This is a genomic window from Halochromatium sp. NSM3 (assembly GCF_059621085.1).
Window position 1 is genome coordinate 1 of record NZ_JCAQIA010000004.1, and the last position, 115,343, is coordinate 115,343.

Annotated in this window: 93 protein-coding genes, 1 tRNA gene and 1 riboswitch (1 of these 95 running past the window's edge); of the genes, 50 read left to right on the top strand and 44 right to left on the bottom strand. The window is 64.8% G+C overall.

Annotation, left to right across the window (positions count from 1 at the left end):
* From AC54T3_RS02670 to glgB, 7 genes are all read right to left on the bottom strand, one after another.
* On the bottom strand, nucleotides 1-880 hold an 880-nt coding region (locus AC54T3_RS02670; protein WP_496622097.1), incomplete at its 3' end, for a heme lyase CcmF/NrfE family subunit.
* Nucleotides 877-1,341: a cytochrome c maturation protein CcmE gene (gene ccmE / locus AC54T3_RS02675; RefSeq protein WP_496622099.1), complete on the bottom strand. Its 465-nt coding sequence runs from the start codon at nucleotides 1,339-1,341 to the stop codon at nucleotides 877-879. The genes AC54T3_RS02670 and ccmE, both read right to left, overlap by 4 nt.
* A gap of 108 nt (nucleotides 1,342-1,449) precedes the next feature.
* Complete coding sequence (gene ccmD / locus AC54T3_RS02680; RefSeq protein ID WP_496622101.1) at nucleotides 1,450-1,662, bottom strand: heme exporter protein CcmD; 213 nt, start codon at nucleotides 1,660-1,662, stop codon at nucleotides 1,450-1,452.
* The gene (ccsA, locus tag AC54T3_RS02685; RefSeq protein WP_496622279.1) at nucleotides 1,659-2,417 is read right to left on the bottom strand and encodes a cytochrome c biogenesis protein CcsA; all 759 of its coding nucleotides are present in this window, start codon (nucleotides 2,415-2,417) and stop codon (nucleotides 1,659-1,661) included. Before ccsA ends, ccmD begins: the two co-directional genes overlap by 4 nt.
* Nucleotides 2,418-2,423: 6 nt before the next feature.
* The gene (gene ccmB / locus AC54T3_RS02690; RefSeq protein WP_496622103.1) at nucleotides 2,424-3,095 is read right to left on the bottom strand and encodes a heme exporter protein CcmB; all 672 of its coding nucleotides are present in this window, start codon (nucleotides 3,093-3,095) and stop codon (nucleotides 2,424-2,426) included.
* A 7-nt stretch (nucleotides 3,096-3,102) separates the two neighbouring features.
* Nucleotides 3,103-3,798, bottom strand: a complete 696-nt coding sequence (gene ccmA, locus AC54T3_RS02695) for a cytochrome c biogenesis heme-transporting ATPase CcmA (RefSeq protein WP_496622105.1) — start codon at nucleotides 3,796-3,798, stop codon at nucleotides 3,103-3,105.
* A 16-nt stretch (nucleotides 3,799-3,814) separates the two neighbouring features.
* Nucleotides 3,815-6,139, bottom strand: a complete 2,325-nt coding sequence (gene glgB / locus AC54T3_RS02700; protein WP_496622107.1) for a 1,4-alpha-glucan branching protein GlgB — start codon at nucleotides 6,137-6,139, stop codon at nucleotides 3,815-3,817.
* Nucleotides 6,140-6,228: 89 nt separating this feature from the next.
* Between glgB and glgC the strand changes: the two genes are divergently transcribed.
* From glgC to AC54T3_RS02725, 5 genes are all read left to right on the top strand, one after another.
* Nucleotides 6,229-7,500, top strand: a complete 1,272-nt coding sequence (glgC, locus tag AC54T3_RS02705) for a glucose-1-phosphate adenylyltransferase (protein WP_496622109.1) — start codon at nucleotides 6,229-6,231, stop codon at nucleotides 7,498-7,500.
* Between the two features lie 8 nt (nucleotides 7,501-7,508).
* Entirely contained in the window at nucleotides 7,509-7,949 is a 441-nt protein-coding gene (locus AC54T3_RS02710; protein ID WP_496622111.1) for a DUF29 domain-containing protein, read from the top strand.
* 246 nt (nucleotides 7,950-8,195) lie between these two features.
* Entirely contained in the window at nucleotides 8,196-9,689 is a 1,494-nt protein-coding gene (gene malQ / locus AC54T3_RS02715) for a 4-alpha-glucanotransferase (protein ID WP_496622113.1), read from the top strand.
* A gap of 121 nt (nucleotides 9,690-9,810) precedes the next feature.
* Nucleotides 9,811-11,019 carry a BtaA family protein gene (locus tag AC54T3_RS02720; RefSeq protein ID WP_496622115.1) on the top strand — a complete coding sequence of 403 codons (1,209 nt, stop codon included), beginning with the start codon at nucleotides 9,811-9,813 and terminating at the stop codon, nucleotides 11,017-11,019.
* A gap of 16 nt (nucleotides 11,020-11,035) precedes the next feature.
* On the top strand, nucleotides 11,036-11,779 hold the full coding sequence (locus AC54T3_RS02725) for a class I SAM-dependent methyltransferase (protein WP_496622117.1): 744 nt from the start codon (nucleotides 11,036-11,038) through the stop codon (nucleotides 11,777-11,779).
* 52 nt (nucleotides 11,780-11,831) lie between these two features.
* Here AC54T3_RS02725 and AC54T3_RS02730 read toward each other — a convergent pair whose 3' ends face one another.
* The 7 genes from AC54T3_RS02730 to AC54T3_RS02760 all read right to left on the bottom strand — a co-directional run bounded on the left by AC54T3_RS02730 (nucleotide 11,832) and on the right by AC54T3_RS02760 (nucleotide 23,695).
* Entirely contained in the window at nucleotides 11,832-12,287 is a 456-nt protein-coding gene (locus AC54T3_RS02730; RefSeq protein ID WP_496622119.1) for a hypothetical protein, read from the bottom strand.
* Nucleotides 12,288-12,456: 169 nt separating this feature from the next.
* Complete coding sequence (gene yhbY, locus AC54T3_RS02735; RefSeq protein WP_496622121.1) at nucleotides 12,457-12,783, bottom strand: ribosome assembly RNA-binding protein YhbY; 327 nt, start codon at nucleotides 12,781-12,783, stop codon at nucleotides 12,457-12,459.
* A 96-nt stretch (nucleotides 12,784-12,879) separates the two neighbouring features.
* Entirely contained in the window at nucleotides 12,880-13,869 is a 990-nt protein-coding gene (locus tag AC54T3_RS02740; protein ID WP_496622123.1) for an acrylyl-CoA reductase family protein, read from the bottom strand.
* A 91-nt stretch (nucleotides 13,870-13,960) separates the two neighbouring features.
* Nucleotides 13,961-15,484, bottom strand: coding sequence for a fumarate hydratase (locus AC54T3_RS02745; RefSeq protein WP_496622125.1), 1,524 nt, complete (start codon nucleotides 15,482-15,484; stop codon nucleotides 13,961-13,963).
* A gap of 176 nt (nucleotides 15,485-15,660) precedes the next feature.
* On the bottom strand, nucleotides 15,661-17,064 hold the full coding sequence (locus tag AC54T3_RS02750) for a sensor domain-containing diguanylate cyclase (RefSeq protein ID WP_496622127.1): 1,404 nt from the start codon (nucleotides 17,062-17,064) through the stop codon (nucleotides 15,661-15,663).
* Nucleotides 17,065-17,159: 95 nt separating this feature from the next.
* The gene (locus AC54T3_RS02755; protein ID WP_496622129.1) at nucleotides 17,160-20,615 is read right to left on the bottom strand and encodes a sensor domain-containing protein; all 3,456 of its coding nucleotides are present in this window, start codon (nucleotides 20,613-20,615) and stop codon (nucleotides 17,160-17,162) included.
* A gap of 128 nt (nucleotides 20,616-20,743) precedes the next feature.
* Nucleotides 20,744-23,695, bottom strand: coding sequence for a chemotaxis protein CheB (locus tag AC54T3_RS02760; RefSeq protein ID WP_496622131.1), 2,952 nt, complete (start codon nucleotides 23,693-23,695; stop codon nucleotides 20,744-20,746).
* Nucleotides 23,696-23,845: 150 nt separating this feature from the next.
* Nucleotides 23,846-24,093: riboswitch (cobalamin riboswitch) on the top strand.
* A gap of 191 nt (nucleotides 24,094-24,284) precedes the next feature.
* On the opposite strand from AC54T3_RS02760, the gene btuB reads away from it, so the two are divergent.
* The 10 genes from btuB to AC54T3_RS02810 all read left to right on the top strand — a co-directional run bounded on the left by btuB (nucleotide 24,285) and on the right by AC54T3_RS02810 (nucleotide 39,401).
* Complete coding sequence (gene btuB / locus AC54T3_RS02765; RefSeq protein ID WP_496622133.1) at nucleotides 24,285-26,081, top strand: TonB-dependent vitamin B12 receptor; 1,797 nt, start codon at nucleotides 24,285-24,287, stop codon at nucleotides 26,079-26,081.
* An 11-nt stretch (nucleotides 26,082-26,092) separates the two neighbouring features.
* Nucleotides 26,093-26,674, top strand: coding sequence for a bifunctional adenosylcobinamide kinase/adenosylcobinamide-phosphate guanylyltransferase (gene cobU / locus AC54T3_RS02770; RefSeq protein WP_496622135.1), 582 nt, complete (start codon nucleotides 26,093-26,095; stop codon nucleotides 26,672-26,674).
* Nucleotides 26,675-26,746: 72 nt separating this feature from the next.
* Nucleotides 26,747-28,990 (top strand): thioredoxin domain-containing protein, encoded by a 2,244-nt coding sequence (locus AC54T3_RS02775; RefSeq protein WP_496622137.1) that lies wholly within the window; start codon nucleotides 26,747-26,749, stop codon nucleotides 28,988-28,990.
* Nucleotides 28,991-29,138: 148 nt separating this feature from the next.
* The gene (locus AC54T3_RS02780; RefSeq protein WP_496622281.1) at nucleotides 29,139-30,065 is read left to right on the top strand and encodes a DUF808 domain-containing protein; all 927 of its coding nucleotides are present in this window, start codon (nucleotides 29,139-29,141) and stop codon (nucleotides 30,063-30,065) included.
* Nucleotides 30,066-30,166: 101 nt separating this feature from the next.
* On the top strand, nucleotides 30,167-30,973 hold the full coding sequence (cobS, locus tag AC54T3_RS02785) for an adenosylcobinamide-GDP ribazoletransferase (protein ID WP_496622139.1): 807 nt from the start codon (nucleotides 30,167-30,169) through the stop codon (nucleotides 30,971-30,973).
* A 25-nt stretch (nucleotides 30,974-30,998) separates the two neighbouring features.
* Complete coding sequence (locus AC54T3_RS02790) at nucleotides 30,999-32,387, top strand: paraquat-inducible protein A (protein ID WP_496622141.1); 1,389 nt, start codon at nucleotides 30,999-31,001, stop codon at nucleotides 32,385-32,387.
* Nucleotides 32,377-34,095 carry a PqiB family protein gene (locus AC54T3_RS02795; protein ID WP_496622143.1) on the top strand — a complete coding sequence of 573 codons (1,719 nt, stop codon included), beginning with the start codon at nucleotides 32,377-32,379 and terminating at the stop codon, nucleotides 34,093-34,095. Before AC54T3_RS02790 ends, AC54T3_RS02795 begins: the two co-directional genes overlap by 11 nt.
* Nucleotides 34,092-34,784 (top strand): PqiC family protein, encoded by a 693-nt coding sequence (locus AC54T3_RS02800; protein WP_496622145.1) that lies wholly within the window; start codon nucleotides 34,092-34,094, stop codon nucleotides 34,782-34,784. The genes AC54T3_RS02795 and AC54T3_RS02800 overlap by 4 nt, the downstream gene beginning before the upstream one ends.
* A 49-nt stretch (nucleotides 34,785-34,833) precedes the next feature.
* Nucleotides 34,834-36,237, top strand: coding sequence for an efflux RND transporter periplasmic adaptor subunit (locus AC54T3_RS02805; RefSeq protein ID WP_496622147.1), 1,404 nt, complete (start codon nucleotides 34,834-34,836; stop codon nucleotides 36,235-36,237).
* Nucleotides 36,234-39,401 carry an efflux RND transporter permease subunit gene (locus AC54T3_RS02810; RefSeq protein WP_496622149.1) on the top strand — a complete coding sequence of 1,056 codons (3,168 nt, stop codon included), beginning with the start codon at nucleotides 36,234-36,236 and terminating at the stop codon, nucleotides 39,399-39,401. The genes AC54T3_RS02805 and AC54T3_RS02810 overlap by 4 nt, the downstream gene beginning before the upstream one ends.
* 47 nt (nucleotides 39,402-39,448) lie before the next feature.
* Here the strand turns inward: AC54T3_RS02810 and AC54T3_RS02815 are convergent, their stop codons facing one another.
* From AC54T3_RS02815 to ygfZ, 8 genes are all read right to left on the bottom strand, one after another.
* Nucleotides 39,449-41,155 carry an RNA-binding domain-containing protein gene (locus tag AC54T3_RS02815; protein ID WP_496622151.1) on the bottom strand — a complete coding sequence of 569 codons (1,707 nt, stop codon included), beginning with the start codon at nucleotides 41,153-41,155 and terminating at the stop codon, nucleotides 39,449-39,451.
* Between the two features lie 13 nt (nucleotides 41,156-41,168).
* Nucleotides 41,169-42,257 carry a glycine oxidase ThiO gene (thiO, locus tag AC54T3_RS02820; RefSeq protein ID WP_496622153.1) on the bottom strand — a complete coding sequence of 363 codons (1,089 nt, stop codon included), beginning with the start codon at nucleotides 42,255-42,257 and terminating at the stop codon, nucleotides 41,169-41,171.
* A gap of 2 nt (nucleotides 42,258-42,259) precedes the next feature.
* Complete coding sequence (ispH, locus tag AC54T3_RS02825; protein ID WP_496622155.1) at nucleotides 42,260-43,240, bottom strand: 4-hydroxy-3-methylbut-2-enyl diphosphate reductase; 981 nt, start codon at nucleotides 43,238-43,240, stop codon at nucleotides 42,260-42,262.
* A 105-nt stretch (nucleotides 43,241-43,345) separates the two neighbouring features.
* Nucleotides 43,346-43,627 carry a nucleotidyltransferase family protein gene (locus AC54T3_RS02830; protein ID WP_496622157.1) on the bottom strand — a complete coding sequence of 94 codons (282 nt, stop codon included), beginning with the start codon at nucleotides 43,625-43,627 and terminating at the stop codon, nucleotides 43,346-43,348.
* Between the two features lie 78 nt (nucleotides 43,628-43,705).
* Nucleotides 43,706-44,683 carry a squalene/phytoene synthase family protein gene (locus AC54T3_RS02835; RefSeq protein WP_496622159.1) on the bottom strand — a complete coding sequence of 326 codons (978 nt, stop codon included), beginning with the start codon at nucleotides 44,681-44,683 and terminating at the stop codon, nucleotides 43,706-43,708.
* Complete coding sequence (locus AC54T3_RS02840; RefSeq protein WP_496622161.1) at nucleotides 44,673-45,392, bottom strand: HAD family hydrolase; 720 nt, start codon at nucleotides 45,390-45,392, stop codon at nucleotides 44,673-44,675. Before AC54T3_RS02840 ends, AC54T3_RS02835 begins: the two co-directional genes overlap by 11 nt.
* A complete protein-coding gene (ubiG, locus tag AC54T3_RS02845) occupies nucleotides 45,385-46,116 on the bottom strand; it encodes a bifunctional 2-polyprenyl-6-hydroxyphenol methylase/3-demethylubiquinol 3-O-methyltransferase UbiG (RefSeq protein WP_496622162.1) in 732 nt (243 codons plus the stop codon). The genes AC54T3_RS02840 and ubiG overlap by 8 nt, the downstream gene beginning before the upstream one ends.
* A 52-nt stretch (nucleotides 46,117-46,168) precedes the next feature.
* Nucleotides 46,169-47,212 carry a CAF17-like 4Fe-4S cluster assembly/insertion protein YgfZ gene (gene ygfZ / locus AC54T3_RS02850; RefSeq protein WP_496622163.1) on the bottom strand — a complete coding sequence of 348 codons (1,044 nt, stop codon included), beginning with the start codon at nucleotides 47,210-47,212 and terminating at the stop codon, nucleotides 46,169-46,171.
* A 245-nt stretch (nucleotides 47,213-47,457) separates the two neighbouring features.
* Between ygfZ and AC54T3_RS02855 the strand changes: the two genes are divergently transcribed.
* The 3 genes from AC54T3_RS02855 to AC54T3_RS02865 all read left to right on the top strand — a co-directional run bounded on the left by AC54T3_RS02855 (nucleotide 47,458) and on the right by AC54T3_RS02865 (nucleotide 50,242).
* Nucleotides 47,458-49,308: an RNB domain-containing ribonuclease gene (locus tag AC54T3_RS02855; RefSeq protein WP_496622165.1), complete on the top strand. Its 1,851-nt coding sequence runs from the start codon at nucleotides 47,458-47,460 to the stop codon at nucleotides 49,306-49,308.
* 86 nt (nucleotides 49,309-49,394) lie between these two features.
* A complete protein-coding gene (locus tag AC54T3_RS02860) occupies nucleotides 49,395-49,943 on the top strand; it encodes a thioredoxin family protein (protein ID WP_496622282.1) in 549 nt (182 codons plus the stop codon).
* Nucleotides 49,940-50,242 (top strand): acylphosphatase, encoded by a 303-nt coding sequence (locus tag AC54T3_RS02865; RefSeq protein ID WP_496622167.1) that lies wholly within the window; start codon nucleotides 49,940-49,942, stop codon nucleotides 50,240-50,242. Before AC54T3_RS02860 ends, AC54T3_RS02865 begins: the two co-directional genes overlap by 4 nt.
* A 10-nt stretch (nucleotides 50,243-50,252) precedes the next feature.
* Here the strand turns inward: AC54T3_RS02865 and cpdA are convergent, their stop codons facing one another.
* The 3 genes from cpdA to AC54T3_RS02880 form a co-directional block, all read right to left on the bottom strand.
* Nucleotides 50,253-51,068, bottom strand: a complete 816-nt coding sequence (gene cpdA / locus AC54T3_RS02870) for a 3',5'-cyclic-AMP phosphodiesterase (protein ID WP_496622169.1) — start codon at nucleotides 51,066-51,068, stop codon at nucleotides 50,253-50,255.
* A 19-nt stretch (nucleotides 51,069-51,087) separates the two neighbouring features.
* Nucleotides 51,088-52,764 carry an alpha/beta hydrolase gene (locus AC54T3_RS02875; RefSeq protein WP_496622171.1) on the bottom strand — a complete coding sequence of 559 codons (1,677 nt, stop codon included), beginning with the start codon at nucleotides 52,762-52,764 and terminating at the stop codon, nucleotides 51,088-51,090.
* 62 nt (nucleotides 52,765-52,826) lie between these two features.
* Nucleotides 52,827-55,112: an alpha-amylase family glycosyl hydrolase gene (locus tag AC54T3_RS02880; protein ID WP_496622173.1), complete on the bottom strand. Its 2,286-nt coding sequence runs from the start codon at nucleotides 55,110-55,112 to the stop codon at nucleotides 52,827-52,829.
* A 201-nt stretch (nucleotides 55,113-55,313) separates the two neighbouring features.
* On the opposite strand from AC54T3_RS02880, the gene AC54T3_RS02885 reads away from it, so the two are divergent.
* Both AC54T3_RS02885 and AC54T3_RS02890 read left to right on the top strand, forming a co-directional pair.
* Nucleotides 55,314-55,808 (top strand): Crp/Fnr family transcriptional regulator, encoded by a 495-nt coding sequence (locus AC54T3_RS02885; RefSeq protein ID WP_496622175.1) that lies wholly within the window; start codon nucleotides 55,314-55,316, stop codon nucleotides 55,806-55,808.
* 88 nt (nucleotides 55,809-55,896) lie between these two features.
* Nucleotides 55,897-56,937, top strand: a complete 1,041-nt coding sequence (locus AC54T3_RS02890; RefSeq protein ID WP_496622177.1) for a metallophosphoesterase — start codon at nucleotides 55,897-55,899, stop codon at nucleotides 56,935-56,937.
* Here AC54T3_RS02890 and folE2 read toward each other — a convergent pair.
* Entirely contained in the window at nucleotides 56,934-57,719 is a 786-nt protein-coding gene (gene folE2, locus AC54T3_RS02895) for a GTP cyclohydrolase FolE2 (RefSeq protein WP_496622283.1), read from the bottom strand. The genes AC54T3_RS02890 and folE2 overlap by 4 nt on opposite strands.
* A 426-nt stretch (nucleotides 57,720-58,145) precedes the next feature.
* Here folE2 and AC54T3_RS02900 point away from each other — a divergent pair, with 426 nt between their 5' ends.
* Together AC54T3_RS02900 and AC54T3_RS02905 are read left to right on the top strand one after the other, a co-directional pair.
* On the top strand, nucleotides 58,146-58,577 hold the full coding sequence (locus AC54T3_RS02900) for a universal stress protein (RefSeq protein ID WP_496622179.1): 432 nt from the start codon (nucleotides 58,146-58,148) through the stop codon (nucleotides 58,575-58,577).
* A 61-nt stretch (nucleotides 58,578-58,638) separates the two neighbouring features.
* On the top strand, nucleotides 58,639-60,324 hold the full coding sequence (locus AC54T3_RS02905; protein ID WP_496622181.1) for a BCCT family transporter: 1,686 nt from the start codon (nucleotides 58,639-58,641) through the stop codon (nucleotides 60,322-60,324).
* Nucleotides 60,325-60,430: 106 nt separating this feature from the next.
* On the opposite strand, the gene AC54T3_RS02910 is transcribed toward AC54T3_RS02905, so the two are convergent.
* Both AC54T3_RS02910 and AC54T3_RS02915 read right to left on the bottom strand, forming a co-directional pair.
* Nucleotides 60,431-61,153, bottom strand: coding sequence for a 3'-5' exonuclease (locus AC54T3_RS02910; RefSeq protein ID WP_496622183.1), 723 nt, complete (start codon nucleotides 61,151-61,153; stop codon nucleotides 60,431-60,433).
* 5 nt (nucleotides 61,154-61,158) lie between these two features.
* Nucleotides 61,159-63,060, bottom strand: a complete 1,902-nt coding sequence (locus AC54T3_RS02915) for a DUF294 nucleotidyltransferase-like domain-containing protein (protein ID WP_496622185.1) — start codon at nucleotides 63,058-63,060, stop codon at nucleotides 61,159-61,161.
* Nucleotides 63,061-63,442: 382 nt separating this feature from the next.
* Between AC54T3_RS02915 and AC54T3_RS02920 the strand changes: the two genes are divergently transcribed.
* On the top strand, nucleotides 63,443-64,888 hold the full coding sequence (locus tag AC54T3_RS02920) for a coiled-coil domain-containing protein (protein ID WP_496622187.1): 1,446 nt from the start codon (nucleotides 63,443-63,445) through the stop codon (nucleotides 64,886-64,888).
* Nucleotides 64,889-65,031: 143 nt separating this feature from the next.
* Here the strand turns inward: AC54T3_RS02920 and AC54T3_RS02925 are convergent, their stop codons facing one another.
* From AC54T3_RS02925 to AC54T3_RS02945, 5 genes are all read right to left on the bottom strand, one after another.
* Nucleotides 65,032-65,901, bottom strand: a complete 870-nt coding sequence (locus AC54T3_RS02925) for a glycine betaine ABC transporter substrate-binding protein (protein ID WP_496622189.1) — start codon at nucleotides 65,899-65,901, stop codon at nucleotides 65,032-65,034.
* 123 nt (nucleotides 65,902-66,024) lie between these two features.
* The gene (locus AC54T3_RS02930) at nucleotides 66,025-66,942 is read right to left on the bottom strand and encodes an ABC transporter permease (protein ID WP_496622190.1); all 918 of its coding nucleotides are present in this window, start codon (nucleotides 66,940-66,942) and stop codon (nucleotides 66,025-66,027) included.
* 3 nt (nucleotides 66,943-66,945) lie between these two features.
* On the bottom strand, nucleotides 66,946-68,139 hold the full coding sequence (gene proV, locus AC54T3_RS02935) for a glycine betaine/L-proline ABC transporter ATP-binding protein ProV (protein ID WP_496622192.1): 1,194 nt from the start codon (nucleotides 68,137-68,139) through the stop codon (nucleotides 66,946-66,948).
* Between the two features lie 96 nt (nucleotides 68,140-68,235).
* Complete coding sequence (locus tag AC54T3_RS02940; protein WP_496622194.1) at nucleotides 68,236-69,138, bottom strand: farnesyl diphosphate synthase; 903 nt, start codon at nucleotides 69,136-69,138, stop codon at nucleotides 68,236-68,238.
* 65 nt (nucleotides 69,139-69,203) lie between these two features.
* Nucleotides 69,204-69,464 (bottom strand): exodeoxyribonuclease VII small subunit, encoded by a 261-nt coding sequence (locus tag AC54T3_RS02945; RefSeq protein ID WP_496622196.1) that lies wholly within the window; start codon nucleotides 69,462-69,464, stop codon nucleotides 69,204-69,206.
* A gap of 126 nt (nucleotides 69,465-69,590) precedes the next feature.
* On the opposite strand from AC54T3_RS02945, the gene parE reads away from it, so the two are divergent.
* The 8 genes from parE (at nucleotide 69,591) to AC54T3_RS02985 (ending at nucleotide 82,513) form a co-directional block, all read left to right on the top strand.
* Complete coding sequence (gene parE, locus AC54T3_RS02950) at nucleotides 69,591-71,480, top strand: DNA topoisomerase IV subunit B (protein WP_496622197.1); 1,890 nt, start codon at nucleotides 69,591-69,593, stop codon at nucleotides 71,478-71,480.
* 80 nt (nucleotides 71,481-71,560) lie between these two features.
* Nucleotides 71,561-72,700 (top strand): FIST signal transduction protein, encoded by a 1,140-nt coding sequence (locus AC54T3_RS02955; protein ID WP_496622199.1) that lies wholly within the window; start codon nucleotides 71,561-71,563, stop codon nucleotides 72,698-72,700.
* Between the two features lie 21 nt (nucleotides 72,701-72,721).
* Entirely contained in the window at nucleotides 72,722-73,312 is a 591-nt protein-coding gene (locus AC54T3_RS02960) for a hypothetical protein (RefSeq protein WP_496622201.1), read from the top strand.
* Between the two features lie 289 nt (nucleotides 73,313-73,601).
* Nucleotides 73,602-74,585, top strand: coding sequence for a glucokinase (gene glk, locus AC54T3_RS02965; protein ID WP_496622202.1), 984 nt, complete (start codon nucleotides 73,602-73,604; stop codon nucleotides 74,583-74,585).
* A 9-nt stretch (nucleotides 74,586-74,594) separates the two neighbouring features.
* A complete protein-coding gene (locus tag AC54T3_RS02970; RefSeq protein ID WP_496622203.1) occupies nucleotides 74,595-76,364 on the top strand; it encodes an autotransporter assembly complex protein TamA in 1,770 nt (589 codons plus the stop codon).
* A gap of 116 nt (nucleotides 76,365-76,480) precedes the next feature.
* Complete coding sequence (locus AC54T3_RS02975; RefSeq protein ID WP_496622205.1) at nucleotides 76,481-80,497, top strand: translocation/assembly module TamB domain-containing protein; 4,017 nt, start codon at nucleotides 76,481-76,483, stop codon at nucleotides 80,495-80,497.
* Nucleotides 80,498-80,511: 14 nt separating this feature from the next.
* Entirely contained in the window at nucleotides 80,512-81,435 is a 924-nt protein-coding gene (locus AC54T3_RS02980) for a lysophospholipid acyltransferase family protein (protein WP_496622207.1), read from the top strand.
* Between the two features lie 121 nt (nucleotides 81,436-81,556).
* The gene (locus tag AC54T3_RS02985; RefSeq protein WP_496622208.1) at nucleotides 81,557-82,513 is read left to right on the top strand and encodes a lysylphosphatidylglycerol synthase transmembrane domain-containing protein; all 957 of its coding nucleotides are present in this window, start codon (nucleotides 81,557-81,559) and stop codon (nucleotides 82,511-82,513) included.
* A gap of 72 nt (nucleotides 82,514-82,585) precedes the next feature.
* Here AC54T3_RS02985 and AC54T3_RS02990 read toward each other — a convergent pair whose 3' ends face one another.
* The 5 genes from AC54T3_RS02990 to AC54T3_RS03010 all read right to left on the bottom strand — a co-directional run bounded on the left by AC54T3_RS02990 (nucleotide 82,586) and on the right by AC54T3_RS03010 (nucleotide 89,406).
* On the bottom strand, nucleotides 82,586-84,178 hold the full coding sequence (locus tag AC54T3_RS02990) for a cobyric acid synthase (RefSeq protein WP_496622210.1): 1,593 nt from the start codon (nucleotides 84,176-84,178) through the stop codon (nucleotides 82,586-82,588).
* A 269-nt stretch (nucleotides 84,179-84,447) separates the two neighbouring features.
* Nucleotides 84,448-86,187 carry a magnesium-protoporphyrin IX monomethyl ester anaerobic oxidative cyclase gene (gene bchE / locus AC54T3_RS02995; protein ID WP_496622211.1) on the bottom strand — a complete coding sequence of 580 codons (1,740 nt, stop codon included), beginning with the start codon at nucleotides 86,185-86,187 and terminating at the stop codon, nucleotides 84,448-84,450.
* Nucleotides 86,188-86,462: 275 nt separating this feature from the next.
* Nucleotides 86,463-87,356, bottom strand: a complete 894-nt coding sequence (locus AC54T3_RS03000) for an ABC transporter ATP-binding protein (RefSeq protein WP_496622213.1) — start codon at nucleotides 87,354-87,356, stop codon at nucleotides 86,463-86,465.
* Nucleotides 87,353-88,327 carry a FecCD family ABC transporter permease gene (locus AC54T3_RS03005; RefSeq protein WP_496622214.1) on the bottom strand — a complete coding sequence of 325 codons (975 nt, stop codon included), beginning with the start codon at nucleotides 88,325-88,327 and terminating at the stop codon, nucleotides 87,353-87,355. The genes AC54T3_RS03000 and AC54T3_RS03005 overlap by 4 nt, the downstream gene beginning before the upstream one ends.
* A gap of 104 nt (nucleotides 88,328-88,431) precedes the next feature.
* Nucleotides 88,432-89,406, bottom strand: a complete 975-nt coding sequence (locus tag AC54T3_RS03010; RefSeq protein WP_496622216.1) for an ABC transporter substrate-binding protein — start codon at nucleotides 89,404-89,406, stop codon at nucleotides 88,432-88,434.
* 340 nt (nucleotides 89,407-89,746) lie between these two features.
* Between AC54T3_RS03010 and AC54T3_RS03015 the strand changes: the two genes are divergently transcribed.
* A complete protein-coding gene (locus tag AC54T3_RS03015) occupies nucleotides 89,747-91,531 on the top strand; it encodes a flagellar assembly protein A (protein WP_496622218.1) in 1,785 nt (594 codons plus the stop codon).
* Between the two features lie 104 nt (nucleotides 91,532-91,635).
* Here AC54T3_RS03015 and AC54T3_RS03020 read toward each other — a convergent pair whose 3' ends face one another.
* Nucleotides 91,636-92,280: a cell wall hydrolase gene (locus AC54T3_RS03020; RefSeq protein WP_496622219.1), complete on the bottom strand. Its 645-nt coding sequence runs from the start codon at nucleotides 92,278-92,280 to the stop codon at nucleotides 91,636-91,638.
* 242 nt (nucleotides 92,281-92,522) lie between these two features.
* On the opposite strand from AC54T3_RS03020, the gene AC54T3_RS03025 reads away from it, so the two are divergent.
* The gene (locus tag AC54T3_RS03025; RefSeq protein WP_496622221.1) at nucleotides 92,523-93,899 is read left to right on the top strand and encodes a glycosyltransferase family 39 protein; all 1,377 of its coding nucleotides are present in this window, start codon (nucleotides 92,523-92,525) and stop codon (nucleotides 93,897-93,899) included.
* A 64-nt stretch (nucleotides 93,900-93,963) separates the two neighbouring features.
* Here AC54T3_RS03025 and cls read toward each other — a convergent pair whose 3' ends face one another.
* A complete protein-coding gene (cls, locus tag AC54T3_RS03030) occupies nucleotides 93,964-95,427 on the bottom strand; it encodes a cardiolipin synthase (RefSeq protein ID WP_496622222.1) in 1,464 nt (487 codons plus the stop codon).
* Nucleotides 95,428-95,488: 61 nt separating this feature from the next.
* Nucleotides 95,489-96,733 (bottom strand): hypothetical protein, encoded by a 1,245-nt coding sequence (locus AC54T3_RS03035; RefSeq protein WP_496622223.1) that lies wholly within the window; start codon nucleotides 96,731-96,733, stop codon nucleotides 95,489-95,491.
* Between the two features lie 132 nt (nucleotides 96,734-96,865).
* Between AC54T3_RS03035 and AC54T3_RS03040 the strand changes: the two genes are divergently transcribed.
* From AC54T3_RS03040 to AC54T3_RS03080, 9 genes are all read left to right on the top strand, one after another.
* On the top strand, nucleotides 96,866-97,375 hold the full coding sequence (locus tag AC54T3_RS03040) for a Na+/H+ antiporter subunit E (protein WP_496622224.1): 510 nt from the start codon (nucleotides 96,866-96,868) through the stop codon (nucleotides 97,373-97,375).
* A gap of 27 nt (nucleotides 97,376-97,402) precedes the next feature.
* On the top strand, nucleotides 97,403-97,843 hold the full coding sequence (locus AC54T3_RS03045) for an MrpF/PhaF family protein (RefSeq protein ID WP_496622225.1): 441 nt from the start codon (nucleotides 97,403-97,405) through the stop codon (nucleotides 97,841-97,843).
* The gene (gene mnhG, locus AC54T3_RS03050) at nucleotides 97,833-98,126 is read left to right on the top strand and encodes a monovalent cation/H(+) antiporter subunit G (RefSeq protein ID WP_496622227.1); all 294 of its coding nucleotides are present in this window, start codon (nucleotides 97,833-97,835) and stop codon (nucleotides 98,124-98,126) included. The genes AC54T3_RS03045 and mnhG overlap by 11 nt, the downstream gene beginning before the upstream one ends.
* Nucleotides 98,114-99,208, top strand: coding sequence for a hydrogenase subunit MbhD domain-containing protein (locus AC54T3_RS03055; RefSeq protein ID WP_496622229.1), 1,095 nt, complete (start codon nucleotides 98,114-98,116; stop codon nucleotides 99,206-99,208). Before mnhG ends, AC54T3_RS03055 begins: the two co-directional genes overlap by 13 nt.
* The gene (locus tag AC54T3_RS03060; protein WP_496622230.1) at nucleotides 99,205-99,522 is read left to right on the top strand and encodes an NADH-quinone oxidoreductase subunit K; all 318 of its coding nucleotides are present in this window, start codon (nucleotides 99,205-99,207) and stop codon (nucleotides 99,520-99,522) included. The genes AC54T3_RS03055 and AC54T3_RS03060 overlap by 4 nt, the downstream gene beginning before the upstream one ends.
* Before the next feature lie 92 nt (nucleotides 99,523-99,614).
* On the top strand, nucleotides 99,615-101,210 hold the full coding sequence (locus AC54T3_RS03065; protein ID WP_496622231.1) for a complex I subunit 5 family protein: 1,596 nt from the start codon (nucleotides 99,615-99,617) through the stop codon (nucleotides 101,208-101,210).
* On the top strand, nucleotides 101,207-102,730 hold the full coding sequence (locus AC54T3_RS03070) for a complex I subunit 5 family protein (protein ID WP_496622233.1): 1,524 nt from the start codon (nucleotides 101,207-101,209) through the stop codon (nucleotides 102,728-102,730). Before AC54T3_RS03065 ends, AC54T3_RS03070 begins: the two co-directional genes overlap by 4 nt.
* A complete protein-coding gene (locus AC54T3_RS03075) occupies nucleotides 102,727-104,946 on the top strand; it encodes a hypothetical protein (RefSeq protein WP_496622234.1) in 2,220 nt (739 codons plus the stop codon). The genes AC54T3_RS03070 and AC54T3_RS03075 overlap by 4 nt, the downstream gene beginning before the upstream one ends.
* Before the next feature lie 24 nt (nucleotides 104,947-104,970).
* The gene (locus AC54T3_RS03080) at nucleotides 104,971-105,786 is read left to right on the top strand and encodes a J domain-containing protein (protein ID WP_496622235.1); all 816 of its coding nucleotides are present in this window, start codon (nucleotides 104,971-104,973) and stop codon (nucleotides 105,784-105,786) included.
* A gap of 88 nt (nucleotides 105,787-105,874) precedes the next feature.
* On the opposite strand, the gene AC54T3_RS03085 is transcribed toward AC54T3_RS03080, so the two are convergent.
* From AC54T3_RS03085 to AC54T3_RS03095, 3 genes are read right to left on the bottom strand one after another with little or no spacing between them, the layout of a single operon-like run.
* Nucleotides 105,875-106,903, bottom strand: coding sequence for a peptidoglycan -binding protein (locus AC54T3_RS03085; protein ID WP_496622237.1), 1,029 nt, complete (start codon nucleotides 106,901-106,903; stop codon nucleotides 105,875-105,877).
* 6 nt (nucleotides 106,904-106,909) lie between these two features.
* A complete protein-coding gene (locus AC54T3_RS03090; protein WP_496622239.1) occupies nucleotides 106,910-107,818 on the bottom strand; it encodes a flagellar motor protein MotA in 909 nt (302 codons plus the stop codon).
* 10 nt (nucleotides 107,819-107,828) lie between these two features.
* Entirely contained in the window at nucleotides 107,829-109,193 is a 1,365-nt protein-coding gene (locus tag AC54T3_RS03095) for a TRZ/ATZ family hydrolase (protein WP_496622240.1), read from the bottom strand.
* Between the two features lie 84 nt (nucleotides 109,194-109,277).
* Here AC54T3_RS03095 and mtnA point away from each other — a divergent pair, with 84 nt between their 5' ends.
* The 8 genes from mtnA to AC54T3_RS03135 form a co-directional block, all read left to right on the top strand.
* The gene (mtnA, locus tag AC54T3_RS03100) at nucleotides 109,278-110,348 is read left to right on the top strand and encodes an S-methyl-5-thioribose-1-phosphate isomerase (RefSeq protein WP_496622242.1); all 1,071 of its coding nucleotides are present in this window, start codon (nucleotides 109,278-109,280) and stop codon (nucleotides 110,346-110,348) included.
* Nucleotides 110,349-110,357: 9 nt separating this feature from the next.
* On the top strand, nucleotides 110,358-110,915 hold the full coding sequence (gene pgsA / locus AC54T3_RS03105) for a CDP-diacylglycerol--glycerol-3-phosphate 3-phosphatidyltransferase (protein ID WP_496622243.1): 558 nt from the start codon (nucleotides 110,358-110,360) through the stop codon (nucleotides 110,913-110,915).
* Nucleotides 110,916-110,917: 2 nt separating this feature from the next.
* Nucleotides 110,918-111,178, top strand: a complete 261-nt coding sequence (locus AC54T3_RS03110) for a hypothetical protein (RefSeq protein ID WP_496622245.1) — start codon at nucleotides 110,918-110,920, stop codon at nucleotides 111,176-111,178.
* On the top strand, nucleotides 111,175-112,896 hold the full coding sequence (locus AC54T3_RS03115; protein WP_496622246.1) for an aminotransferase class I/II-fold pyridoxal phosphate-dependent enzyme: 1,722 nt from the start codon (nucleotides 111,175-111,177) through the stop codon (nucleotides 112,894-112,896). Before AC54T3_RS03110 ends, AC54T3_RS03115 begins: the two co-directional genes overlap by 4 nt.
* Nucleotides 112,897-113,039: 143 nt before the next feature.
* Nucleotides 113,040-113,258 (top strand): DUF6447 family protein, encoded by a 219-nt coding sequence (locus tag AC54T3_RS03120; RefSeq protein ID WP_496622248.1) that lies wholly within the window; start codon nucleotides 113,040-113,042, stop codon nucleotides 113,256-113,258.
* A gap of 148 nt (nucleotides 113,259-113,406) precedes the next feature.
* A complete protein-coding gene (locus AC54T3_RS03125) occupies nucleotides 113,407-114,705 on the top strand; it encodes a nucleotide sugar dehydrogenase (RefSeq protein ID WP_496622249.1) in 1,299 nt (432 codons plus the stop codon).
* A 36-nt stretch (nucleotides 114,706-114,741) separates the two neighbouring features.
* Nucleotides 114,742-114,817: transfer RNA gene (locus AC54T3_RS03130), tRNA-Gly, on the top strand.
* A gap of 90 nt (nucleotides 114,818-114,907) precedes the next feature.
* Nucleotides 114,908-115,343 carry the 5' portion of a tyrosine-type recombinase/integrase gene (locus tag AC54T3_RS03135; protein ID WP_496622250.1) on the top strand. 254 nt of this gene lie beyond the right edge of the window, so only the first 436 of its 690 coding nucleotides appear in the window; the start codon lies at nucleotides 114,908-114,910; its stop codon lies beyond the right edge, outside the window.

Sequence of the window (115,343 nt, forward strand, 5' to 3'; positions counted from 1 at the left end):
GAACCAGGAAGGTACCCAGCAGACTGAGCGAGAAGGCGAAGATCGCGAGCAGCACGGTCCAACTCTTGAACGCGGCACGCTTCTCGGTAACCGCCAGCGAATGGATCAGCGCGGTGCCGACCAGCCAGGGCATCAACGAAGCATTTTCGACCGGGTCCCAGAACCACCAACCGCCCCAGCCGAGTTCGTAGTAGGCCCACCAGGAGCCGAGCGCGATGCCGATGGTCAGGAACACCCAGGCAACCGTGGTCCAAGGCCGCGACCAGCGCGCCCAGGCGGCATCGAGCTTGCCGCCGATGAGCGCGGCGAGGGCGAAGGCAAAGGCGACCGAGAAGCCGACGTAGCCCATGTAGAGCATCGGCGGATGGATGGCGAGGCCAAAGTCCTGCAGCAGCGGGTTCAGATCACGCCCCTCCGGCGGCACCGGGAACAGGCGTTCGAAGGGATTGGAGGTCAGCAGCATGAACAACAGGAAGCCGATCGCGACCATGCCCATGACCGCGATCACGCGCGCCACCACCGGCAATGGCAGATTGCGGCTGAAGGCGGCGACGGCCGCGCCCCAGCCCGCCATCATCAGCGCCCAGAGCAGCAGCGAGCCCTCGTGGCCACCCCAGACGGCGGAGAGCTTGTAAATGTCGGGCAGCAGGCTGTTGGAGTTCTGGGCCACATAGAGCACCGAGAAATCGCTGCTCAGGAACGCCTGCACCAAGGCCGCGAAGGCGATGGCGACGAAGGCCAACTGCCCATAGGCCAGGGGGCGCGCCATGGTCATCCAGGGGCGGTTGCCGGTGAGCGAGCCGGCGAGCGGAAAGCCGGCCTGGGCGAAGGCGAGCAGCAGCGCGAGGATCAGCGCAAGATGTCCGAGTTCTGGAATCACTGCTTCAGGCTCCCGGTCGTCTGTTCGATGATGCCGTCGATATGGGCCGTCTGCAGCGTATCGGCAACCTCGGGCGGCATGTAGGATTCATCGTGCTTGGCCAAGACATCTTCGGCGTAGAAGACGCCGTCGGTGCCGATGCGGCCCTTGGCGACCACGCCTTGGCCCTCGCTGAAGAGGTCCGGCAGGATGCCGGTATAGCTGACCGGGACCACGGCGGCGTTGTCGGTGACGTCGAAACGGACGGTGAGCCCATCGGCTTGGCGGGCAACGGTCTCTGGCACGACGACGCCACCGACCCGAAACACGGCGTCGCTCGGGTGTTCGCTCGCCATCACCTGGGTAGGACTGAAGAAGTACGAGATATTGCTCTGCAGCGCGCTGAGCGCCAGGGTGGTCGCGCCGGCGACGCCGATCAGCGCGAGGCCAACCAAAACCAAGCGTTTTTGTCTTGCTTTCATCTGCGGATTCCTCGTGGCAATCGGTGGGCCGCTGATCCTGGGTCAGTCGGCCTCAGTGTGGTCATCAGTCTGCGAACCCATGCGTCCGGGTATTGGCCAAACCTGCGACTAGGGTTGGGCGCCGGAGGTTCCCTGAGGTCGGCTCGAGGCGGCGGCTGTTTGCCTTGGCGCGCGCAAGCGCAGCAGCCGGCCGATACGGATCAGCGTCGCGCGCCGACTGCCGCGCAGTTGCAGAATCTCGATCAGGAGCAACCCAAAGGTCATCCCGAACGCGCCCCATACGTAGCCGCCATAGCCACCTTGGCTGAAGAACTCCATCATACGGTGGCCTCCTTGGCGATGACGTCGCGCACCCAAGCGCTATCCGACTCGCGCGTCAGGATAATCGTGCGCAACCGCGCGAAGACAGCGGCGAATGAGTAGGCCCAGAGTCCAAAGGTCATGGTCAACATCGGTATCAGGATACTCAGGTGGATGCTGCCCGGATCGGAGCGCTGATGCAGCGCCGCGCATTGATTCGGATCGGGGCAGTTGATCGAGAGGAAGATCACCGGGACCATCACCAGGCCAACGATGGCCAGCAGCGCAGCGGCACGATCCGCGCGGCGGGTGTCATCGATCGCCGAGTGCAGCGCCATATAGCCGATATACAGAAAGAACAGCAGCAGCTCGGAGGTCAAGCGCGGGTCCCAGTCCCAGTAGGTGCCCCAGCTCGGGCGTCCCCAGAGCGCGCCGGTCCAGAGCGCGAGGAAGGTGAAGATTGCGCCTGTCGGGGCCGCAGCCTTGGCCATCATGAAGCTCAGCCGTGTGTTGAAGACCAGCCCGATCGCGGACCAACCGGCCAGCACCAGATAGAGCCACATCGACATCCAGGCCGAGGGCACATGCACAAAGATGATCCGATAGTACTCTTTCTGGGGATTGCTGCCGCCGAGCTGATCGGCGGTCAGGAAGAATCCCCAGAAAAGGCCGATCAGCACCAAGGCGGCGGCGATGCGGCCGAACCAGGGGATCAGGCGGCCCGCGATCGGGTAGAAGGCGGCTGGTGAGGCGAATTTGAACCAGTTGGTCGTCATCATTGGTTACTCCAGCGAGATGCGCAGTGCCGCAGCGGCCGCGAGTGGCGCTAACAAGGACGCACCGAGCAAGAACGCGCTCAACAGATAGAGATAAGGCTCGGTATCGGCGATGTCGATGGCGCTGACCGCGACCGCCCCAGCGCCATAGACCAACACCGGCACATAGAGCGGCAGGATCAGCAGCGATAACAGGATACCGCCGCCCCGCAGCCCTAGGGTGAGGGCCGCGCCGATCGCGCCGATCAGGCTGAGCACCGGGGTGCCGATGGCCAAGGCCGCCATCATCACCCAGACCGCGTTCGCGCTCAGATGGTACTGCATGGCGACCAAGGGCGCGATCAACACCAACGGCAACCCCGTCAGCAGCCAGTGCGCGACCACCTTGGCGAGCACCAGCACAGCCAGGGGCTGACCGGTGAGCAGCAACTGTTCAAGCGTGCCATCCTCGTAGTCGGCGGCGAACAGTCGCTCCAGTGCCAACATCGAGGCCAAGAGCGCGGCGACCCAGACGACGCCCGGGCCGAGCATGCGCAACTGCTCACGCTCGCTGCCCACCCCAAGCGGGAACAGGCTGACGACGATGATGAAGAAGAACAGGGTCGTCAGCACATCGGTGCGCCGGCGCATGGCCAGCGTGATGTCGCGCGAAAGGACGCAGTAGAACACCTTGAACATCGGCGAATCAGTGCTCGGCGAGGTCTGGCGCGGAGGCGGCTGCCGCTGGCGCGGCTACCGCTGTCGCCGAATCCAGGTCGTCCACGGCCTCACCGAGGGTTAGGCGTTGAATCGCGCCGCGTGTCAAGGGAACCTCTTGGTGCGTGGTCAAGACCACCGAGCCGCCGTTAGCGACCTGGCTGGAAATGAGTTGCTGAAGGAACTCGACGGCATCGACATCGAGCGCGGTGAAAGGCTCGTCCAAAATCCACAGCGGCGCCTTGCTCAAGATCAAGCGCGTGAGCGCGACACGCTTTTTTTGCCCCTGGGAAAGCATCCGCGTGGGCAGATCCTCGAAGCCTTCGAGTCCGATGCGCGCGAGTGCCTCAAGGATCGCATCCTCGTCGACCGGGTCTTGATCCAGGGTGCTGGCAATGCGTAGGTTTTCCAGTCCGGACAGGTCGGCCTTGATACCGTTGAGATGGCCGAAATAGAGCAGGTCGCGGTTATAGTCCTCGGCCAGGTCGCGAATGCTGTCGCCGCGCCAGCGAATGCTGCCGACATCGGGCCGCAAGAGACCGCAAAGGACGCGCAGCAAGGTGGTCTTGCCGCTGCCGTTGCGTCCCCGCACATGCAGCAGGGTCTGCGGCGGCAACTGAAAACCGAGGCCGCTGAAGAGGTCGCGCTCGCCGCGTCGGCACGCGAGATCGGTTACCTCGAGCATCGGAGGAGGGCGTCGTTCATGCCTTGGGGGTCGCGTCGTTGGTGTCGGGCGCGATGCTCCCGGGCGCGGTGCTCGTGGACTCATCGGATTCGGAGTCGCCGGCGTTGGCTTCAGTGGCGGCAACGGGCGCAAACGCGGTCTCCGCGCTCGCCTCGAGCACCATCACCACGCCAGCCAGCGGCGGCAACGCGAGCGGGATCGAGTGCGGCCGCCCCATCCAGCTGCTTGGCTCCGAATGCACGCCACCGCGATTACCGACGTTGCTGCCGCCATAGAGTTCGGCATCGGAATTGATTGCCTCGCGATAGAAGCCGGCGACCGGCACACCGATGCGGTAATTGTCGCGCGGCACCGGGGTAAAATTGAAGGCGCAGGCGACCAGTTGTTTGCCATCCTTGGTTTTGCGCAGGTAGCTCAGCACCGACTGGCTGGAGTCGTGACAGTCGATCCACTCGAAGCCGGCGCTCTCGAAGTCAACCTCATGCAATGCGGGCTCGGCGCGGTAGAGCTGATTGAGATCGGCGACGATCTGCTTCACACCCTGATGCTGCGGGCGCTCGAGGAGATCCCACTCGGCGGCGGCATCGAAGTTCCATTCTCGCCCCTGGGCGAACTCGCAGCCCTGGAACAGCAGCTTCTTGCCCGGATAGCTGAACATGAAGGTGTAGAGCAGGCGCAATGAGGCGAACTTCCGCCAGGCATCGCCAGGCATCTTGTCGAGCATCGACTTCTTGCCGTGCACCACCTCGTCATGACTGAAGGGCAGTACGAAGTTCTCGGTGAAGGCGTAGAGCAGGCCGAAGGTCAGCAGGTCGTGATGGTAATGGCGATAGATCGGATCCTTCTCCATATAGGAGAGGGTATCGTGCATCCAGCCCATATTCCATTTCATGCTGAAGCCTAAGCCCCCGAGATAGGTCGGGCGCGAGACCTGCGGCCAGGAGGTCGACTCCTCGGCGATCATCAGCGAGCCCGGATGCTGCTCATGGGTTACGGTATTGAGCTGGCGCAGGAACTCGACCGCGTCCAGGTTTTCGTTGCCGCCGTACTTATTGGGTATCCACTCGCCATCCTCGCGCGAGTAGTCGAGGTAGAGCATCGAGGCGACGGCATCCACGCGCAGGCCATCGATGTGGTACTCATCGAGCCAGAACAGTGCGCTCGAGAGCAGGAAGTTCTTCACCTCGTGGCGGCCATAGTTGAAGATCAACGTGCCCCAGTCCCGGTGCTCGCCCTGGCGCGGGTCGGCGTGCTCGAACAGCGCAGTGCCGTCGTACTGAGCCAGCGCCGTGGTGTCGCGCGGAAAGTGCGCCGGCACCCAGTCGAGCAGCACGCCGATGTCGTGCGCGTGCAGGTAATCGACGAAGTAACGGAAATCATCCGGGCTGCCGAAGCGCGCGGTCGGGGCGAAATAGCCGGTGGCCTGATAGCCCCAGGAGGCGTCCAGAGGGTGTTCGGTGATCGGCAGCAGCTCCAAATGGGTGAAGCCCATCTCCTGACAATGCGCGGCGAGCTGCTTGGCCAGCTCGCGATAGTTGAGGAAGCTGCCATCCTCGGCACGGCGCCAGGAGCCGAGATGGACTTCGTAGACCGACATCGGCTGCTGCTGCCAGTTGATCTGCGCGCGCTGCTCAAGCCAGTCGCCATCGCTCCAATCGAAGCCGCTCGGGCCATGCAGGATGCAGGCATTTTCCGGGCGCTCTTGATAAGCGGCGGCGTAGGGGTCGATCTTGACCATCGGCACGCCCTCAGCGGAGCGCAGCTCGAATTTGTACAGGGTCTCGGGTTCCAAGCCGGGGATGAACAGCTCCCAGACCCCAGAGCCGGCGCGCACCCGCATCTGATGCTCGCGCCCATCCCAGTTGTTGAAGGCACCGACCACGCTGACCCGGCTCGCGCCCGGCGCCCAAACGCCGAACTGAAAGCCGGTGATGCCGTCGATGTCGCACTGGTGCGCGCCTAGGAAGCGATAGGCGTGCCAGTGGCGGCCCTCGCCGAACAGATGCAGGTCGAAATCAGCGATCTGTGGCTCGAAGCTATAGGGATCGTATTGGCTGTGGACCTGGCCCTGCGTGTCGTACCAGTTGATCAGGTAGCGGTTGTCGAGTGCGCTCGCCGGGCCTTGCCAGACGAACAGGTCGGTGCCCTCGATGCGGCTCAGTTCGATGTCGCCCTTGTCGATGCACACACGCGCGGCGCGTGGCAACAGCACACGCACGACAACGGTACCGTCGTCTTGCTCATGGCGACCCAGGACCTCAAAGGGGTCGTGGTGACGGGCCTCGATGATCCGCAATAAGGATTCGGGGAGGTCGGGGTAGCGGCGCTGAGTCTCGGGCATGGCGTCTCGGTATCCTGCGGCTCTTTTCGATCACGATGTTACCATAGCGCATCCGCCTCCAAATCGGCGCTTGCGCCTGAAGGTCTCGTATGTCGGAAGCGAACCCGCGCTTCGTCAGTCGTCTGACGCGCAACACCCTTGCACTCATCCTGGCCGGCGGGCGCGGCGCGCGCCTGCGCCATCTGACGCAGTGGCGCTCGAAGCCTGCGGTGCCCTTCGGCGGGAAATTTCGCATTGTCGACTTCCCGCTGTCGAATTGCATCAATTCCGGGATTCGCCGCATCGGCGTGCTGACCCAGTACAAGGCGCATTCGCTGATCCTGCACATCCAGAAGGGCTGGGGCTTTTTGCGCGGCGAGTTCGGCGAGTTCGTCGAGCTGTGGCCGGCGCAGCAGCGGGTCACCGAGACTGCCTGGTACGCCGGCACCGCCGATGCGGTGTTCCAGAACCTCGACATCATCCGCAATCACGACCCCGAGTACGTGCTGATCCTCGCCGGCGATCACATCTATCAGATGGATTACGGGCCGATGATCGCCCAGCATGTCGAATCCGGGGCCGATATGACCATCGGCTGTATCGAGGTCGAGCGCGAGCGCGCCTCGGGCTTTGGCGTGCTCACCATCGATGATGAGCAGCGCGTGCGCGCCTTCGTCGAGAAGCCCGCCGATCCACCGGCCATCCCAGGCCGCGAGGAGATGGCGCTGGCGTCGATGGGCATCTACGTCTTCAATCGCGACTTCCTGTTCGAGCAGCTGATTGCCGATGCCGATGTGCCTGGCTCCAGCCATGATTTCGGCAAGGATGTGATCCCGCGCGCGATCGACGAGCGTTATCGGGTGATGACCTATCCGTTCCGCGATCCCGGCGGCGCCCAGGCCTACTGGCGCGACGTCGGCACCATCGACGCCTTTTGGGAGGCGAATCTGGAGCTGATCGGCGTCACCCCGCCGCTCAGCCTCTATGACGACGACTGGCCGATCTGGACCTATCAGGAGCAACTGCCGCCAGCGAAGTTCGTCTTCGATGACGAGATCCGCCGCGGCATGGCGGTCGATTCGATGGTCTCCGGCGGCTGCATCATCTCCGGGGCATTGGTGCGTCACTCGCTGCTGTTCTCCAATGTGCGCATACACTCGTTCGCGCATGTTGAAGACAGTGTGCTCCTACCGAATGTCGAGATCGGCCGTGGCTGTGTGATCCGCCGCGCCATCATCGACCACTGGTGCCGCATCCCGGCCGGGATGCGCATCGGCTGCGACCGCGCCGAGGACGAGGCCGCTGGCCTCTATGTCTCCGAGGGGGGCGTCACCTTGGTCACGCCTGAACTGCTCGGACAGACGGTTAACCGGGTGAGCTGACGTTCCTTATGAATGCGCATTCGAGCTACGACCAAGATTACTATCTCTGGTTTGCTGACCAGGCGCGGCTGTTGCGCGCCGGGACATGGCAACAGCTCGACGTCGAACACCTGGCCGAGGAACTGGAAGACATGGGCAAGCGCGAGAAGCGAGCCCTGAGAAGCCGAACCGTCGTGCTGCTGGCGCATCTTCTGAAGTACAGATTTCAGCCGCAACACCGCAGCTCGAGCTGGAACGGCACCATTCGCGAGCAGCGTAAGCAGCTGGCCGAACTCCTCAACGACAGCCCTAGCCTCAAACCCCGACTCCAGGACGATCTTCAAGACAGCTACATCAGTGCAAGCCTGCTGGCGGCAGGTGAAACCGGTCTCCCCGAGACGGCCTTTCCCGAGCACTGCCCGTTTTCGATCGACCAGATGTTAGACGAAGGCTTCTGGCCGGATTCCTAGCCAGCTGAGGGCGAACAGCAAGCAGATGGAGTAGACGAGCTTGTAAAGAATTAGAATAAAAACAATAATTTTCCGAAGGTGCTCGGGAATAATGGCCTTAGCGTCCAAAATGTGCTAAGTTGCTATTGAAAAAGAAGTAAGCGTTGGCTTTGCAGCAGTTTTCCGCTGCGTAGGCGGTTCAGAAGAGTCGAGTGTGATCGGCCAGGCTTGTTTTACCGTTTCCGGCCGCGTAGGCGGTTTAGAAGTATGGATGATACCTTCGCGACCGACTGCCTCAACCAACGCCGCGCTGGCGTCTTGCTGCATCTGACCTCGCTGCCTGGCACCGGGCCGTCCGGCGATCTCGGCTATGAAGCATTCAACTTCGTCAATTTTCTTGCTGATGCCGGTGTCAGCGTCTGGCAGATGCTGCCGGTCGGGCCGCCGCAAGCGGGTGATTCGCCTTATCAAACGAGTTCAGCGCATGCCGGCAGCGCACGGCTGATCGGGCTTGAACCGCTGATCGACTGCGGCTGGCTGCCGGAAGAGGCCGGGGCGACTGCCGATGATGAGGCGAAGCGCGAGCGGTTGCAGCAGGCGCATCAACACGTCTTGCGCGCATCATCTGACGATGAACGCGCTGAGTTCGAGCGGTTCTGCAACGAGCAACGCTTCTGGCTCGATGACTACGCGCTCTATCGCGCGATTCACGAGCAGCGCGAGGCGCCCTGGTGGGACTGGCCGAAAGGCCTGCGCAACCGCGACGGGCGCAGCCTCGGTCAAGCCCGGCGGCGACTCGCCGAAGCAATCGACTTTATACGCTTCGAGCAGTTCGTCTTCTTTCGCCAGTGGGATGCCCTGCGCGCGCATGCGAACGCGCGCGGAGTGCGGCTGTTCGGCGACATGCCGATCTTCGTCGCCCACGACAGCGCCGAGGTCTGGGCGCGGCCCGGTGATTTCGATCTCAATGCCGACGGCACATGCCGGGTCGTCGCCGGAGTGCCGCCGGATTATTTCTCGGCCACCGGCCAGCGTTGGGGTAATCCGCTCTATCGCTGGGATCAGCTCGAGAAGAACGGCTTTCGCTTCTGGCTCGATCGCATGCGCACCCAACTGCGCCTGTTCGACATGATCCGCATCGATCATTTCCGCGGCTTCGAGGCCTATTGGGAGGTGCCGGCCGACGAAGAAACGGCGATGAATGGCACCTGGGTCGAGGCCAAGGGCGATGCGCTGTTCCTGCGCTTGCGGGACGAATTCGGCGCATTGCCGCTGATCGCCGAGGATCTGGGCGTGATCACCGAGGAGGTCGATGCGCTACGCCAACGCTACCGGATGCCGGGGATGAAGGTGTTGCAATTCGCCTTCGACGGCGGGCCGGACAACCCTTATCTGCCGTTTCATCATGGGCGCGATTCGGTCTGCTACACCGGCACCCACGACAACGACACCACGCTCGGCTGGTATCTAGCGCTCGAAGAAGGGCAGCGCCAGCATATCGACGACTACCTGGGCCATTCGCAAGAACCAATGCCCTGGCCGATGATCCGCGCAGCGCTCGCCTCGCGTGCCGACCTGGCTGTGGTGCCGATGCAGGATCTGATGGGCCTCGACGGCGCGCACCGGATGAATCGCCCCGGCGTGCCGAGCGGCAACTGGCAATGGCGCTTTCAGTGGGATCAGCTCGATGCCCAACTCGCGCGGCGGGTTGCGCATCTGATCGCGCTCTATGGGCGCGCGCCGGAGGCGCTTGGAGCCTGACGACCAGTGTGTCCGTGCGCGCAATGGACTGTCACAGCGCCGTCTTCAAGCCGCAACCAAATGGTCACTGTGGCTTGGTAGACTCCCACGGTTTATTTGCCACCGGGGCGACCCTACTACCATGCCGGTCACGACCAAACCCAGCCTCGCCGATCGTTTCGACCAGAAGGTCTTCGATGCCATCTACTCGCGGGCGCTGGTCTACAACACCTGCTGGGAAGATCCGGCCGTTGATCGCCTGGTACTCAACATCGCGCCGGATGACCGCATTCTGGTCATCACCAGCGCCGGCTGTAACGTGCTCGACTACGCCTTGGTCGGGCCGACCGCGATCCATGCGGTCGATGCCAACCCGCGCCAGAATGCGCTGCTTGAGCTGAAGCTGGCGGGCATCCGCCGGCTCGAGTTCGAGGACTTCTTCGCCGCCTTCGGCCATGGCCATCATCCCGGTTTCGAGCGACTCTATCGGCGCACCTTGCGCCCGGATCTCTCGCCCTTCGCGCAGGCCTTTTGGGACAAGCGCGTGCGCTGGTTCGGCCATCCGCGCGGCAGCTTCTACTTCCATGGCCTGTCCGGCGTTGTCGCCAAGAGTTTTCATGCCTATCTGCGGGTGCGACCGCGGCTCGCGGCCAGCATTGCCGAGCTGTTCGAGACCCGCTCGCTAGACGATCAACGCCACGTCTACGAAACGCGGGTGCAGCCGCTGATCTGGTCACCGACCATCAACTGGACGCTCTCGCGGCAACTGACGATGAGTATGCTCGGCGTCCCGCATCCGCAGCGCAAGGAGGTGCAGGAGCAGCACGAGCGCGGCGTGGCCGGCTTCGTGCGCGAGTCGATCGACTATGTCTTCCGCCAACTGCCGGTGTGGACCAATTATTTCTGGGCGGTCTATGTGAACGGCCGCTACACGCCGGAGTGCTGCCCGGAATATCTGAAGCCGGAGAACTTCATCGCACTCAAACAGGGCCGGGCCGAGTGCATCCAACTGCACACCGCTACGGTCGCGGAGCTGCTGGCCGGCACCGAACAGTGCTTCTCGAAGTACGTGCTGCTCGATCACATGGACTGGATGAGCAGCTATGCGCCACAGGCCCTGTCCGAGGAATGGACTCTGATCCTGGAGCGCGCGCGCGCCGATGCGCGCATCATCTTCCGCAGCGCGCATGCGGCCCCGGCCTATCTGCAGAATCTCGAGGTGAGTCCGGAGCGGGGCTATTTGCGCGACTGCCTGCGCTTCCATCCGGAGCTGGCGGCGCGGATGCAGCCGCTGGATCGGGTGCATACCTACGCGGGCTTCCACATCGCCGACGTCGCGGCGGCCACATGAACGTCGTCACCCGAGCATGAGCGTCGCGACCCTCACGGCGGAGTTCAAAGTACTGCTGGCGATGCTGCGCGGGCAGCCGAGCCGGGGCTCGCATGCCGAACGGCTGGAGGCCTTCTACGCTCCCCAGGCCGTGCGCTACGATGCCTTTCGCGAGCGCCTATTGCATGGACGCGGCGAGCTGATCGCCGATCTGATCGCCGCGCGGGCGGTCCCGCCGGGCGGGCATCTGGTCGAACTGGGCGCGGGCACCGGGCGCAATCTGCTGTTCTTCGGCGAGCGACTCGCGACACTCGCACGGGTCGATGCGGTGGATCTCTGCCCGGCGTTGATCAGCGAGGCACGGCGGCGGACCGAGGCCATGGCCCATGTGCGAGTGCACGAAGCCGATGCCTGCCGTTGGCAGCCAGAAGCGCCCGTCGATACGGTCTATCTCGCCTACGCGCTGACCATGATTCCTGACTGGGAGGCGGCGATCGACAACGCGATCGCGATGCTCAAGCCCGGGGGCCATCTGGGCGTGGTGGACTTCTACGTCTCGGCACCCGAGCCGGCGCCGGGGTTGGTTCGCCACTCGGCGCTGGCGCGGACGTTCTGGCCGCGCTGGTTCCGCCACGATGGCGTGCATCTGGATGCGCTGCGGTTGGCTTATCTGCGCCACGCGCTGCCCGATCATCGGCTGGTCGAAGCCATGGCGCCGGTGCCCTATCTACCCGGTTTGCGCGTTCCCTACTATCGCTTGATCGGTCGCAAGGGCTCGTAACGGCGATTGATTGGCGGTGACACCGGTAGGGCGCGCGACGGCACCGCGACGCTCATTGCCCAATTGCCTGACTGGCGGCATCGATCAGCTCGCGGCCTTGTCGCTGCATCGCCTGCGCGACCGCGTCGGCAAGGGCCTGACCGCGCAGCGTTTCACCATTGATGAGCACCTCGCTTGGCGAGGTCGCATAGGCGCTGAGCGGGTCGGAGAGCTGCTGCGCGGTGTCCTCGACGGCGTTGTAGGGATAGGCACAGGTCGCACTGCCCACGCGGTCATCGCCGCCGGCGTTGGACCAACGCAGGCTGACGATCGCATCCTGATAGCCGGGTGTCTTGGTGCTGACCTGGGTCCAGTCGAGCTGATGGATGCCAAGTTGCCCGGCGACCAGATCCTTGCAAAGTCGGACGCGGACATCTTCACCAGGGTTGGAGCAGCCAGCGAGCAGACCACTACCGATGAGGATGCTCCCGAGGGCAGCTACCGCACGCCGAATCGTTGCCTGTTTCATTCGTTCCTCCGCAAGTAACCCCGTCCTTCGCAGGGCGGGAACAGATAGCCAGGGACAAAGTATCGAGCAGAAGGCTGCGGAACAGCTCGACCTTGAGAAAGGGCGGATCTTTAGCAGCGGCCGGACCTCTATTACAGATGCTGAGGATCATGCGGTGGACGAGCAAGGTTCAGAGCGGCAGCAGGATGCGATCACGGCGTTCCGGGTTGGCGCGAAAGTAGCTTGCGGTGTTGCCGATGCGCTGCACGAGATCGGCCTGGGCACGCTCGGCGATGGTGTCGACGATGGCATCGCGTTCATCGTGATCACCGCCGGGCACCTTGACCTTGATCAGCTCGTGATGCTCGAGCGCAAGCTCGACCTCGGCGAGCACGGCCTCGCTGAGGCCTGCGGCGCCGAGCTGGACCACGGGCTTGAGATGATGCGCCTGCTTCTTCAGCCAGCGGCGTTGGTGGTCGGTGATGGGGATGGTTTGGGGCACGTTTTGAGACTTCATCTGTTCAAGTGGATGTCTGGATGCTGAGAAGATCTACAAACAGACGCAGGCATTGGGCGGATCTTGGATGGATCTTAGACGGGCCTTGGCTGGACGCTAGTTTGGCATGACCAGAATGCGGCCATGGGTCTTGCCGGCCAGCATGTTCTCGAACACCGCCGGTAATCCATGTAGGTCAACCTGGTCGCTGGCCAAAGTGTCGAGGTCGGCGGGGCGCCAATCACTCGCAAGGCGGCGCCAGAGGTCGGCGCGCAGCGGGAAGGGCACATCAACCGAATTGCAGCCGAGTAGGCCGATCCCGCGCAGGATGAAGGGCATCACCGTGGTCTCGAGCGCGGTACCGCCGGCGAGGCCAATGCTGGCGATGTTGCCGTTGGGCGCCAGGGTACGCGTGATCTGTGCGAGCATGGCGCCGCCGACGTTGTCGATCGCGCCACCCCAGACCGCCTTTTCAAGCGGACGATCACCGCCGGGGAGTTCATCGCGGCCGATGATGCGGCTCGCGCCGAGGCTGGTCAGCCAGTCGTGCAGCGCCTGTTTGCTGGAGACGGCGACGACCTCGAAGCCGAGTTGAGCAAGGATGCTGATGGCGATACAGCCAACGCCACCGCTGGCGCCGGTGACCAAGATCGGGCCGAGGCCGGGGTGCTGGCCGTTGACCAAGAGCCGGTGCACGGCGAGCGCGGCGGTGAAACCGGCGGTGCCGAGGATCATCGCCTGGCGCGGGTCGAACGCCTTGGGCATGGGCGCGAGCCAGTCGCCGGGCGCGCAGAGCGTCTCGGCATAGCCGCCGTCGTGGTCGAAGGCCATGCCGAAGCCGGTGGCGATGGCCGCGTCGCCCGGTTTCCAGCAGGGATGTTCCGATTGCTCGACGATGCCAGCGGCATCGATCCCGCCGGTGAGCGGGAAGCGCTTGATCACCTTGCCTCGGCCGGTGCCGGCGAGGGCATCCTTGTAGTTGACGCCAGATGCACTCACGCGGAGCAAGACCTCGCCTTGCTGCGGCGCTGTGATCGCAATCGATTCAACGCCGGCGCGATGGCCGTCGTCGTCCTGATGGATGCGAAATGCCTGTTGCTGAGTCACTGTTCGCTCCTGCCGTTCGGGCGCTGCGGATTTAGGCCGGATTCAGGCCGCTTCGACGACGAAACGATGCCGCCGCACGGGCGCGGGAAGATCACTCAACCTTAACGGCAATCTCGGCGATACGCGAGCGCCATTGCTGCGGGCCGGTCTCGTGTACCGAGACCCCCTGGCTGTCGACGGCGACGGTGACCGGCATGTCGACGACCTCGAATTCGCGGATCGCCTCCATGCCCAGATCCTCGAAGGCGATGACGCGCGCCGATTTGATCGCCTTGGAGACCAAGTAGGCGGCGCCGCCGATCGCGATCAGATAGACCGCGCGATGGCGGCGGATGGCGTCGATCGCCTCGGGGCCGCGCTCGGCCTTGCCGATCATGCCGATCAGACCGGTCTGTTCCAACAGCGGATCGGTGAAGCGATCCATGCGGGTGGAAGTGGTCGGCCCGGCGGGGCCGACGACCTCGTCGCGCACCGGGTCGACCGGGCCGACGTAGTAGAGGAAACGGTTGGTCAGGTCGACGCCCTCGGGCAACGGTTCGCCACGGTTGAGGAGGTCGACGAGGCGCTTGTGGGCGGCATCGCGGCCGGTCAGCAGCTTGCCGGAGAGCAGTAGGCGCTCGCCGGGCTGCCAGGTCTCGATCTGCGCGCGGGTGATCTGGTCGAGGTCGACGCGCCGGGCGCCAGCGGCGGCGTCCCAGGCGATCTCGGGCCAGTTATCCAATGATGGCGGTGCGAGCCGTGCCGGGCCGGAGCCGTCGAGGGTGAAATGGCAATGACGGGTCGCGGCGCAGTTCGGGATCAGCGCGACGGGCAAGGAGGCGGCATGGGTCGGGAAGGTCTGGATCTTCACATCGAGCACGGTGGTCAGGCCACCCAGACCTTGGGCGCCGATGCCGAGGGCATTGACCTTCTCGTGGATCTCTAGACGCATCTCCTCGAGCGCGTTGGCTGGGCTGCGGGCCTTGAGTTCATGCAGATCGATCGGCTCGTTGATGGCGGCCTTGGCCATCAGCATCGCCTTCTCGGCGGAGCCACCGATGCCGAGCCCGAGGATGCCGGGCGGGCACCAGCCGGCGCCCATGCTCGGGAGCTGTTCGAGCACCCAATCGACGATACTCGCGCTAGGCGTCAGGATGGCGAAACGGGACTTGTTCTCGGAGCCACCGCCTTTCGCGGCGAGCTGCACCTCGAGCGTCTTTCCGGGCACCAGCTCGGTATGCACGATGGCCGGGGTGTTGTCGCCGGTGTTGCGCCGTTCGCCGAACGGCGGCGCGACGATGGACGCGCGCAGGATGTTGTCGGGATCGGTGTAGGCACGCCGCACGCCCTCATCGACCATCTGCTGCAGGCTCAGCTCGCTGTCCCAGCGCAGGTCCATGCCCACCTTCAGGAAGGCGATGACGATGCCGGTGTCCTGGCAGATCGGCCGTTGCCCCTCGGCGCAGAGCCGCGAGTTGATCAGGATCTGGGCCATCGCATCCTTGGCTGCGGGCGACTCCTCGGCCGCGTAGGCGGCGCTCAGGGCACGGATATAGTCCGGCGGATGGAAGTAGGAGATGTATTGCAGCGCATCGGCGATGCTGCTGATCAAATCATCGGAACGGATGACAGACATGGACAAGCGGTGATCTCAAACAGGGGGGTGAGTGCTCAGTATAGCCGGCTCATGCAACTTGCAGGGCGGCTCGGAAAGCACCTAACGGCTTCCCGACTCGAGCGCCGCCGTTCGGCAACCACTGGCCGGCAACGACTGGCCAGCAATGATCGGGCAGTCGACAATGGACAGCGACTTTAATCCGCGTTGGAATCCACGCCGGCATCCAGGTCGGCCTCGGTATAGACCCGATTACGACCGGCCGTCTTGGCCGCGTAGAGCGCGTTATCGGCGCGACTGACCAAGGCGTCCTGGCTGTCGTCTTCGTCGAGACGTGCGGCGGTCAGGCCGACGCTGACGGTGATCTGCAGCGCGCGATCGTCGATCAGGAAACGCGTGGTTTCGATCTGCTGGCGCAGGCGCTCGATGAAGCCCCGCGCCTGCATCAGGTTGGTATCGGGCATCAGGATCAGGAACTCCTCGCCACCCCAGCGCGCGATCCAGTCGGCCTCGCGGGTGTTGTCGCGCAGCAGTGTGGCGATCCGCTGGAGCATCTGATCGCCGACGAGATGACCATGTTCATCGTTGATGCGTTTGAAAAAATCAAGATCGAGGATGGCGATGGCGTGCGGGCGTTGCCCGCGCTGGCTTTGCGCCTGGATGCTACGGATCGCGCGCCACATGCCGCGCCGGTTGAGCAGATCGGTCAGCGGATCGTGCTCGGCATGGTAAGCGAGCTGTAGCTCGGCCTCCTTGCGGCGGGTGATGTCGATGCGCAGGCCGCTGGCCGCGAGCGCGACACCGTCCGGGTCGCGATCGTAGACGCGCGCGTGGTCCTGGATCCAGACCCAGTGCCCATCACAATGGCGAAAGCGATATTCAGCGGTAAAGTCATCCAGGCCGCCGAACATGACCTGCTCGGTTTGATCGGCGAAGCGAGCCATGTCCTCGGGATGGACGTTCGCGCGCCACCAGTCATAGGTGACCTGAGTCTGGCCGGGTTCATAGCCGATCTGGGCCAGGTAGCGGTCGTCGATGAACACCTCGCCGGTGGTGAAATCGGCGGTATAGGTGCCGATGCCGCCGGACTCGAGAGCCAGCTCGAGCATGCGTTGAGTCTGCAGGAGCTGTAGCTGCGCGAGCTTCTGCTCATGAATGTCGCGGCCGATGCCGATGATCGCGGTGACCTGGCCGTGCTCATCGAGCACCGCAGCGTCGGACCAGCCGAACCAACGCCAGCCGTCGCGGGTCATGGCCCGTTGTTCGAGGTAGCAGCGGTGCGGGGGTTGGTCGAGCGTCGCCATCGCCGCTTCGGTCTCGGCGCGATCATCTGGATGCACCAGCGGCATGAACCGCTGACCGATCAGCTCGTCCTCGCGCTTATCGAAGGTCTTGCAATAACCGGCGTTGACGAACAGGAAGCGACCCTCGAGGTCGACCTGGACGATCAAATCCGTCTGCTGCTCGACCAAGAGCCGATAAGGGGCCTCGCTGGTGCGCGGGGATGCCTCCAACGACGTCGGCTGGAGCGGCGGCTGCCGGGTCGGCGGCTGCTGGCGCGATTGCTTGGGTTTGCGATGATCCAGTTTGCGATGATCCATTGTCGCGTGCGTCTACCCTCGACGCTGGCAGGACTGTGGCGAACACAGGAAACGAGCCCCTATAGTGACGCAAAAGGCCCGATGAGGCGAGCGGGTTAGCGCCTGTCGGCGTCCAACTGGCGTAGCGCATCTGCGGGCATCGGGCGACCGAACAGATAGCCTTGCACCTCATCACAGCCTTCGTGTTCGAGAAAGTCGGCTTGCGCTGGGGTTTCAACCCCTTCGGCGATGACCTCCAGCCCCAAGGTCCGGGCAAGGGCGATGATGGCGCGGGCGATGGCGTCGTCATTGTCATCCACCGTCACCCCATCGATGAAGCTCTTGTCGATCTTGAGCCGGCTGATCGGCAGTGTCTTCAGATAGCCGAGCGAGGAGAAGCCGGAGCCGAAGTCATCGATGGCGAGGGTCACGCCCAGCTTGCGCAAGGCGTTCAGATTGGCGACCACGCGCTCGACGTTGCGCATGAGCAAGGATTCGGTCACCTCGAGTTCGATCCGCCCCGGGGCGACGCCGGTTCGCTTGAGGATGGCGTTGATCTCATCAACGAGATCGAGACGCTCGACCTGTTGCACCGAGACATTCACCGCCAGGCGCTTGAGCTTGAATCCGCTTGCATCCCAGGCGCTCAGTTGCAGGCAGGCCTGTTCCAGCACCCAACCGCCGAGTTCGCTGATGAGTCCGATCTCCTCGGCGATCGGGATGAAGTCCGCCGGCGACACCTTGCCCAACTCCGGATGCGTCCAGCGCAGCAGCGCCTCGGCGCCGAGGATGCGGCCGTGCTTGAGTTCGAACTGCGGCTGGTAGAGCAGTTCCAGCTCGTTGCGGGCCAGGGCCCCGCGCAGCGCGGTCTCGAGATGCAGTCGCTGCATCGCGCGCGCGGTCATCTCGGCCTCGAAGAAGCGGTAGGTGTTGCGCCCCTGGTCCTTGGCGCGATACATCGCCAGATCGGCGTTGCTCAACAGGCTGTCCATGCTCTTGCCATCGTTTGGGAACAGGCTGACGCCGACGCTGGCGGTCAGGCGCAGCTCGCGATCGGCGACCAGGAAGGGTTGCGAGACGAGCTGACAGAGACGCTCGGCAAGATGCGCGGCGGTGGACGGATCATCGATGCCATCCATCAGGATGACGAACTCATCACCACCAAGACGAGCGACGGTGTCGGCCTTGCGCACCTCGTGCTCGATGGCGTTCGCGACATTTTTGAGCAGCTCATCGCCAATCGAGTGGCCGAGGCTGTCGTTGACGTTCTTGAACAGGTCGAGGTCGACGAACAGCAGTGCCAGCATCCGGTTGTCGCGTTTGGCCCGCTGCAGCGACTGCTCCATGCGCGCGCGCAGCAGGGTGCGGTTCGGCAGCCCGGTCAAGGCATCATTGTGGGCCAGGCGGTAGAGTTCCTCCTCGGAACGTTTGGCCTCGCTGATATCGTTGAAGATGCCGATGTAGTTGAGCAACTGGCCATGCTCATCGCGCACGCTGGTGATGGTCATGCGCGCCGGATAGGTCTCGCCATCCTTGCGTCGGTTCCAGATCTCACCGCGCCAGGCGCCGGTGTGATCGATCATCTGCCACATGCTCTCGAAAAAGGCCGCGTCCTGATAGCCGGAGCCGAGCAGTTTCGGCTGACGACCGAGGATCTCGGCTTCCGCGTAGCCGGTGATCTCGGTGAAGGCGCGATTGACGGCGAGTATCCGCTGCTCGGCGTCGGTGACCATGATCGCCTCGGCGCTATTCTCGAACACGGTCGTGGCCTGGCGCTCGCGCTGGCGGGCCTTGGCCTCCTCGGTGCGGTCATGCCAGTGCAGGAAGTAGGCGGGCTCGCCTTCGAGTTCGACCGGTACCTGGGTGACCTCGACCAGCAACGGCGCGCCATCGCCCTGTTGATGCAGCCATTCAAAGCGCAAGGTCTTGCCGGGGGCTTGCTCCAAGAGCTGCTCGTCTTTGATCTTGGAGGATTCGCCATCGGGTTGCACGGGCGGCGAGAGTTCATACGCGCGCTTGCCGATGACGGCCTCGGCGTCCTCGTAGCCGAGCATGCGCAGCGCGGCTTGATTGACCTCGGTGAATCTGTTGCGCTGCATCACCAGCATGCCTTCGGCGGCGGACTCGAACAGCGCGCGAAAGCGTTTCTCGCTCTCCTGGAGCTGGGCCTTGGCCTCGATCTCGGCGGTGATATCGACACCGGTGCCACGCAGGATCGTGACCTTGCCGCTCGCGTCCTTGACCACCTCGGCGCGGGTTCGCAGCCAGCGTGTGCTGTCATCGCTGGCGCGTCTGATGCGGTGCTCAAGCTCGCAGCCCTTGCCCTTGGCGAGCGTCTTGCGCGCGGCGGCCTCGACCCGCTTGCGATCCTCGGGATGCGCGAACGCTTGGCTGAGTTCGGCGCAGGAGTAGGCCGTGCGCTCGGCGCCACAAATGCGTTGCCAGCCCGGCGAGACCTGGATCAGATCCTTGTCGATCTCCCAAGACCAGGCGCCGGTCTTGGCGATGCGCTCGGCATCGACGAGCATGTTGCGCAGTTCGTGGACTGACGCTTCCATCGCCTGGCGCGCGGTCACATCCCGGTTGACCCCGCGGCGCCCGAGGTAGCGGCCATCGTCGGCCATCACCGCGCGGCATTCGTGCTCGATCCAGCGCCACTCGCCATCGCGATGGCGAAGCCGGAGCAGTATGCTGCGCTGGGCATCGGCCTGGGGGCTCAGCGCGTGCGTCAGATGTTCATTCCAGGTCGCACGGTCGTCGGGGTGCAACAGACGCTCGATCAGTTGCGGATCATCGAGAAAGGCCTGGGCGCTATAACCGGTGACCCGGCGGCAGCCCGGCGAGACATGGATGAAGTTCCCCACGGGGCTGATCCAGTAATCCCAATCCGGGCTGTAGTCGGTGAGGACGTGGTAGGCCTCCTGGGTGCTGGCGAGCCGATCATAGGCTTGGCTCAACTCGCGCTGCTGTTGCACGATCGCGGTGCGATCGACGATCGCGCAGAGCAGCCGCAGCTCGCCGTCGGGCGCGTCGGGCAGACGGGCGCCGTGCAGATCGCCGAAGAATTCGTGACCTTCGGTGGTCATGAACTTCAGTTCCGGGCGCGCGGTCTGCGGCTGTTGGCTTTGGTGGGTGAGTTGGCGCAGCAGATCGAGAAAACCGCCGCGATCGTGTTCGTTGATCAGACGCAGCAGGAAATGATGATGGACGCGCAGATCACGCAACGCGAAGAGTTCGCTCGCCGCCGGATTGGCCGAGATGATGAGTCCGTGCCGGTCGATCACCAGTTCGGCGATCGGTGCGCTTTGGAAGAGCGCGGTGAAGCGCTCCAAGGCGCTGTTCGCGGCCGCTTGGCTGCGGGTGAGTTCCTCGTTCTGGATCTCGAGTTCGGCTTGATAGATGCGCACATTCTCGATCAGCGCCTGGAGATCGACATTGCCGCTGGCGATCAGATCCTCGGCGAGATCGAAGCGCCCTTCACGCAGCGCCGAGAGTGCGCCCTCGCGCAGTTGCTCGAGTTCGAGCGCGCTATCGGTGTCGGTGGACTGGGAGTCGTTGGAGTCTGTCATCATCGCTCATATCGACGGCCGCGCTGTGGCGGTCCCGCTCGGGCCGCCGCAGGCGCCGATCATGGGTGCCGATCGCCGACAGCCCGTCACCGGAAAACCGATCGCAGGTGCTGGCAGGGTGCTGGGGGGAATCAGCCGGTTTGATCTTCTTCTCGTTTCCAGGCGCTGATGTCGATATGACTGACGACGACCCCACCCCCTGGGTGCTGAATGGGCGCCGCGTGCATCAGGAACCAACGCTCGATCTCTGGCGAATGGCAAGGGTACTCCATCGCAAAGCTGTCGTGCTCCCCCGCGAGCAGTGCCCGCAGGCCCTCCGCAGCCTTCTCAGCATAGTCGCCATCGGTGGCGTTTGCACCAGACTGGCAGGCCTCCAGATAGCTGCTGCCCGGTCCGCTTCTGGCCAGATCGGGGTCGCCATTGCCGCAGGCGAACTGGCGCCAGGCCTGGTTGATCATGGTGATGCGCCCGCTGGCGTCGAGCACCGCAACATGCTCGGGGAGTGAGTCCAACACCGATTGCATGCGCTCGATGTCGCGCAGGGTGGTGACATCGACGAAGGTCGCCACCGCGCCCCGGGGCACACCGGGACGCACCGCATAGGGCAGGACCCGGGCGAGATAGACACGGTCGTTGACGGCGGGCACCTCGCGCTGGAGCATGTCGCCGTCGTGGATCGTGCGCCTCAGTTCGGCGAAGAAGTCGGGATAGTCGAGGAGGTTGGTGAAATCATCGATGGCGCGTCCGAGGTCGGCCTCGCGGATCTTGAACAGCTTGGTCGCCTCGGGCGTGAAGCGCGTCAGTTTCAGGTCGTGATCGACGAAGATGGTGGCGATGGCCGCCGCCTGGGCCATGCTATCGAGGTCGGCGTTGAGGCGGTTGAGGATCTCGATCTTCTCCTGGTTCTCGGAGTTGACTGTGTAGAGCTCCTCGTTGACCGATTGCAATTCCTCGTTGGAGCTTTGCAGCTCCTCGTTCGAGGCCATCAGCTCCTCATTGGTGGCTTGCAGCTCCTCGTTGGCGGTCTCCAGCTCCTCGATGGTGGCCTGCAGGCTCTCGCGGGTGACCGCCAGTTCGCGCTCGAGCGTCTCCAGGCGGTCGGCCGATTCGGCGCTGAGGTCCATGGTCTGCACCGACTCGGCATCGGCCTCGAGCTGCAAGGTTGGTTCCGGCTCGAATGAGAGCATCAGGTAGCCGTCGGTGCCCTCTTGCGGGACATGGCGCACCACCAGGCGCACGCGCTCGCTCTGAGCGTGCGCGAGCTTGACGTGCAGGATATCCGAGCGCACCGACTCCTTGCTCACAGCCACCTTGTGCAGCAGGGCTTGGGCGACCGGTGCGATCGAGGCCGGCAGCAGCTTGCCGATATCCAGGGTCGCGCTGCCCTCGCCGATGGACAGATAGCGCGAGACGTCCCCGAAGACGTGCAGCAACTCCTGCCGCGTGTTGAGCAGCAGACTGACCGGGGCATAGCCGCGCAGCAGCACCGCTTGGCCGGCATCGATGGCGGCCGCATCGCTGTTGGTGCGTGCGCGCTGCGCGCCGGGGCGTTTGCCGCTGGTGACGTGGCGCCCGATCGGGGCGTGCGACTCGAGCGGCGGCGCGCCGTGGCGCAGGATGCGATAGAGCTTGTGCTTGGAGCTGACGGCGCTGAAATCCTGTTGCACGCTGGAGATGCTCTCGCTCGAGCCGAGGAACAGGTAGCCGCCGGGCGCCAGCGCGTATTGGAGCCGGCGCATCACCCGGTCCTGGGCGTCGTTGCGGAAATAGATCAGCAGATTGCGGCAGGAGACCAGGTCCATGCGCGTGAACGGCGGGTCTTCGAGCAGATTGTGCTTGGCGAAGACGATGTTATGGCGCAGGTCGTTCTTGACGATGTAGTGATTGCCGCGTTTGTAGAAGAAGCGCTCGAGGCGTTCCGGCGAGACCTCGGCGGCGATCGATTCGGAGAACATGCCGGCGCTGCCGGTATCGACATTGTGCTGCTCGACATCGGTGGCGAAGAGCTTGAAGTCGGGCCAGCGACGCAGCGTGTCGAAGGCCTCGGCGAAGAGGATCGCGATCGAATAGGCCTCCTCGCCGGTGGACACGCCGGGCACCCAGACGCGGATCGGCTGGTTCTCGGTGTGGTCCTTGACGATGGGCAGCACGACCTTCTCGGCCAGCGCCTCGAAGGATTCGGTGTCGCGGAAGAAGTTGGTGACCGGGATCAGCATCTCTCGGCGCAGCGCATGCAGTTCGCTGACATCGCCATCGAGCAGCTTGACGTAGTGCTCGAGATCGGACACATGACGCACCTGCATGCGCCGCTCGATGCGGCGCATCACGGTGGCCGGCTTGTAGTCGCGGAAGTTGATGCCGCCCTGATGATGCAGCAGGTGCAGCACCTCCTCGAGCGCGCTCTCGCGGTCGTAGCTGATACTGGGGCCGCTGCTACCGTAGTGTATGGCGCGCGCGCGCGGCGCATGGCTGATGTGATCGAGGATGCGCGGGCCGAGTTCTTCCGGCGGCAGGATGGCGTCGACCAGGCTGGTGGCGATGACGCTGCGCGGCATGCCGTCGAATTTGGCCGATTCCGGGTCTTGCGATAACAGCAGGCCGCCGGCGTCGTTGATGGCGACGGCCCCCCGGGTGCCATCGGAGCCGGTGCCGGAGAGGACGACGGCGATGGCGCGATTGCCATAGGCGCTGGCCAGGGAGCTGAAGAACAGGTCGATCGGCAAGGCGAGGCCGCGCGGACTCTTCGGGCGCAGCTGCAGCTCGGTGCCAGAGACGCTCATCATGCTCGCCGGCGGGATCAGGTAGATGCGATCGGGCTCGATCGTCATGCCGTCCTCGACCGTGGTTACCGGCATCGAGGTATAGCGCCCGAGCAGGTTGGCCATCATGCTCTTGTGATCCGGCGACAGGTGCTGGATCACGACGAAGGCCGCGCCGGTCTGCACCGGGAGCGATTGGAAGAAGCGCTCGAGCGCGTCGAGTCCACCCGCCGAGGCGCCCACAGCGACCACATAGGGCAGGGAATTGGCCGGCTGGCTTTTCGATCCCTTGCGCGGGTCGCTCGGTTGTTCGTGCTCTGACATGGCTGGCTCGACGTGGCGATGAGGAAGAAGGCGACCGAGGCGGATGATAGCCGACTGACTGATCCCCGCCATAGGCTTGTCGGTACCCATCTGACATATATCATGGGCGTGTTGGCCTCGCATTGACCGAGCCGAGGAATAACCCTAGAGTCCTCGTGTCATGCAGGAGGTGCCTTGCGGTTGATGCAAGGTGAAACGGGAAGCCGGTCCGGCGGATGCTCCATCGCATCCGCGAAGCCGGCGCTGCCCCCGCAACGGTAGGTGAGTTAAGGCGCGATCGGATGCCACTGTGGCCCATTCACGGGCCATGGGAAGGTGACGCGCCTCGGTCTCGACGCAGATTTTTGCGTCGAGACCGGCTCACGAGCCCGGAGACCGGCCTTCTGCGACACGCTGGTGCCGCAGAGAGGGCGGCTTTTTTTGTCCTCGAGCGGGCCATTCGCCCCAACGCGTCTCACGGGTGGTGAGACCTCAGAGGACACCCTAGATGATTCACTCAAGATACGCTTCGACGTGGTGGCCGTTGCCGTCATGCGCCCTCCTGGCGCTGCCATCGGCTCCGCTATGGACCCTGCTGTGGGCCGGGCCCTTGCATGCTCAGGTTGAAGCGATCACCAACCTGCCCCCGATTGTGGTCACCGCCACTCGCACCGCGCAAACCGCCGACGAGACGTTGGCCTCGGTGAGCGTGATCGATCGCGCCGAGATCGATCGGCGCCAGCCCAAGACCATGACTGATATCCTGCGTGGTCTGCCCGGCGTGGCGCTGTCCAGCAATGGCGGGCTCGGCGCCAGTTCCTCATTATTCCTGCGCGGCACCAATTCCGGTCACACGCTGGTGCTGATCGACGGCGTCAAGGTCGGCTCGGCGACAACCGGAACGGCGCCTTGGGAGAACATCCCGGTCGATCAGATCGAGCGCGTCGAGGTGGTGCGCGGCCCACGCTCGAGTCTGTATGGCTCCGAGGCTATCGGTGGTGTGATCCAGATCTTCACCCGCCGCGAGCGCGTCGAGCCGCTGACGCCCAGGTTGAGTCTGGGTGCCGGCTCCGAGAATACGGTGCGCGCTAGCGGCGGCTTGTCGGTCGGCAACGCGGATGGCTGGCTCGATGCCAGTCTCGGCTTCGAGCAGAGCGCCGGCTTCGATGCCTGCAGCGGTGAGCCGTTCATCGGCGGCTGCTTCGTCGATGAGCCGGATGACGACGGCTATACCAACAAGAATGGCGCGCTCAGCGCTGGCTGGCGGTTCTCCGATCGCCTCTCGTTGGAAGGCGACTTCATGCGCTCGGAGGGCGATGTCGACTTTGATGGCAGCGCCTTTGCCGGCAACCGCAATAAGACCGTCTTGCAGGTTGCGCGGCTGCGGGCGCGGGCGCAACCGCTGGAGCCCTGGACCAGCACCCTAGAGGTCGGGCGCAGTTGGGACCAGTCGCGGGTGTTCTTCGATGATGCGTTCAAGGATCGCTTCGATACCCGCCGCGACCACCTCGGCTGGCAGAATGACATCCTGTTCGGGGCCGCCCAGCAGCTGACGCTCGGGATCGATCATCGTCACGATGCGATCACCACCAAGACCCCCTATGAGGATGATTCGCGCGACAATACCGGTTATTACGGCCAGTATCTGGGGCGTTTCTGGAACACCGATCTCCAGCTCAGTCTGCGCCAGGACGAGAACTCGCAGTTCGGCGGCCATGGCACCGGCAACGCCGCGCTTGGCTATGGCTTCGCCAATGGGCTGCGGCTGACGGCGAGTGTCGGTACTGCGTTCAAGGCGCCGACCTTCAACGAGCTGTACTACCCTGGCTTCGGCAATCCCGATCTCGACCCGGAACAATCCCGCAGCGCCGAAGTCGGCATCTCCGGCGCGCATCCTTGGGGACGTTGGTCCGCGAATCTCTACCAGACCGACATCGATGACCTGATCGCGACCACGCAGGTCACACCGACGCTGTACCTGCCCGAGAACGTCGATCGCTCCCGCATCCGGGGCCTCGAACTCTGGACCACCGCCGAGCTGGGCGGTTGGATCATGGATGCGAACCTGACTCTACTCGATCCGCGTAACGAGTCGAGCGGCCCGGAGAACGGCAACCTGTTGCCGCGCCGCCCGGAGCAGACTTTCCAGATTGATGCCGATCGGCAGTTCGGGCGCATCGGCGTCGGCGGAACCCTGTTCGTCTCAGGACGCCGCTTCGATGACGCGGCGAACCAGACCCGCCTCGATGGCTTCAGCCTGGTCGACTTGCGCGCCGACTATGCGTTCAGCGATGCGCTGCGGCTGCAGGCGCGGGTCGAAAACCTGTTCGACGAGCAGTATGAGACTGCGGCTTATTTCAATCAGCCCGGTCGCACGCTGATGTTCACGCTGTTGTATCAGCCTTGATACCTAGCCTGATGATCGAGGACGAACATCTAGCTCAGCTCGAGCGCCTGACTCAAGAGCGTCGTTGCACTCTGATCCTCGGCGGGGTGCGCTCGGGCAAGAGCCGTCTGGCCGAGCAGTTGGCGCGGGACTCGGGGCGGCCCGTGACCTACGTGGCCACGGCCACCGCAAGCGATGGCGAGATGCGCGAGCGCATCGTCGCGCACCAAGCGCGGCGACCGAACCACTGGGGGCTGATCGAAGAGCCGCTGGCGTTGCCGGCGGTGTTGGAATCGGCCTGCGTGGCGGGTCACTGCGTGCTGGTCGAATGCCTCACGCTCTGGCTCGCGAACCTGCTCTGGGCCGAGGAGCCAGGGCGGCTGGACGCTGAACTCGCAGCCCTGGACGCGCTGCTGCCACGGCTGCCGGGGCAGGTCATCTTTGTCGGCAACGAGGTCAACATGGGCGTGATCCCGGTCAACGACCTGGCCCGGCGCTACGGCGACCTCGCCGGCAGCCTGCATCAGCGCATCGCGGCCCAGGCCGAGCAGGTGGTGCTGACGGTTGCTGGACTGCCGTTGGTGCTCAAGGGGCCGCCGCTACCCTCGGCATGACGGCTGGATATCGTCGCTCGCGGGAGCCACTGTCAGAGGTCATCCGAACTGCTGACCGCGCGAGGCCATCCCATGCCCGAGACCGACCCGAGCACTGCTCAACCGAGCAGCGGCGAGCGTAATCGACTCGCCGAGACCACCAGCCCCTATCTGCAACAGCATGCCGAGAACCCGGTGCACTGGTGGCCTTGGTGCGAAGAAGCGCTGGCGCTGGCGCGCGCCGAGGATAAGCCGATCCTGCTCTCGATTGGCTACTCGGCCTGCCATTGGTGCCATGTGATGGCACACGAGTCGTTCGAGGACGAAACCACGGCGAAGCTGATGAACCGGCTCTTCGTCAATATTAAGGTCGATCGGGAGGAGCGGCCGGATCTCGATAAGATCTATCAGACCGCGCACCAGCTGCTCGCCCAGCGCACTGGCGGTTGGCCGCTGACGGTGTTCCTGACCCCGGATGACCTGGCGCCGTTCTTCGCCGGCACCTATTTCCCGAAAACGCAGCGGCATGGCCTGCCGTCGTTTCAAGAGTTGCTGCTGGGCGTTGAGCGCGCCTATCGCGAGCAACCGGACGCGATCCGCGAGCAGAATGCGTCGCTGCGCAAGGCGCTGTCGCAGCTTGATGGACCGGATGGGTCGGTCGGCGAGCCGCTGTCGGACCTGACGCCGCTCGATCAGGCGCGTCGACAGCTGGCCGGCAGCTACGACAAGGTTAGTGGTGGCTTTGGGCGCGCGCCCAAGTTCCCGCATCCGACCAATCTGGAGCTGTTGCTGCGCCATTATGCGGCGACCGCAGCGGCCGGCAGCCCCGACCAGCAAGCGCGCGAGATGGCCCTGTTCACGCTGGAGCGGATGGTGCGCGGTGGCCTCAACGATCAGCTCGGCGGCGGCTTCTGTCGCTACTCGGTCGATGATCAGTGGATGATCCCGCACTTCGAGAAGATGCTCTACGACAACGGGCCGCTGCTGGCGCTCTGCTGCGATGCCTGGCAGCTCAGCGGTGAGGCGCTCTTTCGCGACGCGGCGATCGGCACCGCCGATTGGGTCATCGCCGAGATGCAGTCGGAGGAGGGTGGCTACTTCTCGGCGCTGGATGCCGACAGCGAGGGCGAGGAGGGCCGTTTCTACGTCTGGGATCGCGACCAGATCGCCGCGCTGCTGAGCGCCGATGAGTTGGCCTTGATCACCCGGCTGTTCGGGCTGGACCAGGCGCCGAACTTCGAGGGTCGCTGGCATCTGCACGGCTATCGCACGCTCGCCGAGGTCGCCACCGAGCAGGGGCTTGATCCCGACGCCGCCGCTGCGTTGCTGGCCAGCGCTAAGGCCAAACTGCTCGCGGCGCGCGCCGAGCGCGTGCGGCCGGGGCGCGACGAGAAGGTGCTGACCGCTTGGAACGCGCTGATGATCAAGGGCATGCTGCGCGCGGGCCGACTCTTAGGCCGGGAGGACTATCTGGACTCGGCCGATCGCGCGCTGGCGTTCATGCGCGCTCGGCTCTGGCGCGACGGCCGCTTGCTCGCGACCTACAAGGATGGCAAGGCGCATTTGAACGCCTATCTGGACGATTATGCCTTCCTGCTCGATGCGTTGCTCGAGCGCTTACAGACGCAGTTCCAGCCCGCCGATCTGGACTGGGCGCAGGCACTGGCCGAGGTGTTGCTGACCCAGTTCCAAGATGACGCCAATGGCGGCTTCTACTTCACCAGCGCCGATCACGAGGCGCTGTTGCAGCGCCCGAAGCCGCTAGCCGATGAGTCGACGCCTTCCGGCAATGGCATCGCCGCGTTCAGTCTGCAGCGGCTCGGGCATCTGCTCGGCGAGCCCAAATACCTTGATGCCGCAGCGCGCACGCTCGGCGCGGCGGCGGAGGCGATCCGACGCCTGCCCTATGCGCATGGGACCTTGCTGATGGCGCTCGATGAGCAGCTGAGTCCGCCGGAGATGATCGTGATTCGTGGGCCTATTGAGGGCGATGCGACTGCTGTTTTCGGGGCATCTTCGGCTCGCCCGTCTGGCAACGCTCGAGATGGCAAGAGCAACAGCGCGGAAGCGGGTGCCGCTCCTGCGTCCCTCGAGGCGCCTGGAAACGGCGCATCACGCCCTAGCGACGCGCTCAGTTCGTGGCAGACCATAGCGCAATGCGACTACGCACCGCGTCGGCTGACGCTCGCGATCCCGGTCGAGATCACCGAGCTACCGCCGGCCTTGACGACGATGCAGCCGGGCGAGCATGTCCGTGCTTACCGTTGTTGCGGCACTCAGTGCGAGGCACCGATCGAGACCCTCGAGCAGTTTGCGGAGACTATGGTCCTCACATGAAGTGATCGGGGTGTTTCATCGGCATCGGCGCGACTTCAAAGACGCTGCCTCGTGCAGTGCTTGTTCGCTCGGGATGGTGCTGGTAACTTCCATAGCCGAATCGGCGATCATTGATCGTCCAGTCTCTCCGGCTTGAAGGGGTTTCGAGATCGCTACCAGCCTACTTGCCCTGATCGATGACGTTGCCACCGTCCTCGACGATGTCTCGCTTCTTGCGAAGATTGCCGCGCGCAAGACCGGCGCTGTACTGGGCGATGATCTGGCGCTGAACGCACAGCAGGTGACCGGCGTGCGCGCCCAGCGCGAGCTGCCGGTGGTCTGGGCGGTGTTCAAAGGCTCGCTGGTCAATAAGCTGATCCTGGTGCCGGCAGCACTGGTGATCAGCGCCATTGCGCCCTGGGCGATCACGCCGCTGCTGATGATGGGCGGGCTGTACCTCTGTTACGAAGGCTTCGAGAAGCTCGCGCACAAGTACCTGCAGGATGCCGATGCGGAGCAGGCGCACCGCAAGGAGATCAGGCAGGCCCTGGCCGACCCTGACACCGATCTCAAGACGCTGGAAAAAGACAAGATCAAGGGCGCGATCCGCACCGACTTGATCCTGTCGGCCGAGATCGTCGCAATCACACTCGGGGTCGTCGCCGCTGCACCCCTGCTGACCCGCGTGCTGGTGCTCTCGGGCATCGCGCTGGCGGTGACGGTCGGCGTCTATGGGCTCGTCGCTGGGATCGTCAGACTCGACGACGCCGGTGTTGCGCTGACCGAGACCGAGGGCGAGGCCTCGGCGGATCGCGCCAAGCGCGCGCTGGGCCGCGCGATCCTCGTTGCCGCGCCCTATCTGATGAAGACGCTGTCGGTGCTTGGGATGATCGCGATGTTCTTGGTCGGCGGTGGCATCCTGGTCCACGGCATCCCAGCGCTGCATCACGGGCTCGAGCATCTTGTGCATGGGCTCGGCGGCATGCTCGGGGCGCTGACGCCGATGCTCGTCAATGGCCTGGTCGGGGTTCTGGCTGGCGCGGCGGCCGTTGCCGTGGTGACCGGCATCCAGCGTTGGCGCTCGAACCGAGCCTAGCGCCCGAGCCAAGGTCCGAGGCTGTCCTGGGCTCGATTCGGCTGGCATTGCTGACCTCGCAGTTTGAGCTTGCGGTTTGAGGTGGACCTGGAGGTTACGGGATGACGCGTTTTCGGGATCTTCGCATCCCTTGCCTGGTCGCCTTCCGCTTTCTGACTCGAGTGCCGCTGCCCGCGTTCACCGATGCGAGCCCCATCGAGGCGAGTCCGGTCGTGCTGGGGCGCTCCGCGCTCTGCTATCCGCTGGTTGGGCTCTTCCTTGGCACGACACTCCTGCTGCTCTGGCTTGGGGTTGCCAGCCTGCCCGGCAACGCGCCGCCGCTCGCGACCGCCGCGCTGCTGCTCGCGTTTTGGGTCTGGAGTACCGGCGGCTTGCACCTGGACGGGCTCGGTGACTGTGCCGATGCCTGGGTTGGCGGGCTCGGCAGCCGCGAGCGGACCTTGACGATCCTCAAGGACCCGCTGACTGGCTCGATGGGCGTGGTTGCGCTGGTGCTGATCCTGCTGGTCAAATTCGCCGCGCTCGCGTCCTTGCCTGCGGGGCCGGCTGGCGCGCTGATCTTGTTGCTGACGCCAGCACTGGCGCGCGCGCAACTGCTCGCATTGCCGTTGACCACCGCCTCGGCGCGCCCCGATGGGCTGGGCGCCGCGCTGAGTGAAACCCTTCCGCGCCGCGCTGCCAGCTTGGGGCTCGCCCTGAGTGGGTCGCTCACGCTGCTGCTCTGTGTCATCGCTGGGCTTTGGTCGCTTGGCATCGCGCTGGTTGGCGCGGCCGGCATGCTGCTGTTCTTCTGGCGGCGCAGCATGCTCGAGCGTCTCGGCGGCTTCACCGGCGACACCGCCGGTGCCCTGGTCGAGCTGACCGAGGCGGCGCTGCTGTTGATCGCGGTGCTCCTGTACGCAGTCTGACCTGCCGTGTTCTGATTCAATGCCTATGTCCGAGACCCATCTCAGCCTGTGCGAGGAGTGCGATCTTTTACAGCGCAGTCCACCGTTGCCGCCGCGTGGTTCCTCGCGTTGCGTGCGCTGTGGACATCAGCTGCATCGGCATCGGCCGGCGAGCCTGGATCGTACCCTGGCCTTCGCGCTCACCGGGCTGATCCTGTTCGTCGTTGCCAATAGCTTCCCGTTCCTCTCGTTCGAGATGCAGGGGCAGCGCACCGAGACGACGCTCTTTAGCGGTGTCGCCGACCTCACCGAGCAGGGCAAGGGCGAGGTGGCGGCGGTGGTCTTCTTCACCGCGATCCTGGCGCCCGGTCTGCAGTTGGTGCTGCTGCTGATGGTGTTGGGCCCGTTGAAACTCGGTCGCCGGCTGCCGCCCGGCTATCCGACGCTGTTTCGCTGGTTCAAGACCATGCTGCCCTGGGGCATGATGGATGTCTTCTTGATCGGCATCCTGGTCTCGGTGGTCAAGCTCGCGGACATGGCGACCATCGTCCCCGGCACCTCGCTGTTCGCGTTCGTGTTGCTGATCTTCGTGCTGGCTGCAGCGCAGGCGGCGCTCGATCCGGGTATCGTCTGGGAGCGGGTGCCGCTGCCGGAGCGCGTCCGGCGCGGGCCGCGTATCGGCGAGCGGGTGCTCGGTTGCACGGTCTGCGAGCTGGTGGTGCCGGAGCAGGAGGCGCTGCGCGAGCTGGGACCGGGCGCTCAGCTCGAGGCTCATCTGGGAACCGCCGTCGGCGGGACGCCGTTGAGCGGCGTGCGCCTGCGCTGCCCGCGCTGCGGGGCGATCCTGCACCGGCGCAAGCCGATGAGCCTCCAGCGCACCTGGGCGCTGGTGCTGGCCGCGCTGGCGTTCTATGTGCCCGCGAATGTCTATCCGGTGATGACCGTCACCAGCCTCGGGCAGACACAATCGGATACCATCTTCAGCGGCGTCGTCTTCCTCTTGGAACATGGCATGCTGCCCTTGGCCGCCATCCTCTTCATTGCCAGTATCTTCGTGCCGCTGTTGAAACTCTTGATCCTGATCTTGCTGCTGCTCTCGGTGCAGATGCGATCACTTTGGCGTCCGCGTGACCGAACACGCCTCTACCGCCTGACCGAGGCGATTGGCCGGTGGTCGATGGTCGATGTCTATGTGGTGACCATCCTGGTGGCGCTGGTGCATCTGGGCAATCTCGCCAGCATCCAGGCCGAGGCGGGTGCGGTATTCTTCTGCGCGGTGGTGATCCTGACCATGTTCGCGGCGATGAGCTTCGATCCGCGCCTGATCTGGGATGCTGCGGCCCAGGCTGGGCAGGAGCCGGATCGGGCGCCGGATCGATCCGCCCCGTCCAAGGGCTCACCCGCAGGCCGGGAGGGCGTTGCCGATGCCGTCTGAGCAGGACCGACCCGACGCGCGCAACGTCCCCGACCCGCCGGAAACCGGTGTGCCGATGCCGGCCGCCCCGTTACCCGAGGCCAGGGTGGTCAAGGCGGACCGCATCTCGCTGGTCTGGCTGCTGCCGATCCTGGCGCTGGCGGTTGGCGGCTGGCTGGCATACAAGACCTGGTCCGAGCAGGGCCCCACCATCACCATCAGCTTCAAGAGCGCCTCCGGGTTGCAGGCCGGCAAGACCAAGGTCAAGTTCAAGGATGTCGAGATCGGCCAGGTGAGCGCGATCAGCGTCACCGATGATTTGGATGGGGTCGAGGTCAAGGCGCAACTGACTAGCGGCTCGGAGCACTATCTCACCGATAAGACCCGCTTCTGGGTGGCCCGCCCGCGCGTGACCGCAAGTCAGGTCTCGGGCTTGGAGACGCTGCTCTCCGGGGCCTATATCGCCATCGATCCGGTTACCGATGGCAAGTCGACGCGCGACTTCAAGGGTCTGGCCGATCCGCCGGTGATCACCACCAATGAACCTGGCACACGTTTCCGGCTGCGCTCGTCGACGCTCGGCTCGCTAAACCTGGGCTCGCCGGTCTATTTCCGCCACATCCAAGTCGGTCAGGTGGTGAATTACGAACTCGACAACGACGGCGGCGCCGTCACCATCGATGTCTTCGTCACCAAGCCGCATGATCGGCTGGTCTATGTCAACACGCGCTTCTGGAATGCCAGTGGCATCGATGTCAGTCTCTCCGCCGATGGCGTCACCGTCGATACCGAATCCTTGCTGTCGCTGGTGCTGGGCGGGGTTGCCTTCGATACCCCGAGGATGATCGACACCAAGGGCGCGCCGGCGACCGCCGATCAGTTCTTCCCGCTGTACCCGAACCGGCGCGCGGCCCATGAGCGCATCTACCTCAACAAGCAACGCTATCTGATGGTGTTCTCGGGCTCGGTGCGTGGGCTCAGTGTCGGCGCGCCGGTGTTGCTTCAGGGGATACAGGTGGGCGAGGTGCTCGATATCCAATTGCGCTTCGACCCCGATCAGTTGGACTTCTCGATCCCGGTACTGATCGAAATCGAGCCAGAGCGCATTACCGTGGACGAGGGTGTCGAGCGCACGCTGGTCAACAATCCCAACCTCCTGAGCCAGCTCGTCGCCAGTGGGATGCGCGGGCAGTTGCAGACCGGCAATCTGCTCACCGGGCAGCTGTATGTGGATCTGGACTTCCATCCCGACGCGCCAAGCGCGACCTTGGGTAAGCAAGGTGGCTATACGGTCTTGCCCACAGTGCCGGCACCGATCGAGGCGGTGGCGACCAAGGTCAAGAACATCCTGGCCAAGATCGAGGCCTTTCCGCTCGAGCACATCGGCGATGATCTCACCGGTATCCTGGCCAGTACGCGTGGCTTGGTCGACTCCGAGGAGACCAAGCAGGCGCTCACCGACCTCGAACAAACGATCGCGGACTTGCGCTCGGTGGCCGGCCAGCTCGACGCCACCATGGCGCCCGAGCTGACACGGCTGCTGCGCCAAGCCGACCAGACGGTGGCCAACATCAACAGCCTGATCGGCCCCGAGGGCCCCCTCAGTGGCGAAACCCTGCGTACAATGCGAGACCTAGGCGCCGCAGCGCGGTCGATTCGCACCTTTGCGGATTACCTGGATCGACATCCAGAGGCCCTGATTCGGGGCAAGGGGGGAATGCAGCGATGATCCATGCACTGAGACGACCGATCCTTGGGTTCCTGATGCTCGCGTTGCTGAGCGCTTGCGCCACCTCGCCCTCGTCGCGCTTCTACACCTTGACGCCACTGCCCGAGGCGCAAGGGCTACCCGGTGATATCAGCGGTGGCAAGCTGGCAGTCGGCATCGGTCCGGTGGTGTTTCCGCAGTTCCTGGATCGGCCGCAGCTCGTGGTGCGCGATGGCTCCAACCGTCTCGAGCTGGCCGAATTCAATCGCTGGGGCGGCACCCTGCAGGACGACTTCCTGCGGGTCTGGGGTGAGAACCTGGGCTACCTGCTCGATACCAGCCGCATCCTGATCTACCCCTCCGAATCGCGCATGCCACTCGATTTTCGCATCACCGCCGAGGTGGTCAGCTTCGAAGGACGCCAAGAAGGCGGCGATGCCACCCTCAAGGTGCGTTGGGCCGTGATGGACCCGCGCCTCGAGCAGTCCCTGGCCTCGCGTGAAGACCTTTATCATTGCCCGATCGCGCCGCTGCCGAGGGGCGTGGGTCAGGATCAATCCGAGCCTGCGGCTCATCGGATGCTCGCCGCTGATCAGTCGGAAGCCATAGTGGCGGCCATGAGCCGCTGTCTCGGCCGGTTCAGCGAGGATGTGGCTAAGGTGCTGAGCCAACTGCCAAAGCCAGAACCACCGGCTCAACGTTTCTATTAGCTGGACGCTGTTGATCGCGCTTCAGCACCTTTTTGAGGAGTCAGCATTGATGAGTCGGACGCCATCGGAATCCAGATCGCGCGCCGCAAGCGCGAGTGCCGCGAGCGCTGTGGCGGAGGCCATCGAGGCGGCCTCCATGCCTGCCTGGCCGAGGCTGCCAGGACTGCACCGGCGGCTGCACCAGCGCCATCGGCCGCAGCTCGGGCGTGCCTCGGTGCTCTTCGGCGGCGCGCTGCTGTGCGCGGCGACGGTCATCGCTTTTGCTGACGACAACAGCGATCAGGTAGACAAGGCCGGTGGGTCGAAGACGCCGCCGCCCTCGGTCGTCGTCGCTGCGGTGCAGAAGCAGGATGTCGCCGCCGAGCGGCGCTACATCGGCACCATCAAGGCCATCCAGTCGGTCGATGTGCGCGCGCGGGTTGAGGGCTTCCTGGAGCAGGTCGCGTTCAAGCAGGGCCATCCGATCGAGAAGGATCAGCTGCTCTATCAGATCGAGCAGGATCAATATCAGGCGACATTGGCCAATGCCGAAGGCCAGCTCGCGGCAGCCGAGGCGGGACTGGCCAGCGCCACGGCGACCCTGGAAGACAAGCAGGCCGATTTCGAGCGCTTTGAAGTGCTGGTGAAGAAGGGCGACACCTCGCAGACCAATTTCGACCGCGCCAAAGCGCAGCGCGACGAGGCTGCGGCCAATGTCGAGAACGCCAAGGCCAGCATCAAGCAGGCGCAGGCCGCGATCGAGTCGGCCAAGATCAATCTTGGCTATACCACCATCGCGAGCCCGATTGCCGGGCGCATTGGTGCGACCAATTACACAGAGGGCAACCTCGTCAACCCCGGCAGTGGCACCTTGGCAACGGTCGTGCAGCTCGATCCGATCCGCGCCGTTTTTTCGATTCCAAGCGCGGATTTCGTGCGTATCCAAGAGCAGGTGGCGGACGATGGCGCGGACCATGCTCGGGATCTGTTCGTGCCGCATCTCATCCTGCCGACCGGCAAGACCTATGCCCACCAGGGCAAGGTCTCCTTCGCCGATAATCAGGTCAACCCAGCGACCGGCACGATCCCGATCTACGCCGATTTCCCGAACCCGGATCGCCTGTTGCTGCCGGGCCAGTTCGTCACCGCGCTGGTGCGCACCGCCGAGACCAAGCAGGAGCCGGTGGTGCCGGCCTCGGCGATCTTGCGCACCCGCGATGGCGAGCAAGTTTACCTCGTCGGCCAGGACCATCGTGTCGAGCAGCGCACCATCAAGACAGGTATCCAGGTCGGCACCGGTTACGCAGTGACCTCGGGCCTGCAGAGTGGTGAGATCGTCATCGTCTCCGGGGTGCAAAAGGTCAAGCCGGGGATGGAGGTCAAGCCGGTCAAGCAGAGCGAGGCGGCGCCCTCGGCGGCTTCCGATGCCGGCAGTGCCCCTGCGCAAGTCAACGGAGCGGATAACAGCCAATGATCTCCAAGACCTTCGTCGAGCGGCCGCGGCTGGCGGCCGTGGTCTCGATCGTGCTGGTGGTCGCCGGTCTGCTGGCGATCTTCGCCATGCCGGTGGCGCAGTATCCGAATATCACGCCGCCCGTGGTCAAGGTCACGGCGACCTACCCCGGCGCCGATGCCCAGACCATCGCCGATACCGTCGGCAGCCCGATCGAGCAACAGGTCAACGGCGTCGAGGACATGCTCTACATGTCCTCGGTCGCCTCTAGCGCCGGCAGCTATACGCTGACGGTCAGCTTCGAGGTCGGCACCGATTCGGATATCGCGCAAGTCAATACCCAGAACCGGGTCTCGCAGGCTCTGGCCTTGCTCCCGCAGGAGGTGCAGGCGCTGGGCGTCACGGTGCAGGCGGAGTCCACCAATCTGCTGCTGGTGGTCTCCGTCTACTCGCCGGATGAGAGTAAGGACGCGCTGTTCCTGTCGAACTTCGCGACCATCAATATTCAGGATGAACTGGCGCGCGTCACTGGTGTCGGCGAGGCCAATCAGTTCGGCCCGCTCAATTATTCGATGCGGATCTGGCTGCAGCCAGCGCGCATGGCGGCGCTCGGCATCTCGCCACAGGATGTCAAGCAGGCGATCCAACAGCAGAACATCCAGGCGGCGCTGGGCTCGGTCGGCGCGCCGCCGATCGGCGATGATCAGGTTTCGCAGTTCACCATTGTCACCGAAGGACAGCTGATCACGCCGGAAGAGTTCGGTCAGATCGTCGTGCGCACCGCCGATGATGGAGCCATCGTGCGCGTCTCCGATATCGCCGAGGTCGAACTCGGCTCGCAGTCCTATAGCGCGGTGACCAAATTCAATGGCAAGCCGTCCGCCGGTATCGCCATCTATCAGGCACCCGGCGCTAATGCGCTCGGCGTGGCCGAAGGGGTTCGCGCCCAGCTCGAGACGCTGAAAGCGCGCTTCCCCGATGGGGTTGCCGCCGAAATCATGTACGACTCGACCCTCTTCGTCACCGCCTCGATCCACGAGATCATCGTGACCCTGGCGATCACCGCCTTTATCGTGCTCGTCGTGGTGTACATCTTTCTGCAGGATCTGCGTGCGACCATCGTTCCGGCGGTCACCATCCCGGTGTCGCTGATCGGGGTCTTCGTCGTGCTGCTCGCGTCCGGCTTCTCGGCCAACACCATTAGCCTATTCGCGGTGGTGTTGGCGATCGGGTTGGTAGTTGACGACGCCATCGTTGTGGTCGAGAACGTGCAGCGCATCATGCTCGAGGAGGGGCTCGAGCGCCGCGCCGCGACCCTGAAGGCGATGCAGCAGGTCACCGGACCGATCATCTCGACCACCCTGGTCTTGTTCGCGATCTTCGCGCCGGTCGCCTTCATTCCCGGCATCTCCGGCGAGCTGTTCCGACAATTCGCGGTGACCATCTCGGCGGCGGTCGCCATCTCGGCGATCAACGCGCTGACACTCTCGCCAGTGCTGACCTCGCTCTTCCTCGGTACCCCGAAGGAGGCCACTGGCGGCCCGTTCAAGTGGTTCAACACCGGGCTCGACAAGACCCGCAACGGCTATGTGAACGTCGTCTCGCTGATCGCGCGGCGCTCGGCGGTTGCCGGCATCCTCATCCTGGTCGCCGCCGGGTCATCGGCCTTCATCATCGATCGGCTGCCCACCGGGTTCCTACCGAACGAGGATCAGGGCGTGCTCTTCCTCGATGCCAGTCTGCCCAGCGGCGCCGCGCTGCCGCGCACCAGCGAGGTGCTCGCCGAGGTGCGCGAGATCGCGGCGAAAACGCCGGGTGTCGCCAATGTGTTGACGGTTGCGGGCTTCAGCCTGCTGACCAGCTCACCCTCGTCGGATGCTGGCCTTGCGGTCATCGTGCTCGAGCCCTGGGACGAGCGCACCACGCCCGAGACCCAGATCCGCAGTCTGATGCAGACCTTGGGTGCGCAATTCAATGCGATATCGGCGGCCAATATCCTGCTCTTCCCACCACCACCGATCCCGGGTCTTGGCAATGCCGGTGGCTTTGCGATGCAGCTGCAGGCGCTCGGCGGACAGTCGCCACAGGATCTGACCCAGGTCTTGAAGGGCTATCTGGCCACGGCCAATCAAAGCCCGGACGTGTCCAACGCCTACTCGACCTTTAGTGCCGATACGCCGCGGATCTTTCTGGATCTGGATCGCACCCAGGCCCAATACCTGGATGTGCCGGTCTCGGCGGTGTTCAACACCATGCAATCGGTGTTCGGCAGCACCTATGTGAACAACTTCACCTATCTGGGGCGCACCTTCCAGGTCAACCTGCAGGCCGAGCAGGATGCGCGCTCGGCAGCGGCTGACATCGGCTCGACCTATGTGCGCTCGAACACAGGCGAGATGGTGCCGATCGAGGTGATTGCCGATATTCGCAACGAGCTGGGGGCCAATCTGGTCTTCCGCTACAACCAGTTCCTGACTGCGGCGATCAACGGCAGCGCGCCGCCCGGCAAATCGACCGGCGAGGCGATGGCGGCGATGGAGGAGACCGCCAAGCAGTCGTTGCCCGACGGCTATGCCTATGAGTGGACCGGGATGTCCTATCAGGAGGCGGAGCAGAGCGCCGGCGGCGAGGCTGCGATCTTCGGACTTGCCCTCTTGTTCGGCTATCTGTTCCTGGTCGCACTCTACGAGAGCTGGGCAATACCCTTCGCGGTGCTGACCTCGGTGGTCATCGCCGTGCTCGGCGCGCTGCTGACACTCTGGATGGTTGGACTGGATAACGACCTCTATACCCAGATCGGTCTGATCCTGCTGATCGGCCTGGCGGCGAAGAACGCGATCCTGATCGTCGAGTTCGCCAAGGAACAGCGCGAGGATGGCAAGAGCCGCTTCGAGGCGGCGCTGGACGGCGCGCGCATGCGCTTCCGGGCGGTGCTGATGACCGCGCTCGCCTTCATCATCGGCCTCTTACCGCTGGTGCTGGCCACCGGCGCCGGTGCCAACTCGCGGATTCACCTCGGCTTTACGGTGCTCGGCGGCATGTTGGCCGCGACCATCTTCGGCATCCTGGTGATCCCAGGGCTCTACGTCATGTTCCAGTGGACTGGCGACAAGATTGGATCGCTGATCGGGCAGCGGCGCGAGGATGACCCCGCCGAGGCTGCCTCCGAGACTGAGGTACGCTGAGGCAACGTCGGGAACGGCGGAGCGCGGTCGGTTCAGAGGCAGCCTCCTCAAAAGCGGCTGTCGATGTAGCTCAAGGCGCGGCTGATCGGGAGTTCGCTGTTCGAGGGGCCGGTGCGAATCAGGAACGCCTCGCCGCTGTTGCCCTGGCGCAGATAGACCGGGGCATTGGCGGGCTCGCACTCGATGGCGCCGATCTGCTTGTCATCCAGCCAGAACAGCGTGAACTGAAGGCAGCGCATGGCCTCGGCACCGAGATGTTGATTGACCAGGTTCTTGAAGTGCAACAGGCACTTGTCGTCGTTGGCGAAGGCATCCGCAGCAAGACCGAGCACCTCGCCATCGTCGGCAACGCCAAGCAGCAGGATGCCGCCTTCGCTGTTGAGAAAGGCCGCAACGCCCTTGAGCCAGGCCAGTTCGATCGCCTTGTCGTTCTTGCCGCTGCGCAGGTTCAGGCGCATGGTCGATTTGAATTCCAGATGGGTGCTCTCACCGCGCCCGATCAGGTCGTAGAGATCGTTCTCTGGCTGGCTGCGGTCGATGCCGAGCCTTGGCAACTCACGCAGCCGGTGGCTGTAGTGGCGCACGATCAAGAGCGCGAGTCCGATACCGAGCGCCAGGATGGCAAGCGCGAGCCCCGCAAACAGCGGCCAGCGTTGCTGCAGCAGCCCAAGCGGACTCCTGCTCGGAAAGACGACGCCGACCCAGGCGCTGCGCTTGATCGGTTCGAGCGGCACGAAACCTCCCCACCAATGACGCCCGCCGCTCTCGAAGCGGATCGGTGTGTCCTCGGGCTCACCGGCCTCGCGCCAGGCCGCGATCGCCTCAAAGACCATGGTGCCGCCGTGGCGCTGCTCGAGATTGTAGAACCCCGTGGCCGCATCGAGGCTGTCGGTGGGCGGGCCATAGACGCCGCCCTCACGGTCGAACAGGAAGCCTTTTCCGGTCTCGCCGACCTGGAAGCGGGCCAAGGTCGACAGGATGCGGGCCAGGGTCACATCCAGGGCCAGCACGCGCAGCGCCCCGTCCTCGCGCCAGGCGGTGGCGACGGTGATGCCAGGTTCGCGCAGCCAGTCGAACTGGTAGGGGAGGCTCCAGCTCACCCGCTCCGGCGTGGCCATCAGCGCGGCGTCGTTTGCGTCAGGAGCTGGTGCCGCGTCGGCCTCAAGCTGCTGCACGGCGGCCTGGAACCAGGGGCGGGTGCGCGGATCATGCGTGCCCGGCTGCGTCTGTGAGCTGATACGCTCACCATCGCTGCTCCATTCGGAGATGAAGAGATCGACGCTGCTCGTCTCGCCAGCCTCGTCAGCGCTAGCGTCCACGACTGACGCCTCGCGTTCGCGCGTGATCCAGCGTGGCCCCGCCTCGCCCGCCTCGCGCCGGAGGAAATACTCGCGCCCGCTGTCGTCGGCGAAGACCACGCCGGCCATCTGATCGATATGGGCCAGTGACGGCATCAGTTGTGCGGTCAGCGCCTCGCTGCCGCTCGGGGTCAGATCCCGATGGCGTAAACCATCGCGCAAGATCAGCAATTGCTGGCGAACCGGCAGCAGGAGCCCATTGACCTCGTCGCGCACCAGGGCCGAGGCATCCTGTAGCCGTACCTTGGCAAAGTCGCGCTTCACCTCGTTGATCAGCAGGGCGCTGATGCCGGCCAGGATGCCGACCATCATCGCGATCAGCAGCACCAGGTCGCGGAACAGGCGCATGCGCAACGGGTCGCTGGCAACGCGCTTCGAGCGGGACGCGGTGGCCATGCTGGCGCCTGGGCTAGGGGCGCGGGCTATCCAGCGCGTAAGCCGAGGGCGGCAGGATCGGTGGACGCGCGAGCACCAGGTCAGCGATCAGTCGCGCCGAGGCCGGGCCGGTGACCAACCCATTGCGGAAATGGCCCGCGTTGACATAGAGCCCCTCGACCTCGGGATAGGGGCCGATGTAGGGGATGCCGCTCGGCGAGCCTGGGCGCAGTCCAGCCCAGTGGTCTTCGATCGGCGTGCGCTTGAGCAACGGGAACATCTCGGTCGCGACGCGATAGAGTTCTTCCTTGGCCTCGGCGGTGGTGTGTTTCTCGAAGCCGGCCTCCTCGAGCGTGCTGCCGATCAGCACCCGACCGTCCTTGCGCGGGATCACATAGCGCTCGCGGTAGAGCGAGAGGTGGCGGATCTGACCGGGCTTGGCAAAGAACAGGATCATCTGCCCGCGGACCGGATGGATATTGGGCTTGCGGCCGAGCTTCTCGAGCAGTTGCGCGGTCCAAGCGCCGGTGCAGACGATCACATGGTCGGCCTCGATGCGCCCGGCGGTGGTCTTGGCGCCGCGTACTCGGCCATCCTCGACGAGCAGGTCCAGCACCTCCTCGCGCTCGTGCAACTCGATGCGCTTGCCGATGCTCGCATGCAGGGCCTTGGTCAGCCGCGGGTTGCGGATCTGCGCAACCTCGGGCATCCACAGCGCACCGTCCGTGTCGACTTCTAGCCCCGGCTCCTTCTCGGCGATCGCGGTTCGGTCCAGCGGCTCCATCGCCGCCTGCTCGGTGTCCGCCCAGCGCAAGGCGAGATCAGGCGCATCCGGGTCTAGGATCATTAACCCAGAGCGGTTGTATTCGGGGTCGACGCCGGTCTCTTCGAACAGCGTTTGGCAGAACGCTGGATAGGCGCGTTGGCTCCAGCTCGCCAAGGCCGTGACTGCGCCGCGATAGCGCCAGGGATAGAGCGGAGAGAGGATACCGCCGCCGGCCCAGGAGGACTCCTTGCCGGTGCTGCCCATCTCGACCAGGGTTACCTCGGCGCCGGCCTCGGCCAGCTCACGCGCGGTCATCAGGCCGATGACCCCGCCACCAATGATCAGGATCTTTGCCATGCTCAAACGTGACTCTGCTCGGCGCCGGCCTCGACACAAGGCTCGGCAGTTGTCGGTTGAAGTTCTTTGGGAAGGGCAAACACGACCTGCTCGCGAATCCCGGATTGTTCCTTGACCTCGCTAGCGCCCCATTCTTGAAGCTTGGCGATGACCTCCTTTACCAATAGCTCCGGGGCCGAGGCGCCTGCGGTGAGTGCGACTCGAACGCCCTCGCGCAGCCAGTCGCGCTGGATATCCTCGGCGCCGTCGATCAGATAGGCCGGGATGCCTTGTTTCTCGGCCAGCTCGCGTAGCCGGTTCGAGTTCGAGCTGTTGCTCGATCCGACCACCAACATCAGATCGGCCTCGGCGGCGAGCGCGCGCACCGCGTCCTGGCGGTTCTGGGTGGCGTAGCAGATATCGCTCTTCTTCGGCCCGGTCAGGTTCGGGAAGCGCGCGCGCAGGGCGTCGATGACGCCAGCGGTCTCATCGACCGAAAGCGTGGTCTGGGTCACATAGGCGACCCGATCCGGGTCCTGGACCACCAGATCGGCGACCTCGGCGGCGTGCTCAATCAGGTGCATACGACCGCCCTCGGCCTGGCACTGGCCGAGCGTGCCGTCGACCTCGGGATGGCCACGGTGGCCGATCAGCACCACATCGAAGCCGGTCTTGCAGTGCCGCGCGACCTCCAGATGGACCTTGGTGACCAGTGGGCAGGTGGCGTCGAAGATCCGCAGACCGCGCTCGGCGGCCTGTTCGCGAACCTGTTGCGAGACGCCATGAGCGCTGAAGATGCAGGTAGCGCCGTTCGGAATCTCAGCGACCTCATCGACAAAGATGGCGCCGCGACGCCGCAGGTCCTCGACCACATAGCGATTGTGAACCACCTCGTGGCGGACGTAGATCGGTGCGCCATAGCGTTCGAGCACACGCTCGACGATATCGATGGCGCGATCGACACCGGCACAGAAGCCGCGTGGATTGGCAAGGAGTATGTCCATGGGGGCAGGGGCCTTGGGGCCAGGCTAGGCAAACATGGCCCCATTCTAGCAGCCGTGTCGCAGTAGGGCAGTCGGGTTATCCCGAGGGGAGCGCCAATGACTGTCTCATGGCGCGGTATAGAGTGGTTGTCCCACGCGCTGGATGTGCTCCAGCAAGTCGGTATTGTCCAGCGTATCGACTTGGCAGAGATCGACCTGATAGGGCAGTAGCAGGTCGTCGATGCGGCCCTCCAGGCCGAGCACATCGACGGCGGTCAGCGCTGGGCCGAAGAGCGCAATATCGATGTCGGAGCCGTGTCGGTAAGTGCCCTTGGCGCGCGAGCCGGTCAGTGTGGGGTAGTTGCTCAGGCGTTGTTGCCAACGGATGTCGACGTCGTCGTGTTTCATCAATGCGAGCGGTCGTTCTGTTTGATCGGATCAGTTAGTTGTGGTCCAGGCGTGAGGCGAACGGCACAGACGGAAGCGTCAGAAGCTAGCCCTCCACGCCAGCCAAAGCTTGCGCAGCGGGGTAAGGCCGATGCGCTGATGGGCGACATCGAAGCCGCTGCGCGCGAGGACGGCGAGCAGGTCTTGGTGCAGGCGCAGGTGGATGCGAACCGTTGGCGTCAGCCCGGATGGAATGCGGCCGGCTAAATCCTGCTCTGACGGCTGCCGGCGGAGCTGCTCGGCGAACGCGCGCAGCAGTGCGGGTAGCCGGTGTCGTCCCTCGGCGCCCGTGAGCGTTGCCTGGCTGAGTCCAGCCGTGGCGAGCTGGTCGGCCGGCAGGACCTCGCAACCCTGGCGCAGCAGCCATCCGGCGTCGCGAATGCGGCGCACCTGGGCGCACCAGCCACCCGCACGGCGGGCTTGGGCGAGCGGCTGCTCCTCGTCGGCCCCTTCGCAGCGGGCAAGGAGTTCGAAGAGCGCGCCGAGATCCTGCTCGTCGGCACGGCGCTGGCTGGCAAGGTCGGGATGGCGCGGGTTCCGCAGCGCTGTCTCGACACTGACGATGAGCGCGACCAAGGGCTGCTCGGGCAGTTGGTGTGCGGCCACCGCTGGTGCAAGGACTTCACTGATTGGATGGCGCGGCTCGCCGACCAAGAGGCGCTCGAGTTCGCTGCGCCACCAGTCGAGCTTGATGCGCGCGACGCCGGGATCGGAGACCTGGTCCAGGATCGCGCGCAACTCGGCGCGCCAGGCGAACAGGGCGGCCAGGGCATCGCGGTGCGGCGCGGCGGCGAGACGCACGCTGTAGTAGGCGCTCGAGCCGGGCGGGGTGGCGCGGTTCGGGAAGCGCCATTCGGCGCTGGCTGCACTGGCCGTGCTGGCCGTGCTGGCCGTGCTGGCCGATGATCGTACCCCGTGGGCCAAGTCGACACCCTCGGCCGCGCCCAAGGGGTCGGCCGCGCGCTCCGTGGCGCTCGGGTTGCTTGGCGTCCTTGAACGGGAGCGCTCAGGCGACATCAGCCGGACCGGACGCGGCGGCTGGGCGGAGGCGAGGCCGATCGAGCGCCAGGAAGCGCAAAACCTCGAGCGGATGCTCGAGTAGCCCGTCCGCGCCCCAGTCGCGGGGATGCAGCTCGACGCCAAGATAACCGTAGAGCGCTGCAAGCGTGCGCATGCCGGCCGCGCGCCCGGCGAGGATGTCGCGATGATCATCACCGACGTACCAGCAGGCGCTCGGATCGCGCTCGATCATGCCGCAGGCATGGAACAACGAGTCCGGATGCGGTTTGGCGCGCGGTGCGGTATCGCCGCTGACCACGCAAGCGGGCTGGATCGGCAGCGCCATCGCCTCGAGCAGTGGATCAGTGAGCCAGCCCGGCTTATTGGTCACGATGCCCCAGCAAACCCCTTGGGCGTCGAGCGCTTCGACCAACTCGCCGACGCCTGGAAACAAGCAGGTCTCGCAGTAGATGTTGGCCGCATAGAGCTCGAGATACTCACTGCGCAACGGCTCGTAGTCGGGATCGCCGGGCACCCGTCCGAAGCCGACCGCTAGCATCCCGCGCGAGCCCGAGGAAACATGACAGCGCGCCTGCTCGAGCAGCACTGGCGGACGGTCATAGCGCGCCAGCAGCCGGTTCAACGCCGCAGCCATATCCGGCGCGGTGTCGGCGAAGGTGCCGTCCAGGTCGAACAGCACCGCGCTAGGCGACGTCGGCTCAGGCATTGAGGGTCTGCGGCATCTGGCAGGTGACCAGATAGTTGACGTTGATATCCTTCGACAGCCGATACTGACGCGTAACCGGGTTGTAGCTCAGTCCGGTGATATCGGTGACGCGCAGCGGCGTGGTCCGCACCCAGCGATCGAGTTCGGATGGGCGAATGAAACGCGCGAAATTGTGGGTGCCGCGCGGCAGTAGATTCAGCACATACTCGGCGCCAATGATCGCGAACAGATAGCTCTTCGGGTTACGGTTCAGGGTCGAGAAGAAGACGTAGCCGCCGGGGCGCACCAAGCGCGCGCAGGCGTCGATGACGGAGCCTGGATCCGGCACATGCTCAAGCATCTCCATGCAGGTGACCACGTCGAAGCTGGCCGGGCGTTCATCGGCCAGCTGCTCGACGGGTATCCGCCGGTAATCAACCTCGACGCCGGTCTCCAGGGTATGCAGCTCGGCGACCTTGAGCGGTTCCTCGCCCATATCGATGCCGGTGACCTTGGCGCCGGCCAGCGCCATGGCCTCGGAGAGGATGCCACCGCCGCAGCCGACATCGAGCGCCTCGCGTCCGGCTAGTGGCACGCGGCTCTGGATGTAGCTGAGCCGCAGCGGATTGATCTCGTGCAGGGGTTTGAACTCACTGTCCGGATCCCACCAGCGCGAGGCGAGGGCCTCGAACTTGCTCACTTCGGCGTGATCGACATTCTGTGTGATGGTGTTGTTCTCGAGCATAAGGAATTCGATTGGGCCATAGCGCCGCGTTTGGCGCTGTGCGGGGGTGTGATTAAACATTGGCTGGAAAACCGTAAGGTGGCGGGCTGATCCTGAGCACCGGACCGTCCTCGCCAAGGCGCAGCTCGCCCTCCTCGGCGGCCTGGATCTCGGCGACCACCAGCATCTCGCAGTCGCCGGATGCGCCACGGCGGGCATCGACCACGAGCCCCGGTCCTTGCTCCGAGCTGCTGTCTGGTGAGGACAAGACGGTTCCCGGAGCGGGCGGCTCGGCATTGGCGTCCAACCGGCTCTGCGCGAGGTACATACGCCGTTTGAGTTTACCGAGATACTGCATCCGCGCCACCACCTCTTGGCCGGTATAACAGCCCTTGTGGAAGCTGACCCCGTCGATCAGGTGCATGTTCGCCATCTGTGGCACGAAGCTGTCGCTGGTCTCGGGCCATACGGTCGGCAGGCCGGCGCGGATATCGCGCAAGGCCCAGAGATCGGGATTGGCCAACTCGGCGCCGGCAGCGCGTGCGGCCTTCCAGGCGGCGCGCGCGGATTCGACCGGGCCGATGAGATGATAGCGCGATGTCGGATCGGCCACCCGGATCAGCGCGGTGTCACCGGCGCAGACCATCGCGTTCGGCTCGCTCGGCAGGCTGCCGAAGGCATGCCTGAGCGACTCATCGGCGCAATCGCCGACGATGCCCATGCAGACCAAGGCGTCGCTGGCGTCGTCGATCGTCGCCTTGGCGCGCAGCAGGAACATGCGCAGGCGCTTCAGCAGGGTTTCCATCTGCACGCGCGGCAAGAGCAGGAACAGACGCTCCTCGAAGCGCAACAGGCGAAAGTTAGCGAGCATCCGACCCTTGGGGCTGCAATGGCTGTTGAGTTGGCTGTGGGTCTCGGAGAGTTCGCGCAGGTCGTTGCTGAGCTGGCCTTGGAGGAAGTCGGTGGCCTCGGGACCGCTGACCGCGATCAGACCGAGGTGCGAGAGGTCGACCACGGCGCAGTTGGGCTCGGCTGCGGCATTGTCGAAGCGCGCGGCGCCGTCATTGCCGATGCGTGCGCCTTGAGACTCGAGAAAGGCTTGCCACTCTTGATGCATCTTGGGGGTACTCGTGCGTCAACCGGCCCGGCGGCAAGGCGCGGGTCGGCTTGGTGTATCGGGGTTCGAGGGGGTTGTGCCGCGTCGATCATAGCGGATTGCGTCGCGCGCTGAGCGCAGCTGATATAGTGATGGGTTCGGCGCTGTCCAGCGCTAACCTGCTGTGGCTTCATCATCGCGCGAGCGTGGTGTTGGCCAACGGCCACGCCATCACCGCTGATCACTGCTCTGGAGATAACAACACATTGTCCTCCCATCAAGCCATCCCGCGCACCGGCAGCCTGGTCGTGTACAAGAGCCGACCGGCGCGGGTACTGGCCGCAGCGGAGAAGATTGAGATCGAGATCGAAGGCGGGCAGACCAAGCGCGTGCGCCTGAAGGATATCTTCTCATTGCATCCGGGGCCGATTGCCAGCTTGGCGGAGATTCGCCCGCCCGAGGTGCATCCGCAAGAGGCCTGGGAACTGCTCGAGGACACCGAGACCGATCTCAAGGAACTGGCCGAGCTACTCTATGGCGAGCACAGCCCAGGCGCGGCCTGGGGGGCCTGGGAGCGCCTCAGCGAAGGCCTCTGGTTCGAGGGCACCGCCGAGGCGTTGCGACCACGCGCCCTCGAACTGATCGAACGCGACCGCGCCGAGCGCGAGGCCAAGGCGCAAGCCGATCAGGCCTGGGCGGCGCTGCTCGAGCGCCTGCGCGAGAAGCGCATCGAGCCCGAGGATCACGCGTCGCTGCAGGAGGTCGAGCGGCTCGCCAATCTGCAGGGCGAGCACAGCCGGATCCTCAAGGCGCTGGGCTTTGATGAGACGCCGGTGAGCGCCTATCGGCTGCTGGTTTCGGTCGGTTATTGGTCGCCAACGCACAATCCCTATCCGACCCGGGTCGGAGCGCCAGTGGGCAACCCGGCGCTGGCGATCCCGAGTCTCAGTGGCGCGGCTGAGATCAGTGGCGAGCCAGCACGGCTCGATCTGACCCATCTGCCGGCCTTCGCGATCGATGACGAGGGCAATCAGGACCCGGATGACGCGATCAGCCTGGACGGCGATCGGATTTGGGTCCATGTCGCCGATGTCGCCGCGCTGGTGGAGCCGGACTCCGAACTCGACCGCGAGGCGCGCGCGCGCGGCGCCAACCTCTATCTGCCCGAGGGCACCATCCACATGCTACCGGTGGCCATCACCGAGCAGCTCGGGCTTGGACTCCAGGAATGCTCTCCAGCGCTGTCCATCGGGCTGAGGCTCGATGCCGAGGGCGAGATCAGCGAGATCGAGATCCAGTCGAGCCTGGTGCGGGTGCAACGGCTCAGCTATGCCGAGGCCGATCGCCGGCTCGACGAGCCACCGCTGGCCGAGTTCGCACAGCGCGCCGCGCGCTACCGCAATCGCCGCCTGGTCCAAGGCGCGGCCGAACTCGATCTCCCCGAGGTCAGCCTGCGCGTACACGAGGGCGAGGTGCTGATCCGCCCAGTCGCGCGCACCGGCGCCCGCGCCATGGTCACCGAGATGATGTTGATGGCCGGCGAGGCGGCGGCGCGTTACTGTTTGGCGCGCGAGCTGCCGATCCCCTTCGCGACCCAACCGACCCCGGAGCGCATCGAGCAGCCGACGACCATGGCTGGCATGGTCGCCTATCGGCGCCTGTTCAAACCCAGTCGCACCCTGGTCGGCGAGCCGGGCCGCCACTTCGGCCTCGGGCTCGACGCCTACACCCGCGCCACCAGCCCGTTGCGCCGTTATGCCGATCTGCTGGTGCATCAGCAGCTACGCGCGCATCTGCGCGGCTGCGCGCCGCTGAGCGCCGAACAGGTGAGCCAGCGCGCTGGCGAGGCGGATCAGGGGGGGCTCATCGTGCGCCGCGCGGAACGGCAATCGAATCAGCACTGGAAGCTGGTGCATCTGGCACAGCAGCCACAGTGGACAGGCGAGGGCGTCGTGGTCGAGCTGCAGGAGCGCAAGGCCACGGTGCTAATCCCGGCGCTGGCGCTGGAGACGCGCGTGCGCGCCAAGCAGCCCCTGGCGTTGGATCAGCGCGTGCCGCTGGCGCTGGTCGAGGTCGATCTGGCGCAGGCCGAGTGTCAATTTCGCGTTCAAGGTTGAAAGCTGGCAGCAACAGGCCCGAGATCGCGTTAGAGAAGACCGAGACCCGACGACCCCCAGTGATCACTCAAGAGGACGCCTGCATGATGCGCTTACGCCACCTGATCCCGTCGACGCCCCCGCGCCTGCTCGCGCTGCTGCTGATGGTCCTCGGCACCTGCGCGCTGGCCACCGAGGCGACTCGCGATCCCGGCCAGCACTTCTTCAACCAGACCTTTGGTGATTTCAGTGAAGAGTTGGAGATCGCCCGCGATGAGGGCAAGGTCGGCCTTCTGCTGATGTTCGAGATGGACGAATGTCCGTTCTGCCATCGCATGAAGACGACGGTGCTCAACCAACCCCAGGTGCAGGATTACTTTCGCGAGCACTTCCTGATCTTCCCGGTCGATGTCGAGGGCGATCTCGAGATCGTCGACTTCGAGGGCCATCCAGCGACGCAGAAAGACTTCGCGCTCAAGCAGTTCCGGGTGCGGGCGACGCCAGTGTTCGCGTTCTTCGATCTCGATGGCACTCTGGTTGCCCGCTACACCGGCGCCACGCGCGATCGCGAAGAGTTCATGCTGCTCGGCCAGTATGTGCTCGAGGGCGCCTATCAGGACACCACCTTCACCAAGTACAAGCGTGACGAGCGATGACCGATTCCAATCACCCCACCGAATGGGCCGGTGCGCGCTGCATCCGGTGTTTTGTCAGCGGCCGCGTGCAAGGCGTCTCCTTCCGCGCCTCGGCGGCCAAGGAGGCACAGCAGCTCGGCATCACCGGCTATGCGCGCAACCTGCCCGACGGCCGCGTCGAGGTACTGGCCTGCGGTGACGCCAGCGCGCTCGAGCGCTTCAAGGCCTGGCTGCATCGTGGTCCCACAGCCGCCGAGGTCTCGGCCGTGGCCTGCGAGACGCAGGATTATCGACCGCTGAACGGGTTCGCGACGCGTTGAGCGCTGGAGGCTAGGACGCCGGCGATCGGGGATCGCGCGCGCGGTCGTCCTCGCCCGGCGCCTTGCTCGCGAGACGCTCGATCCCGGTGCGCAGGCTGCCATCGGGCTCGAGTTCGAGCCAGCGATAGCCTGGGGGCCGGTCGTCCAACGCGAAGTCGTCACTCCCGGGTTTGAACTGGGCGCAGGTGGACGGGGTAGCCAACAGCCTGATGTGGCCACACTGGCGGTCGAAGGCCTGATGCACATGGCCCCAGAGGATGGCGCGCAGTCGGGGATGGCGCTCGGCGAGGGCCATGAATTCGGCCCCGTTCTCGATCTGCATGGTGTCGATCCAGCGACTGCCCACCGGGACGGGTTGGTGATGGACGCTGATCAGCGCCGGGCGCTGCGGGGCCGACGCCAGATGCTGCGCGAGCCGCTCGAGGGTGTCGGCATGCAGCCGCCCGCCTTCCGAGCCGGCGATGGTCGAATCCAGCAGCAACAGATCCCAGGGGCCGAGCGGTTCGACGCGACACGCCTGATCGGCGCCGGGATCGACCTCGGCGGTCAGGAGGTCGAGGCGGTCATGATTGCCGGGGAGGCAGAAACAGGGGCAGTCGATCGTGTCGATCATCCGCCGTAAGTATCGATAGCCTTCGATCCGCTCGTCATGGACCAGATCGCCGGTGAAGAGGATCGCGTCCGGTGGCCAGTGTTGTCTCTGGGCTTGGGCCAGCACCTGCTCGAAGGTACATCGCGTGCATTGGCCGAGCAGCAGACGCTCAGGCTCGGCATAGAGATGGAGATCGGTCAATTGCAGCAGGCGCATGGCGTTTGGTGGGTCCATGGGGGCGGATTCTGTGGAGTCAGTCGGCGATCGGGAAGCTGACCGTGATCGCGACCGCCAAGGCGAGGGCATTGGCGAGCGCGGCGACCAGTGGATGTCCGGTGCGTCGATAGATCCAGCCACTGAAGAGGCCAAAGACCACGAACAGGATCAGGATGGCGGGGATGATGATGACGAGGAAGAACAGCTCCTCGAGATTCAGCACCACCGCCAGTATCAGCGAGAGCAGGAACAACGCCTTGGTGAGCGCGTAGCCGCCGATGAAGGCGCCACGCCCGCGCGTGAGCCATTCATCGGCGATGAACCAAGCCAGGGTCGCGACCAACAGCACGAGCAGGGTGGCGAAACGGTGTGGGTCGGGCAGGAAGGCGGCGACGTAGCGATCGGTCGGCAAGGCGATGGTCAGGGTCTGATAGGCGATGACCGCCAGCAACGCGACCATGAAGGCTGCGTAGGAGCGGGTTGCACGACTGCGCCGCATGGCATTGCCGGGCTCCATTGCGCCGCCTCGCCCCACAGGTTGGCTTGCGGCCTGAGCAGGGGATGGGACCTTGCTCGACCGGCGGCGGATCACCGCCAGCATGAGTCCGGTCAGCGCGGCATAGACGAGGAAGTGCAAGGCGATGTAATCGGCGATCGCGATCGCCAGGAAATCGGTGGGGAATGGCCATAGGATCAGCGGTGTGAATAGCGCCGGCAAGAGCGCCGCAGGCCATAGCTGGCGCCAGGCCAGACCCGCCCCGAGCGGTTCGCTGCTGATCCGTGGCAACAGGTGCGAGAGTGGCCAGGCGAGCAGCACGACGCCGAGGAAATAGAGCCCGAGCCAGGGGCCGCGTGCGTCGACCCAGCCGCTGCCCGCGTGCTCGAAGACCTGATCGAGCCAGCTCAATGCAGCCTCGAGGGCGCTGGCGCTGTAGAGCACGCCGATGTGTTCGACGTTGTCCGCGATGACCAGTCGCCGTGCGCTGCCGTCGCCATGGTCGCCATAGGTGACGTTGGGCTGAATCGCGTCGGCCGGTCGATTCGCCACGGCCGCGACCGCAGCGCGACCTTGATCGTGGATCATCTGCGGTTCCCATGCGCCGTAGATGAAGAGCAGATTGTCCGGTGTGCGGCCGGGTGTATGCGCGCCAAGATCCTGCGAGAGGTAGGGCGAGACGGCGACGAGCGCATCCAGATCAGCGGCGGGGCCGCTAGAGGATCTCTGATCGGCATAGCGCACGGCGATATCGCCGGCCATGGAGTGGCCAATTAACGCCAGGCGGCCATCGTATTGGGGCAGCGTGCTGGCGTAATCGACCACGGACGCGAGCGCATCGAGCAGGATCTGGGTACGGCGCTGTTCGCCGATCTCGCCTTCGAGCGGGCGAGGATTGGCGCCATGGCCGGGGAAGTCGAAGTTCACGGCCACATAGCCATTGCGCGCCAGGGTGCGGGCAAAGGAGGCCATCATCTGGCGCGAGCCGGAGAAGCCGTGGGCGATGACGACCACGGGCGCGTGCTCGGTCTCGGCCGACATGGAGACGGTCACCGGCGTCTGCCCGAGCCTGACGTGAGTGTCGCTCAGCCCCCGGCCGGCGGCGATCAGCCAGATCAGGCCGGCCAGCATCAGGATCAGTGCGACGCCGGCGATGAGGCCGTCGAGCAGCCGCCAGCGGACGAGCGGCCAGCGCGCGGTTATTGGGCGTGCGTTCATGGGGTCGAGTGCTCGCGGTCGTGGGTTAGCGGGCTAGCTAGCGGGGCGAGGTCCATGGTCGATCAGTGCAGGAAAGGGCCGTCGTCGCCGAGCTGACCCGGGCCGTCGAGCACCCAGATCCCGGCTGAGTTGCCTTTGACCTGAAAACTCAGCTGGCCGTCGCTGTGCTGTTCGGCGCCGGTGACCGCATCGCGGTAGTGTCCGGAGCGAATATCGCCGATCTCCACCTGCTGGTCACTGCCGATGGCCAGGCCAATCACCGCATAAGAGCCTTCGGCGGAGAGATCGCGGACGAAGCTCATGCCGCTGCCCCATTCGTTTACCTGCGTCATCGGTGCCTTCTGCAGCGCGGGAATCGAGCGGCGGATCAGATTCAGCCGCTGGATATGCCGATAGAGCGGATGGGACTGGGTCTCGCTGATGCGATCCTCCTCGAGATGATCGCCAAAGTAGGCGCGGCCGGTGGTTTCCAGGGTGTCCTTCTCGCCCTCGACATCCTGCGGCGCGCCGCGCATGAAGGCGATCTCCTCGCCGTAGTAGAGGCAGGGGATGCCGCGCGCGGTCCAGAGCAGGTTGTAGGCCGCTGCGGCCATCCAGTCCTCGCCCTTGAAGCGGTACTTGAAGTCGTTGTCGGGGCCGACGTCGTGGTTCTGCAGGAAGGTGACCAGGCTGGTCACATCGCCATAGATCCAATCCATCGACAGCACCTGCGCGGTGCCGGCATAGGTGCCCTTGCTGACGGTGTCGCGGAAGGTCGAGAACAGGCCGAAGTCGAGCTGCGGGAAGCCGGAATCACCACCGCTGTTGGGATCGCGCGGGTCGTGGCCGAGGCGGGTGTACCACCAGGGTCGGATCTCGCTCGGGCCGTTGTCGCCGCCACCGAGGTCGCCCCAGCCATAGCCCTTGACCAGGTTTTCGCCGAACACGAACAGCCCCGGCTTGTGCGCCTTCCAGGCATTGACGTATTCGAGCAGGTTGTCGCGCTCGACGTGCTTGACGGTATCGATGCGCAGCGCGTCGACGCCCATGTCGAGATAGCGATTGATCGCGCCGATCAGGTAGTCCTTGACGTTCTGGCGCTCGGTGGCGAGATCGATGCAGTCGCCAGCGAGATGCTTCTGCTGCAGCGGATGCGCGCTCTCCCAGTCGCCACCGCAGATGAAGCCGTCCTGGTGGTACCAGTTTGGGTCCAGGTCCTGGGCGTCGATGCCGAAGAAGCGGCCCGGATCATAGCCGGGCTTGGGCACCGTCTCGCCGGTCTTGGGGTCGACCAGTGGCTCGATGCCCTCGGGGTCGCGCGCGTGGCGCTCGCGGTACCAATCGGGCGCGAGCGGGTTGTCGATGTCGTCGCGGTTGGGCCAGGCATAGTGGCCGAGGTTGCCCTGGTAGGGGCCGTGATCGATCTGGCCCTGCTCGGCGCCCTGCGGCACGTAATATTTGATCGGCAGATGGTCGATGTGGACCTGGCCGCGAATGCCGTACTGGCAGGAGTGGTTGACGACCACGTCTTGGATGAGCTTGATGCCCTTGGCGTGGGCGGCATCGATCAGATCCTGATAGGTCGCGTCGGGGGATTCCAGCCGGGGGTCGATGCGGGTCCAGTCGTAGGGATGGTAGCCATGGTAGTCGAGGCCGGAGCGGTTCTCGACCGGCGGCGTGATCCAGATCGCGCTGAAACCGAGGTCGCGGATGTAGTCGAGCTTTTGGATCAGCCCCTTGAAGTCGCCGCGCCAGTGCGGGTCGATGGCGTTGCCCTGGTCGTCGAAGCGGATGCGGTCGCGACAGAAGGCGTTGTTGGACGGGTCGCCGTCGTAGAAGCGGGCGGTGAGCAGGAAGTAGATGGTCTCTTCGCGGAAGTCGGTGCGCTCGGTGAGGGTGCGTGGGCCAGGCTGAAGATGGACCATCCTTTGCGCCGAAGGCGTCTCGGCCAGAGGTTCTGTCCGCTGCGCCGGCCGTTGAGCGGGGGGCTGCGTTATCGCTTGCGCCGGCGCTCCACGGGGCGATGGCTCTGGGCTAGGCGTCCCGGTTGCTGCCGCTGAGCGCTGGTCGACATTGGCCGCAGCCGGCTCTGGGCACTGATTCTGCCAACCGCTATCGAGCCGGTACCAACCACTGCGATCTCGAGAGAGGTCCGCGCTTTGGCGGCCCTGTCCATCATTGAAGACCAGATGCAGCCGGCGGGTCTTCGTGAACTGACAGCGGTACCAGCCGGGTGTGTCAGGATCAGGTTCCATCCTTACCCCGGGCCAGTCGCTGGCGTCTCCGGCAGGTTGCCGATCCCAGTAGTGGACGTGGATGGTCTCGGCCCAGTCGGCGGGCGGCTGGAAATGGAGGTCGAGATCAGGCATGGCGGGGAAGGTCGCTCTAGTCGGTGATCATGCGGTTCGGTGTCCTAGTTTAAGCCTTGGCGCTCTGAGCTGCCCGCACTGGTGCTGCGCATTGACACCGAGGCGTCACCGGGTTCTGCTAGATTGAAGATCAACACTGGATGAGGCTCGGCCAAGGTCCAGATACTTTGGAAGACAGGCTTTTAGAGGAAAATGCTGGCGATGAACGATCACCCTACCGATCAACAAAAAACCGACTGGCTTAGGGCATCGGTGCTTGCGGCCGAACTCGATGCGACCGAGATTGCAACCCTGGCGGATGCGATGGGCGTAGTGCCACTCGCGGGCCAAGCGTCCCTGGTGGTCGAGGGCGAGTCAAGGCGAACCCTATTCGTGCTCGCCGAAGGACGGCTCGATGTATTGCATCATCATGATGGTACTGATTCGGCTGTTTACCGCATGGCGCCCGGCGAATGTGCCGGAACCCGCGCCTTCGTCGATGGCCCGCCGCGCAAGGCCGGGCTGCGCGCCGCCTGTGATTGCGTGGTGCTGACGCTGGAGCCGGAAGACTTCGAGGCCTTGCTCGCGGAGCATCGAATGCTGGTGTTCAAGGTTATGCGCGCGCTGTTCCGGATTACCCACAGCAACCTGATGCGAGCGAATCAAGAGAGTAGCGAACTGCGCAACTATGTGACCCGATCGCATGGCCGCTATTGAGCGGGGATTGGCCACGCCTATGGAATACGCTTTGCGCGTGTCAGCGTCTTGGCGGCGGACAGGTCACCGGACCTTGAGAACGGCTCCGATGCCGTATAGGCCGATGTGGCGCTGGGCGGCTGGCGCTGTCTTGACCAGCGTGCTCCTGAGCAGCCTGTTCTGGATGAACGCGGCCGCAGTCGCGGCGCCAAAGACTGAGGACTTTCGCTTCTTCGTGGTTGGCGACGCGCCCTATGGCAATGCCGAGTACGCGCCGCTCGAGCGGTTGTTGCGGGGGGCTGCCGAACAGCACCCGCCATTCATCGTGCACGTTGGCGATATCAAAGGCGGCGGTCAACCTTGTACCGAGGCGCGCAATCAACGCGTCGCGAGGGTGTTCCAAGCGCAGCCGGTGCCGATGCTCTACACCCCCGGCGACAATGAATGGACCGACTGTCATCGACGCTCGGCGGGCGCCCTCGACCCCTTAGAGCGCCTGGAGGCATTGCGAGCGCGTTTCTTCGCCAACCCCGAGGTGCTCCACAATGCCGCGCTTGATCTGGTGGTGCCCGATCCAGCGTTCCCTGAGAATGCCTATACGCTGCAGGACGATGTGATGCTCGTGCTGCTGCATGTGGTGGGCAGCGAGAACAATCGCCGCCCAAGAAACGCCGCCGCGATGGCGGAATGGCGGCAACGCTCGGGGGCGAACCGCAAGCTGCTGCGGGAAGCCACTCGCGTTGCGCAACAGACCCAGGCGCGGGCGATGGTGCTGTTGTTCCATGCCAATCCACTGTTCGAGCGCGCCTCGCCGTCGCCGGGTTTTGCGCCGCTGCTGACCGATCTCGAGCAGCTCTTGGCGAGCTACCCAGGGCCGGTGCTGGCGATCCACGGCGATACCCACCGCTTCCAGTTCAATCAACCGCTGATCCGAGCGGGGTCGGCAGCGGAGGGCGCTGATCGGCTTTGGCGTCTCGAAGTTCCGGGCTCGCCATTCCTTGGCGGCGTTTGGGTGACTGTAACCCAAGACCCGATGGAGCCGTTTGCGATCTCGGTCGTCTATCCGCCAGCGCTCGATGTCTTCGAGAGCGGCTCGATTCCATCTGCCGCTTGGCTTGAGAGGTTGGAGGCTGACATCGGCAGGTTTTAAGCGGCTGAGGCGTCCTTGTCGCGCGCGACCATCGCATAGGCCGAGTGATTGTGGATGGACTCGAAGTTCTCGGCCTCGACCACATAGGCCGTGACGCGCTCCTCGGCGTTCAGGCGCCGGGCGACATCGCGCACCGTATCTTCGACGAACTTCGGGTTCTCGTAGGCGTGCTCGGTGACGTACTTCTCATCGGGCCGTTTCAGGAGCCCGTAGAGCTGAGCGCTGGCCTCGGACTCGACCAGCTCGATCAGCTCCTCGATCCATAGGAAGCCACGGGTCTTGGCCTCGACGGTGACGTGCGAGCGCTGGTTATGCGCGCCATAGCGCGAGATCTCCTTGGAGCAGGGGCAGAGGCTGGTCACTGGCACCACCACCTTGATCGAGAGTTCGGGCTCGCCGCCGCGCACCTCGCCGATGAGCGTGACATCGTAGTCGAGCAGGCTCTCGACCCCGCTGACCGGCGCGCGCTTATTGACAAAAAACGGGAATCGCATCTCGATGTGGCCGGCCTCGGATTCGAGCCGCTGGGTCATCTCGGTGAGCATCTCCTTGAAGGTGCCGACCCCGATTTCGCGCTCGTGGCCATTGAGGATGGCGACGAAGCGTGACATGTGCGTGCCCTTGAAGTGGTGGGGCAGGAACACATACATGTTGAAGGTCGCGACCGTATGCTGCTCGCGGCCGCTGCGGTCCTTGATCCGCACTGGATGGCGGATATCTTTGATGCCCACCTTGTTGATCGCGATCCGACGATGGTCTCGGCTGGACTGGACATCGGCAATGTTAGTCGCTTTGTCGGGATCCTTGGTCTGTGCGGTTGAGCGATCGAAGCGATCGGTGGGCTCGGGTGAGCGGGCGGTAAGCGCGGCGTCCAAAAGACTTGCTCCTAAGAGATGGCGGGGAGGAATCGTGCCGAACGGCATCCTGCGTTCGACCGATCTCCATTGTAAAGCTTGACTGAAACGATGAGGCCAAAAGCAACCGCCTGCAAGGCGGACATCATGCATCGTGCCTCCGCGCTCAGGATACTGGGGAGCACGACTGATGGATGGTGGTCCGCTTCGGGGAGAACGGCTGCCCCGTCGGTTGGTCTTACCAACCGCCTTCCTGTTAGGCTGTAAGAGTACCGACCCGGCGAGCCAGTGGCGCGGTGTGCACGATGATCCCCCGCAGCACGCGCTCGCGTAACCTCGAGGAGGCACGCCTTCATGTTCAACAAGATTTTGGTGCCGGTGGATCTTGCGCACCTGGGTGCGCTGGACAAGGCCCTGAGCGTAGCCGCCGATCTCTCGCGCCACTACGGGGCAGCCCTGTGCTACGTCGGCGTGACCACCTCCCAGCCCAGCGCGGTGGCCCGCACGCCACAGGAATATGAGGTCAAGCTCAGGGCGTTCGCCCACGAGCATGCCCCCGACAGCGGTCATGAGCCCACGGCGCGCGTCTACAACAGCCATGATCCGTCAGCCGATCTGGACAATATCCTCGTCCAGGCCATCAATGACCTCGGTGCGGACCTGGTGGTCATGGCGACCCATCTGCCCACCCATCTCGACGCCATCATGCCCGCCAATGGGGCCAAGATCGCGCAGCACACCGAGGCGTCCGTGTTCCTCGTGCGTGGCCATACCCCGGCCGACTAGCCGCGCCTAAGACCAGCGCACAAGACCCCGCATTAGAATCAGGCAGACAAGGGAGAATCCTGTGGAAAAAGAACCCACAACAGCCCCGGAGTCACCGCCGGAGTCGGTCGGCGTACCGGCCCCGGAAGGTGCGTCCAATCTGATCGATACCGATTACCGGATCGGTCAGGACAACTACCAAGCCCGTCCTCTCGGGATCAATATCGACATCCACGGCGCCGTGTTCGCCGTGTCGTCCCTACTGATCCTCAGCTTCGTGGTGCTGACCCTGGCGCTGCCCGAGCAGGCGACCGCGACCTTCGACGGGGCGAAGAGCTGGATCAACGCCAATGCCACCTGGTTCTATCTGCTATCGGCCAATGTCTTTGTGCTGCTCTGCCTTGGGCTGATCCTCTCGCCCCTGGGACGCGTCCGCATCGGCGGCGCCGATGCGACGCCGGACTTTTCGAGGATCTCCTGGTTCTCCATGCTGTTCGCGGCGGGAATGGGTATCGGGCTGATGTTCTATGGCGTGGCCGAACCCTTGACCCACTACGGGACGGCCCTGGAGGGCATCAGCGTGGGCGCCGACGGCGTGCGTACGGATTGGGCCCCCTTGGGGGGGGCTGTCGGCGATCCGGAAGCCGCCGCCCGCCTGGGCATGGCCGCGACCCTGCTGCACTGGAGCCTGCATCCCTGGGCCATGTACGCCATCGTGGCGTTGGCCTTGTCGATCTTCTCCTACAACAAGGGCCTGCCGATGACGGTCCGGTCCATCTTCTACCCGATTCTGGGTGAGCGCATCTGGGGCTGGCCGGGGCATCTCATCGACATCTTGGCGGTGTTCGCGACCCTGTTCGGACTGGCCACCTCGCTTGGGTATGGCGCCGAGCAGGCGGCCGCAGGGCTGAGCTACCTGTTCGGGATCGGTGGTGGCGATGTGACCCTCGTGCTGCTGATCGCCGGCATCACCGCTGTGGCGATCCTGTCCATCGTGGCCGGCGTGGACAAAGGCGTGAAACGCCTGTCCGAGATCAATATGTTCCTCGCATTCATGTTGCTGATGTTCGTGGTGTTCGTGGGGCCGACCCTCCTCATCATGACCAATTTCTTCACGAACATCGTCAGCTACCTGCGTGAGTTGCCCTTCCTGTCCAACCCCTTCGCACGCGAGGACGTCAACTACAGCCAGGGCTGGACCACCTTCTACTGGGGCTGGTGGATCAGCTGGTCACCCTTCGTCGGTATGTTCATCGCCCGCGTGAGCCGGGGGCGCTCGGTGCGCGAATTCCTCATCTCTGTGCTGCTCATCCCCACCACGGTGTCGATCTTCTGGTTTACGGCCTTCGGCACCGCAGCCATCGATCAGGTGCGGGGTGGCTTCGATGGGGCCGTCTCGGCGGAACTGCCACTGCAGCTCTTCATGATGCTGGGCGAGCTGCCGCTGGCGGACATCACCTCGTTTATCGGTATCGTGCTCGTGCTCGTGTTCTTTATCACCTCGTCGGATTCCGGCTCTCTGGTGATCGATACCATCGCAGCGGGCGGCAAGATCGATGCCCCCAAGCCCCAACGTGTGTTCTGGGGCGTTATTGAGGGCGCCATCGCCATCGCGCTGCTGCTGGGTGGTGGTCTGGCCGCCCTGCAGGCGGTGGCGGTATCCGCCGGTCTGCCCTTCACGCTGCTACTCCTGGCGGGCTGCTATGCCATCGTCATGGGGCTGCTGAGTGAGCCCCGGCCTGGCAAGGCAAAGCCGGTAAGCGCTTAAGCGCCAAGACCCTAGGGCCTGTTCTCAGTCGCTCGAGGGGCGGCCGTGACCGCCCCGTTGTTCAGTCGTGATCGGCATTAGCCGCGATCAGCCTGCCCCCCGATGCCTATAGCCAGAGATCGGAGACCGGAGTCTCGGGCGTAAAATGCCGGGCCACCTGAGCCAGGAAGAGTTCCGCCGTGGCCATGGCATCCACCTTGGCGTGATGGGAGGAGTAATGGGGCAGGCCGTAGCGGGTGCGGCTGTCGGCCAGCCGGATGGAGGCGGGCTGGATGCCGAACAAGCGCTTGATGCCCTGTAGGCGGCCGCGGCGCTCCCAGCGTGCCTCCAAGGCCATGGTATCGATGAGAGGAAACAGGCAATGCTCGCCGTGAGTGGTCATGACGGCGGCATCGAGGAATGGCCGTTCGATGTTGCGGTAGTGGACCACCACCAGGCGGTCGGCGAACTCCGATAGCACCTCGTCGAGGATCGCGGCGATGGGCGGCGCGTGCTCGACCTCCGAGTGGGTGATGCGATGGAAGGCGATGGATTCCTCAGTCAGCGACCGGGGAGGCTTGACGACCCAGTAACGGCCCGCCGACGGGCGGATCACCCGCAGGTCGAAGGGCACCAGGCCGATGCTGACGATGGCGTGCTCCCGGGGATCCATGCCCGTGGTCTCGAAATCCAATGCCACCAGCGGGACGTCCCCGATGGGGCGCTTTTCTGCCGGCACCCCCGCCGCGTAGAAGTGCTTCAGGGCCGGGGTCTTGCAAGCCTCGGCCTGGCGGGCGAAATACTCCGCCCAGCTGGGGGGTCGCTGCTGCTGGCGCGCGCTGAAGATCATTGCTGTCAACGGCCCGGGCTGGGGTAGCGGAAGCGCAGGAAGTTCTGGGCATTGCTCAGCACCTGGAAGGCCTCCTTGAGGTTGTGGCGTTCAGTGTCCGATATGCGCTCCGGCTGGATGGCATTGTGCGGCTCATGGTCGTCCTGGATCTCCTGGGCCTGATGGCGCATCCGCACGATCGAGAGGAACTCCAGGGCATAGCTCAACTTGTCGGTCTGTCCGGCGGGTAGGGCGCCGGCCTGAGTGATCTCATCGAGCCGGTCGAAGCCGTTTTGAGCCCGGGAGCCCACCCCCAGGGCATGGACCCGGATGACGTCGTTCAGGGGGGCGATGCCGCGGCGTTTGATATTGATGCGGTTGTTATGCCGTCCGTCCTGCTCCAGCACGAAGGTGCGGAAAAAGCCCAGCGGTGGCGTACGGCCGAGGGCATTGCGCGCCAGGGCGGCGAGGAACTGGGGACTGGCCTTGGCCCGGGTGGCGATCAGATCCTGCAATTCCTCCACGAACCGCGCCTCGCCGTGGACCGCGTCCAGGTCGAAGAAGATGCAACTGTGCAGCAGCCGCTGCGGATCTGGCTTGGCGATCCAGTCCCTGAAGTAGTGCTTCCAGCGGGCGAGGGGCTGGCGCCACAGGTCGTTGGTGGCCATGACACCCCCTTTGCAGTAAGGGTAGCCGCAGGCATGCAGCCCGTCGCTCACCTGTCGCGCCAACTCCCTGAAGTATTTATCGTGGCGCTTCGGCTCGAAGGCGTCGTGGAGCACCATGGCATTGTCCTGATCCGTGGTGATGGACTGGTCGTTGCGCGCGAGGGAGCCGTGCACCATGAAGCAGTAGGGAACGGGGGGCGGACCCAGATCGGCCTCGGCCAGCTCCACCAGGCGGCGCATCAGGCTGCGGCCGACACTCGACATGGCCCCTCCGATCATCCGCGAGGTGGCGCCCTCGTCGACCAGCCGCACGAAGGAGGCCCGCACCTCGGGCGTGAGGCGCGCCAAGCCCTTGACCGAGGTGCGGCTGAAGATGTTGTTGACCAGATAGAGGCTGTTGTTGGTCTCGTAGCGGACGATATCCGACAGGTCCACCACCCCCACCGGACGGCGGCGGTGGAGGACCGGCAGTAGCTCAATATTGTTGCGCAGCATGGTCAACATGGCCTCGTTGACCGACTCGCTGGACTGGATGGTGATGAGCTTGTCGTGGCTGATACTGCAGAGGGGTGTCTGCGCCGAGGCCCCGGCGGCGATGACGCGTTGCCGCAGATCCTTGTCCGTGATCATCCCCGTGAGCAGCCACTGCTGTCCCTCGGCGTCGGTGAACATGCCGTCCGAATCGTCGTCGTTACCGGGCTTGAGCAACAGCACCGAGGAGACGTCGTTCTCGGTCATGAGGCGAGCTGCCTCCTGCACGGTGGCGGACTCATCAATCATGACGGGCAGGCGGGAGATGAGCCGACGCACCCGCGTGGCGATCATGTCGTTGTTGCGCTGGCTCTGTTCCACCGTGCTCTTGAGCCGCGAACCGGGTAGCTCCACGAAATCGGCGAAATCGTCGTCCGCAGCGCAGAGGCGGTCGAAAACGGGCTTCGGGATCAGATAGAGCAGGGTGTCCTCGATGGCCTGCACCGGAAAGCGCACCTGGCGGTCCCTCAGCAGATCGAACTGCCCGAAGATGTCCCCCTCACCGAGGCGGTTGTAGAGCTGGCCGTTGTGGAGGTACACCTCCACCGCGCCGCTGCGGATGTAGGACAGCGCCTGCACCGGACCGTCGCGTTCGGAGATGGTGGTGCCGGCCTTGGAATAGGCAATCTCGACCGCGCCGGCCACCTCTTCGAGGAGATCGTCGGTCAGCCCGTCGAAGGGCGGATGACGGCTGATGTGATCGCAAATCTCCCGGATTTCTGCTTCCATGATGCCCCCCGCTGTGGATCTTCTGCCCCGTGACGGGAACTGTAAAGGTACCGCTCGGGCGCGAGCAAGCCCGGGGCTTTCCCTGCACATGCCCCCTGCATCGGATGTCGCCGTAACGCCTGAGCAGGAGGGCGAGGAGGGCGACGACATAGATCAGGATGATGTTCATCCGTGGTGTCCCGAGTGCGTCGCTCAGCAAAGGAGACCCCTGAATAAAGGCGCGTTGGATGACTGGAAAATAGACCGTCTACGATATAAACTGACCGGTACTGTTGTATATGCACGACATGTCTCTTGTGGCGAGCATGTGTTGGTCGTGTACGAGCGACGTTGCATAACGGCATTCCCAGAGTCGTCCACTCACCACCGAAATCGATCCATCATGAAGCACTCCACATCGCGCACCGCAGGCGCCGCTCCCAGGTCGCCGCAAACGGCTCATCGACGCTCACCAACACTGCTGGCGCTCAGTCTCGCCGCGATGGTCGGCGCCCCGCAACTGGCGACCGCCGCGACCGATTCCGCCGCCCTCGAGCGCCGTGTCCGCGAGCTGCAACGCCAGCTCGATCAGGCCCAGGCCGAACTCGCCGAGGCCAGGGCCGAGACGGTCGCCGCCACCGAGAAGGCCGAAACGGCCGAGGCCGAGCTTGTTAAGGCCGGCTCGCCGCAGGCGAACAAGATCAAGGTCGGCCCACTGACCATTGGTGGTGCGATCCGCGCCAACTATGTGCTCGGTGACTATCCGAACCGTGGGCAGGGTCCCTCGCGGGGTGGAAACGGCGGTAACTTCGAACTCGATACCTTCCGCATCAACATGGACCTCAAGTACAACCAGTTGGTTGGAAAGCTCGAGTATCGTTGGTACAACGGCTACAATTTCGTGCATACCGGCTGGTTGGGCTGGGATTTCGATGACGGCAGCCAGCTCCAGGTCGGTGTCAACCGGGTGCCCTTCGGGCCCGGCCCTTATGGCGTCTCGCAGAGCTGGTTCTTCGATCAGCACTACTATGTTGGCCTGTCGGATGACATGGATCTCGGCGTCAAGTATGTCACCAGCATCGATAACTGGGATCTCGACGTCGCCTATTACGCGCGCAGCGAGTGGAATGGTAATGGGACGAGTCGCGACAGCGCGCGTTACAGCTATGACCCCGTGGTCTGGGATTCCGGACTAGCGGCAAACGGCGATGTGATCAGCGCGCTCCCGAATGGCTACCAGGAACGCAACCAGTTCAATCTTCGCGCCATCTACAACATCGATCAGAGCGCTGTCGATACCGCACTCGGCGTGTCGCTGCAATATGGGCAGCTCGATGGGCGGCGTGCGGACAACGGTGACCACTGGGCGGCGTCGGTGCACATGACCAACAGCTGGAACAACTGGCTGCTGGCGACCCAGCTCACGCGTTACAAGCTCAACATCGATGACGACAACCTGCTCGGAACCGATGAGCTGCTACCGATGGGGGCCTATGATTTCGCTTGGCCGGTGGCAACCGACGCCTGGTTGCCAGCGATCTCACTGAGCTACCTGTACGAGACCAACCAGATCCCCTGGCTGGATTCAGTGCGTCCCTATGTCGAGTACAGCAGCATCCTCAAGGAGGATGGTGACTTCAACGATAGCCAGCTTGCGATTCTCGGCGCCGCCTGGGCGCGCAACGGTTGGTACATCTATACCGATCTCGCCTTCTCCGACGGGAACTATTTCGTCGGCGATAAGGGCGACAGCTACGGCAACATCGTCGATGGTGTCGGTGACTTCGGCGTCAACGGCAATGATGACTGGAACTACCGCTTCAACATCAACTTCGGTTACTACTTCTGATCGCGTGAACATGCCATCGCCACCGGGCTCGCAGGCTCGGTGGCGATGGCTTGGCCATCAAGCGGCCTGACACACAGGGCTTTTCACAGCGTTCTGATGCGGACCGCTGATGTACCGGTTGGCAGCAGGCGCTGTATCGCGGCTCAAAGCTCGCCGGTGACCCAGTAGTCGATGCGCGCCTCGTTGTTCTCGATGTACTTGGTCACCGCATCTTCATACGAGGTCTCTTGGGCGTCGTACATCGCCGCCTGCAGGTCGTCGATCGGGATCTGGATGCGCGAGATGAAGCTCGCCGCATCGATATCCTCCTGGTAGAAGCCCGTGCGCGCCAGGGCGACAACGCGCTCGAAGCTGCCGAGGACCTCCTTGGGGTCTTCCAGGTAACGCAGCTCATAGGCACCGAACATCCAGTGCGGGCTCCAACCGGTGACCACGATCCATTCATTACGGCGGGTGGCGCGCTCTAGGGCGGCGGTCATGCCAGCACCCGAGGAGATCTGCAGCTCATAGTCGTCGAGGTCGTACTCCTCGATCGCCTCCTTGGACAGACGCGTGATGCCGGCGCCGGGGTCGATGCCGGTGATGGTCTCGTCGAGCTTCTCCTTGACCTCGTCTTTGTTCAGATCCTCGATGCTGGCGAGGGTCTCTTCCGGGATATAGGCCGGTACCGCCCAGCCGAGGCGGGCGTGGGTATAGAGGATGCCCAATGGCGCCACATCGTTACACACCTTTTCCACGTAATCGCCGTGCGTGCCCGGCTGCCAGGACATCAGCATCACATCCAGATCGCCGGTGGACAGGCCCTGGTACTGGGGCGCGATATCGGTCTGCACCAGTTCGACCTCATAGTCCATGCGCTCCTCGAGGATGCGCTGGGTCAGCTTGGTGACGAACTCGGCATCGGACCAGGCGGTCCAGCCGATCTTGATGCTGTCGGCGGCGTAGGCGCCAGTGCCGAGCGAGAGGGCGAGGGCGCCCGCCGTTAAGGCCTTGAGTGAGGTTTTCATGAACATTGCGGTTCCTCTTGACGGTGGGTGGAGGGATGGAAGGAGCGCGTGGTGGTTGGCGCTCGAATGTTGGCCCAGGGGGCCTGAGATGCGCTGGCTGGACCAGGCAGAGACAGTGGTGGTGAGCGCCTAACCCTTGCTCAGGCTGTTCGGCGTACGCTGGAATAACCGGCGTAGCCGGGCGATGAGCGACGGCGGTCCACCAACGCGGCGGACGATACCGAAGCTCTGAGTGATGCGATCGAGCAGGATCGCGAGCAGCACGACGCCGAGGCCGCCCTCGAAGCCGAGCCCGACATCGAGTCGTTGAATACCGGTGAGCACGGTGTTGCCGAGCCCGCCGGCCCCGATCATCGAGGCGATGACGACCATCGACAGGGCGAGCATGATGGTCTGATTGATCCCGGCCATGATCGACGGCATGGCCAACGGCAACTGCACCTTAAACAGCAGCTGACGGCTGGTGCAACCGAAGGCCTTGCCGGCCTCGACGTGTTCGTCGCTGACCTGGCGGATACCGAGATTGGTCAGGCGCACGGCCGGCGGCATGGCGAAGATGAGCGTGGCGATCGCCCCCGGAACCTTGCCGAGGCCGAAGAAGATCGCGGCTGGAATCAAGTAGACGAAGGGCGGCATGGTTTGCATGAGATCGAGCACCGGGCGGGCGATCGCCTCGAAGGCATCGTGCCGGGCCATGGTGATGCCGATCGGGATGCCGATGAGCAGCGCCACCAGGCTCGAGGCGATGACCAGCCCCAGGGTCGAGATGGTCTCGCTCCAGATGTCCATGCCGAACAGCAGCACCATGGCGGCGATGGCGAAGAGGCCGAATTTCCAGCCCACGCGCCAGGTCGCGAGCAGCACGATGATGAGCGCCAGGATCAGCGGCGGAATGCCCTGCAGCAGGCCCTCGAAGGAGTCGATGACGAACTCGAGCACCGCAGAGATGCCATCGAGGATGCCAGTGAGGTTGGTCTGTATCCAGTCGACTCCGGCGGCGACCCAGTCGCCGATCGGGATCTCGAAATCGGTGATGTCGTTCGCCATGGCTCAGGTCGTCTTATCCAGTGTTTGCAGCAAGACGGTCTTGTCGACGATGCCGCGATAGCGGCCGTCGGCATCGACGATGGGCACCGGGAACTCGCTCGCCGTGACTTGGCCGAGCACCTCGGACAGCTCGGTGTCGGCGGCGACGGGTTGGATCTGCTTGAGGAAGGCGTCCTCCCAGCGTGAATGCTCGCTGTCGCGTCCGGCATCGGCCAGCGAATTGACGCTGACCATGCCGCGATAGTGACGGTCGCGATCGATGACGATGCCGAGGCTGTGGCCGCGATCGTGCAGTTGCGCCAAGGCCGCGCGCACGTTCACACCGCTGCGCTCGAAGACCGTGATGGCGCGATCCGAGGCGATGTCGCCAGCACTGAAGACCTTGCTCACGTCGACGCCGTGGAAGAACGAACGCACATAGTCATCGGCCGGCTTGGTGACGATCTCCTCCGGGGTGCCGATCTGCACGATGGCGCCGCCCTCCATGATGGCGATGCGATCGCCGATGCGAATCGCCTCGTCGAGATCGTGCGAGATGAAGACGATGGTATGGGCATGGGTGCTCTGCAAGCGCACCAGCTCGTCTTGCATCTCGGTGCGGATCAGTGGATCGAGGGCCGAGAAGGCCTCGTCCATGAGCAGGATCGGCGCATCGGTGGCGAGGGCGCGGGCGAGGCCAACGCGCTGTTTCATGCCGCCGGAAAGCTCGTCCGGATAGCTGTCGGCATTGGTGGCCAAGCCCACGGTGTCCAGCGCCTTTAGCGCGCGCTCGCGCCGCTGCGCCTTGGACATCCCGGAGACCTCAAGCCCAAACGCGGCGTTCTCGCCGACGCTCTTATGCGGCATCAGCGCAAACGACTGAAACACCATGCTCATGGAGCAGCGCCGCATGGTGATCAGCTCCTGCTTTGACATCTGGGTGATATCGACGCCGTCGACGATCACCTGGCCGCGCGTCGGCTCGATCAGGCGGTTGAGCATGCGCACCAGGGTCGATTTGCCCGAGCCCGAGAGCCCCATGACCACGAACACCTCGCCTTCACGGATGCTGAAGTCGGCCTTTTGCACGCCAACCGTGGTGCGGGTCTGTTCGAAGATCTCCGCCTTCGAGAGCCCTTGATCGAGCAGTTCGAGGGCTCGGTCAGGCTCGGGTCCAAAGATCTTGTAGAGGTCTTTGACGACAACCTTATCTTGCATGGGCCTGGATATCAGGAGGAGTCGGCGATCTTAAGGGTCCAAACTAACAGGTTAGCCGGCGGCTGTCTTGATGTGTGGCGCTAGCGAGGGTGCGGATCAGCGGTCCCGGCTGACGATATAACGCGCGATCCAACGCAGCGGATCGGCACCCGCGCCGAACGGCTCGAGGCTGGCGAGGGCGTCCGACACCAGGTCGTCGGCGGCTTCGTGGGCTGCGACGATACCCAACAACGACGGATAGGTCGCTTTCTCGTGGGCGGCATCGGCGCCGCTCTGTTTGCCGATGACATCGGTTTCGCCCTCGACGTCGAGCAGGTCGTCCTGGATCTGGAACGCCAGGCCGATGCACTTGGCATAGTGATCGAGGGCATCAGCCTTGGCCGGCTCCAGCTCGGGGCAGGCGAGGGTGGCCATCTGCACGCTGGCGCGGATCAGCGCGCCGGTCTTGTGGATGTGGATATTCTCGAGCATGACCAGATCGAGGTCGCTGCCTTCGGACTCCAGATCCAAGGCTTGGCCGCCGGCCATACCGATCGAGCCTGCGGCGCGCGCCAGCGCGGCCGACATGCGCAGGCGCGAGGTTGCCTCGGGAGCCGCTGCGTCATCCTGCGCCAGGATCCCGAAGGCGAGGGTCTGTAGCGCATCGCCGGCGAGGATTGCGGTCGCTTCGTCGAAGGCCTTATGACAGCTTGGCCGTCCACGCCGCAGATCATCATCATCCATCGCCGGCAGATCGTCATGGATCAGCGAATAGGCATGGATGAGTTCGACTGCGGCGGCGCCGGCATCGACGCGCTCAGGCTCGAGGCCGAGGGCTTGCGCGCTGGCGTAGGCCAAGGTTGGGCGCACGCGCTTGCCTTCGCCGAGCACCGCGTAGCGCATCGCCTGATGCAGCCGCGTCGGCGGCTGCTCGGCGGGGGGCAGAACGCGCTCCAGGGTTCGCGCCACCCGGTCTTGGCACTCTTTGAGAAAGGTCTTCAGGCGGGGGGCGTCTTGCATGGGGCCAATCGCTTATCGGTGACGGGAGGGAGAGGTGCGAACTCGGATCTGTCCGCTGCTCGGGATCAGTCGCTCAGGGGAGGGGCCGTGCCGCCGGCGAACGGCTCGGGCTCGGTGTCCTCCGAGGGCTCGCTGAGGATGCGAATCCGTTGCTCGGCTTGGTCGAGTGCCCGTTGGCAGCCACGGCTGAGCCGGATGCCTTGCTCGAAGGCGGCGAGCGAGTCTTCCAAACCGAGGTCGCCACGCTCGAGTTGATCGACGATCGTCTCTAGCGCCTGCAATGAGGCCTCGAACTGCTTGGGGTCGTCGATCCTGTCTTCGCTCATGGGATGTTTGAACAGAGGTTTCACTCTAAGTTACCGTAGCCGGCTTTGACCGGTCAACGCGGCCCCCAGGTCCGGATCAGGGCCGGCTCGGTTTTTCCTCTCTATTAAGGAGCGTTCGACCCCGCGATGAGCGGTAACTACGATGCCTCGGCGATCGAGGTTCTTAGCGGCTTAGACCCGGTGCGCAAGCGCCCGGGCATGTACACCGACACCACGCGTCCGAACCATCTCGCGCAGGAGGTGATCGATAACAGCGTCGACGAGGCGCTGGTCGGCAAGGCCACCCGTATCGATGTGACCCTGTACCAGGACGGCTCGATCGAGGTCTGCGATGACGGGCGTGGCATGCCGGTGGACATGCACCCCCAGCAGGGGCTGCCGGGTGTCGAGGTCATCCTGACCAAACTGCATGCCGGGGGCAAGTTCACCGCTGGCAGCAGCTACCGCTTCGCCGGCGGCTTGCACGGCGTCGGCGTGTCGGTGGTGAACGCGCTCTCCAAACGCCTGGAGGTGTGGGTTAAGCGCGATGGCCAGGAATATCGGATGGCCTTCGCCGACGGCAACAAGGCCGAGGATCTGACCCCGATCGGCCGGGTCGGGCGCGGCAACAGCGGTACGCGGCTGCGGTTCTGGCCCGATCCGACCTATTTCGACACGCCCAAGGTCTCGGTGCGCCAACTGACCCATCTGCTGCGCGCCAAGGCCGTGCTCTGCCCAGGGCTCGAGGTGCGCTTTCGCGACGAGGCCAGTGGCGAGGAGCAGTGTTGGTGTTATGCCGACGGGCTGCGCGACTATCTGAGCAAGGCGCTCGGCGCCGCCGAGCGGGTGCCGGAGGTACCTTTCGTCGGTGCGCTCGAGGGCAAGACCGAGGCTGCGAGCTGGGCCGTGACCTGGCTGCCCGAGGCGAGCGAGCAGGTGAACGAGAGCTATGTCAACCTGATCCCGACGGTCCAGGGTGGCACCCATGTCAACGGCTTTCGCAGCGGCCTGACCGAGGCCGTGCGCGAGTTCTGCGAGTTCCGCGACCTGTTGCCGCGCAATGTCAAGCTAGCGCCGGACGATGTCTGGGCGCGCGCCAGTTGGGTGCTCTCGGTGAAGCTGATCGACCCGCAGTTCTCCGGCCAGACCAAAGAGCGCCTGTCCTCGCGCGAGTGCGCGGCTTTCGTCTCCGGCGTGGTCAAGGACGCCTTCAGTCTTTGGCTCAACGAGCATGTCGGCGACGGCGAGCGCATCGCCGAGATCGCCATCGGCGCCGCCCAGGCGCGCTTGCGCGCCGGACGCGCGGTGACGCGCAAGCGCGTGACCCAGGGGCCGGCGTTGCCGGGTAAGCTGGCCGACTGCACCGCCACCGACCCCGCCCGCACCGAGCTATTCCTGGTCGAGGGCGATTCCGCCGGCGGCTCGGCCAAGCAGGCGCGCGACCGCGAGTTCCAGGCCATCATGCCGTTGCGCGGCAAGATCCTGAACACCTGGGAGGTGGACCCGGCCGAGGTGCTGGGCTCGCAGGAGGTGCACGATATCGCGGTGGCCATCGGCGTCGATCCGGGCAGCGACGATCTCAGCCGGCTGCGCTTCGGCAAGATCTGCATCCTCGCCGATGCCGACTCCGATGGCGCGCATATCGCGACGCTCTTGTGCGCGCTGTTCCTCAAGCACTTCCCACAACTGGTCGCGGCCGGTCACGTCTATGTGGCGATGCCGCCGCTGTTCCGCATCGATGTCGGCAAGCAGGTCTTCTACGCCCTGGATGATGCCGAGCGCGTCGGTGTGCTGGATCGCATCGCCGCCGAGAAGCTCAAGGGCAAGGTCAGCGTGCAGCGTTTCAAAGGGCTCGGCGAGATGAATCCGCTACAGTTGCGCGAGACCACCATCCATCCGGATACGCGCCGTTTGGTGCAACTCACGGTTGAGCCGGGGGATGACAGCGCCACCTTGATGGATATGCTGCTGGCCAAAAAGCGCGCGGCCGATCGGCGCGCCTGGCTGCAGGAAAAGGGCGATCTGGCGGAGGTCTGAGCCAGCCACCGAGCCCATACCTGGCCCATGCCTGGATGCGCCCTCATGCCCCAAGGTTTCACTGAGCGAGCCCGAGACCGATGATGCAACCATTTCCTTATGCCCACGCCACCGACGACGATTGGCACCTAGCGCTTGAGCGCGTCATCGCCGGGCTCGGCTCGGGCCAAGATCCTGCGCCCTATGGCCTCGAAGGGCGCCTCGGGTTCCTCTATCTCACCGATGCCATCAACGCCCACCTGGAAGCGATCCTGGAGGCATTGCGCGAGGCGACCGATGTCGAGCACTGGGTCGGCGCGGTGGGCCTCGGTATCTGTGCGACCGGGGTCGAATACTACGAGCGACCGGCGATCGCGGCGATGATCGCCGATCTGCCGGAGGACTCGTTCCGGGTCTTTTCGCCCATCGTCAAGGACCTCGACGGCTTCGATGCCGCACAGCGCGCCTGGCTCGGCAGTGCCCAGCCGTTCATGGGCCTGGTGCATGCCGATCCGTCGAATCCGCTCACCGAGAGCCTGATCCGGCAACTGGCCGAGCGCACCGTGACCGGTTTCCTGGTCGGGGGCCTGGCGAGCAGCCAGCAAAATGCCCGCGTGATCGCCGATGAGCCGACCGAAGGCGGCCTGACCGGCGTCATGTTCACCGAGGCGATTGGCATTCAGACCGCGCTGTCCCAGGGCTGCTCGCCGATCGGGCCGCACCGGCGCATTACCGCCTGTCAGCGTAATGTGATCGTCGAACTCGATGGCCGTCCGGCGCTGGATGTGTTCAAGGACGACATCGGCGAGGTCTTGGCGCGTGACATCTCGCGCGTGGGCGGCTACATCTTCGCCGGCCTGCCGATCGCCGGCTCCGATACGGGCGACTATCTGGTGCGCAATCTGATCGGTGTCGACATGGAGAAGCGACTGATCGGGATCGGGGATCTGGTCGAGAAAGGACAGGAGCTGATGTTCTGTCGCCGCGATGCCAACACCGCCAGCGAAGACCTCTCGCGCATGCTCGGCAACCTGAAGGCGCGCTTGAAGACACCGCCGCGCGGCGGTGTCTATGTTTCTTGCCTCGGCCGAGGGGCCAACCTGTTCGGTGACGACTCGCAAGAGCTGAAGCAGATCCGCAACGAGCTGGGGGAATTTCCGCTGGTGGGCTTCTACGCGAATGGTGAGCTCTCGCAGAATCGGCTCTATGGCTATACCGGGGTGTTGACCCTGTTCACCTGATGGTTTGTTCGCGCAAGACGGATGAACGACCAGAACGCGCGTCATCTCTGGGCCCTGGCGGCCGGGCTCGCTCTCACCGTGGTCGTCGTGGTGCTGATCAAGATCGGGCCGCTCCTGCATCCGCCGCTCGGCGAGCGCGCGCCGCTGAATCCTGACTGCGATCTGTTGCGCGAGGCTTGTCGGGTACGCTTCGCCGATGGCGGCGAGGTTCGTCTGGCGATCGAGCCACTGGGCATCCCGGCGGTGCGCCCGCTGCAGCTCGAGGTCAGGCTTACGCATCTGCCCACGCCCGAGCAGGTCGAGATCGATTTCCAGGGCGTCGACATGAACATGGGCTTCAATCGCGTTCGTCTGCAGCGTGTTGGTGTGGGGGCAGGCGCCGATTCTGGTGCGGCTGCCAGTGCGGGCGACGATGCGGGTGCGGCTGCCACTGCAGGTGCCGTTGCAGGTGCCGACGCTAATGCCGATGCCGACATCGAGCGCTGGCGCGGGCAAGGGATGCTGCCGGTGTGCGTGCGTGCGCGCATGACCTGGGAAGCTCAGGTGCTCCTGCACTATCCAGGCGGCTCGCGTGCCGCGCCTTTCCGCTTCGTGAGCCAGCGTCCCAACTGACGCTGAGCCTGGGCGGTTGCGCGACGGCAAAGCCGCAGGCCGGCAAGTCTGCGTTGGCGGCTATGGCGGTTATGGCGGCGGCATGGCAGAGCGGCATGATGGCGGCAAATCCGCGTTGGCAGCACGCCGGCATGTCACGGCGGCAAGTCGACGCGGCACCATGGCGACGACGCGATGCGCGCCACCGAAGCGCCACGGCGCTGCTATCATCACGCCATACATCCGCGCGCCTGCGGTCCGCACGCCTGCGCGCCACGAGCGGGCGTCCCAGCCTTGGAGACAAACCATCATGCGTGTTCTGGTCGGCGATATCGGCGGTACCAAGACGGGACTCGGCATCGCCGAGGTTGAGGATGACAGCGTCACGCTGGAGCTGCATCGTCGTTATCCGAGTCGAAAGTCGGTCTCGCTTGGCGAGATCGTCACCGCCTTTCTCGACGAGACCGGCTGTGGGTGCAGGGCGGCGGCCTTTGCCGTCGCCGGGCCGGTTGTCGCTGGGCGCAGCAAGACCACCAATCTGCCCTGGCAGATCGATGCTGCGGCGTTGCAGAAGAGCCTGGGTTTCGAGCGCGTGGGGCTGCTCAATGATCTCGAGGCCGTCGCCTGGGGCGTACCCGCGTTGAGCGCGAACGAGTTGGTCGTGATCCAGCGCGGAGCACCCGATGCTGTCGGTAATGCTTGTGTGGTCGCCGCCGGCACCGGGTTGGGCGAGGCGGGCCTGTTCTGGGATGGCGCGCGTTATCATCCATTCGCCACCGAGGGCGGGCATACCGATTTCGCACCGACCGACGATCGCGAATTCGCGCTGCTGAATTATCTGCAAAAGCGCGTCGGGCGCGTGAGTTGGGAGCGCGTGGTCTCCGGCATGGGGATCGGTACCGTCTACGAGTTCCTCGCCCAATGGCATAAGGCGACGCATCCGCCGGCGGTGGCCGAGGCGCTGCGCAGTGATGGCGATATCGCCGCAGCGGTGGCCGAGGCCGCGCACAATGGTCATACCATCAGTCAAGAGGCGCTGGAACTCTTCGCGGTGCTCTATGGGCGCGAGGCCGGCAACACCGCGCTCAAGCACATGGCCATGGGCGGGGTCTATCTCGGCGGTGGCATCGCGCCGAAGAATCTGGCCTTGCTCCAGGGCGCGGGCTTCATCGAGGGGTTTCTGGACAAGGGCCGGATGCGCGGCTTGATGGAGCGGATTCCGGTGCGGGTCATCCTGGATCCGCAGACGCCGCTGTATGGGGCTGCGCGCTATATGGCCGCCAAGATCGGCTGAGACCTCGGCATGGCATCATTGCGCAGCTCGGTGGCGATTCGGCGCCTGTCACTCTTGGTATCGCTGCTCGTGCTGCTGCCGGGCGCCGCTGCCGCGCTGAGCCTTGATGTGAAGGTCACTGGGCTCGAGGGTCGGTTGGAGCGCAACGTCCTCGCGCTGCTCGGGCTGTATCAGGAGCGCGGTGATGTGGAGATGTCAGTGCTGCGGCTGCGCGCGCTCTATCAGCGGGCACCGGAGCAGATCCGTGAGGCCTTGGCCCCGTTCGGCTTATATCGGGTCGAGGTCGAGTCCACGCTGACCGAGCCCAGCACCGGCGAGGGAACCTGGATGGCAACCTTCACGATCGACCCCGGTGATCCGGTCAAGATCGGTCGGGTCAATTACCGCATCACGGGCCCGGGGGCCGAGAATCCGCTGTTTCCGAAACAATTTCCGATGCAGGTCGGGGATGCGCTGATCCACGCGGATTACGAGCAGGCGAAGTCCCGTATTCTCAATATCGCTGCGGATGAAGGGTATATCGAGGCCGATTTGGAGCGGCATCTGGTGCTGATCGATCCAGTGGCCTATGAAGCCATCATCGAATTCCATCTCGCGACCGGCGAGCAGTTCTATCTCGGCGAGATCGAGTTCGAGCAGGATCTGCTTGCCGATACCTTTCTGGAGAAATTCGTCAATTTTGAGCCGGGCGTGATCTACAATCCGGCGCTGTTGCTGGAGCTGCAAGGGCGTTTGATCGGGACCGAGTATTTCGACAACATTGAGGTAAGGCCGCTCGAGGACCAGGCCGGCCCCGATCGCGAGGTGCCCATCCGTCTGATCGCGACCCGCAACAAGGCCAATGTCTACCGTGTTGGCGCCGGCTTCGCGACCGATGTCGGGCCGCGCTTTAGTCTCGACTATCGGCGCCGTTATATCGGGCGTCGGGGCCACAACCTGAAGGCCGAAATCCAGATCTCGCAGGTTGAGCAGTCGGCCCTGGCCGAATATCGGATTCCCATTCGCGATCCAGTCCAGGATTTTATCTTGATTCGTCCTGAGTTCCAGGCCTTTGATACCGAGACCCGCGAGGGCGATCTGTTTAAGCTTGGTATCGCCCAGTCGGTGCTGACCGACGGCGGATGGCGACGGAACATCGGCGTCGATTATCGCTACGAGGATTCCTCCGTTGCGACCAGCGATACCGAAACCTTCAACGGTCTCGTGCCCCATCTCTCCTGGTCCAAGGTCAAGGCCGATGAGCCCATCAATACCCGTAATGGCTACAGGATCAACGCCTACCTTCAAGGCACCTCCGAGAACTTACTCTCGACCAGTAACTGGCTGAGTGGTCAAGTCAATTACAAGCTGATCAAGTCGCTGGGAGACAAGATGCGCTTCATCGGTCGCACCGAACTTGGTGCGATCTGGGCGAGCAGTGTCGAGGATGTCCCGGCGAGTCAGCGCTTCTTTGCCGGTGGCGACAATAGTCTGCGTGGTTGGGGGTTCGATGTGCTTGGCCCCAATGATCCCGTCACCAACAAAACGATTGGCGGACGCTATCTCGCGGTTGGCAGCCTTGAGCTGGAGCATCGGCTTGTCGGCCCCTGGGGAGGGGCGATCTTTACCGATTTCGGCAATGCCTTCGATCCGGATTTCAATCAGGAATGGGAACAAAGCGTCGGGGTTGGCATCCGCTACAGTACGCCCATCGGGCCGGTCAGGGTGGATCTCGCCTATGCATTGACCAAGGATCCTGCGGGTTTCCGGCTGCATTTCGCGCTAGGGCCTGATCTGTGAATACAACCGAGACGAGCACCAACGACCAACCAGGCACTGCTAGCTCCGGCGGCCCCCCTAAGGAGGACGGGCATGATGCGCCGCGACCACGACGCGGGCGCCGCTTCTTGAGACCGTTGCGTTGGATCGGGAGCCTGATCGGCGTTGTCCTGATCCTGATGGTACTGGCGCTAGTGTTCGTTCTCGGCACCCAGACAGGACTGCGCACCTTACTGGCCGTGACCGATGATCTCGCGCCTGGGCTGATCCAGGCCAGCCGAGTCAAGGGGCGCGTTTTAGGGCGACTGGAACTCGATGAGTTGGTCCTGCGGCTGCCCGGCTTGGAGGCATCGATTGGCACCTTGATGCTCGACTGGCGTCCGGGAGCTTTATTTACCGGAACACTCCACGTGCGGGAGCTGATGGCTAGCGATATCGCCGTGGTCACCGAGCCGCCTGCGGACGAGACACCAGCGGAGCCATTCGAGCTACCCTCGATCAGGCTGCCGATCGGTGTGCGGATCGAGCAGGTGCTGATCGAGCGGCTCAGCTATCGAGAAGCCGGCGCGCCGCCGGAATCAGCCATCGAACTCACGCGCGCCGAGCTGTCGGCCACCGCCAACGGCGATCTCGTCGATCTCGAGCGGTTGCAGGCCGAACTGTCGCAGCCCGTTGCCCGCGTGCGCATGGACGGGCAGGTGCGGCTCGACGCGGCCTATCCGATCGAGTTGACGCTGGACTGGCACTTTGAGCAGGCACCGGCGCTCTCGCTCACCGGCGAAGGCCAGGTGACGGGGGATCTCGATGCATTGCAGATCCAGCATCGGATCGGAGGCTCCGTCGAGGCGACGCTGCGGGCGCGGGTCAACGAGGCGTTGCAGGCACCGAGTTGGCAGGCCGAGGTTGATCTCCAGTCCATCGATCTGCCCCAGCTCGTGCCGGATGCGCCGCCGGTGACTCTGCAAGCGCAACTGAAGAGCGAGGGGGATCTCGAGCAGGCCAGACTCACCGGAATCCTGAACGGTAACGCTCCCGATGTCGCCGAGATGGGTCGGATCAAGGCGGATCTGGATGTCGAATGGGCAGCTCGGGTGCTGACTATCGGGGCGCTGCGCCTGACCGAATCGAGCGGCACGGATGTCGCCTCGACCGCGCCGCCCACTGATACGCAAACGCAAGCGTCTTCGGCTGCGGACGCGCCTGACGGTGCTCGCATCACGGTCACCGGGCAGTTCGACACCAACCCGACGGTGCCGACCTTCAGCGTTCAAGCCCTGTGGGAACAACTGCGCTGGCCCTTGGCTGGCGTGCCGATGGCGCAATCGCCACAGGGCTCGCTGAGTGCCGAAGGTACGCTCGATGGTTATACCTATCGCCTCGATGCTCAGGCCCATGGCCAGCAGATCCCAGAAACCGCTTTAGCGCTGGCGGGAACGGGCGATCAGCAACACGCGGAGATCCTTGAACTCAAGATCAACACACTGAACGGTCTCATCCGTGGTCAGGGCCGGGTGGACTGGTCGCCCGAACTGGCCTGGGATCTGGCGCTGACCGCGAGCAATATCGATCCTGGCCGCCATTATGCGGGGCTGGATGGCCGGATCGGGCTGACGGCCGAGACCGCCGGTGGTCTCAAGAAGGGGTTCGACTTCACCCTCAACGGGGCTGCGGCGCTCGCTGATTATCCACCGACCCGCATCGATCTGGCTGGCACCGGGACGGCTTCCACGGCAACGATCGAAACGCTCGCGATCGATGTCATCGGCGGCCGCATCGATGGCACCGGCGATTTGAGTTGGTCACCAAGACTGCGTTGGGATGCTGATCTGAACTTGGCTGAGCTGGACCCAGGGCAACTGCTCGCCGATTGGCCCGGCACCCTCGGTGGTCGTCTCCAGAGTCAGGGTGAGATGGCGGAGGACGGTCTCGATCTCAGCGCCCGTCTCACCGATTTCGGTGGCGAACTGCGCGGCTATCCAGTGACCGTGCAGGCCGATGTGGGCATGCAAGGGGAGACGCTCAGCATTCGCACGCTGGAAGCGGCCTCCGGCGAGACGCGATTCGCCGCAGATGGACAGGTCGGTGAACGGATCGATCTGCGCTATACCCTGAACTCGCCAAGCCTTGCGGCCCTGATGCCGGATCTCCAGGGCAGCCTCAAGGCCGAGGGTGCGCTCGCCGGAACGCTCGAACTGCCGCGAGCAACGCTGACGCTCGATGGCCGAGGGATCGAGATGAAGGACCAGGGGATTGAGCGCATTGACGCCACGGCCGGTGTCGGCCTCGGCCAGGAGAGCCCCTTCCAGCTTTCGATCGATGGTAGCAATCTGATCCTCGGCAGCCAGCGCTTCGAGCGCCTGCGTGTGCGGGGACAGGGCAGCACCGGCTCGCATCAGCTCAGCGCCGAGGTCAACGGCGAGCCGCTGAGCCTCAGCCTGGCGCTCGATGGGGGTCTCGACAACACCAGTGCCTATCGCGGTCGTCTGACGCGGCTAGCGCTGGAGACCGGGGAGTACGGCGATTGGGGTCTGGAGAGGACTGCTCCCTTTAGCCTGGCCGCTGGCGCGGTGGAGGTGGGTCCACTCTGTCTCGGCAACAGCGGGTCATCCAGTGGCTGTGTCGCCTTCCGGCAGCCCGAGGCTGGGCGCTTCTCGGCCTCGCTCGATCTACAACGGCTCGACTTCGACCTGCTCGATGCGCTCACCACCGAGACCACCGCGATCAACGGCTATCTGACCGCGAAGGCGGATTTCGAGGGCCAAGGCGGTCTGCTCACCGGCACCGCCGAGCTGCGGGTGCCCGAGGGCGGGGTCGAGATCGTGCTGCCAAGGGCGAGCGAGACCTTGGTGTTCACCGGCACCCGGCTCGATGTGCGCGCCGGCGCGTCCGGTGTGGACGCGCGCTTCGAGCTGCCCATCGCGGAGGTTGGACAGGTCGACGCCGAGATGGGCCTGCCCGGATTCCGACTCAGTGGTCTCGAGAACCAGGCGCTGAATGGACGTCTCCGCATCGCGCTCGATGGGCTGGATCGGTTCGCGACGCTGGCGCCAGAGGTGAGCGGCACCGAGGGAACGATCAATGGCGATATCGAACTCAGCGGTCGGTTGCTGCAACCTCGGATTGGCGGCAACTTGGCGGCGCGCGATATCGCGTTCAGCGTGCCGGCGATTGGGCTGCGGGTCAACGATCTCAATCTGACCGCAGCCAGTGAGGGCAGGGATGCGATGCGGCTCGATGGCGGTGCCTTGGTGGGCGGTGGTCAGCTCAGTGTCGATGGTACTGCCACTGGCCTCGGTGGCGGGGAGCTGAACATTGTGCTCAGTCTCAAGGGGCAAGACCTCAAGGTCGCGGACACCAAGGAATACATGGCACTGGTGTCCTTGGATCTGGATGCGGGCTTCGGTCCTGGCGGTGGCGCGGTGCGCGGTGAGCTGAGCGTGCCTAAGGCGAACATCATGCCGCGCTCGCTCCCGGCGGGCGCCGTCCAGCCGTCGCCGGATGTGGTGCTCGATGAAGACGCTGACAACGGTGGACTTCCACTCAGCATCGACGTCCTCGCCAAACTTGGCGATACGGTCCTCATCGAGGCCTTCGGGCTGCGTGGTCTGCTACAGGGCCAGCTCCGGGTGACTCAACAACCAGGCCGACAGTTAGTCGGGAGCGGTGAGCTGCAGGTGATCGATGGAACGTACCGCGTGTCTCTGCCGGGACTTGGTCTCTTGACGTCGGTTGGACCCCCGCTGGTGATCAAGAAAGGGATTGTCCTGTTTGCCAGTACCCCGCTCGACAATCCGGGGATTATCCTCAATGCGCAGCGTGAAGGGGGCGATATCAGCGCTGGCGTGCGTGTGCTGGGGACGCTGCGCAATCCGAAGCTGGCGTTCTTCTCGGAGTCCGATCCGAACCTGTCGCAGTCCGAGGTCACACGTTATCTGGTGACGGGTATTCCTCCGCAGAGGGGCAGCGAGGCCGATAATCGTTCACTCTCGGTCGGTACCTATATCGCTCCGAAGCTCTACATGGAATACGACAGTAGCCTCGGCGACAAGTCGGATAGCATCAAGATGCGTTACGACCTGACGAATCGTATCCAACTGCAGAGCGAGACGGGTGACGGACAAGGCGTGGATATCTTTTACAAGTTCGAGAATTGAGGCCGACGTGCGACGTGAATGAGCGCTTGTGGGGGCCAAGGCACTGGCCGAGCTGGTTCGTCGTGGGCCTGTTCAAGCTCTTGGCGCTGTTGCCGTTCCGGCTGCAGGTTGCGCTTGGGCGCGGCTTGGGCGCGATGGGCTATCGGCTGGCTTGGGGCCGCCGCCGGGTTGCGCGTACCAACCTGTCGCTCTGTCTGCCAGACTGCGCTTCCGAAGCGCGCGAGCAGCTGGTGCGTGAGCATTTCGGCTGGCTGGGCGTCGCGGCGGTCTGTCAGGGGCTGAGCTGGTCGGCGTCGCCGCAGCGTTTATCGCGCATCCTGCGGTTGCGCCATCGCGAGCGCATCGATGCCTTGCTGGAAGCCGGGCGGCCCGTGATCGTGCTGGTGCCGCATTTCGTCGGGCTCGAGCTGGGTGGGACGGCGTTTACGGCCTTGGTGCATCCCGGCATGTATATGTACCAGCGCATCCGTAATCCGGTGATCGATGCGCAGGTGCGGCAGGCGCGCACGCGCTTCGGGGCGATTCCGGTCGAGCGTCAGGATGATCTGCGCGGATTGATTCGGACGTTGAAGTCGGGGGTGCCGTTTTTTTATTTGCCGGATCAGGATCCTGGCCGGCGGCGTGGTCTGTTTGTGCCGTTTTGCGGGGTGCCGACGGCGACGGTACCGACCTTGGGGCGGATTGCGCGGCTGGCGAATGCCGTGGTAATTCCGACCTTTGCGCGGTTTTTGCCTCGGGGTGAAGGGTTGGAGCTTTGTTTCGATCCGCCGATCGCGGATTTTCCAAGCGGAGATGTCGAGCGGGATACGGCGCGGATGAATCAGGTGATCGAGGCGCGGTTGCGGACGATGCCGGCGCAGTATTTTTGGGTGCATCGGCGGTTCAAGACGCGGCCCGAGGGCGTGGAGCCGATCTATTCTTTGCGGCGTCGTCGTTGATGGGGTTGCATCGCCAGGATCGGGTACCGCTAGGCGGGGGACGCCGTGAATACATCCTTGTAAGCTCGGGCGCAGCATCCTTGCTGCGCACGCCCCTGCCGAGCGGTACCCGACCCTGACGATGACTTCGACGCGGTCACGGAGGTTAGGGCTTGGGCGGCTGCGGGATTGGCTTGTCGGGGCCGTATTGCTGACTGTGGTCGTGGGCTTGGTCGAGACCACGCTTGGCTGGTCGGTAGTGCTGGCGCCTTGGGTGACGTTGCCACCTTGGGTTCTTGTCGGGGCTTTTTTGCTGACAGCAGCGAGCTATCTGCTACGGGCTGTGCGGGTGCGGGCCTATTTCCAAACGGCATTGTCTGGCCGATTTCCGGCGGTGTTGCGGCTCTCGGTGCTGCACAACACCGCGAATAACCTGTTGCCGATGCGCGCTGGGGAGATGGTGTTTCCTTGGTTGATGCGCCGCTATTTTGGGCACGGGTTTTGGGCGGCTGGCGCGTCGCTGATCTGGATTCGGTTGTTGGATCTGCACTTCTTGGGGATGATCGGCGTCGTGGTGCTCTGGATGCGGTCGCCGAGTCCTTGGTGTGGCTTGCTGGTCTTGGGGTGGCTGGGGCTGCTGCCGCTGTTTTGGCTCGTCGGGCGCTTCGAGTTGAAGGCTGCTGATGGCGTTGTGGGGCGCTCGCGGCACTTGCAGCGCTTACGGCGTTCGCTGGGGGTTGTGGTGGCGGCAGCGCCGCAAGACCCCACGCGCGTCTTGTGGCTCTATCTGTGGACGGCGCTGTCCTGGAGTCTGAAGTTCGTGGGCTTTGCGCTGATCCTCGGACATTTCGTGCCAGCCGCGCTTTGGCAGGTGGTGCTTGGGGTGATGGGCGCGGAGCTGTCGACGGTGCTGCCGTTTCATGGCATTGCCGGCAGTGGTTCGTTCGAGCTAGCGGCGGTGGCGGCGATGGTGCCCCTAGGCGTGGCCCCGGCGCAGGCCTTGGCGGGGGCGGTGAATCTGCACCTGTTCTTGCTTGTAACCACCTTGGTGCTAGGGGTTACCGCGCTACTGATTCCAGTGCGCATGCAACACGACTGAGGTTGCCAAGCGCGCGTTGAGAAGTGGGCCGCTTGACGCCAGCCTTGAAGCTGTTAGGGCGGTTTAGGCGTGCTAGCGCGCCAGGGCGAGCAGGGCATCTAGGTCCAGGTTGGCCTCGCAGTGATCGGCGAGGGCGTCGAGCGCGGCCTCGATACGCTGCTCGAAGTCGAGGGCGGCGGCCTTGGCGCCGACTTGCTCGAGCCAATGCGCGCGGAAGGCATCGCTGCCGAAGAGGCCGTGGACGTAGCCGCCCATGACAAGGCCGTCTGCCGAGAGGGCGCCCTCCGGACGGACACCGACCTGTCCTGCTTCAAGCGCTTCCTCAAGCAGCAGCCAGGGCCTATCGAGTCCCGCGCCGCTGGTGCGCCCCATGTGCATCTCGTAGCCGGTGACGCGGCAGCCGCTGCGCTGGTCGGTCAGGTCCAAGTCGAGCAAACGCTTGTCGCCGCTGATGGTCGTTTCGATGTCGAGCAGCCCGAGGCCGGGAGTTTCGCCTGGCTCGCCTTCGATGCCGTCCGGGTCGCGCACCACGCGGCCGAGCATCTGGAAGCCGGCGCACAGTCCGAGCACGCGGCCACCGCGCCGCACATGGGCGAGGATGTCGATGTCCCAGCCCTCGCGGCGCAGCACCTCGAGATCGGCGCGCGTGGCCTTGGAACCGAGCAGGATGATGACGTCGGTCTCGGCCGGAATCGGCTGGCCGGGTTTGATCCAACGCAGATTCACGGCCGGCTCGGCGGCGAGGGGGTCCAGGTCGTCGAAGTTGGCGACGCGCGATAGGCGTGGGATGGCGATATTGATGCTGTCGCCGCCGCTAGCCCAAGCGCCCTCGGCCGGACGTTCGAGGGCGAGCGAATCCTCGGCTGGCAGTTGCGACGCCCCTTCAAACCAACGCAGCACGCCGAGAAAGGGCCAGTTGGTGATCTCGGTGATGGTCTCGCAGGCCGGCTCGAACAGCGAGAAATCGCCGCGAAATTTGTTCACCAGGTAGCCGACGACGCGCTCGCGGTCGGCCTGATCGAGCAGCAGCCAGGTGCCGACCAGCGACGCCATGGTGCCGCCTTTGTCGAGATCCCCGACGACGATGACCGGCACCTCGGCGCGTTCGGCGAAGTACATGTTGGTGATGTCGCAGTCGCGCAGGTAGATCTCCGCGCCGCTGCCGGCGCCCTCGACCAGCACCAGATCGGCCTCGGCGCAGGTGCGCTCGAAGCTGTCGAGGATCGCGGGCATCATGCCTTGGCGCATCTGGTGATAGACGCGCGCCGGGCAGTTGCCGAGCGAGCGCCCGCGTAGTACCACCTGCGAGCCGGTATTGGTTTGCGGCTTCAGCAGCACGGGGTTCATGTGGATGGAGGGCGCGACCCCGCAGGCGCGCGCTTGCAACGCCTGAGCGCGACCGATCTCACCGCGCGGCTGTTCGCCGTCCGGGCCTGGGGCCAGATCGGAGTCGGCGGTCACTGCCGCGTTGTTGCTCATGTTCTGCGCCTTGAACGGGCGCACCGCGAGTCCGCGCCGGCGATAGGCTCGGCAGAGGCCGGCCACCAGCAGGCTCTTGCCAACGTCGGAGGCCGTGCCCTGGATCATCAGGGTGCGCGCGCGGCGCGGGCCGTGGTCGAGGAGTGGCGGGAGCTGAAGGTCGATGGTCGGCGCTTGGTCGGACATGAAGGAAGGCAACGATGGCAGTGAATCGAAAAGAAAAACGCCCCGGGCAAGCGCGGGGCGTGTGTCGGCCAGCAGCTGAGTGAATCGTGCTGCTCGGATGTCGCGCTCATGCGGAAACTGGCATCGAGCGCGCTAAGAGGGTGTTTACAAAAACCGTCCCAGATTGTTACAAGAGACTGAATTTGTTGCTTATTTTTCGCTGAGCGGTCGCTGGGCTTGGCTGGTAAAATCCAGCAAACTCAGATGTTTGGCGAAATGGTAAACCCCCTCTAAGCCTCCTCGGCCACTGCCTCCGGCTGCTTGCTTTTCCGCAGCTCGGGCATCGCCACCGTGGCGGATTGTTGCGGCGGCTTGACGCTACCGCCGCAACCGCCGGGCTGGCACTTCGGCGAGGCCGCGCCGCCGATCTCAAAGTCTTCCATCTGCTGGTTGCCGCCGCCGCAGGCCTTGGGCACGGCACCCGAGACACCCGCCGGGGCTGGCCGCTTGGCCGCCGGCGCCTGCTTCCAGGCATTGTGATCCGGCTCGACGATCTTGGTCTTGCTCTTGTCGTAGTCGAACCGAATCAGCTTCTTGAACAGCGGCCCCCAGTAGTTCTGCTTGCCGAGCTGATAGAACTTGCGCTCATAGGCACTCTTGAAGAAGGCCTTGATGCAGCCAATCAGGTACTTGCGACGGAAGGGATCCTTGACCCAGGGATACTGGAACAACATCCGCTTCATGTAGAAGCGTCGATAGTTGGCCATGACCCCGTCGAGCAGCTCGGCGCGGTCGATGTTGTCCGGCTTCATGATCGGCGAGACAAAGTTGTACTTCGAGTAGTCGAAGACTTCGACCTTGTCGCCCATCTCGGCGAACATATCGGAGAACGGCCAAGGCGTGTACATCGACCAGTTGGCCATGTCCGCGCCCCAGTCCATGACCATTTGATAGGTCTCTTCCAGCGTCTCGCGGGTCTCGTTCTCGAGGCCGACGATGAACTGGGCCTCGGTGACGATGCCGTTTTGTTGCAGGAGCTGAATGGCGCGCTTGTTCTGCTCGATCGTGGTCTCCTTGACGAAACGGTCGAGGTTGAGCTGAGCAGCGGCCTCGGTGCCGAGCGAGATATGCACCAGACCGGCCTTGCGGTAGAAAGGCAGCAGATCCTCGTCGCGCATGACGTCGGTGACGCGGGTGTTGATACCCCAATGGATGCCAAGATCGCGGTCGATCAGTTCCTGACAGAACTCGATGAACTTGTTGCGATTGATCTGCGGCTCTTCGTCGGCGAGGATGAAGAAGCCGACACCGTGGACCTTCACCAGCTCCTCGATCTCGTCGACCATCTTCTTCGGGTCGCGCACGCGGTAGTCGCGCCAGAATTTCCACTGCGAGCAGAAGCTACAGGTGAAGGGGCAGCCGCGCGCCATGTTGGGGGTCGCTACCGGCACGCCGAGTGGGATGTAGATGTACTTCTTCCACTCGAGGATGCTCCAGTCGGGCCAGATGGAGTCGACATCCTTGATCGAGGGCTCGACCGGCGTGGCGACAACCTGCTGGTCCTCGTTGAGATAGGCGATGCCCTTGATCTGCTCGCGTTCGGCCGGCCAGCGCCCCTCATCAATGGCGCGCACCAGGTTCAGCGTCACGGCCTCGCCCTCGCCGCGCACGATGACGTCGATCCAAGGCGCCTCGCCGAACACCTGCTGGTACATGAAGGTCGGGTGGATGCCGCCGAGCACGGTGATGGCGTTGGGACATTCCTCCTTGGCGATCTGCAACAGCCGCTGCGCGGTGTAGATCATCGGCGTCATCGCCGTGGTGGCGACGATGTCGGCATTGGCCTCGCGGATGGCGACGCGCAGTTGCTCCTCGTTGAGGTTGTCCACCAAGCCATCGACGAAGTGATAATCGGTATAGCCGCCCTGTTTGAGGTAGCCGGCCAGATAGGCGACCCAGGCCGGTGACCAGTTGCCGGCGATATCGGCGGCACCGGCGCTATAATTTGGGTGGACAAAAAGGATTCGCATTGTCAGCTCCGATGGATCTTGCCGTCGCACGCGAGCGCGGACTAGCAGTGAAGGGGCACTGGCCCAGGTCGATCGCAGCCTGGGCCGCAGCTGCTTCAGCCCGGATTCGGTTCTCGTGGCTCGGAATGGTGGTTTCTTCGGCTCGTGTTGTTGTTGCTGGGCACAGTGGTCGTGACCACCTGACAGCCTTTGGTTGTCGTGCCAGCGTGACACTCGGAGATTATCACGCACCGAGGTGCGCTGGCCTAGTCGCGCCGCAACGGAGTTGCCCTGAATCAAGCGCTTGGGTCTTTGCCGCGCTCGAGCGAGCCATCCGCTTGGTTCTCGCTGGCGCCCTCGTTGGCGCCGCACGCTGCAGATGGCTCGCAGCTCCAGGGGACGATATAGCGCTGCACCTGGGCACCATCTTCATGCTCGCCGATGATCGCCTGGATGCCGTAGACGCGGCGCAGATGCTCGGGGCTAAGCACGGTCTCAACCGCGCCGCTGGCCACCGCCGCGCCCTGATCGAGCAGCAGCAGGCGATCGCAGAAGCGGCTGGCGAGGGTGAGGTCATGGAGGACGACAACCACCGTCTGCCCGGCCTGACAGCGGGCGCGCAGCAGTTCCATGACACGCAGTTGGTGCATCGGGTCGAGCGCGGCGACCGGCTCGTCGGCGAGCAGCACAGCGGCCTCGACGGCGAGCACGCGCGCCAGACGGGCACGGGCGCGCTCGCCGCCGGACAGCTCATCGGCCCGGCGCTCGCGCAGCGATTCGATGTCGGTGGCCTGCAGCGCCTGCTCGATGGCGCGCTGATCGGCCTCGGCATCAGCGCCCGGGCCACCTTGCAGCCCCTCGCGCCACCAGCTGCCGCGGTACGGATGGCGCCCGAGCGCGACCAGGTCGTGTACGCTAATCGGCCACTGGAGGCGGTCGTCCTGGCTTAGGTAGGCAAGCTGTTGGGCCCGCGCGCGCGCCGACATTCGCGCCAGCGGCTGACCATCAAGGCAAACGCGTCCGCTGTACGGAAGCAGTTGCATCATCGCCTTGACCAGCGTGCTCTTGCCAGCCCCGTTCGGGCCGATCAGCCCGAACAACTCGCCGCGCTCGATCTCGAGCGCGATGTCCTTGAGTAGCAGCCGGCCGCCGAGGCGAACCGACAAGGTCTCGATCCGCAATAGACTCACAGCATATCCCTCCGTGAGCGCAGCACCAGCGCCAGGAAGAAGGGCGCGCCGACCAGCGCCGTCACCACGCCAAGCTGCAGCTCTTTCGGGGTACCGATGAGACGCAGGCTGATATCGGCGGCGAGCACCAGGATCGCCCCGCCCAGCGCGCTCGGCAGCAGCAGCCGGCCCGAACGGTAGTGGACGAAGCGGCGCAGCATGTGCGGCACCACCAGCCCGACGAAGCCGATGGCGCCGGTCACCGCGACACAGGCACCGACGCTCAGCGCCGTGCCGAGGATGATCAAGACCCGCAGACGCGGCAGATTCACGCCCAGACTGCTGGCCTCGGCCTCACCCAGGGCGAGCACCTCCAGCGCCGGCGCGGCGGCGAGCAGCAGCAGCACACCGAGCAACACGAACGGCAGCACCAGTCGCACATCGGCAAAGCTGCGATCGCTGATCGAGCCGAGCAGCCAGAGCACGATGTCCTGCACGTCAGCTGGATTCGGCGCCAGGTTCAAGGCCAACGAGGTCAGCGCCGAGGTCAGCGCCGAGACCGCGACACCGGCGAGGATCAGGGTCAGATTCGAGGCGCCCGCGCGGGCCAGCGCATAGAGGAACAGGGTGGCGAGCAAGGCACACAGCATCGCCGCCGCCGGCAGTGTCCAGGCGTTGAGCGCGCTGAGGCCGAAGTAGAGGGTCAGGACCGCGCCCAAACCGGCGCTCGAGGAGATCCCGAGCAGACCAGGCTCGGCCAACGGATTGCGCAACAGACCCTGCAGCGCGGCGCCGGACATCCCCAGCGCCAGGCCGACCAGCCAGGCGAGCAAGACCCGTGGCAGCCGAATCTGCCGCACGATCAGCTGATGCTGCTCAGGGCCGGTACCGAAGAGACCGGCGACGACCTCGTTCAGCGACAGCGGCGCGGCGCCAAAGCGCAATGACAGCAGGCTGAGGCCGAGCAGCAGGAGCATCAGGGTTAGGTTCACCGGGGGGGGTGACCCAGCACACCCAGCGCGAAGCCGGGTTGGATTACCGTTAGCTTGCATGGACGAATCGGCGCCTTGCCTGTGCTGTCGCGCGTGTGGACTGCTTATTCACTGGTATGCGGCTCGGAGGCCAAATCGGTTGTCGAGTCGACGGCTGGCTCGGATGTTGGCCCGGATCTCGGCTTGGATGCATCGAGCCGAGCGGCAATCCACTCCGCCGCGTCGATCAGCTCGAGCCCGCCGCAGCCCCAGGCGCTGCTGCTCGGCAGGCGGATGCTCGGCACTTGCTCCAGCAGTGCCACAAGCAAAGGATGGCGACCATAGCGCGCTTTGGACGGCGGCTGTGCCTGATCGAAGTAGCCCAGCAGGAATAGATCGGGCGGCTCGGCGATGAGTCGCTCCAACGGCATGTTGCCCCAGCCACGGATACCCTGCTCCGCAGCCAGATTGCGCAGGCCGAGCAGTTTGAGCATGGCGTCGACATAGGTCTCGCTGCCGGCGGTGCCGCCATTGGGACGCAGATAGAGCGCGCGCGTCGGTCGCTCCACAGCGCCCGCGCGCGCGGATAAGGCGGCGATCCGCGCCCGCGCCTGCACAACGGCCTGCTCGCCGGCGGCCTTGCGATCGATCTCGCGCGCGATCGCCAAGGTCATCGACAAGGCATCCTTCAACTCGCGCGGATAGGGCAGGGGCACCACCCGAATCCCTTGCTCCGCCAACAGCTCGGTATGCGGGCGGCCGGACCAGCCGAGATAGGTCAGGGCGATCTCGGGCTGATAATACAAAAGCTCCTCGACCGCCCCGCGGTTGCCTGGGTAACGCACCGCGCGCTCGGCGACCGGCGACTGCGTCGGCGAGTGTGCCTGGCGCGAGACCGACAGGATCTGATCCGGATCACCGAGTCGCAGCAACAGGAGGTCGGCGCAGAGGTTGGTGCTGACCACCGAGGGCAGCGGCAGGGAAACCGCGCGCTCGTTGATGCGCTCAGCGGACGAGGCGGCTTGAGCGATTTGGGCGTGGGCTGCCTGCTGGGCTTGGGCGGCGTGGGCGTGGGCGTGGGCTGCTTGGGCTGAGGCCAACGTCATTTCAGGGCAAGGCGCCAGCAGACTTGCAAGGATCAGCAGCATCAACAGTCCGCGTGCGCCACGACGATGACGATATCGATGGGGAAGAGATAATGAGGATAATGGGGATGGCATCGCGACAGGATTGCATGAATCTCGCCACCATGACCATGTGCATGGCGGCGGTGGACAGACGTCCCTCTGTCAGAGGCGCGGGTCGGCCAACGCCACCGCTTGCGTCTTGACCGCCCCTTCGGCCCTGTCTACGCTCACACTCTCGGCAGCCTTGATGCAGCCCTGATGTGGCATCACGGCAACGCATCCACAAGACGGCAGGCGGCAACAGGAAAGGCTCATGGAACCACGCACAGACGAGACTCTCGGACAGTCTGTACCCACGGCGGAAGCACTGGGTCTCAGTTTTCGTGAGGAGAAATCGGGCGACCTCTGGGCTCACTATGAGCCCCCGGATGAGCCTCCGGAAGCGACGCCGCCACTTGACCCGGATCACTTCCCGCGCATGATGGAGGCAGCGGGCTTCAAGGCTAGTGATTACCCCGTCGAGCCCGCAGCACTGTCGACATTGCTCGAGACCATGCGCAAGGGCGAGGCCTGTGATCTGCGTCTCGGTGGGCCCGTCGATGCCCGCGTCGAGGCCTTTGTCAGCGCGACTCAGATGCTGGGCGGCGTGGTTGTTCATCCGCCCCAGGGCAAGGGTCGGGATCTGACGCGCGAGGCACTCGATCAGGCCCTCAAGGGCGCCAAGATCGTTCGCGGCTTCCTCGCCGATAGTCTCGAGGCATTGACCAGCGATGCGCACCGGCAACAACTGCGCGAGACGCAGCTTCCGCTCGGCATGATCGTCGCTTATGGCGAGCCGGCCCGGGATGGCACCGATGCCTGGCTCGAGCCACTGATTGAGACGATCGTCGATCGTCGGCCTCAGGTCGATGCATCCGGCAATGTCAATTTTCTCGAGCTTGGCGATTTTCCGCATGTCGAGGCCGGCCAGGCGCTGGTGAGGCGCCATCCCGCGACCGAAGGCAAGGCCGGCTGGACGGTGACCGGTCGCATCATCAAGGGGCGCAACGGCAAGAACATCGTTCTCAAACCCAAGAATGACAGCGTCAAGCTCGCGCCGGGGGATGAGGATCTCTTGGTTGCCGACACCAACGGCATGCCGGTGGTCTACAGCAAGGGCGCCTATGTCGAAAAGGTCCTGCGCTTCGAGCGGGTTGGGCTGGAAACCGGGCACATTCGCTTTGATGGCAGCGTCCAGGTCAAGGGCAATGTCGAGCCGGGAATGAAGATCGAGGCGATGGGTGATGTCAAAGTCGGGGGCTTAGTTGAGGCCGCGCATATCTTGGCGGGCGGCGCCATCGAGGTCGGCGGCGGTGTGATCGGCCGTCGACAATTCAACGACGACGACCATGCCGGCACTCACAGCGCCGGTGCTCACAAACCAGGCGCGCGCGCTCCCGCTGCTCGCCGACCCGGTGCCGGCAAAGAAGACAAAGGCGAAGAGCTGATCAATGATGCGTACCTGAAGGCAGGCACCCAAATCAAAGCCCGTTTCGTGCAGGAGGCCAGGCTCGAATCAGGCCAGGAGATCTTTGTTCAGAAGCAAGTTTTTCACTCACACCTCAGCGCCGGAACCCGCATCCTGCTGCCGGGGCGAGGGGCCATCGTGGGCGGCGTTGCCCGCGCCAAGGAACTCATCGATATCGGCGTTGCCGGCGCCATCGCCAATGTTGCGACCACCTTGAGCGCAGGCGAGACCGGTGACATCAAAAAGCGCATCGTCGCCATCAACGACGAACTCAAGCAGATCGTCAATCAGCGCCAGCAACTGATGGCGATCATCGAGAAATTCGTCAAAGAGCATAAACCGATCGCCAACGAGAAAAAACAGAAACTCCTTGAGGCGCGCGAGAGTCTCCAGAAGAAGGAACGTGCCCTCTACGAGGAGCTTGCGGAACTGAAAACCGTCTTCCACCAGTGCCAGTCGGCGCGTATCCAGGTTCGCTTTACCTGCTACCCAGGCACCCTGGTCAAGCTGGGTGGCCACGAGTTTTCTCCCCGCAAGGACTTAGGCAATGTCACCTTTGTGCTGCATGAGGGCGAAATACTGATGCGTTGAGTGCTGCGGGCCGCAAGCAATGCGCGTGGCGGCTCGATGCGCTGCGGGCGAGATTCAGGTGGCTGTCGCCGATCCAGGCGGGTTGGCCGGCTGGGGCCGAGCGATCAACTCTGCGTCGCGCTCTGGGCGGGCCGGTAGAACAGATGGCGACCGATCTGGGCGGTGCGCTGGAAAGAGCGCGACCAACGGGGGGCGACATAATCGGCATGGTAGTAGAGGGCGCCGTTGGTCGGATCGGGCGCCTGGTCGGCGAGAACGCGGCGCCCCAGTTCCAAGGAGCGGCGCCAGGCCTGCCGTTCGGTGGGCTGATCGGACTTGCCGTCGCACCACCAGGAGAACTGGCAACTGTTGCGCTTTTGACCGCCTTGCTTGACCACGCCACACACTGACGGCGGAAAGGCTTTGGATGCGACCCGGTTCAAGGTCACCTGGGCGACGGCGATCTGACCCGAGAGGGGCTCGGAGCGCGCCTCGTGGTAGATGTTCAGCGCCAAGCAATACAACTCCTCATCGACAGCGGACGCCACATCGCCGCCGGCGGCAACCGGACGCTTTGAGGCGATGGTGGACGCGATGGGGATCTCGTTCGCGGTCGCCTCGACGGCGTCGCTTGGCGTAACCGGCGCGATCGGCTCGAGCTGTAGCTCGGTCGGGGCGAGCCGGAACGACTCGCGTGACTCCATGACCGGTGACAACAGCACCGAGGGGAAGAAGGTGGCGGCAAACGCCGTAACGGAAACGGTACGCATAAGCTTCTGCTTGTTCTGATCTGCGGCAAGTAAGATTAGCGACCTATGATATTCGAAAGACTGCAATAAGGGAAATCCCTAACGTTTCGACCGCACAGATTCAGGGGAGTTCAGCGGAAAACGCACAGCGAGGCTCGCCACCGTGAAAAGGTTTAGGGTATGCTAATGCAGCATTAACCAAGCTGTACTCGTCTTACCAGCGCTGGCCACCGGCCGGATGTCAAAGCCAGGAGAGATTCCTTGTGAGCCCAGTTAAATCAAAGTGGCGCGGCGGTTCTTCCGTCTCCCTGACGGTCTTGTTCATGTTGGCGGTGATCATCGCTGCCGGCGTCTTCCTACGCGGTCAAGCCTTCCTGAGCACCGAGGTGATCGAGCCGCTGCAAGCCGAGGCCGCCGAGTCCTACGCACTCGCGCAAACCCTCAAAAGCCAAGGGCCTTATCAGGTCTTGGCGGCTCCTTTCGAGGCGAATGGCGAGGACGCCGCTGCTGGCGAAGTCTTCGGCAGCCTTGGCTACCCGCTCTTTCTCTCGCTGTTCGCGACGCCCGAGGCCACCGCGAGCAGTCTGAATGCGGCTGTGATCACCCAAATGGTGTTGGGAACCTTGGCGATCCTGCTGGTGTTCATGCTCACGACGCGTCTGATGGACCCGCACTGGGGCCTGATCACCGCGTTCTTGACCGCCGTCAGCCCATTTCTCGTGAATGTCAGTCTGTATCTGGTCGGCGCAACGCTGCTTCTGGTGACCCTGCTGCTGTATCTGATCAGCACGACCAGGCTCGGTGAGCGCGGCGCCCTGATACGCGCCTTCATCGCCGCCGCCTTACTTGGCGTGGTGGCCCTGGTCGATCCGACCTACCAGTTCCTGGTCCTGCCCTGGCTGCTCGTGCTTTTCCTCACCGTCCGCAAGGGCGCGTCGAAGATCCTGATTCCAGTCGCCGCCGTGCTTGGCTTCGCGCTGGTCTTTGGACCCTGGATGGCGCGCAATCAGAACGTCATCGATGCGCCGATCGCTGCGGCGCCGATCGCAGCCAGCATCCAGCAGGGGTTGCCCTCGGCTGATGCCGGCGAGACAGCGACCGAGCAGGACGCCGACACGCCAAGTCTGATGGCTGCGCTAGGCCGTCTCGGTGGCGCGTTGATCAAGGATCCACGCTGGTACTTTGTCGAGAAGCCGCAGACACTCTGGTCCTTTGGGGAGCCAGCCAGCGCCGAGCAAAGCCTTGTCTATCCGGTCTCGGAGACGCCCTATGCCGAGAATTCGCTCTTCCTGACGAGCGAGGAGTTCATGCAGCTCCTGCATGGGCCGCTATTGCTGATTGGTTCCATCGGCGTGATCCTCGTCTGGCTGCCCTTCGCCGGACGCCGCTTGACGCCCAGCCAGCGTATCGGTTTGCGCAGCATCAGCCTGGTGTTGATCTATGCGACCCTCGCCCATCTGTTCGGGGTGGCTCAGTCGCATTATGCGGCGCCACTGCTGCCGCTACTCTTCGTGATGGCGCTAACGCCGCTCTATATCCTCATCTCGCCGCGCCTCGAGGCGGCCCCGCCGAAGAAAACCAAAACCGCGCCCGAGTCCGAGACGGAGTCGGAACAAGACGCCGAGGCTGAAGCCGCCTAAATGTAACTGCGGCCCGCAGCCTCCTCCTCACCCTTCCCAGGCGCCTCGCTTGAGGCGCCCATCCTCACAGGACCGGCCCCAGCATCGCGACGGTGTTATTGATCAACCGGCGGTGGCGGGGCCAGTTGGCAACGTCTTCGGGATCGACGAGCAGGGCGCTGTCGAGGTAGCGTTGCTGGCGTGCGCGGATCTGCTGGGTCAGGTCCGGGTCGTAGAGCAGGATGTTGTTCTCGTAGTTAAGGTCGAAGCTGCGCCGATCCATGTTGGCGGAGCCGATGAGGCTCATCTCGCCGTCGAGGGTGAGAGATTTGGCGTGCAGCAGGCCGCCGACATATTCGTGGATGCGCACGCCGGCGGCGAGCAGATCGGCGTAGTAGCTGCGACTGGCAGCGGCGACGATGCGGCTGTCGTTGCGTTGCGGGAAGACGATGAGGGTCTCGACACCGCGGCGGGCGCTGGCGCAGAGCGCGGCTTGCATGGATTCGTCCGGCACGTAATAGGGCGTGGTGATCACCAGGCTGCGGCGGGCGCTGTAGATCAGGGTTTCGAACAGCTCGGGCATGGCCGAGTAGCGAACCGTGGGGCCAGTGCCGACGACCTGCGCGCTAATGCCAGGCTCGGCGGCGGGGATCGGGCGGCACAGGAGGATGTCGATGTCGTCGTCGACATGGGCCATCCAGTCGCCGGCGAACAGGTGCTGATTCTGGCGTGCGATCGGACCCTCGAAGCGGATCATGAGATCCACCCAGGGCGCGTACTTGGCCTTGACGCGAAACTCGGGGTCGGCGCAGTTCTGGCTGCCGCAGTAGGTGATCCAGTCGTCGATGACGACGATCTTGCGGTGATTGCGCAGATCGATGCGCCCGCCGAGCACGCGCAGAAGCGGGTTGCCGATGGGCAGGGCGCGCGCCAGCCGAACGCCAGCGGCTTGCATGGCCTGCCAATGCTCGGAGTGGATCATGGCACGCGAGCCGAGATCGTCGGCCATGGCGCGGCAGGTAACGCCGCGCTGGGCGGCACGCATCAGCGCCTGGGCGACCTTAACCCCATTGGTGTCGGTCAGCCAGATGTAGAACAGCAGGTGGACATGCTCTTGAGCTGCGTCGATGTCGGCGACCAGCGCCTTGACGACGGCGTTGGAATCCGCTGGCAGAGACGCGCGGTTACCGCCGATCGGATCGAACCCGCTGATGGAACGGCCGACCTGAAACAGGTGCCGGTACTGCTGCGGGATCACCGGCGCCAGGCTGGGCACATCGGCACCGGGTGCGGCATGCACCTTTGGCATCCGCGCGAGCACCGCACGCATCCGCTCGGCGCGCTTGCGGCCGATGTTGGTCTCACCAAACAGCAGGTAGGCGATGATGCCGCCGAGAGGCAGGGCGACGACGACGACCAACCAGGTCAGCCTCGCGGTCGGGTTGCGGTGCGGTTTGAGCAGCACGCGGATGATCAGCAGCACCTGAATGCTGAGATGCAGCGTCACGCCGAGCGCGGTGAAGAGGACGGAGTCGCTGATGTCGTTCATCCGAGTGCGTTTCCTGGTTGCGTGCCGCTGGGGTTCCATCTCTCGCGTAGGACGCCAGGGCTCATGGCAGTGACTGGGCAAGGGCTTCGACCCGTTGCAGTCGTGCATCGAGCAGGCGGCGATGGTGATGGGTCTCCAGACGCTGATCCTCGTGCGCGGCCCAGGTCTGCTTGCCAACATAATGCGCTCGGGCCGCTTCAAGGTCGTTCCGTGCCTTGGCGATCGTTTTCGAGCCCGCGTTGAGGCCCGTGTTGACGCCCACTTCAACGCTTGGGCCCCTGCCTGTTGAGGGAGCTGTTGTTTCCTCGCTCGGATCGCTTGCTTTGGGGTGGGCGTTGGCACTGGTGCTCGCTGCCGGATTGGCTGCGCCTTCGGATGCGGCAATCGCCGTTGACCAATCCAGGTCGAGCACCGGCACCCCGAGTGCCTGCCGCGCGCGCGCCAGATGCAGGTCACCACGCATCAGCGGATCATCGCCAAGACCGGGATAGTCGAGCCAGGTCTCGACGCTGAGCCAATCGCCCTCGCGCAGCAGCACCTGCATCGCATCGCGCGCGAACTCGGCCTGATGGCCATCGATCTCCTCGAGCCAGCGCAGCAGACGGCGGGCCGTGGCCGCCGCGCCACCACGGGCGCCGGCTGGCTCGGCGATACCGGCGCGATAGCAGAGCAGGCGCGCCTGCTCGGCGCGCAGCCGATCGCCTTCGACCAGCTTGGGCGTGGCATGGATCTGCGCGCACCAATCGCTCAGCGCCTTGGCGTCACCGAGCATGAAGCTCGCCTCGGCGAGCTTGATCTGATAGGAGGCGAGGGTGAAGCGCGGCGAGCCGGTATCGCCGTGCTGATGCTCGTAGGCTGCGCGATAGTGCTGCCGAGCCGCTGGCCAATCGCCACGGCGGGCCGCGAGATCGCCCTCGCTGAGGTCGAGCATGTGGCGCGAGCGCTGCTGGTCATGGCGCGTCAGGTGGGCATGTCCTTGCGCGATCAGCGCCTTGGCCTCGCTCAGTGGACACTCGAGGATGGCGATGTTCAGCAGCGTCGAGAGGGCATTGAAGACATCGCCGGGATCGGCCGGCGGCTCGGCCGCCGCCGCGCGGCTGAGTGCTGCGACCGCCGGTTCGGTCTCCTTGCGCTGCCAGTGGCTCTCGCCTAGCCACACCAGCATCAAGGTCTGGGCCGCCACATCATGGCTGACCTCGGCGAGATGCAGGCCCTCGGTTGCCAGGCGGATGCAGTCGGTATAGTGGCGGGCGCGATAGGCGTTGCTGAAGCGCCGTCTGATTTGAAGCAGCGTAGTCTCACTCATCGTAGCTCTTAGCGGTCTGGGTTTCAGCAATGCTATACCGCTCACGCCGGCGTTGTCGTCTTGCGCAGTTCCGCCACGGGCGCATCTGTGAGACCCTTTTAGGATTTTTCCCTGTTATTGTCAGGAGATTGGATGCCTGTTCCTGCGGTGGCATTTGCCACGGCGCTCGCTTGGCGATTGCTGGTCTTTGCCTTGCTGTGGTGGCTGCTGACCACCGGCCAGCAGGCCGCGCTGCTGTTCGGCGCGCCCTTCGTCATCATCGCCGCGCTGCTCAGTACCCTGGCGCGCTTTCGCGCGCGTACAGGCGATGGGCCATTGCAGCCTATCGCGCCGTTGGCCCTGCTGCGCCTGATCGGCTTCTTTCTCTGGCATTCGTTGCTGGGCGGGGTCGATGTGGCGCTGCGTGCCTTCCGCTGGCGATTGCCGCTGACACCCGATCTAATCGACTATCCGCTGCGTCTGCCACCGGGCCCGGCGACGGTCCTGATGTCCGGCCTGGTGAGCCTGATGCCAGGCACGCTGGCGGTGATCTGCGCCGGCCGCTTGCGGGTGCATGTGCTCGACCGGCGCGGCCATTGGCATCAGGATCTCGAGCGGTTGGAACAGCGCATTGGCGCGCTCTACCGCATTCCCGGTTTTTGATGGATGTCTGATGGACGGACGCACTCGATGCATACCCTCTACTTCGCGCTGATCCTGTTCCTGCTGCTGACGCTGGTGGCCGGGCTGTGGCGCATCCGTCGCGGGCCGACCGCAGCGGATCGTATGCTGGCGGCACAGCTGTTCGGCACCACCGCGACCGCCATCCTGCTGTTGCTGGCCGAGGTCTCTGCGGTACCGGCGTTGCGTGATGTGGCGCTGGTGCTGGCGCTGCTGGCGGCGATCACGGTGACGGCCTTCACGCGTCGGGCGGGCATCGCGGTGCCTGCGCCTGTGCCTAAGCATGCCGTGGCTATGGATGAGGCGGTGACCAAGGAGGAGGCGATTTCAGCCGAGGCGCGCGCCATCAAGATTGCTGCCAGCGAAGGGCCCGCCGGCGGCGGCGAGCCAGCGGGAAGCTCAGCAGGAGGCTCAGCGGGAGACCCAGCAGGAGACGGGCATGCTCGTTAGTCTGTCGGCGTTCTTCCTGGTCGCTGGCGCCGTCTTCTTCCTGGCCGGAACCCTGGGACTGTTGCGCTTCCCGGATGTCTACACGCGCCTGCATGCGTTGACCAAGGCCGACAATCTGGGGCTGGGGCTAATGGTACTGGGGCTGATGCTGCAGGCCGAATCCCTGGCTGCAGCCGGCAAGCTGCTGTTCATCTGGCTGCTGTTGCTGGCCGCCTCGGCGACAGCCGGCCAACTGGTCGCGAGCTGGGCGCAAGGCAAGGGGATCGCGCCGTGGCGGGGTTGAACCTGCTGCCGCTGGCGATTGATCTGGTGCTGGCGCTCACGCTGCTGTGGCTGGCCTGGCGCGCGCTCAGCAGCCCGGACCTGTTTCGCGCCGTGGTGCTGTTCATCGCCCTTGGGCTGGTGTTGGGGCTGATCTGGGTGCGGCTGGATGCGGTCGATATCGCGCTCGCCGAGATCGCGCTCGGTGCTGGTGTCACCGGTGCATTGCTGCTTGCGGCGCTGGCCAAGCTGCAGTCAGCCGAGGCTGAAACGGCGGATGCCTCGGCCGAGCAAGAGGGCGATTGGCAAGGGGGCTCGCGGGCGCTTGCCGAGCCCGAGGTCAAGCCCCATCCCGAGCGTGAGCTGGAGCCGGAGTCCAAGCCGCAGCCCCAGTCAGCGTCCAAGCCGGAGCTTACCGCCAACGCCGCGATGGATGAGGCAGGCAGCGCGGCGCCAATTGCACTGCGGATCGTGCTCGCTCTGCTGCTGCTCGCGCCCTTGGTGGGACTCGGCTTGGTGGTCTGGGAGCTGTGGCTGCCGGCGCCGGGGCTCGCTGACCTGGTCGACGCGCGGCTCGAGGAGTCTGGCGTCGCCTATCCGGTCACCGCCGTGCTGCTCAACTTTCGTGGCTACGACACCCTGCTCGAGCTGGCGGTGCTGTTGCTGGCGCTGATCGGGGTCTGGTCGTTGTCGACCGCGCCGCATCTGGGCGACGAGGAGCCGGAAACGGAGCCGGCGCTGGCGGCGCTCAGTCGGCTGCTGGCACCGTTGATGATCCTGGTCGCGGCCTATCTGGTCTGGGTCGGCGCGCACGCGCCCGGTGGGGCGTTTCAGGCCGGCTCGGTGCTGGGGGCCGCTGGCGTGCTGCTGCGTCTGAGCGGTTGGCGGGTGCTGCCGCGCGCGACCGGCTGGCCGTTGCGGCTGGTACTGGTGCTCGGTGTGGCGGTGTTCGCGTGCATTGGTCTGGCCGTCATGGCCTTCGGCCAGCCGCTACTCGGTTATCCACCGGGCTGGGCGAAGCCTGCGATCCTGACCATCGAACTGGCCGCGACGCTGTCGATCGGCGCCATCCTGGCGGCGTTGTTCATCGGTGGGCGACCATGACCTCGGTGTTGGTGTTTGCGTTGGCCGGGGTCGGGCTGATCGTGCTCGGGCTCTATGCGCTGCTGGTGCAGCGGCATCTACTGCGCAAGGTGCTGGCCTTTAACGTCATCAGTAGCGGCATCTTCTTGCTCTTGGCCGGGCTGGCGCGACGGGCGCCCGGCGCCGAGCCGGACCCGGTGCCGCAGGCGATGGTGCTGACCGGGATCGTGGTGGCGGTGGCGGCGACCGCACTGGCGCTGGCGATGATCCAGGCGCTGCGCTCGGCGACGGGCCGCACCCGGCTCGGCGACGACGGCGACGGCGACGAGGACTAGCGCGATGCCGATGCTTTGGCGAGCGTGAGCACGAGCATGATGCCGATGCCGATGCCGATGCCGATGCCGATGCTCAGGCGAGGACGAGCGTAATGCCCATGCCGTTGAGTGACGCCGATTGGGCCACCGCACTGGTGTTTGTGCCGCTGTTAGCCGCCTTGGCCTGCTTTCTCGTGCCCCGCGCCGCCGGCTGGCTGGGGCTGCTGGCCGCAGCACTGATCCTGCTCGCAACCCTGGGCATGGTGCACGGCCTGCTCGGCAACGGGCCGTTACGGGTGGCGGTCGGCGCTTGGGGAGCGCCGCTTGGCATCGATCTCTCGGCGGATGGACTGAGCGCGATCCTGCTCTTGATGACGGCGCTGGTCGGGCTTGGCGTCAGCGTCTTCGCTTCGGCGTACTTCGTCGAGCATCCCACCCAGCGGCGTTGGTTCTGGTCGCTCTGGCTGCTGCTCTGGACGGCGCTGAACGGGCTCTATCTGTCGGCGGATCTGTTCAATCTGTATGTCATGCTCGAGGTGCTGGGGCTGTCGGCGGCGGCGCTGACCGCGCTCAGCGGCAGTGCAGCGGCGCTGAACGCGGCCATGCGCTATCTGTTTGTCAGTTTGCTCGGCTCGGCGGCCTATCTGCTCGGCGTGGCCTTGCTCTATCACGGCTATGGCACCGTCGATATCGCTCTGCTTGGCGAGCGCATCGAGGCCGGTGCGGTTGCCTCTGCCGCGCTGCTGGTGATGATGGCCGGCTTGTTGCTGAAGACGGCCTTGTGGCCGTTCCACTTTTGGCTGCCGCCGGCGCACGGCAGCGCTCCGGCGCCGGTGAGCGCCATACTCTCGGCGTTGGTGATCAAGGCTTCGTTCTATCTGCTGTTGCGCCTGTGGCTGGACCTGTTCAGCGGGCTTGGCGGGTTGCTGTCGGCGCTGCTGCCGGAGTTGCTGGGGCTACTCGGCGCCACAGCGGTGCTCTGGGGCTCGGCACAGGCGCTGCGCCAGCGGCGGCTGAAGCTGTTGATCGCCTATTCGACCGTGGCGCAGATCGGCTATCTGTTCCTGGCCTTTCCGCTGACCGGCGTTCAGGTTGGCGAGGGGGCTTGGCACGCAGTGCTGTATCTGGCGCTGGCGCACGGCTTGGCCAAGGCCGCGATGTTTCTCAGCGCTGGCGGCTTGCTCCACTTTGCTGGCCATGACCGCATCGCCGATCTCGATCGCGCGGTGCAGCGGTTGCCATTGACGCTGACGGCCTTTGTGCTCGCCGGGGTCAGCATCATCGGGCTGCCGCCGAGCGGTGGTTTCATCGGTAAGTGGCTGTTGCTCGAGGCTGCCTTTACCCAGGGTCGCTGGGAGCTGGCGATCGTGGTGCTGTTAGGCGGAGTGCTGGCCGCCGGCTATGTGTTCAAGGTGGTCGGTTACGCCTTCACCCCGACCGAGATCGCTCAGGAAGGCGAGACGGTGCCGCTGGCGATGCAATGGAGCGCCTTGCTGCTGGCGTTCGGCGCCATCCTGCTCGGCTTCGCCGCGCCCTGGCTCTGGCCGCTGCTCGAAATCGGCGCGCCATTTGGCCTCTCCGTTGCAGAGATCAGTACGGGGGCTGTCGCGGAGATTGGAGCGATACCAGCCGCCGTCGCGGAGGGATTGAGCGTGGTGGAAGCAGGAGCAGGAATAGGCACAGGAGCAGGGGCCGGGGCAGCGCCATGACGCCAACGCTTGACGCAACCCTGCCACCGAATGCCTGGCTGCCGCTGCTGGCGTTGGCCAGCTCGCTGCTGCCCGGTCTGCTGATCTTCTTCCTCGCCGAGCGGCGCTATTGGACCCGCACGCTGCTGAACCTGACCGGCGCCTTGGTCAAGCTGGCGCTGGTCGGCGCGATGCTCTGGGGCGTGTTCCATCAACAGCAGTACGCGGCCAGCCTGCCGCTGCTGCCGGGGCTGGACTTGGTACTGCGGGTGCGACCGCTGTCGCTGTTGTTTCTGGTGCTCTCGGCCGGGCTCTGGCTGCTGACCACCCTGTATGCCATCGGCTACCTGGAAAACTCGCCCAATCGCAGCCGCTTCTTCGGCTTTTTCAGCCTCTGCGTCACCGCCACCGTTGGTGTGGCGATGGCGGGGAATCTGCTCACCTTTCTGCTCTTCTTCGAGCTGCTGACGCTGACCACCTATCCGCTGGTGGTGCATCGCGGCACCGAGGAGGCGCGCCGCGCTGGGCAGGTCTATCTGGCCCATACCGTGATCGCCGGGGCGCTGTTGCTAGCGGGCACCGTCTGGCTGTATACGCTCACCGGCACCCTGACCTTCGCGACCCGGGGGTTCGTCGCCGATGTCGTCGACAGCCATCGTTGGTCGCTGGTGGCGATCTTCGTGCTGCTGATCATCGGCGTTGGCGTCAAGGCGGCGTTGGTGCCCTTGCAGAGTTGGCTGCCACGAGCGATGGTGGCGCCGGCGCCGGTGAGCGCGCTGCTGCATGCGGTGGCGGTGGTGAAGGCGGGTGCCTTTGGCATCGTGCTCATCGTCTACGATGTGTTCGGCGTCGAGGTCGCGGCCGAACTGGGCGTCACCGGGCCGCTGGCGCTGGTGGCGGCGTTCACCATCCTCTACGGCTCGGCGCGTGCGCTGTTTCAGGACAACCTCAAGCGGCGGCTGGCCTTCTCCACGGTGAGCCAGGTCTCCTACATCGTGCTCGGGGTCGCCATCGTTGGCCCCTTGGCGACGGTGGGCGGTCTGGTGCATCTGGTGCATCAGGGGGTGATGAAGATCACCCTGTTCTTCTGCGCCGGTAACCTCGCCGAGACCCTGGGTATCCATAAGGTCAGTGAAATGAATGGGGTCGGCCGGCGCATGCCCTGGACCATGCTTGCCTTCACCATCGGTGTGTTCGGCATGATCGGGCTGCCGCCGGTGGCCGGCTTTATCAGCAAGTGGTACCTCGGCCTCGGCGGGCTCGAGGCCGGTCTGCATTGGCCGCTGTTCGTGCTCGCCGCCAGCAGTCTGCTGAATGCGGCCTATTTCCTGCCGATCCTGCACCGGGCCTGGTTCTGCGAGCCGCCCGCAGCCTGGCCCGAGGAGCGTGATTTCGGCGGCAAGGAAACCGCGTGGCTGCTGCTGTTGCCGCCGCTGATCACGGCTGTGCTCTCGCTGCTGATCGGCCTGTTTGCGTCCATGCCCTTCACGCCCTTGGAATGGGCGCGGCTGATCGCCGAGCGTGAGTTCTATCGGCCATGAGCGCCGCCTCGCTGCTGGCGATCCTGGGTCAGTGGGCGCCGTTGCTGGTCGTGGTTACGCCCTTGCTACTGGCCGGCCTGCTGGCGTTTCCGCGATGGGTTGGGATGATCGGCGCGTTGGCACCCTGGGCGGGGCTGCCGGCACTGCTGGCCGGTCTGGGCGCGCCGGAGATGGAGCTGTTGCTGCCAGAACTGTTGCTTGGCAGCAGCCTGATGATCGACCCCATCGGGCGAGCGTTCCTGGTGCTGTTGGCGCTGTTGTGGCTGGCCGCCGGCTGGCAGGCGGGCGCGCGGCTGCGTCGCCGTGGCCCGGCGCTGCTGTTTTTGCTGGCGATGAGCGGCTGCTTCGCGCTGGCGGTGGCTGGCAACCTGATGGTCTTCCTGCTCGCCTCGACGGTCAGCGGCTATGCGCTCTATGGCCTTGCGGCCCGGCAGCCGGGCGCGCGGGCCTTGGTGGTGTTGCTGGTGCTCGGCGATCTGCTGCTGTTCGAGTTGCTGTTGCTGCTGATGAAGGGCGGCAGCGGGCTGAGTCTGGCCTCCGGGGCCGCGCCCAGTGCCGCGATCGGCGCGAGCGCGGTGTTGTTACTGCTGACGTTGCTCGGCTTTGGTGCCAAGGCGGCGCTCTTCGGTCTGCATGTCTGGCTGCCACGGATGCTCTCCGGCACGGCGGTCGAGCTGAGCCCGATGCTGATCGGTTTCGTCGTCGGTGCTGGTCTGCTGCCCTGGCTGCGGTTGCTGGCGCCGGGCACGACGCCGGGTACGGGCTTGGGCGCGGGCGCGATAATCCTGGCCTGGGTCGGGCTGGCTGGCATGGGGGGGGCCGTGATGCTAGGGATGCTGCAAGGCGGGCGGCGGGCCTTGCTCGGTTATGCGATCAGCACCCTCGGCGGGCTCTGGCTGGTGTTGCTGAGCGTTGCCGGTAGCGCGGCGGGCCCGCGCGGAGCGATCGATGAGAGCGTAGCGGCGATGGCGCTCGGTCAGGCTGGGCTCGCGTTGGCCGCGCTTCTGGCGCAGGGCGCTTCTCCGGCGGCGCGTCAGTCTTGGCTGGAGTGGTCGATCCCCGGCTTCGCGGTGTTCTTGCTCGCCGATGCGCTGCTGGCAATGCTCAGCGCGTTCGCGGTGGATGCGCGCATGCCGGTGGTGATGAGTGCGTATCTGTTGTTCGGGCTGCTCATCGGGCACATGCTCTGGAACGGCCAGCGGGGCGATGCGGTGGTGCCTGTGCGCAGGGCCGGGCGCAGGGCGGGGCTGCCACTCGTGCTCGTTCTAGGTGCCGCCGTTTGGGCCTTGCTGATGCCCGCTCCGCAGCCGTTGGCGGCGATTGCCGCATTGGTATTGCTGCTTGCGGCGGCGGGCGGTTTGCTATTGGCGCCACACTGGGCGCGGCTGCCGCGCGTGCCCCCAGGCGATCTGTGGTCCATCGTCGCGCGGCCGCTGTTCGCAGGGCTCCCTTTGAGCGGTGAGAGGCTGGAAAGCGGGGACCAAAGCACCGATACTGAGAGCATGAGTCGTTCGCGCACAGCACTGGAGAAATCGTCGAGCCGCACCGAGGTTGATGCCTTCTTGGCGCAGGTGGCGGCAGCGCCGAAGTGCACACCGGCGGGAGCGCGCGGGCGTCTAATCTTCGCGATGGATGCCACCGCCAGCCGCGAGCCGAGCTGGGACCGCGCTGCGGCTATCCAGGCGGCGATGTTCCAAGAGACGCGCGACCTCGGCGGACTCGATGTGCAGCTTGTCCATTACCGTGGTTTTCAAGAGCTGCATGCGTCGCCTTGGTGCCAGAACGCGGATCAGCTGTTGCCGCGCATGACGGCGGTACGCTGCGCGGCTGGCATCACCCAGATCGGCCGTGTGCTTGATCATGCCCTTGCCGAGACCGAGCGCCAACGCGTCAATGCGCTGGTGTTTGTCGGCGATTGCGTCGAGGAGCCGCTCGATGGTCTGGCCGAGCGTGCGGGCCAGCTCGGGTTGCTTGGGGTGCCCGCGTTCGTGTTCCAGGAAGGGCACGACCCCACCGCCGAGCGTGCACTGAAGGAGATTGCCCGCCTCAGCGGCGGCGCCTGGTGTCCGTTCGATGCCTCTAGCCCAGGCACACTGAAGGACCTTCTCAGTGCGGTCGCAGTCTATGCCGCTGGTGGCCGTAAGGCGCTGGCTGACTTTGGTCGCCGGCGCGGTGGTGATGTACTGCGGCTGACCCAGCAGCTGAGAGGCGAGTGAATTGATGATGGTGGAGTCCGGGAAATGGCGCGGCTGCTGATTCTGCTGATCCTCGTCGGTGGTCTGTTGTGGGTTCTCTACTGGTTCAGTCGCACGCCAGCGACGCAGGTCGCGCGCGTACTGCGCCGCGTCGCGCTCTGGGGGGGGCTTGGGCTGCTCGTGATCGCCACCCTCAGTGGGCGCCTGAACCCGATCTTTGCGGCGCTGGCTGCAGCGATTCCAGTCGGCTTTCGCATCCTTCATCTGCTGCACATGCTACCGATGTTGCAACGGGTGCTGCGCTCGCTCGGGCTCGGTGGCCTGACTGGGAGCATTCCCAGTGGGGGACTTGGTGGCGCAGCGGGCGCCGGCGGCAAGAGCGGACAGCGCTCCGCCATCCGCACCCGTTATCTGGCGATGAATCTCGATCACGAGAGCGGCGCGATGGATGGTGAGGTGCGCGAAGGCCCGTTCCAGGGCCGGCATCTCTCCGAGTTGGTCCTCGACCAGCTGCTGCGCATGCACGAACTCTACCAGGACAACGATGAGCAGTCGGTGGCGGTGCTGACGGCCTATCTGGAGCGCGAACATCCGGATTGGCGCGAGCAGGCTGCCGAGGGCGGCGCGGATGGGGATGCTCGCGATGGACGGGAGGCCTCCGGCTCGGGCGGGCAGGGCGCTGCTGGGGCGATGACCCGCGACGACGCCCTCGCCATCCTTGGTCTCGACACCGGGGCCGAGCCTGAGCAGATTCGCGCCGCGCATCGTCGCCTGATGCAAAAACTCCACCCGGATCGAGGCGGCTCTGACTACCTGGCGGCCCAGATCAATGCCGCCAAGACGCTGCTGCTTGGCGCCTGAGCATGCTCGACAATCCGCTCAACGCGCTGCTGGCTGCTCTCTCTGCTCCTCAGCGGCCTGATGGCGCACCGGAGTGCGCGGTTTCTGGTTAAGGGCTGGTGAGCTTGATCTCGATGCGCCGGTTGCGGCGATTGGCTGCGGGGTCATCGCCTTCGACCGCAGGGCGATGCTCGCCGAAGCCGGCCGCGATCATGCGCTCCGGCGGTAGGCCGCGGCTGGCGAGGAACTCGACCACCGACAGCGCGCGCGCGGTCGAGAGTTCCCAATTCGAGGCGTAGCGGTGTCCCTCGCGCAGCGGCTGCGGATCGGTGTGGCCGTCGATGCGCAGCACCCAGTCGATCTCGTCCGGGATCAGCTCGGCGACCTCGAGCAAGGTCTCGGCGAGTTGCTCGAGCTGCGTGCGACCGGCGGGATTCAGAGCCGCTTCGCCGGACGGAAACAGCAGCTCGGACTGGAACACGAAGCGATCCCCAGTGATGCGCACATCGGGATTCTCGCCCAGCGCCTCCTTGACGCGGCCGAAGAACTCGGAGCGATAGCGCTCGAGTTCGTTGACCTGTCGCGCCAGCACCAGATTGAGGCGCTTGCCGAGATCGGTGATCTCCTCGGCCTGCTCGGCCTTGTCGCGCTCAGCCGCCGCCAAGGCCCCGGCGACCTCCTGCAGTTGGGTGCGCAAGGCGGCGATCTGGAGATTGAGCAAGGCGACCTGATCGCGCTGCTCGGCGGTCAATGCCTGTTCTTGCGCGAGCGCGTCTTGCTGCGAGGCGACCAGCGCATCCAGCGCGAGCAGACGCAGTTGGTCCTTGTCGCGTGCTGCGGCCAGGCTGTCGCGCTCGTCGGTGACCTCGGCCAACTGTTCGGAAAACAGGGTCACTTGCGCGTTCAGCGCCTCGGCGCGCTCTTCACTGAGGCCCAGGGCCTCGCTGACCTCGGCGAGTCGGTTGCTGAGCAGATCGAGCGCGAATTCCTGATCCGAGACTACTTGACGCAGCAGGAACTGCGCCAGCGTGAAGATCAGCAGCACGAAGATCACCACCATCAACAGCGCCGAGAGCGCGTCGACGTAGCCCGGCCAAACGTTGACGGTGCGGGAGCTGCGGCGGATTCCGGTGAACACTGGGGTTTAGCACCTGCGGGTGGCTTCGACTTCTTTTGGAGCGTCGGGTGCTGACGCGCGTGAATCCGTCTGGGCGGCGAGCAGGGCCTCGAGCACGTGCCGTTGAGCGCGAAGTTCGTCGAGCAAGGCGGCTGTGTCAGCGTTGGTCCCCGCACTCGCGACGGCTCCTGCTTCAACCGCGAGTGGCCCCTGACGCGCTGCCGCTCCGCCCATCTCGGGCTCGTCGATCAGCTGCGTGAGGCCGGAGAGCCATTCCTCTAGGTCGTTGAAGAAGCGATTCTGCGCGTGCCCGGCTTGCAGGTCCAGGAAGCCCAGGATCAACGAGCCTCCAAGACCAAACAGCGACGAGCTGAAGGCGGTGCCCATGCCGGCGAGCGGTGCCTCGAGGCCCTCTTTGAGCGTCGCGAAGACCTCATCGACGGCGCCGCCGGAGACATCCAGCCCGGCGATCACGCGCCCGACCGAGCCGACCGTGTCCAGCAGGCCCCAGAAGGTGCCGAGCAGGCCGAGGAAGATCAGCAGCCCGATCACATAGCGCGAGATTTCGCGCGACTCGTCGAGCCGGGCGCGGATGCCATCGAGCACGGTGCGCAGCGACAGCGCCGAGAGCCGAAAGCGATCCTTGCGCCTCCCGTGCAGATGTCGGGCCAGCGGCTTCATCAGCTGCGGATGTTCCTCCAGCAGCTCGATGTTGCCGGTACGGAAATGCCTGATCCAGGCGATCTCGGGATGCAGTACCAGGACATGACGCAGATTGATGATCAGCCCGATCGCCAGTACGCCGAGGATCAGGCTGTTGAAGCCCCAGTTGGCGAGGAAGGCCTCCTGGAGCGGTGCGAACAGCAGAGCGACCAAGAGGCCGACCAGGGCCAGATAGACCAGCATCCAGAACAGGGAATGATTGGGGTTGCTCATGGGGTGGCTGTTATTCGCGCTCGGCGTTGGACTCGACGTTGGGCTCGCCCTTGGACTCAAGGTCGGACTCGGCAATGCGATCGCGCCAGCGTTGCGCGGCGGCGAGGATGCTGTCCGGCTCCAGGGTGAGCGGTTCGCCGTCGCGAATCACTTGCTGGCCGGCGATCCAGACCTGCTGGACCTGGTTGCTGCTGGCCGCGTACACCATCTGCGAGCAGGCATGGTAGAGCGGTTGCGTATGCGGGTTGCCGAGATCCACCGCGACCACATCGGCCGCCTTGCCGACTTCGAGCGAGCCGGTCTCGTCATCGATGCCGAGCGCCTTGGCGCCGTTCAGGGTGGCCATGCGCAAGGCCGTTTCGGCGGGCACGGCGGCGGCGGAACCGGCGACGCCTTTCGCCAACAGGGCTGCGGTGCGCATCTCCGCGAGCAGGTTCAGATCGTTATTGCTGGCCGCGCCATCGGTGCCGAGCGCGACGTTGACGCCGGCGGCGAGCAGGTCGGCGACGCGACAGAAGCCGCTGGCGAGCTTCAGATTCGATTCCGGGCAATGCACCACATGGGCGCCGGTCTTGGCCACGCGTGCAATCTCCTCATCCTCTAGCTGGGTCATGTGCACCGCGATCAACCGAGGCCCGAGCAGCCCGAGCCGGTCCAGGCGCGCCAGCGGCCGCTCGCCCTGGGCGCGCAGTGATTGCACCACTTCGTCGCGCGTCTCGTGCACATGGGTGTGCACCTGGACCTCCAGCTCATCGCTCAGCGTGCGGATACGCGCCAGCGGTTCCTCGGAGACCGCATAGGTGGAATGCGGCGCAAACCCGGTGCGCGCGAGCGGATGATGGCGATAGTGCTCATGCAATTCCAAGCCCCGGCGCAGATACTCATCGGCGTCTTGCGCATAGCGCGTCGGCAGGTCGACCACGATCATCCCGGCCAGTACGCGCATGCCCGCCTCGGCGCTGATGCGCGCGGTGACCTCGGGGTAGAAATACATGTCGTTGAAGCAGGTGATGCCGCCGCGCAGCATCTCCAGCACCGCCAGGCGCGTGCCATCGGCGACGAACTCGGTATCCACCCAGCGCCCCTCGGCCGGCCAGATGTGCTCGTGCAGCCAGGTCATCAGCGGCAGATCGTCCGCCAGGCCGCGCAGCAGGGTCATCGCCGCATGGGTGTGGGCATTGATCAAGCCCGGGATCAGCGCGTGGCCGGGCAGTTCCAACACCCGTGTGGCCTGGATCTGCTGCTCCGCCTCGGCACGCGGCAGCAGCGCGCGGATGCGCCCGCGATCGATGCACAGACTGTGCTGTGCCAGCGTGCGATCGGCGGCATCGACGGGCAGAATCCAGTCGGCATGAATCAGAAGCTCGGCTTGCATACGGGATCCTCGGCGTGCTGGCACTTGAGCAATGCGCGAAAAAGGCAAAGAATGCGCGAGAACTTTGCCACAAGGTCCCGCGTCATGGAAACGCCCCTCGGAGAAACCCCGCAAGCACTCGTCGGCCATCCCGATAATGCGATCGTCTGGCACGATGATCGACTCTTCCTCCTCGACCAGCGCGCGCTACCGGCCGAGATCCGCTTTCTGGCCTGTCATACGGCGGCGGACACCGCCCACGCGATCAAAGCGATGGTGGTGCGCGGCGCGCCCGCGATCGGTGTCACCGCCGCCTATGGGGTGGTGCTCTCGGCACGCGAGCATTTCCAGCGCACGCCGACGGACTGGCGTGCCGGGGTCGAGCAAGATCTCGACCGGCTCGCCGCCGCGCGACCGACTGCGATCAATCTGTTCTGGGCGCTCGCGCGCATGCGCCGCCTGCTGGCTGCGCTCGATCAGCTCGATCCGGTGCCCGCGCTGCTGACCGAGGCCGAGCGCATCCACCGCGACGATATCGCCGCCAACCGGGCGATGGGCGACCTCGGCGCAGCGTTGCTCGGCGCGCGTACCGATGTGATCACCCATTGCAACGCCGGCGCGCTGGCGACGGGCGGCTATGGCACCGCGCTTGGCGTGGTGCGCAGCGCGTATGCCGCTGGCAAGATCGGTCGCGTCTACGCCGACGAGACGCGCCCCTGGATGCAGGGCGCGCGCCTCACGGCCTGGGAATTGCGACAGTCCGGCATTCCGGTGACGCTGCAGGCCGATAACGTCGCTGCTAGCCTGATGGCGCGCGGCGGTATCGGCTGGGTCATCGTCGGCTCCGACCGCATCGCCGCCAATGGCGATGTCTGCAACAAGATCGGCACCTATATGCTGGCGGTGTTGGCGCGTCATCATGGGGTGCGCTTCATGGTTGCCGCGCCGACCTCGACCATCGATGTCAGCGTCGCTAGCGGCGCCGAGATCCCGATCGAGGAGCGCGCCGCCGATGAAGTGTTGAGCTGCGGCGGCACGCGCCTCGGCCCCGAGGGCGTCGAGGCGCATAATCCGGTGTTCGACGTGACGCCGGCCGAACTGGTCGATGTGATCGTCACCGAGCGCGGGGTGATCGAGCAGCCGACCGCCGAGAAGCTCGCGGCCTTGATGGAGTAGTCACTCGCCATGTGGAACATTCCGAACATCCTCACGCTACTGCGTATCGTCCTGATTCCGGTCTTCGTGGTGGTGTTCTACTTGCCCGTGCCCTGGGCGCGCCTGGTCTGCGCCCTGATCTTTACCGTCGCTGCCATCACCGACTGGCTCGATGGCTACCTGGCGCGGCGCTGGAACCAGACCTCGCCCCTCGGCGCGTTCCTCGATCCAGTGGCCGACAAGCTCATGGTGGCGGTCGCGCTGGTGCTGCTGGTGCAGGCCGAGGCCAGCATCCTGCTCGCACTGCCGGCGGCGGTGATCATCGGCCGCGAGATCACCGTCTCGGCGCTGCGCGAGTGGATGGCCGAGATCGGCGCGCGTGCCACGGTAAAGGTGTCGATGGCGGGCAAGGTCAAGACCGCGTTGCAGATGATCTCGATCGTGTTGCTGATCCTCGGCAGCCCGTTCCTGGGCCTTCCGCTCTATTGGCCGGCCGTGATCCTGCTCTATGTCGCCGCATTGCTCACGCTCTGGTCGATGACCCTCTACCTGCGCGCGGCCTGGCCGAGTCTGACGAAGAGGCCCTAAGGATGCACATCGAAGCTATCTACGACAAAGGTCGACTCGAATTCAAGACGCCGTTGCGGCTCAAACGCGACACCTTGACGGTGATCGTGGAGGTGCCGGATGAGGCGATTGACACGGCGGATCATCGCCACCAAGAGGGTGCGCGAGCCCTAGCGGACATCCGCCACATACTTGGCCCCTTCTCAAGGGCGCGACCCGCGACCAGCCCTGCGGAGGACAAGGCCGCTCTCGCAGAGGCTTTGGCGGACAAGTACAGTCGATGAAAAATCTGGTCTTCGATGCCAACGTCATCTTGGATCTCTGGCTGGAGCGTCAGCCCGAGGATGTGCTCCTGCAGATCGCCGCGCTTGTCGCGAGCCGGGAACGCGGTGATGCCTTCACCTGGGTCGCGAGCCCAAGTCTCCATGTGTTGCAGTACCTGGCCAATCGCCAACTCAAGCGGGAAGGCATGGAGCCGGCGCAGGCGACGGAAACCGTCAAGCGCTTGCTTGTGCACCTGTTGGAAATGCTGCGGCCGCTGAGTGCCTTTGGCTTCGATCAGGACACCGCGCTGTTGCGCCATGACGACCTGGAAGATGCCCAAATCGTCAGGGCGGCGAGCGCATTGCAGGGGCCGACGGCCATCGTCACCAACGATCAGCGTTTCGACACGACCGGCACCCCGGACACCCCTGGTAGCCCGTTGCTTCAGCTGTCGCCTTCGGAGGCTGTCGTCTGGCTGCGGGAGGCGGAGCCATCGGCACCGATGGGCTTCGTCGACCTGAAGACCCAGCAGGATGCCCTGCGCCCGGAGCTGGAGCGGGGCATCCATCGCGTCCTCCACCACGGCCAATACATCCTTGGCCCCGAGGTCACCGAACTCGAGCAGCGCCTCGCGGACTATACTGGCGCCAAGCACTGCATCACCGCCGCCAGCGGCACCGATGCGTTGTTGATCAGTCTGATGGCGCTCGGTATTGGGCCAGGCGACGAGGTCATCACCACGCCGTTCACCTTTGTCGCCACCGTCGAGGTGATTGTGCTGGTGGGCGCCACGCCGGTCTTCGTCGACATCGAGCCCGCGACCTGCAACATCGACGCGCGCCTGATCGAGGCCAAGATCAGCGACAACACCAAGGCCATCATGCCGGTGAGTCTGTATGGTCAGCCGGCCGATATGGACGCGATCAATGCCATCGCCGCGCGCCACGGCGGCCTTCCGGTCATCGAAGATGCCGCGCAGAGTTTCGGCGCTGACTACAAGGGCCGCAAGAGCGGGAATCTCAGCACCATCGGCTGCACCAGTTTTTTCCCGAGCAAGCCGCTTGGGGGATATGGCGATGGTGGCGCCCTCTTCACCAGCGATGATGCACTGGCCCAAGCCTGCCGTGAGATCCGTGTCCACGGCCAAAGCGCGCGCTACATCCATGGCCGCATCGGCATCGGCGGGCGCATGGACAGCCTGCAATGCGCCGTCGTGCTTGCCAACCTTGGGCGCTTTGACCAAGACATCGTCCAGCGTCAAGCCGTTGCCCGACGCTATCACCACGGGTTAGCGGATGAAGAGGGCGCGCGCGTCAACACCGCTCATAGCCGCCAAGCACCCAACCAGAGCCAGAGCCAGAGCGGCAACCAAGAAGAACCGCTTGGTACCTTTGCGCCGTTGCGCGAGCCCTATCGCGTGCTTCCTTGGCCAGCACCAGACCGGACCAGCGTCTTTGCCCAATACAGCCTGCTGGTCCGGGAGCGAGATGCCGTGCAAGCGCGACTGAAAGCAGTCGGCATCCCGACCGCAGTCCACTACCCGATGCCGATGAACCAGCAGCCAGCCTATACGCACTATTGCTGTCCCGAATGCACGCCGGTCGCCGCAGGCGTCGCCAGCCACATCATGAGTCTCCCCATGCATCCGCACCTAGCCCCCGCCGAACAGGCGCGGATCGCCGAGGCGCTCAAGAGCGCTTGCCGGAGGGGCGAGTCGAGTCCTAACCGACCTAGCTAGCCGCCCCAGCCGCCCTAGCCGACACCGTCGAGGGCATACGCTACTCTCACATCGCCAACCCTGGTTCTCTATACTGCGAACCATCTGACAGACTCCATTCGCCACTGACATTCACCACTGACCTTAAGACGGAGACGATCCTCATGGCTGAAGAGAACCAGACCATCACCATCGACGGTGCTCACTACGAACTCGGCGCACTCTCTGAAGAGGCGCGCAATCAGATCGTGAATCTGCGCGCGACCGATCAGGAGATCGAGCATCTGAAGCGCCAGCTGGCGATCTGCCAGACTGCGCGCGCGGCTTATGCAAAGGCGCTGCGTGATCACCTTGGCGACGCACAGCAAGCGATACCGCACTAAACGCGCACAGCGCGCTGACGGACCTGAACGCCAACGCGGCGCGTCCGATCAGCGCTCGGCCGGATCAGCGCGCCAAGCTGCGTATCCGGCGCCGGTACGAGCATCACGTCGCAATCCCTCTTTTCTGCTTTGCTTTGGAGTCTTCAACGTGGAACTGATCGAGCGTCTGAACAGCAGGCAAGCCGTGATTGGCATCCTGGGGCTGGGGTATGTCGGCCTGCCGCTGATGCTGCGTTTCAGCGAGGTGGGCTACCGGGTGTTGGGGTTGGATATCGATGCCGAGAAGGTCGACAAGCTCAACGCCGGCGAGTCCTATATCGAGCACATCTGCGCCGAGTCGATTGCCGGTGCGCTCACCCAAGGCTTTAGCGCCACCACGGATTTCAGCCGCGCCAGCGAGTGCGATGCGCTGATCCTCTGCGTGCCGACACCACTGAACAAGTACCGCGAACCAGACCTCAGCTATGTGATCGCGACCACTGAATCGATCGTGCCGCATCTGCGTGCCGGACAGGTGGTCTCGCTGGAGAGCACGACCTGGCCCGGCACCACCGATGAGGAGTTGCGCCCGCGCGTGGAATCGACGGGCCTGACGGTGGGCGAGGAGATTTTTTTGGTGTTCTCGCCGGAGCGCGAGGATCCAGGCAACCCGAAGTACAACACACGCACCATCCCAAAGGTGCTCGGTGGCGTCACGCCGGCCTGCACTGCGGTCGGCGAGGCGCTCTACGGGCAGGTGATCGATCAGGTTGTCACTCTCAGCTCCACTCGCGCCGCAGAAATGACCAAGCTGCTCGAGAATATTCACCGCGCGGTCAATATCGGCCTGGTCAACGAACTGAAGATCGTCTGCGACCGCATGGGCATCGACATCCACGAGGTGATCCACGCCGCCGCCACCAAGCCGTTTGGCTTCACGCCATATTATCCGGGGCCGGGTCTCGGCGGCCACTGTATCCCCATTGATCCGTTCTATCTGACTTGGAAGGCGCGCGAGTACGGGCTCAGTACCCGATTCATCGAGCTGGCCGGCGAGGTCAACACCAACATGCCCAAGTGGGTGGTGAGCAAGGTGGCCGATGCGCTCAACGAGCGTGGCAAGGCGGTCAAGGGCGCGCGCATTCTGGTGTTGGGCATTGCGTACAAGAAGAACGTCGACGATCGGCGCGAGTCGCCGTCGATGGAGCTGATGGAACTGCTGGAGGAGCGGGGCGCCGAGATCAGCTATTCCGATCCGCACGTGCCGCGCTTCCTACCGATGCGCAAGCATGATTTCGACCTGGAGTCGGTGCCGCTCACGCCCGAGAACTTGGCCGCGACCGATTGCGTGTTGCTCGCGACTGACCATGATCGCTTCGACTACGAGCTGATCAAGGCGCATGCGCCCTTGATCGTCGATACGCGCGGGCGCTATCGCGAGCCCGCCGAGCATATCGTGCGGGCTTGACACTGAGATTTTTGGTGGTATTCTAGAGGGCTCTTAGCGGGAATAGCTCAGTTGGTAGAGCACAACCTTGCCAAGGTTGGGGTCGCGAGTTCGAGTCTCGTTTCCCGCTCCAAATTCCTGGTGTTCTTCGGAAAATGCGCCGCCACGGCGATCAGAAACGGTTCTGATCGTGACGCGTGCCGCATGACGAGGACACACTGCCATGGCGACGCTCGACGCCTTGATCGATGCCTATGTGGCATCACGTGAGTTTGACCGAGCAACCCTCTCGCGCCTGGCGTTCTGGCGCGAGCGGTTCGGTCCCTGCAAACTCGCCGACATCACCCCCGACGATGTCGATATCGCCCTGGTCGCGCTCGCCGAACGCGGCCGACTAAAACCGCGCCGCCATGGCGCGGCTCAGCCCGCCGGCAAGCCGCTGGCTGGCGCGACCATCAACCGCCACATCACCCAGCTGGGCAGCCTGTACCGCTACGCGCGCCGCTTGCGCCTGCTCCCGCGCGCCCATATCCCCCCGACCAAGGGCATCGAGAAGAGTCCCGAGCGGCCCAACCCCGAGCGTTATCTTCGGCCCGAGGATGTCGAGCGCCTGGTGAAGGTTGCGCGCCTCTTGGATACCCGCTGGCAACGCCTGCCCG

Excerpts from the sequence above, each read along its gene's own strand:
- ccmE (WP_496622099.1), bottom strand. The coding sequence starts at position 1,341 with ATGAAAGCAAGACAAAAACGCTTGGTTTTGGTTGGCCTCGCGCTGATC.
- ccmD (WP_496622101.1), bottom strand. The coding sequence starts at position 1,662 with ATGATGGAGTTCTTCAGCCAAGGTGGCTATGGCGGCTACGTATGGGGC.
- ccsA (WP_496622279.1), bottom strand. The coding sequence starts at position 2,417 with ATGACGACCAACTGGTTCAAATTCGCCTCACCAGCCGCCTTCTACCCG.
- ccmB (WP_496622103.1), bottom strand. The coding sequence starts at position 3,095 with ATGTTCAAGGTGTTCTACTGCGTCCTTTCGCGCGACATCACGCTGGCC.
- ccmA (WP_496622105.1), bottom strand. The coding sequence starts at position 3,798 with ATGCTCGAGGTAACCGATCTCGCGTGCCGACGCGGCGAGCGCGACCTC.
- glgB (WP_496622107.1), bottom strand. The coding sequence starts at position 6,139 with ATGCCCGAGACTCAGCGCCGCTACCCCGACCTCCCCGAATCCTTATTG.
- glgC (WP_496622109.1), top strand. The coding sequence starts at position 6,229 with ATGTCGGAAGCGAACCCGCGCTTCGTCAGTCGTCTGACGCGCAACACC.
- AC54T3_RS02710 (WP_496622111.1), top strand. The coding sequence starts at position 7,509 with ATGAATGCGCATTCGAGCTACGACCAAGATTACTATCTCTGGTTTGCT.
- malQ (WP_496622113.1), top strand. The coding sequence starts at position 8,196 with ATGGATGATACCTTCGCGACCGACTGCCTCAACCAACGCCGCGCTGGC.
- AC54T3_RS02720 (WP_496622115.1), top strand. The coding sequence starts at position 9,811 with ATGCCGGTCACGACCAAACCCAGCCTCGCCGATCGTTTCGACCAGAAG.
- AC54T3_RS02725 (WP_496622117.1), top strand. The coding sequence starts at position 11,036 with ATGAGCGTCGCGACCCTCACGGCGGAGTTCAAAGTACTGCTGGCGATG.
- AC54T3_RS02730 (WP_496622119.1), bottom strand. The coding sequence starts at position 12,287 with ATGAAACAGGCAACGATTCGGCGTGCGGTAGCTGCCCTCGGGAGCATC.
- yhbY (WP_496622121.1), bottom strand. The coding sequence starts at position 12,783 with ATGAAGTCTCAAAACGTGCCCCAAACCATCCCCATCACCGACCACCAA.
- AC54T3_RS02745 (WP_496622125.1), bottom strand. The coding sequence starts at position 15,484 with ATGTCTGTCATCCGTTCCGATGATTTGATCAGCAGCATCGCCGATGCG.
- AC54T3_RS02750 (WP_496622127.1), bottom strand. The coding sequence starts at position 17,064 with ATGGATCATCGCAAACTGGATCATCGCAAACCCAAGCAATCGCGCCAG.
- AC54T3_RS02755 (WP_496622129.1), bottom strand. The coding sequence starts at position 20,615 with ATGATGACAGACTCCAACGACTCCCAGTCCACCGACACCGATAGCGCG.
- AC54T3_RS02760 (WP_496622131.1), bottom strand. The coding sequence starts at position 23,695 with ATGTCAGAGCACGAACAACCGAGCGACCCGCGCAAGGGATCGAAAAGC.
- cobU (WP_496622135.1), top strand. The coding sequence starts at position 26,093 with ATGATCGAGGACGAACATCTAGCTCAGCTCGAGCGCCTGACTCAAGAG.
- AC54T3_RS02775 (WP_496622137.1), top strand. The coding sequence starts at position 26,747 with ATGCCCGAGACCGACCCGAGCACTGCTCAACCGAGCAGCGGCGAGCGT.
- cobS (WP_496622139.1), top strand. The coding sequence starts at position 30,167 with ATGACGCGTTTTCGGGATCTTCGCATCCCTTGCCTGGTCGCCTTCCGC.
- AC54T3_RS02790 (WP_496622141.1), top strand. The coding sequence starts at position 30,999 with ATGTCCGAGACCCATCTCAGCCTGTGCGAGGAGTGCGATCTTTTACAG.
- AC54T3_RS02795 (WP_496622143.1), top strand. The coding sequence starts at position 32,377 with ATGCCGTCTGAGCAGGACCGACCCGACGCGCGCAACGTCCCCGACCCG.
- AC54T3_RS02800 (WP_496622145.1), top strand. The coding sequence starts at position 34,092 with ATGATCCATGCACTGAGACGACCGATCCTTGGGTTCCTGATGCTCGCG.
- AC54T3_RS02805 (WP_496622147.1), top strand. The coding sequence starts at position 34,834 with ATGAGTCGGACGCCATCGGAATCCAGATCGCGCGCCGCAAGCGCGAGT.
- AC54T3_RS02810 (WP_496622149.1), top strand. The coding sequence starts at position 36,234 with ATGATCTCCAAGACCTTCGTCGAGCGGCCGCGGCTGGCGGCCGTGGTC.
- AC54T3_RS02815 (WP_496622151.1), bottom strand. The coding sequence starts at position 41,155 with ATGGCCACCGCGTCCCGCTCGAAGCGCGTTGCCAGCGACCCGTTGCGC.
- thiO (WP_496622153.1), bottom strand. The coding sequence starts at position 42,257 with ATGGCAAAGATCCTGATCATTGGTGGCGGGGTCATCGGCCTGATGACC.
- ispH (WP_496622155.1), bottom strand. The coding sequence starts at position 43,240 with ATGGACATACTCCTTGCCAATCCACGCGGCTTCTGTGCCGGTGTCGAT.
- AC54T3_RS02830 (WP_496622157.1), bottom strand. The coding sequence starts at position 43,627 with ATGAAACACGACGACGTCGACATCCGTTGGCAACAACGCCTGAGCAAC.
- AC54T3_RS02835 (WP_496622159.1), bottom strand. The coding sequence starts at position 44,683 with ATGTCGCCTGAGCGCTCCCGTTCAAGGACGCCAAGCAACCCGAGCGCC.
- AC54T3_RS02840 (WP_496622161.1), bottom strand. The coding sequence starts at position 45,392 with ATGCCTGAGCCGACGTCGCCTAGCGCGGTGCTGTTCGACCTGGACGGC.
- ubiG (WP_496622162.1), bottom strand. The coding sequence starts at position 46,116 with ATGCTCGAGAACAACACCATCACACAGAATGTCGATCACGCCGAAGTG.
- ygfZ (WP_496622163.1), bottom strand. The coding sequence starts at position 47,212 with ATGCATCAAGAGTGGCAAGCCTTTCTCGAGTCTCAAGGCGCACGCATC.
- AC54T3_RS02860 (WP_496622282.1), top strand. The coding sequence starts at position 49,395 with ATGCGCTTACGCCACCTGATCCCGTCGACGCCCCCGCGCCTGCTCGCG.
- AC54T3_RS02865 (WP_496622167.1), top strand. The coding sequence starts at position 49,940 with ATGACCGATTCCAATCACCCCACCGAATGGGCCGGTGCGCGCTGCATC.
- cpdA (WP_496622169.1), bottom strand. The coding sequence starts at position 51,068 with ATGGACCCACCAAACGCCATGCGCCTGCTGCAATTGACCGATCTCCAT.
- AC54T3_RS02875 (WP_496622171.1), bottom strand. The coding sequence starts at position 52,764 with ATGAACGCACGCCCAATAACCGCGCGCTGGCCGCTCGTCCGCTGGCGG.
- AC54T3_RS02880 (WP_496622173.1), bottom strand. The coding sequence starts at position 55,112 with ATGCCTGATCTCGACCTCCATTTCCAGCCGCCCGCCGACTGGGCCGAG.
- AC54T3_RS02885 (WP_496622175.1), top strand. The coding sequence starts at position 55,314 with ATGAACGATCACCCTACCGATCAACAAAAAACCGACTGGCTTAGGGCA.
- AC54T3_RS02890 (WP_496622177.1), top strand. The coding sequence starts at position 55,897 with ATGCCGTATAGGCCGATGTGGCGCTGGGCGGCTGGCGCTGTCTTGACC.
- AC54T3_RS02900 (WP_496622179.1), top strand. The coding sequence starts at position 58,146 with ATGTTCAACAAGATTTTGGTGCCGGTGGATCTTGCGCACCTGGGTGCG.
- AC54T3_RS02910 (WP_496622183.1), bottom strand. The coding sequence starts at position 61,153 with ATGATCTTCAGCGCGCGCCAGCAGCAGCGACCCCCCAGCTGGGCGGAG.
- AC54T3_RS02915 (WP_496622185.1), bottom strand. The coding sequence starts at position 63,060 with ATGGAAGCAGAAATCCGGGAGATTTGCGATCACATCAGCCGTCATCCG.
- AC54T3_RS02920 (WP_496622187.1), top strand. The coding sequence starts at position 63,443 with ATGAAGCACTCCACATCGCGCACCGCAGGCGCCGCTCCCAGGTCGCCG.
- AC54T3_RS02925 (WP_496622189.1), bottom strand. The coding sequence starts at position 65,901 with ATGTTCATGAAAACCTCACTCAAGGCCTTAACGGCGGGCGCCCTCGCC.
- AC54T3_RS02930 (WP_496622190.1), bottom strand. The coding sequence starts at position 66,942 with ATGGCGAACGACATCACCGATTTCGAGATCCCGATCGGCGACTGGGTC.
- proV (WP_496622192.1), bottom strand. The coding sequence starts at position 68,139 with ATGCAAGATAAGGTTGTCGTCAAAGACCTCTACAAGATCTTTGGACCC.
- AC54T3_RS02940 (WP_496622194.1), bottom strand. The coding sequence starts at position 69,138 with ATGCAAGACGCCCCCCGCCTGAAGACCTTTCTCAAAGAGTGCCAAGAC.
- AC54T3_RS02945 (WP_496622196.1), bottom strand. The coding sequence starts at position 69,464 with ATGAGCGAAGACAGGATCGACGACCCCAAGCAGTTCGAGGCCTCATTG.
- parE (WP_496622197.1), top strand. The coding sequence starts at position 69,591 with ATGAGCGGTAACTACGATGCCTCGGCGATCGAGGTTCTTAGCGGCTTA.
- AC54T3_RS02955 (WP_496622199.1), top strand. The coding sequence starts at position 71,561 with ATGATGCAACCATTTCCTTATGCCCACGCCACCGACGACGATTGGCAC.
- AC54T3_RS02960 (WP_496622201.1), top strand. The coding sequence starts at position 72,722 with ATGAACGACCAGAACGCGCGTCATCTCTGGGCCCTGGCGGCCGGGCTC.
- glk (WP_496622202.1), top strand. The coding sequence starts at position 73,602 with ATGCGTGTTCTGGTCGGCGATATCGGCGGTACCAAGACGGGACTCGGC.
- AC54T3_RS02970 (WP_496622203.1), top strand. The coding sequence starts at position 74,595 with ATGGCATCATTGCGCAGCTCGGTGGCGATTCGGCGCCTGTCACTCTTG.
- AC54T3_RS02985 (WP_496622208.1), top strand. The coding sequence starts at position 81,557 with ATGACTTCGACGCGGTCACGGAGGTTAGGGCTTGGGCGGCTGCGGGAT.
- AC54T3_RS02990 (WP_496622210.1), bottom strand. The coding sequence starts at position 84,178 with ATGTCCGACCAAGCGCCGACCATCGACCTTCAGCTCCCGCCACTCCTC.
- bchE (WP_496622211.1), bottom strand. The coding sequence starts at position 86,187 with ATGCGAATCCTTTTTGTCCACCCAAATTATAGCGCCGGTGCCGCCGAT.
- AC54T3_RS03015 (WP_496622218.1), top strand. The coding sequence starts at position 89,747 with ATGGAACCACGCACAGACGAGACTCTCGGACAGTCTGTACCCACGGCG.
- AC54T3_RS03020 (WP_496622219.1), bottom strand. The coding sequence starts at position 92,280 with ATGCGTACCGTTTCCGTTACGGCGTTTGCCGCCACCTTCTTCCCCTCG.
- cls (WP_496622222.1), bottom strand. The coding sequence starts at position 95,427 with ATGAACGACATCAGCGACTCCGTCCTCTTCACCGCGCTCGGCGTGACG.
- AC54T3_RS03035 (WP_496622223.1), bottom strand. The coding sequence starts at position 96,733 with ATGAGTGAGACTACGCTGCTTCAAATCAGACGGCGCTTCAGCAACGCC.
- AC54T3_RS03040 (WP_496622224.1), top strand. The coding sequence starts at position 96,866 with ATGCCTGTTCCTGCGGTGGCATTTGCCACGGCGCTCGCTTGGCGATTG.
- AC54T3_RS03045 (WP_496622225.1), top strand. The coding sequence starts at position 97,403 with ATGCATACCCTCTACTTCGCGCTGATCCTGTTCCTGCTGCTGACGCTG.
- mnhG (WP_496622227.1), top strand. The coding sequence starts at position 97,833 with ATGCTCGTTAGTCTGTCGGCGTTCTTCCTGGTCGCTGGCGCCGTCTTC.
- AC54T3_RS03060 (WP_496622230.1), top strand. The coding sequence starts at position 99,205 with ATGACCTCGGTGTTGGTGTTTGCGTTGGCCGGGGTCGGGCTGATCGTG.
- AC54T3_RS03065 (WP_496622231.1), top strand. The coding sequence starts at position 99,615 with ATGCCCATGCCGTTGAGTGACGCCGATTGGGCCACCGCACTGGTGTTT.
- AC54T3_RS03070 (WP_496622233.1), top strand. The coding sequence starts at position 101,207 with ATGACGCCAACGCTTGACGCAACCCTGCCACCGAATGCCTGGCTGCCG.
- AC54T3_RS03075 (WP_496622234.1), top strand. The coding sequence starts at position 102,727 with ATGAGCGCCGCCTCGCTGCTGGCGATCCTGGGTCAGTGGGCGCCGTTG.
- AC54T3_RS03080 (WP_496622235.1), top strand. The coding sequence starts at position 104,971 with ATGGCGCGGCTGCTGATTCTGCTGATCCTCGTCGGTGGTCTGTTGTGG.
- AC54T3_RS03090 (WP_496622239.1), bottom strand. The coding sequence starts at position 107,818 with ATGAGCAACCCCAATCATTCCCTGTTCTGGATGCTGGTCTATCTGGCC.
- AC54T3_RS03095 (WP_496622240.1), bottom strand. The coding sequence starts at position 109,193 with ATGCAAGCCGAGCTTCTGATTCATGCCGACTGGATTCTGCCCGTCGAT.
- mtnA (WP_496622242.1), top strand. The coding sequence starts at position 109,278 with ATGGAAACGCCCCTCGGAGAAACCCCGCAAGCACTCGTCGGCCATCCC.
- pgsA (WP_496622243.1), top strand. The coding sequence starts at position 110,358 with ATGTGGAACATTCCGAACATCCTCACGCTACTGCGTATCGTCCTGATT.
- AC54T3_RS03110 (WP_496622245.1), top strand. The coding sequence starts at position 110,918 with ATGCACATCGAAGCTATCTACGACAAAGGTCGACTCGAATTCAAGACG.
- AC54T3_RS03115 (WP_496622246.1), top strand. The coding sequence starts at position 111,175 with ATGAAAAATCTGGTCTTCGATGCCAACGTCATCTTGGATCTCTGGCTG.
- AC54T3_RS03120 (WP_496622248.1), top strand. The coding sequence starts at position 113,040 with ATGGCTGAAGAGAACCAGACCATCACCATCGACGGTGCTCACTACGAA.